Origin of the sequence: Alcanivorax xiamenensis (assembly GCF_009846745.1) — a bacterium.
GTDB classification, from domain to species: Bacteria; Pseudomonadota; Gammaproteobacteria; order Pseudomonadales; family Alcanivoracaceae; genus Alloalcanivorax; species Alloalcanivorax xiamenensis.
The window spans coordinates 1-115,343 of sequence record NZ_AQPF01000002.1; the positions used below are offsets into that span (position 1 = coordinate 1).

General features: G+C 61.4%; 99 protein-coding genes, 1 other RNA gene, 1 pseudogene and 1 CRISPR repeat array (1 of these 102 running past the window's edge). Of the genes and pseudogenes, 44 read left to right on the forward strand and 57 right to left on the reverse strand.

What is annotated here, in order from left to right:
• The 3 genes from A6D6_RS01570 to A6D6_RS01580 form a co-directional block, all read right to left on the reverse strand.
• Positions 1–776 (reverse strand): multiheme c-type cytochrome (locus A6D6_RS01570; RefSeq protein WP_304503113.1); only part of this gene is annotated, 776 nt, incomplete at its 3' end.
• Positions 777–778: 2 nt separating this feature from the next.
• The gene (locus tag A6D6_RS01575) at positions 779–2,602 is read right to left on the reverse strand and encodes a sensor histidine kinase (protein ID WP_159659728.1); all 1,824 of its coding nucleotides are present in this window, start codon (positions 2,600–2,602) and stop codon (positions 779–781) included.
• Positions 2,599–3,252 carry a response regulator gene (locus tag A6D6_RS01580; protein ID WP_159659729.1) on the reverse strand — a complete coding sequence of 218 codons (654 nt, stop codon included), beginning with the start codon at positions 3,250–3,252 and terminating at the stop codon, positions 2,599–2,601. Before A6D6_RS01580 ends, A6D6_RS01575 begins: the two co-directional genes overlap by 4 nt.
• Before the next feature lie 156 nt (positions 3,253–3,408).
• On the opposite strand from A6D6_RS01580, the gene A6D6_RS01585 reads away from it, so the two are divergent.
• On the forward strand, positions 3,409–5,658 hold the full coding sequence (locus A6D6_RS01585) for a sulfatase-like hydrolase/transferase (RefSeq protein WP_159659730.1): 2,250 nt from the start codon (positions 3,409–3,411) through the stop codon (positions 5,656–5,658).
• Between the two features lie 52 nt (positions 5,659–5,710).
• Here A6D6_RS01585 and A6D6_RS01590 read toward each other — a convergent pair whose 3' ends face one another.
• From A6D6_RS01590 to A6D6_RS01600, 3 genes are read right to left on the reverse strand one after another with little or no spacing between them, the layout of a single operon-like run.
• Positions 5,711–7,723: a TRAP transporter permease gene (locus A6D6_RS01590; RefSeq protein WP_159659731.1), complete on the reverse strand. Its 2,013-nt coding sequence runs from the start codon at positions 7,721–7,723 to the stop codon at positions 5,711–5,713.
• Between the two features lie 46 nt (positions 7,724–7,769).
• Entirely contained in the window at positions 7,770–8,936 is a 1,167-nt protein-coding gene (locus tag A6D6_RS01595) for a TAXI family TRAP transporter solute-binding subunit (RefSeq protein WP_159659732.1), read from the reverse strand.
• Between the two features lie 21 nt (positions 8,937–8,957).
• Entirely contained in the window at positions 8,958–10,424 is a 1,467-nt protein-coding gene (locus A6D6_RS01600) for an AMP-binding protein (RefSeq protein WP_159659733.1), read from the reverse strand.
• Positions 10,425–10,575: 151 nt separating this feature from the next.
• On the opposite strand from A6D6_RS01600, the gene A6D6_RS01605 reads away from it, so the two are divergent.
• Entirely contained in the window at positions 10,576–11,508 is a 933-nt protein-coding gene (locus tag A6D6_RS01605; protein WP_063142386.1) for a LysR family transcriptional regulator, read from the forward strand.
• Between the two features lie 581 nt (positions 11,509–12,089).
• Here the strand turns inward: A6D6_RS01605 and groL are convergent.
• On the reverse strand, positions 12,090–13,730 hold the full coding sequence (gene groL / locus A6D6_RS01610) for a chaperonin GroEL (RefSeq protein ID WP_133491445.1): 1,641 nt from the start codon (positions 13,728–13,730) through the stop codon (positions 12,090–12,092).
• A 52-nt stretch (positions 13,731–13,782) separates the two neighbouring features.
• Positions 13,783–14,073 carry a co-chaperone GroES gene (gene groES / locus A6D6_RS01615; protein WP_159659734.1) on the reverse strand — a complete coding sequence of 97 codons (291 nt, stop codon included), beginning with the start codon at positions 14,071–14,073 and terminating at the stop codon, positions 13,783–13,785.
• Between the two features lie 513 nt (positions 14,074–14,586).
• On the opposite strand from groES, the gene A6D6_RS01620 reads away from it, so the two are divergent.
• The 7 genes from A6D6_RS01620 to A6D6_RS01650 all read left to right on the forward strand — a co-directional run bounded on the left by A6D6_RS01620 (position 14,587) and on the right by A6D6_RS01650 (position 20,774).
• Positions 14,587–14,919 carry an MGMT family protein gene (locus A6D6_RS01620; protein WP_133491446.1) on the forward strand — a complete coding sequence of 111 codons (333 nt, stop codon included), beginning with the start codon at positions 14,587–14,589 and terminating at the stop codon, positions 14,917–14,919.
• A complete protein-coding gene (locus A6D6_RS01625; RefSeq protein ID WP_133491447.1) occupies positions 14,920–16,218 on the forward strand; it encodes an AmpG family muropeptide MFS transporter in 1,299 nt (432 codons plus the stop codon).
• Positions 16,215–17,084, forward strand: coding sequence for a ketopantoate reductase family protein (locus A6D6_RS01630; RefSeq protein ID WP_159659735.1), 870 nt, complete (start codon positions 16,215–16,217; stop codon positions 17,082–17,084). The genes A6D6_RS01625 and A6D6_RS01630 overlap by 4 nt, the downstream gene beginning before the upstream one ends.
• A gap of 186 nt (positions 17,085–17,270) precedes the next feature.
• Positions 17,271–17,840 carry a cob(I)yrinic acid a,c-diamide adenosyltransferase gene (locus tag A6D6_RS01635; RefSeq protein WP_133491449.1) on the forward strand — a complete coding sequence of 190 codons (570 nt, stop codon included), beginning with the start codon at positions 17,271–17,273 and terminating at the stop codon, positions 17,838–17,840.
• Positions 17,841–18,288: 448 nt separating this feature from the next.
• The gene (locus tag A6D6_RS01640) at positions 18,289–19,665 is read left to right on the forward strand and encodes an ATP-binding protein (RefSeq protein ID WP_133491450.1); all 1,377 of its coding nucleotides are present in this window, start codon (positions 18,289–18,291) and stop codon (positions 19,663–19,665) included.
• Positions 19,643–20,341 carry a response regulator gene (locus A6D6_RS01645; RefSeq protein ID WP_097059188.1) on the forward strand — a complete coding sequence of 233 codons (699 nt, stop codon included), beginning with the start codon at positions 19,643–19,645 and terminating at the stop codon, positions 20,339–20,341. Before A6D6_RS01640 ends, A6D6_RS01645 begins: the two co-directional genes overlap by 23 nt.
• Positions 20,342–20,426: 85 nt before the next feature.
• On the forward strand, positions 20,427–20,774 hold the full coding sequence (locus A6D6_RS01650) for a Spy/CpxP family protein refolding chaperone (protein WP_159659736.1): 348 nt from the start codon (positions 20,427–20,429) through the stop codon (positions 20,772–20,774).
• A gap of 100 nt (positions 20,775–20,874) precedes the next feature.
• Here the strand turns inward: A6D6_RS01650 and aceF are convergent, their stop codons facing one another.
• The 5 genes from aceF to A6D6_RS01675 form a co-directional block, all read right to left on the reverse strand.
• Positions 20,875–22,578, reverse strand: coding sequence for a dihydrolipoyllysine-residue acetyltransferase (gene aceF / locus A6D6_RS01655; RefSeq protein WP_097059190.1), 1,704 nt, complete (start codon positions 22,576–22,578; stop codon positions 20,875–20,877).
• A 37-nt stretch (positions 22,579–22,615) separates the two neighbouring features.
• Positions 22,616–25,285, reverse strand: coding sequence for a pyruvate dehydrogenase (acetyl-transferring), homodimeric type (gene aceE, locus A6D6_RS01660; RefSeq protein ID WP_133491453.1), 2,670 nt, complete (start codon positions 25,283–25,285; stop codon positions 22,616–22,618).
• A 392-nt stretch (positions 25,286–25,677) separates the two neighbouring features.
• Entirely contained in the window at positions 25,678–26,514 is an 837-nt protein-coding gene (locus A6D6_RS01665; RefSeq protein WP_159659737.1) for a hypothetical protein, read from the reverse strand.
• 46 nt (positions 26,515–26,560) lie between these two features.
• Positions 26,561–27,124, reverse strand: coding sequence for a 1,6-anhydro-N-acetylmuramyl-L-alanine amidase AmpD (gene ampD / locus A6D6_RS01670; RefSeq protein WP_133491455.1), 564 nt, complete (start codon positions 27,122–27,124; stop codon positions 26,561–26,563).
• Positions 27,125–27,156: 32 nt separating this feature from the next.
• The gene (locus A6D6_RS01675; RefSeq protein ID WP_159659738.1) at positions 27,157–29,343 is read right to left on the reverse strand and encodes a DUF1631 domain-containing protein; all 2,187 of its coding nucleotides are present in this window, start codon (positions 29,341–29,343) and stop codon (positions 27,157–27,159) included.
• Between the two features lie 359 nt (positions 29,344–29,702).
• Here A6D6_RS01675 and A6D6_RS01680 point away from each other — a divergent pair, with 359 nt between their 5' ends.
• The 8 genes from A6D6_RS01680 (at position 29,703) to A6D6_RS01715 (ending at position 38,320) form a co-directional block, all read left to right on the forward strand.
• A complete protein-coding gene (locus A6D6_RS01680; RefSeq protein ID WP_133491457.1) occupies positions 29,703–31,034 on the forward strand; it encodes an alanine/glycine:cation symporter family protein in 1,332 nt (443 codons plus the stop codon).
• Complete coding sequence (gene nadC / locus A6D6_RS01685; RefSeq protein WP_159659739.1) at positions 31,031–31,882, forward strand: carboxylating nicotinate-nucleotide diphosphorylase; 852 nt, start codon at positions 31,031–31,033, stop codon at positions 31,880–31,882. The genes A6D6_RS01680 and nadC overlap by 4 nt, the downstream gene beginning before the upstream one ends.
• A gap of 337 nt (positions 31,883–32,219) precedes the next feature.
• Complete coding sequence (locus tag A6D6_RS01690) at positions 32,220–32,582, forward strand: glycine zipper family protein (protein WP_133491459.1); 363 nt, start codon at positions 32,220–32,222, stop codon at positions 32,580–32,582.
• Positions 32,583–32,842: 260 nt separating this feature from the next.
• Positions 32,843–33,883, forward strand: a complete 1,041-nt coding sequence (locus A6D6_RS01695) for a TAXI family TRAP transporter solute-binding subunit (RefSeq protein ID WP_133491460.1) — start codon at positions 32,843–32,845, stop codon at positions 33,881–33,883.
• Between the two features lie 63 nt (positions 33,884–33,946).
• Entirely contained in the window at positions 33,947–34,423 is a 477-nt protein-coding gene (locus A6D6_RS01700) for a DUF1850 domain-containing protein (RefSeq protein WP_236563941.1), read from the forward strand.
• Positions 34,420–36,630, forward strand: a complete 2,211-nt coding sequence (locus A6D6_RS01705) for a TRAP transporter permease (RefSeq protein WP_159659740.1) — start codon at positions 34,420–34,422, stop codon at positions 36,628–36,630. Before A6D6_RS01700 ends, A6D6_RS01705 begins: the two co-directional genes overlap by 4 nt.
• A 397-nt stretch (positions 36,631–37,027) precedes the next feature.
• On the forward strand, positions 37,028–38,047 hold the full coding sequence (locus A6D6_RS01710; protein WP_236563942.1) for a type II toxin-antitoxin system HipA family toxin: 1,020 nt from the start codon (positions 37,028–37,030) through the stop codon (positions 38,045–38,047).
• Positions 38,048–38,320: a helix-turn-helix domain-containing protein gene (locus A6D6_RS01715; protein WP_159659742.1), complete on the forward strand. Its 273-nt coding sequence runs from the start codon at positions 38,048–38,050 to the stop codon at positions 38,318–38,320.
• Between the two features lie 120 nt (positions 38,321–38,440).
• Here the strand turns inward: A6D6_RS01715 and A6D6_RS22200 are convergent.
• Both A6D6_RS22200 and A6D6_RS01725 read right to left on the reverse strand, forming a co-directional pair.
• Positions 38,441–39,819 (reverse strand): annotated as a pseudogene (locus A6D6_RS22200) (IS4 family transposase).
• 162 nt (positions 39,820–39,981) lie between these two features.
• Entirely contained in the window at positions 39,982–40,476 is a 495-nt protein-coding gene (locus tag A6D6_RS01725; RefSeq protein ID WP_159659743.1) for a pilin, read from the reverse strand.
• A gap of 397 nt (positions 40,477–40,873) precedes the next feature.
• Between A6D6_RS01725 and pilB the strand changes: the two genes are divergently transcribed.
• The 5 genes from pilB (at position 40,874) to A6D6_RS01750 (ending at position 45,838) form a co-directional block, all read left to right on the forward strand.
• Positions 40,874–42,586 carry a type IV-A pilus assembly ATPase PilB gene (gene pilB / locus A6D6_RS01730; protein WP_133491465.1) on the forward strand — a complete coding sequence of 571 codons (1,713 nt, stop codon included), beginning with the start codon at positions 40,874–40,876 and terminating at the stop codon, positions 42,584–42,586.
• Positions 42,587–42,654: 68 nt separating this feature from the next.
• On the forward strand, positions 42,655–43,878 hold the full coding sequence (locus tag A6D6_RS01735; RefSeq protein WP_133491466.1) for a type II secretion system F family protein: 1,224 nt from the start codon (positions 42,655–42,657) through the stop codon (positions 43,876–43,878).
• 27 nt (positions 43,879–43,905) lie between these two features.
• Positions 43,906–44,769, forward strand: a complete 864-nt coding sequence (locus A6D6_RS01740) for a prepilin peptidase (protein ID WP_159659744.1) — start codon at positions 43,906–43,908, stop codon at positions 44,767–44,769.
• A 279-nt stretch (positions 44,770–45,048) separates the two neighbouring features.
• Positions 45,049–45,654, forward strand: a complete 606-nt coding sequence (coaE, locus tag A6D6_RS01745) for a dephospho-CoA kinase (RefSeq protein ID WP_159659745.1) — start codon at positions 45,049–45,051, stop codon at positions 45,652–45,654.
• Positions 45,644–45,838 carry a DNA gyrase inhibitor YacG gene (locus A6D6_RS01750; protein ID WP_022995248.1) on the forward strand — a complete coding sequence of 65 codons (195 nt, stop codon included), beginning with the start codon at positions 45,644–45,646 and terminating at the stop codon, positions 45,836–45,838. Before coaE ends, A6D6_RS01750 begins: the two co-directional genes overlap by 11 nt.
• Here the strand turns inward: A6D6_RS01750 and A6D6_RS01755 are convergent, their stop codons facing one another.
• The 4 genes from A6D6_RS01755 to A6D6_RS01770 all read right to left on the reverse strand — a co-directional run bounded on the left by A6D6_RS01755 (position 45,839) and on the right by A6D6_RS01770 (position 52,232).
• Positions 45,839–46,789 (reverse strand): Nudix family hydrolase, encoded by a 951-nt coding sequence (locus A6D6_RS01755; protein WP_159659746.1) that lies wholly within the window; start codon positions 46,787–46,789, stop codon positions 45,839–45,841.
• 2 nt (positions 46,790–46,791) lie between these two features.
• A complete protein-coding gene (gene argJ / locus A6D6_RS01760) occupies positions 46,792–47,997 on the reverse strand; it encodes a bifunctional glutamate N-acetyltransferase/amino-acid acetyltransferase ArgJ (RefSeq protein WP_159659747.1) in 1,206 nt (401 codons plus the stop codon).
• A gap of 379 nt (positions 47,998–48,376) precedes the next feature.
• Positions 48,377–51,109, reverse strand: coding sequence for a preprotein translocase subunit SecA (secA, locus tag A6D6_RS01765; protein ID WP_133491472.1), 2,733 nt, complete (start codon positions 51,107–51,109; stop codon positions 48,377–48,379).
• Positions 51,110–51,305: 196 nt separating this feature from the next.
• Positions 51,306–52,232: a M23 family metallopeptidase gene (locus tag A6D6_RS01770; RefSeq protein WP_159659748.1), complete on the reverse strand. Its 927-nt coding sequence runs from the start codon at positions 52,230–52,232 to the stop codon at positions 51,306–51,308.
• 236 nt (positions 52,233–52,468) lie between these two features.
• Between A6D6_RS01770 and A6D6_RS01775 the strand changes: the two genes are divergently transcribed.
• A complete protein-coding gene (locus tag A6D6_RS01775) occupies positions 52,469–52,939 on the forward strand; it encodes a hypothetical protein (RefSeq protein ID WP_133491474.1) in 471 nt (156 codons plus the stop codon).
• Between the two features lie 286 nt (positions 52,940–53,225).
• On the opposite strand, the gene lpxC is transcribed toward A6D6_RS01775, so the two are convergent.
• The 19 genes from lpxC to rsmI form a co-directional block, all read right to left on the reverse strand.
• Entirely contained in the window at positions 53,226–54,140 is a 915-nt protein-coding gene (lpxC, locus tag A6D6_RS01780) for a UDP-3-O-acyl-N-acetylglucosamine deacetylase (protein ID WP_133491475.1), read from the reverse strand.
• A gap of 137 nt (positions 54,141–54,277) precedes the next feature.
• The gene (gene ftsZ, locus A6D6_RS01785; protein ID WP_133491476.1) at positions 54,278–55,441 is read right to left on the reverse strand and encodes a cell division protein FtsZ; all 1,164 of its coding nucleotides are present in this window, start codon (positions 55,439–55,441) and stop codon (positions 54,278–54,280) included.
• 175 nt (positions 55,442–55,616) lie between these two features.
• A complete protein-coding gene (gene ftsA, locus A6D6_RS01790) occupies positions 55,617–56,852 on the reverse strand; it encodes a cell division protein FtsA (protein WP_159659749.1) in 1,236 nt (411 codons plus the stop codon).
• A 19-nt stretch (positions 56,853–56,871) separates the two neighbouring features.
• Positions 56,872–57,705: a cell division protein FtsQ/DivIB gene (locus A6D6_RS01795; RefSeq protein WP_236563943.1), complete on the reverse strand. Its 834-nt coding sequence runs from the start codon at positions 57,703–57,705 to the stop codon at positions 56,872–56,874.
• A complete protein-coding gene (locus A6D6_RS01800) occupies positions 57,698–58,660 on the reverse strand; it encodes a D-alanine--D-alanine ligase (RefSeq protein WP_159659861.1) in 963 nt (320 codons plus the stop codon). Before A6D6_RS01800 ends, A6D6_RS01795 begins: the two co-directional genes overlap by 8 nt.
• Positions 58,660–60,111, reverse strand: coding sequence for a UDP-N-acetylmuramate--L-alanine ligase (gene murC, locus A6D6_RS01805; RefSeq protein ID WP_133491478.1), 1,452 nt, complete (start codon positions 60,109–60,111; stop codon positions 58,660–58,662). Before murC ends, A6D6_RS01800 begins: the two co-directional genes overlap by 1 nt.
• Positions 60,101–61,168: an undecaprenyldiphospho-muramoylpentapeptide beta-N-acetylglucosaminyltransferase gene (murG, locus tag A6D6_RS01810; protein WP_159659750.1), complete on the reverse strand. Its 1,068-nt coding sequence runs from the start codon at positions 61,166–61,168 to the stop codon at positions 60,101–60,103. The genes murC and murG overlap by 11 nt, the downstream gene beginning before the upstream one ends.
• The gene (ftsW, locus tag A6D6_RS01815) at positions 61,165–62,319 is read right to left on the reverse strand and encodes a putative lipid II flippase FtsW (protein WP_236563944.1); all 1,155 of its coding nucleotides are present in this window, start codon (positions 62,317–62,319) and stop codon (positions 61,165–61,167) included. The genes murG and ftsW overlap by 4 nt, the downstream gene beginning before the upstream one ends.
• A complete protein-coding gene (gene murD, locus A6D6_RS01820) occupies positions 62,312–63,637 on the reverse strand; it encodes a UDP-N-acetylmuramoyl-L-alanine--D-glutamate ligase (RefSeq protein ID WP_159659751.1) in 1,326 nt (441 codons plus the stop codon). Before murD ends, ftsW begins: the two co-directional genes overlap by 8 nt.
• A 2-nt stretch (positions 63,638–63,639) precedes the next feature.
• Positions 63,640–64,722 (reverse strand): phospho-N-acetylmuramoyl-pentapeptide-transferase, encoded by a 1,083-nt coding sequence (gene mraY / locus A6D6_RS01825; RefSeq protein WP_133491481.1) that lies wholly within the window; start codon positions 64,720–64,722, stop codon positions 63,640–63,642.
• Positions 64,723–66,054 (reverse strand): UDP-N-acetylmuramoyl-tripeptide--D-alanyl-D-alanine ligase, encoded by a 1,332-nt coding sequence (locus tag A6D6_RS01830; RefSeq protein ID WP_159659752.1) that lies wholly within the window; start codon positions 66,052–66,054, stop codon positions 64,723–64,725.
• A complete protein-coding gene (locus tag A6D6_RS01835) occupies positions 66,051–67,523 on the reverse strand; it encodes a UDP-N-acetylmuramoyl-L-alanyl-D-glutamate--2,6-diaminopimelate ligase (protein WP_159659753.1) in 1,473 nt (490 codons plus the stop codon). Before A6D6_RS01835 ends, A6D6_RS01830 begins: the two co-directional genes overlap by 4 nt.
• Positions 67,520–69,259 (reverse strand): peptidoglycan D,D-transpeptidase FtsI family protein, encoded by a 1,740-nt coding sequence (locus A6D6_RS01840; protein ID WP_236563945.1) that lies wholly within the window; start codon positions 69,257–69,259, stop codon positions 67,520–67,522. Before A6D6_RS01840 ends, A6D6_RS01835 begins: the two co-directional genes overlap by 4 nt.
• Entirely contained in the window at positions 69,256–69,519 is a 264-nt protein-coding gene (gene ftsL, locus A6D6_RS01845) for a cell division protein FtsL (RefSeq protein WP_022995231.1), read from the reverse strand. The genes A6D6_RS01840 and ftsL overlap by 4 nt, the downstream gene beginning before the upstream one ends.
• Complete coding sequence (gene rsmH, locus A6D6_RS01850) at positions 69,519–70,436, reverse strand: 16S rRNA (cytosine(1402)-N(4))-methyltransferase RsmH (RefSeq protein ID WP_159659754.1); 918 nt, start codon at positions 70,434–70,436, stop codon at positions 69,519–69,521. The genes ftsL and rsmH overlap by 1 nt, the downstream gene beginning before the upstream one ends.
• 17 nt (positions 70,437–70,453) lie before the next feature.
• Positions 70,454–70,897, reverse strand: coding sequence for a division/cell wall cluster transcriptional repressor MraZ (mraZ, locus tag A6D6_RS01855; protein WP_063142472.1), 444 nt, complete (start codon positions 70,895–70,897; stop codon positions 70,454–70,456).
• A 335-nt stretch (positions 70,898–71,232) separates the two neighbouring features.
• The gene (locus A6D6_RS01860) at positions 71,233–72,045 is read right to left on the reverse strand and encodes an oxygen-binding di-iron domain-containing protein (protein WP_133491486.1); all 813 of its coding nucleotides are present in this window, start codon (positions 72,043–72,045) and stop codon (positions 71,233–71,235) included.
• 630 nt (positions 72,046–72,675) lie between these two features.
• Positions 72,676–73,033: RNase P RNA component class A (gene rnpB / locus A6D6_RS01865), an RNA gene on the reverse strand.
• Positions 73,034–73,273: 240 nt separating this feature from the next.
• Positions 73,274–74,128 (reverse strand): 16S rRNA (cytidine(1402)-2'-O)-methyltransferase, encoded by an 855-nt coding sequence (rsmI, locus tag A6D6_RS01870; RefSeq protein ID WP_159659755.1) that lies wholly within the window; start codon positions 74,126–74,128, stop codon positions 73,274–73,276.
• A gap of 129 nt (positions 74,129–74,257) precedes the next feature.
• On the opposite strand from rsmI, the gene A6D6_RS01875 reads away from it, so the two are divergent.
• The 7 genes from A6D6_RS01875 (at position 74,258) to A6D6_RS01905 (ending at position 81,523) form a co-directional block, all read left to right on the forward strand.
• Positions 74,258–76,057 (forward strand): penicillin-binding protein activator, encoded by a 1,800-nt coding sequence (locus A6D6_RS01875; protein ID WP_159659756.1) that lies wholly within the window; start codon positions 74,258–74,260, stop codon positions 76,055–76,057.
• Between the two features lie 4 nt (positions 76,058–76,061).
• Positions 76,062–76,433 carry a YraN family protein gene (locus A6D6_RS01880; RefSeq protein WP_133491490.1) on the forward strand — a complete coding sequence of 124 codons (372 nt, stop codon included), beginning with the start codon at positions 76,062–76,064 and terminating at the stop codon, positions 76,431–76,433.
• Positions 76,430–77,017 carry a phosphoheptose isomerase gene (locus A6D6_RS01885; protein ID WP_133491491.1) on the forward strand — a complete coding sequence of 196 codons (588 nt, stop codon included), beginning with the start codon at positions 76,430–76,432 and terminating at the stop codon, positions 77,015–77,017. The genes A6D6_RS01880 and A6D6_RS01885 overlap by 4 nt, the downstream gene beginning before the upstream one ends.
• Complete coding sequence (locus A6D6_RS01890) at positions 77,017–77,586, forward strand: BON domain-containing protein (RefSeq protein ID WP_159659757.1); 570 nt, start codon at positions 77,017–77,019, stop codon at positions 77,584–77,586. Before A6D6_RS01885 ends, A6D6_RS01890 begins: the two co-directional genes overlap by 1 nt.
• A gap of 173 nt (positions 77,587–77,759) precedes the next feature.
• The gene (locus tag A6D6_RS01895) at positions 77,760–79,319 is read left to right on the forward strand and encodes an AMP-binding protein (RefSeq protein WP_133491493.1); all 1,560 of its coding nucleotides are present in this window, start codon (positions 77,760–77,762) and stop codon (positions 79,317–79,319) included.
• Positions 79,320–79,461: 142 nt separating this feature from the next.
• Positions 79,462–80,247, forward strand: coding sequence for an SDR family NAD(P)-dependent oxidoreductase (locus tag A6D6_RS01900; RefSeq protein WP_133491494.1), 786 nt, complete (start codon positions 79,462–79,464; stop codon positions 80,245–80,247).
• A gap of 70 nt (positions 80,248–80,317) precedes the next feature.
• Positions 80,318–81,523: an MFS transporter gene (locus A6D6_RS01905; RefSeq protein ID WP_159659758.1), complete on the forward strand. Its 1,206-nt coding sequence runs from the start codon at positions 80,318–80,320 to the stop codon at positions 81,521–81,523.
• Between the two features lie 198 nt (positions 81,524–81,721).
• Here A6D6_RS01905 and A6D6_RS01910 read toward each other — a convergent pair whose 3' ends face one another.
• The 8 genes from A6D6_RS01910 to rplM form a co-directional block, all read right to left on the reverse strand.
• Positions 81,722–83,716 (reverse strand): LTA synthase family protein, encoded by a 1,995-nt coding sequence (locus A6D6_RS01910; RefSeq protein WP_159659759.1) that lies wholly within the window; start codon positions 83,714–83,716, stop codon positions 81,722–81,724.
• Positions 83,717–83,760: 44 nt separating this feature from the next.
• Positions 83,761–84,168 (reverse strand): ClpXP protease specificity-enhancing factor, encoded by a 408-nt coding sequence (locus tag A6D6_RS01915; protein ID WP_201303679.1) that lies wholly within the window; start codon positions 84,166–84,168, stop codon positions 83,761–83,763.
• Between the two features lie 79 nt (positions 84,169–84,247).
• Positions 84,248–84,886, reverse strand: coding sequence for a stringent starvation protein SspA (sspA, locus tag A6D6_RS01920; RefSeq protein ID WP_022996218.1), 639 nt, complete (start codon positions 84,884–84,886; stop codon positions 84,248–84,250).
• A 91-nt stretch (positions 84,887–84,977) separates the two neighbouring features.
• Positions 84,978–85,634, reverse strand: coding sequence for a cytochrome c1 (locus A6D6_RS01925; RefSeq protein ID WP_133491497.1), 657 nt, complete (start codon positions 85,632–85,634; stop codon positions 84,978–84,980).
• Complete coding sequence (locus A6D6_RS01930) at positions 85,634–86,914, reverse strand: cytochrome b (protein WP_201303680.1); 1,281 nt, start codon at positions 86,912–86,914, stop codon at positions 85,634–85,636. The genes A6D6_RS01925 and A6D6_RS01930 overlap by 1 nt, the downstream gene beginning before the upstream one ends.
• On the reverse strand, positions 86,911–87,498 hold the full coding sequence (gene petA / locus A6D6_RS01935; RefSeq protein ID WP_133491498.1) for a ubiquinol-cytochrome c reductase iron-sulfur subunit: 588 nt from the start codon (positions 87,496–87,498) through the stop codon (positions 86,911–86,913). The genes A6D6_RS01930 and petA overlap by 4 nt, the downstream gene beginning before the upstream one ends.
• Positions 87,499–88,022: 524 nt before the next feature.
• Positions 88,023–88,418, reverse strand: a complete 396-nt coding sequence (rpsI, locus tag A6D6_RS01940) for a 30S ribosomal protein S9 (protein WP_022996222.1) — start codon at positions 88,416–88,418, stop codon at positions 88,023–88,025.
• Between the two features lie 11 nt (positions 88,419–88,429).
• Positions 88,430–88,858, reverse strand: a complete 429-nt coding sequence (rplM, locus tag A6D6_RS01945) for a 50S ribosomal protein L13 (protein ID WP_022996223.1) — start codon at positions 88,856–88,858, stop codon at positions 88,430–88,432.
• Between the two features lie 228 nt (positions 88,859–89,086).
• Between rplM and A6D6_RS01950 the strand changes: the two genes are divergently transcribed.
• The 4 genes from A6D6_RS01950 (at position 89,087) to A6D6_RS01965 (ending at position 93,504) form a co-directional block, all read left to right on the forward strand.
• Positions 89,087–90,124 carry an NADP(H)-dependent aldo-keto reductase gene (locus A6D6_RS01950; protein ID WP_133491499.1) on the forward strand — a complete coding sequence of 346 codons (1,038 nt, stop codon included), beginning with the start codon at positions 89,087–89,089 and terminating at the stop codon, positions 90,122–90,124.
• Positions 90,125–90,509: 385 nt separating this feature from the next.
• Positions 90,510–91,127, forward strand: coding sequence for a TetR/AcrR family transcriptional regulator (locus A6D6_RS01955; RefSeq protein ID WP_159659760.1), 618 nt, complete (start codon positions 90,510–90,512; stop codon positions 91,125–91,127).
• A gap of 11 nt (positions 91,128–91,138) precedes the next feature.
• Complete coding sequence (locus A6D6_RS01960; protein WP_159659761.1) at positions 91,139–92,758, forward strand: phytoene desaturase family protein; 1,620 nt, start codon at positions 91,139–91,141, stop codon at positions 92,756–92,758.
• A gap of 17 nt (positions 92,759–92,775) precedes the next feature.
• A complete protein-coding gene (locus tag A6D6_RS01965) occupies positions 92,776–93,504 on the forward strand; it encodes an SGNH/GDSL hydrolase family protein (RefSeq protein ID WP_133491502.1) in 729 nt (242 codons plus the stop codon).
• An 88-nt stretch (positions 93,505–93,592) separates the two neighbouring features.
• On the opposite strand, the gene A6D6_RS01970 is transcribed toward A6D6_RS01965, so the two are convergent.
• Positions 93,593–94,288: a GntR family transcriptional regulator gene (locus A6D6_RS01970; protein ID WP_159659762.1), complete on the reverse strand. Its 696-nt coding sequence runs from the start codon at positions 94,286–94,288 to the stop codon at positions 93,593–93,595.
• 224 nt (positions 94,289–94,512) lie between these two features.
• Here A6D6_RS01970 and A6D6_RS01975 point away from each other — a divergent pair, with 224 nt between their 5' ends.
• The 8 genes from A6D6_RS01975 (at position 94,513) to A6D6_RS02010 (ending at position 103,050) form a co-directional block, all read left to right on the forward strand.
• On the forward strand, positions 94,513–95,727 hold the full coding sequence (locus A6D6_RS01975; RefSeq protein ID WP_159659763.1) for a branched-chain amino acid ABC transporter substrate-binding protein: 1,215 nt from the start codon (positions 94,513–94,515) through the stop codon (positions 95,725–95,727).
• A 78-nt stretch (positions 95,728–95,805) separates the two neighbouring features.
• Positions 95,806–96,747 carry a branched-chain amino acid ABC transporter permease gene (locus A6D6_RS01980; protein ID WP_133491505.1) on the forward strand — a complete coding sequence of 314 codons (942 nt, stop codon included), beginning with the start codon at positions 95,806–95,808 and terminating at the stop codon, positions 96,745–96,747.
• A gap of 7 nt (positions 96,748–96,754) precedes the next feature.
• Entirely contained in the window at positions 96,755–98,047 is a 1,293-nt protein-coding gene (locus A6D6_RS01985; protein ID WP_236563946.1) for a branched-chain amino acid ABC transporter permease, read from the forward strand.
• A complete protein-coding gene (locus A6D6_RS01990) occupies positions 98,047–98,814 on the forward strand; it encodes an ABC transporter ATP-binding protein (protein ID WP_159659764.1) in 768 nt (255 codons plus the stop codon). Before A6D6_RS01985 ends, A6D6_RS01990 begins: the two co-directional genes overlap by 1 nt.
• Positions 98,814–99,521, forward strand: a complete 708-nt coding sequence (locus A6D6_RS01995) for an ABC transporter ATP-binding protein (RefSeq protein WP_022996233.1) — start codon at positions 98,814–98,816, stop codon at positions 99,519–99,521. The genes A6D6_RS01990 and A6D6_RS01995 overlap by 1 nt, the downstream gene beginning before the upstream one ends.
• Before the next feature lie 10 nt (positions 99,522–99,531).
• Positions 99,532–101,148, forward strand: coding sequence for a class I adenylate-forming enzyme family protein (locus A6D6_RS02000; protein WP_159659765.1), 1,617 nt, complete (start codon positions 99,532–99,534; stop codon positions 101,146–101,148).
• An 8-nt stretch (positions 101,149–101,156) separates the two neighbouring features.
• Positions 101,157–102,356 carry an acyl-CoA dehydrogenase family protein gene (locus A6D6_RS02005; RefSeq protein WP_133491508.1) on the forward strand — a complete coding sequence of 400 codons (1,200 nt, stop codon included), beginning with the start codon at positions 101,157–101,159 and terminating at the stop codon, positions 102,354–102,356.
• Between the two features lie 460 nt (positions 102,357–102,816).
• Positions 102,817–103,050 carry a hypothetical protein gene (locus tag A6D6_RS02010; protein ID WP_159659766.1) on the forward strand — a complete coding sequence of 78 codons (234 nt, stop codon included), beginning with the start codon at positions 102,817–102,819 and terminating at the stop codon, positions 103,048–103,050.
• A 73-nt stretch (positions 103,051–103,123) separates the two neighbouring features.
• Positions 103,124–104,919: direct repeats of the CRISPR family, unit length 28 nt; unit sequence GAAACACCCCCACGGGCGTGGGGAAGAC.
• Between the two features lie 50 nt (positions 104,920–104,969).
• On the opposite strand, the gene cas2e is transcribed toward A6D6_RS02010, so the two are convergent.
• The 8 genes from cas2e to cas3 are packed head-to-tail and all read right to left on the reverse strand — an operon-like array spanning position 104,970 to position 113,253.
• Entirely contained in the window at positions 104,970–105,281 is a 312-nt protein-coding gene (gene cas2e / locus A6D6_RS22115; RefSeq protein WP_369412797.1) for a type I-E CRISPR-associated endoribonuclease Cas2e, read from the reverse strand.
• Positions 105,232–106,107 carry a type I-E CRISPR-associated endonuclease Cas1e gene (cas1e, locus tag A6D6_RS02020; protein ID WP_159659768.1) on the reverse strand — a complete coding sequence of 292 codons (876 nt, stop codon included), beginning with the start codon at positions 106,105–106,107 and terminating at the stop codon, positions 105,232–105,234. Before cas1e ends, cas2e begins: the two co-directional genes overlap by 50 nt.
• Positions 106,108–106,109: 2 nt before the next feature.
• Positions 106,110–106,820: a type I-E CRISPR-associated protein Cas5/CasD gene (cas5e, locus tag A6D6_RS02025; protein ID WP_159659769.1), complete on the reverse strand. Its 711-nt coding sequence runs from the start codon at positions 106,818–106,820 to the stop codon at positions 106,110–106,112.
• Positions 106,821–106,828: 8 nt separating this feature from the next.
• Positions 106,829–107,857, reverse strand: a complete 1,029-nt coding sequence (cas7e, locus tag A6D6_RS02030; protein WP_159659770.1) for a type I-E CRISPR-associated protein Cas7/Cse4/CasC — start codon at positions 107,855–107,857, stop codon at positions 106,829–106,831.
• 45 nt (positions 107,858–107,902) lie between these two features.
• The gene (cas6e, locus tag A6D6_RS02035) at positions 107,903–108,547 is read right to left on the reverse strand and encodes a type I-E CRISPR-associated protein Cas6/Cse3/CasE (protein WP_159659771.1); all 645 of its coding nucleotides are present in this window, start codon (positions 108,545–108,547) and stop codon (positions 107,903–107,905) included.
• On the reverse strand, positions 108,544–109,098 hold the full coding sequence (casB, locus tag A6D6_RS02040) for a type I-E CRISPR-associated protein Cse2/CasB (protein WP_159659772.1): 555 nt from the start codon (positions 109,096–109,098) through the stop codon (positions 108,544–108,546). The genes cas6e and casB overlap by 4 nt, the downstream gene beginning before the upstream one ends.
• Positions 109,099–109,102: 4 nt before the next feature.
• Positions 109,103–110,692: a type I-E CRISPR-associated protein Cse1/CasA gene (gene casA, locus A6D6_RS02045; RefSeq protein ID WP_201303681.1), complete on the reverse strand. Its 1,590-nt coding sequence runs from the start codon at positions 110,690–110,692 to the stop codon at positions 109,103–109,105.
• A 2-nt stretch (positions 110,693–110,694) separates the two neighbouring features.
• The gene (gene cas3, locus A6D6_RS02050; protein ID WP_201303682.1) at positions 110,695–113,253 is read right to left on the reverse strand and encodes a CRISPR-associated helicase Cas3'; all 2,559 of its coding nucleotides are present in this window, start codon (positions 113,251–113,253) and stop codon (positions 110,695–110,697) included.
• Between the two features lie 199 nt (positions 113,254–113,452).
• Here cas3 and A6D6_RS22120 point away from each other — a divergent pair, with 199 nt between their 5' ends.
• A complete protein-coding gene (locus tag A6D6_RS22120) occupies positions 113,453–113,740 on the forward strand; it encodes a type II toxin-antitoxin system Phd/YefM family antitoxin (protein ID WP_159659775.1) in 288 nt (95 codons plus the stop codon).
• Positions 113,737–114,195 (forward strand): type II toxin-antitoxin system VapC family toxin, encoded by a 459-nt coding sequence (locus A6D6_RS02060; RefSeq protein WP_159659776.1) that lies wholly within the window; start codon positions 113,737–113,739, stop codon positions 114,193–114,195. The genes A6D6_RS22120 and A6D6_RS02060 overlap by 4 nt, the downstream gene beginning before the upstream one ends.
• Here the strand turns inward: A6D6_RS02060 and A6D6_RS02065 are convergent.
• Both A6D6_RS02065 and A6D6_RS02070 read right to left on the reverse strand, forming a co-directional pair.
• Positions 114,171–115,148, reverse strand: coding sequence for a helix-turn-helix transcriptional regulator (locus tag A6D6_RS02065; RefSeq protein WP_159659777.1), 978 nt, complete (start codon positions 115,146–115,148; stop codon positions 114,171–114,173). The genes A6D6_RS02060 and A6D6_RS02065 overlap by 25 nt on opposite strands.
• Before the next feature lie 175 nt (positions 115,149–115,323).
• On the reverse strand, positions 115,324–115,343 hold the end of the coding sequence (locus A6D6_RS02070) for a HigA family addiction module antitoxin (protein WP_159659778.1). Its footprint extends 277 nt past the window's final position; only the last 20 of its 297 coding nucleotides appear in the window; its start codon lies beyond the right edge, outside the window; it ends in the stop codon at positions 115,324–115,326.

Genomic DNA, 115,343 nt, shown 5'->3' on the forward strand with positions numbered 1-115,343 from the left:
CCGTCGCCCAGCGGCGCGCGCCGGCTGTGGCAGCGCGCGCAGGTGTCCACCTCGGAGGCACGGGCGGCGTCGGTGAGGGGCACCTCGAAACCGTGGCCGGGCACCGCTTCCGCCGGCGCCCGCGCCCACGCCAGATGCCGTGAGGCCGGGCCGTGACAGCTCTGGCAGCCCACGCCCAGGGCCCTCCAATGGCTGTCGAAGCGGTCCCCGGCGGCATCATAGCCCCGTTGAAACCCGCTGGTGTGGCACTCGATGCAGATGAAGTTGGCGTTCTGGGCGGGCTGGCGCCAATGCAACGGGTGCCGTTCGTCCACCTCCGGCCGGTCGTACAGATGGAACCAGGACCGCGTTTGCGTATCCCAGGCCACGCCATAGGCCTGCAGCCGCCCGCCTTCCGTTTCCAGCAGGTATTGCTGCAGCGGTTCCCAGCCGAAGGTGTAGGCCACCTGGTGTTGTTCCGGTTCACCGTCCCGCTCCTGGGTGCGAATCCAGAACTCGCCGTCTCTGCGAAAAAAAACGCTGCTCTGGGTCTCGCCAACGAAACCGGTGCCGTCGAAGGCGCCGCGCACGGTTTGATCGGTGGGCTCGGTCATCGCGCGATGGTGATGCGAACCGCGCCAATCGCGCACCTGGGCCTGATGGCACTGCCCGCATTGCGTCTCTTCGACCCAGTGCGCGGTAATCGGGCCGGCGGCCCCGCCGCCCCGCGCCTGGAACACCGCCACCAGCACACCGGCCAGCACCGCCAACAAAGCCACCGCGACAGCGGTACGCATGGCTACGCCACCGGATCCGGCTGGCCCCGGTCCGGCTCCGCGCCGGGCAGACGCAGGGGCAGCAGCAGAGTCAGACGGGTGCCGCCGGCCAGGGGTTCGATGTCGATCACACCGTTCAGTTGCCGGACCCGGCGACGCATGTTGATCAGTCCCTCACCACCCCGCTCGGGCCGGCGCGGAAAGGGGCGGCCATCGTTTTCCACCGTGATGCACGCCTGGCCGCACTCGGACCGGGCGCCACGTACCGTGATCCGGGTGGCGCCGCCGTGCCGCAGGGCGTTGGTGATCGCCTCCTGCAGGATGCGCAACACATTGAGCGCGTGGGACGGGGTGACCCCGGCGATCTCCGGCAGCGGTGCCAGCGACCAGTCCATCGCCACGCCCAACCGTTTGAGCTGCCGCTCCAGACGTTCCCGCAATCCCGCCAGAGCCACCGGCAGTTCGTGGTCGTCGATGTCCAGCGAATGAATCACCAGCCGCAGATCATCCAGGGCCTCGCGGGCGGCGCCTTCCACCCGTTCCGATTTCTCCCGCTCCGAAAGCGCGATGATCGAGGCCAGATGACCGGACAGGCCATCGTGCAGGTCAGCGGTCAGGCGCCGACGTTCCTCGCTGAGCGCCCGCGCGGCGGTTTCGCGGCGTTCGTCCTGGTGCAGCCGCTCAAGCTCCCGTTCCTGCTCCCGCAGCCGTTGCGTCAGATAACCATTGATGTTGTCCAGACGCCCCAGGCTCAGACCCAGACGGCGCATCAGGATCATGGCAATGCCGATCATCATCGCCGGGCGGTAATACACCGACAGGAAGATCGGCCCGTCCAGCCAGGTCATGATGATGGCGAAGTCGTGCAGGGCCGCCACCGTCGACAGCAACAGCGGCAGCACCAGCAGCCAGGCTTCCTCGACCCGCCGTGCCAGCGCCGCCCACACCAGAATCGCCAGTGCCGCCAACTGCCCGAGCATGTTCAGTGGCGCATTGACGAACAGCACCACCTGCGCCGGCGGCACCAGCCCCAGGGCGCTGACCAGAATGCAGGCGGCGGGCACGCCCGGCACCGTGATCTTCAACCAGCGCGGTACCGGCACACCGGCGATCAGCAAAACGGTGATCACCAGGATTTCGCAGGCCGCCGAACCGGCCATGATGGCGTAGTACATGGCCTCGACCGGCGTCGGCAGCAACTCCCGCATCATTCCCAGATAAACGAACATGGAGGTGGTCAACAACAGGAACAGCCAGCCGAACAACGACTCCTGGGGCCGGTAAAGCCACACCACCAGAACCACCAGAGCGATCAGCAGTTGCCCGGCGGGCACCATCAAGCGCAGGTACTCAAGCACGAACACCCGGGTCCGGTAATACGGCGCCAGCCGTTCGGCCTTGTCCACGTACAGAGTGGAGAGGTAACCGGGTACCAGGCCCAGGGTCTGCACCCGGATATCGACCTGGTTCCCGCCGCGCTCGAGCAGCTTCCCCGGCAACGCCACCAGCGCCGGAACGCCCGAGGCCAACGACACCAGGGTGGTGCGGTTTTCCGTGTCCGCGATCCGTTCGCCGGCCACTTCGACCACCGCCCGCTGGCTGATTGTCGGCAAATAAAGAGTGACCGGGTCCCGGCCATCCCAGTCAAACTGGATGCGATAGTGTTCCCAGCCGCCGGCGGGGCGGCCGGCCTGGGGCAGGGATACCGGCGTCCAGACGCCATCCTGATAGCGCTCAGCGGTGTCGATGCGGCCGCTGGCCGGCTCCGGCAGGGTCCCCCACAGCGGAGCGCTGGCAAGCAGCGCCATCACCGCCCACAACACCGCGAACCCCACCGTGCGCTTCACAGCCGCAACAACCCGCGTTTGGACGCTTCGTAAACGGCCTCGGACCGATTGTTCGCCGCCAGCTTCCGGTAGATGTTCTTGATGTGCACCGGCACGGTCTGGCGGGAAATGCCCAGCCATTCGGCCAGTTCCGTGTAGGTGAAACCTTTGGCGATCCCCCGCAGGATATCCATTTCCCGTGGCGTCAGACCTGGCCCGGTGGCGTCATCCGCCGGCTTGTTCATGCGACGCACCAGAATCCTGGCGATGGAAGAGGAAATCGGCGAACGCCCGGCACGCAGCTCCTCGATGGCTTCCACCAGTTCGATGGAGTCGGCGTCCTTGAGCAAATAACCCACCGCGCCGGCCTCGATGGCGGCAAGCACGGTTTCGTCGTCGGCCAGCACCGAGATGACCATGGTATCGGCGTCGGGATGGCGTTGACGCAATCGGCGGATGGCGTCTATGCCGTGACCGTCCGGAAGATTCAGATCGGTCATCAACAGATCCACCGGATGCTGATCCAGCGCCGTCAGCGCTTGTTCCAACGTGGCGCAGACCGCCACCAACTCGCCGCCGTCCCAGGCATGGAGAATGGCCACGAAGCGTTCGCGCAAAGGCGCGTCGTCCTCAAGCAGTACGATACGCACCGTGCCGCTGGTCCCCGTCATTGTTGTTTTCCCCAGGCTGCAAGAATCGCCAGCGACAGAATGCCCCACCCGCCCATCGCCGTTGGATACCCCATTTATGGTATGGGCTTGCGGTCCGGCGCAAGAAAAAGATAACCGGGGCGGAAAAGCATTTACCAACAAGAAAAGGGGGATAGCATGAAACCATCATTAAGCGGCCTGACGCTGGCAGGTTGTGCCTTGTTCACGCTCGGCGGCTGCTTCGATTCGGACTCCGGATCATCGCGGGATGGTAGCGCGGACGCACCCACGCCACCCAACATTCTGTTTATCGTGGTCGACGATGCCGGTATCGATCAGTTCCGGGCGTTCGGTTACGGCGGCGCGATCCCGGCGAAAACCAGTAGCATCGACGCCATCGCCAACGCCGGAGTACGATTCCGCAACACCTGGTCGATGCCCACCTGCTCGCCGACCCGCGCCACCTTTTTCGAGGGTCGCTATCCGTTCCGCAACAACGTGCGCAACGCCATCGTTTCCAATGACCTGGCCAATTCCCAGGTGTCGCCCTACACCCTGACCGTGCCACGGCTGCTTCGGGAAGAAGCCGGCTACGTCAGCGCCCTGATCGGCAAGATGCACCTGACCGGTTCCGACCTGGGCCCCGAGAATCATCCGCTGGGCGACGGCGCCATGCGTGAACTGGGCTGGGACTACTTCGCCGGCTATCTGGATGGCGCGCCCTACCCGATCGATACCACCGGCGGCGGCGTGGCGGCGGAGGGCACCTACCAGTGCGGCTTCGTGCCCAACACCGTGGCCGACAGCGAGAACGGCGCGGACTTCGGTGTCTGCTATCTGGCCGATGGCGGGCATCTGATCATGAACGACCTGGACGCCTACCCGACGCCGGGACGTACCTGCGTGGAACGCGGCGGCCTGTTCGATCCCGAGGCCACGGTGTACAGCGACGTGCGCCGAGCCGAACTCGACTTCACTGTCCAGAACGGCTATTACACCGGCGAATGGAAAATCAATCACGCCGATGGCCGCGACGAAACCCTGCTCGCCGCCGATCCCCGCGCCCGCGGTTACCGCACCGTGCGGGAGACCGACCGCGCCATCGACTGGATCACGCAAACCCGCGCCCGGCAGCCCGGCACCCCCTGGATGCTCAGCCTCGGCTATTCCGCCCTGCATGCACCGCTGCAACCGCCGCCGGCGGCCCTGCTGCCGCACCCGGACGCGGACCTCAGCCTGCTCGGCTGCGGCACCCCCGCCGCCAATCAGTTGGCGGAACTGGGCATCGTCGATCCCACCGAAGCGGCGGATTTCGCCCAGCAACGGGCGGTGGCCCAACACATGCTGGAGGCGGTGGATCATGAGATCGGGCGCCTGCTGGTGGAAACCGGCATCGCCAAGCGGCTCGATGACGGCACCCTGCGCTACAATCCGGACAGCAACACCGTAGTGGTGTTCACCAGCGACAACGGCACTTACATGCCCAGCGTCAAACTGCCGTTCGATCCGGTACGGGCCAAAGGCTCGCTCTATCAATCCGGCGTCTGGGTGCCGCTGGCGGTGGCCGGCCCTGAATCCATCGTCAACAGCCCGGACCGCGACGTGCCGCACATGGTCAACAACACCGATCTGTTCAGCCTGTTCCGGGAAATCGCCGGCATCGGCGAGGAGCGTCTGCCCGCCTCGGTGCAACTGGACGCCCGGCCGGTGATGCCCTACCTGACCGAACCGGACCACCAGGCCATTCGCGACACCAACTTCAGCGAGCTGGGCACCAATTTCAGCGCTGATCCCGCTCCGCCCTGCGTCATTCCCGGCGCCAATGTGTGCGTGGAAATCTTCCCGCAACAGGGCGTCTGCGAAGACCAGAGCGGCATCTGGTACGGTCCCGGCGGCGTGGCCGGCGCGGACGGTTTCAATTCCTGCTGCGCGGTCAACGATTACCGGGTATCCCAGGGCGAGGACCCGGTAAAACTGTTTCCTCACCATCAGAGCACTCTGCGTGACGAACACTATAAGCTGGTGCGCATCAGCCGCCTGGACTGCGCCACGGACACCTTCATCGATAGCGAGGAATTCTACGAGATCAATGAAAGCCCGGACCCGCTGACCTTGAAACTCGACCGCGAAGACCAGGACCTGCTGGCGGGCAAAACGCCGGATCAACTGACCGCCACGGAGCAAACCCATTACGCGGCCTTGAGCAACGGTTTGACCGACTTGCTGGCCAGAGACAGCGCATGCCCCGGCGACGGCAACGACGATGGCAGGGTCGACGCCACCGACCTGGAGCAATGGGCCTGGTGGGCCGACCCCGATCAGGGCGGCGGCCTGTCGAGCTGGTACGACGTCAACCTGGATGGCGTGACCGACACCGCCGACCGCGATCTGATCGAGGCCAATATGGGGCTGGACTGCCGGCCCTGAAGCTCCGGCATTGAGGTATTGCTTACACGCGATACGCTGGCACGCGGGGACCTCAGGTCCCCGCTGTTTGCCCTGCCGGCATGGTCCGCACCGATAGCCAGGCAGCGCCGATGGCGGGCACCAGCAGCGCGGCGCTGATCAGGGACAGGGTCAGGTTGGTCAGTGGCACCGGGCCTCCTCCCGGGATAGCCAGCAGCATGCCGCCGCCGATCAGCGCCAGCCGGATCGGCCACTCCAGAACCCGGTTTACCGACAGGTCGCCGACACCCAGCAGGTAGCCCTGCATGGCGCAGGCGATCAGCAGCACGCCAAAGAACGCCTGAGTGATCACCACCACAACCTCATGCCAGGCCCCCTGAAAAATCAGCGCCGGATTCAGTACGAACAGGAACGGAATGAAATAGATCACACTGCCCAGCCGCATCGCCTGGACTCCGGTTTCCATTGCCCTTGCTCCGGCCACCGTGGCGGCGGCGAAGGCACCGAGGGCCACCGGCGGCGTAATGAAACTGAGCATGCCCCAGTAAAGAATGAACAGGTGGACCGCCAACGGGTCCATGCCACCACCGTTGATCAGCGCCGGCGCCAGTGCCACCGCCAGGAAGATGTAGGCCGCCGTCACTGTCATGCCGATACCGAGAATAAAGCTGGTCAGCGCCCCCATCAGCAACAGCACCAGAGTGTTGCCGCCAGCCAGGAAAATCAGGTCGTTGGCGATGGTGCCGGAAAGTCCGGTCACCGACAGCGCGCCCACCAGCAGGCCGACCCCGGCCAGGATGGCGATCAGTTCGGCAAACAGCTTGCCCGAGGTCGAGAAGAAATTCTTGACCTCCCGCCAGCCCCAGCGCTGATAAGGCAGGAGCTGATTGATGATCAGCAGCAGCGCCGTGGCGAAGAACGGCGCGGTGGCCTCCCGCCGCAGGAAGAACAGCAACCAGATCAGCAAAGCGAAGACAAAAATGAAATACCAGCCTTCTTTCAGCGTCTGGCGCAACGATGGCAGCTCGTCCTCCGGCAGGCCCTTGATCCCGTATCTGGCCGCGTAGGCATCGATCTGGATGAACAGCCCGAGGAAATAGAGCACCGAAGGCACCACCGCGGCCAGGGCGATGGTACCGTAGGGAATGTTCAGGAACGACGCCATGATGAAGGCGGTGGCGCCCATCACCGGCGGCATCAGCACCCCCCCGGTGGAAGCACAGGCCTCCACGCCGGCGGCATAGGATTTGCCGAACCCCATCCGGCGCATGGCGGGGATCGACATGACGCCGGTGGTCATGACATTGGTGATCACGCTGCCGCTCATCGAGCCCATCAACCCGCTGGAAAACACCGCCACCTTGGCGGGCCCGCCACGGACGTGGCCAAGCAGGGAAAACGCCAGGTTAATGAAAAACTTGCCGCCGCCGGTTTGCTGCAGAGCCACTCCGAACAGCAGGAAGCCGATCACCAGATTGGCGAACGCCTGCAGTGGGATCCCCATGATGCCTTCCCGGCTCATGGCCAGATAAATAGCGGTAGCGTCCGGGCTGGAAGGAAAACCCTGGATCGGCCCGGGCATCACATCGGCGAAGATCGGATAGAGGCTGGCACAGCCAACGATCACGGCGATCGGCCAGCCGCCCGCCCGGCGTACCGCTTCCACTACAATCGCCCAGAACAAAAAGCTCAGGGTCACCGCGTGGCCCGGCGCGGCGTATTCCCAGCCCCGGTTGAGGATATGTTCCGCGTTGTAAACAAAGAAGGCGCACACCACCACGGCGGCGATGAACAGCAGTACGTCATACCAGGGCACCCGGTCCCGGGCACCATGGCGATTGATCGGCCAGAGCAGAAACACCAACGGCAGCATCAGGGCCACCACGGTGTAGAAAAACTGGCTTTCCACCCGGGTGATGAGGTTGATGATCTGCAGGTTGAACAGGTAGTCAATGGTGATCAGAGTCAGGGCCAGGGTGGCCAGTCTCGGCACCCATAGCCAGAAACCGGAAAGGGAGCGAATGCCGGAAATATTTTCCGGCTGGCTGACCGTATCCCTGGGGGACGTTGCCTGAGTCGAACTCATGGTCATGAAACTCCGGGCGGGAACTTGCGAGCACAGGATGACGGGTTCAATAGAAGACCGGGTTCATGTCTTCGGCTTCAAGGGCATCGGCCCGTGCCTGCATCCATGCCTCACGGAACTGATCCTGATCCGAGGGCGGGTTGTCATCGACAAAGGCATTCCAGGTCTCGATCAGCAGTTCCTGGCGCCGGACCAACTGATCCTGGTGTGCCTGCATCTCATCGGTCCAGATACCGATGTCCTTGTAGTACCGCACCACCGCGTCATGGAACGGAATCACCCAAAACATATTCTGGCTGTCGATCCCGTACCCGGTAGCGCCCGGCGCATCGTTCTTATATTCGTCGGAGTCTTCGTGTATGACCTTGATCAGGTTATAGACGATGTCCGCATCGTAGTTGCGGGTCGCCACCATGACCGGATACGGATAGCTTGCGAACGCGTGGGGGTGGTCTTTGTTAACGACGCCACCCGCCGCCGACGTCACTTCATGAGACTGGAAGTAAGGCGCCACGTCCTTCATGCGCGCCCATCCTTCCTGATCATCCGGGCTCAGCTCTGGCCAGGTAATGCCTCTCGGGCTGGCGGCAACCTGTTCCGGCGCTGGCGCGGATGTCATGGTGAAGGCCGCGTCCGCCAGTCCTTGAATGATGCCGTCGAAGGAACGGTTATAGCCGGGGAACTCCACCCGTTCCACGTCATCCCAACTGAGCCCGCCAAACGCCAGATAGGCTTCGGTACCGAGGTTCAACGACGGCGCGCCTCGGATCCAGGCGACTTTTTTGCCCTTCAAATCGGCGGGGGTTTTGACATCGAGATCACCGGCCACCACCAACCCCATGCCAAAATCAGCGATGGACGTTCGGATCACACGAACCGGTTGCGGGCCCCAGGCGGCATCGGCAAACAGGAGCACTCCTTCCGATGCGTAGTAGCTGGCGATACCACAACCGCACAGATCAACACGGCCGGTTCTTAACGGTGTCATCCGGGAGACATCGTTATCACCGGGCAATACCCGAACCGATACGTTGAACTTTTTCTTGAGCACATTCCCCAGCGCCAAAAGCTGAGCATAGTTCGCCGAGGAGGTCGGATAGGAAGTCCAGGCCATGGTCGAGGGAAGCGGGCTCGCGGTATCGGCGGATACCGGATTCAAGGCGGCAACGCCCGCGAATGCAAATACCGCCACAATGTTCTTCAGATAACGCATTAAAAACCTCCTCTTTTTATTCTAGTATCCAGAAAATTCTTGTTTCAGTTTTCGTTTCGATACTTTGCCGTTATCGTCACGGGGCAGATCGTCCACTATTCGGATGTCCCTGGGGATCTTGTAATTGGCCAGGCGCCCGACCAAATAGTTGCGAATGTTCTCCATCACCTGATCGGCACCGCCGGTGCACTTCACCAGCCCCACCAGAGATTCCCCATACTCATGATCGGGAATGCCAAAGACCGCGCAATCGAGTACTTCCGGCAATTCCAGCAGGGCATGTTCAATTTCAGCCGGGTAAATATTGACGCCACCGGAGATCACCATGTCGGAAACCCGGTCGCAGACATACAGGTAACCGTCTTCGTCCACATAGCCAACATCGCCGACCGTGATCAGGGCCCCCAAGCCGGCTTTAGCCCGGGCGGCCGGGTTGTTTTGATAGGTAAAGTCAGGATAGGCCGGCTGCCGGCCATAAATGACACCGGTTTCACCGATGGGACATTCCTTACCGTCGTCGCCCACGATTTTTATTTCGGCGTTCAACACCGGCTTGCCGACACTGCCCGGTTTGATCCGCGCCCCCTCGGGCGTCTGCACGGTCAGCATCCCGGTTTCGCTGGAGGCATAGGTCTCGTAGATAACTTCCCCCCACCAGGCCAGCATGGCGGCTTTCAGCTCCGGGGCGCAGGATGCTCCGGTGGATGCGACAAACCTCACCGATGAAATGTCGTACTGGTTTTTGACGCTCTCCGGCAACCGCAGAAGCCGGACGTACATGATCGGTACCAGATAGACAGTGGTGATCCCGTGCCGCTGAATCAGCCTTAGAATGGCTTCCGCGTCGAACTTCCGCGTCAGCACCAACAGATCACCGTGCAGCAGCGTCTGCAGCGTCATGGAATTCGGCGCGCTGTGGTACAGCGGCGCGGGCATCAGGGTCCGGACGCCGGCCTTGACACCCCAGACCTGTTCCGAAAGCGCTTGCATGGCGGGCGGATGCTCCGGCCCCAAGGGCAGCCGGCATACCCCTTTGGGTTTGCCGGTGGTGCCGGAGGTGTACGGCATCATGCCGCGAGGGGCACGAATCCCACCGGAGTATTCCGGCTGCCGACTCAGCCAGCTGTCGTAGTCAGGGTGTTCGCCGTTGTCGCCGTCGATGGCAATCACGGAGAGCGCCGCGGGAATGATCTCAGCAATCTCCCGCAGAAAAGCCTCCTCGATAATCAGCGCTCTGGCACCGGAATCGCGCAGGATATGCTCGGCTTCAGTGGAGCGGAAATGCCAGTTGATCGGGCAATAATGGGCTCCCAACACCCGGCAGGCCAGCATCAGGTCAATGAACGCTGGATGGTTTTTCACCATCACCGCAACCACATCGCCTTCGCCAACACCAAGACCAGTCAGTCCACCCGCCAGTCTCCGCGCCCTGAGATCAAGTTCTTCTCCGGTTATGAGCCGGTCCTCATAGACCAGGTCTGCTGTCATTATTCTTACCTTTCTGCTTATTTGGTGCCCCGCGATACGCGCGTGACAGGATGTCGCCAGTGGTAGCGGACACTGTAGAAAGGATTCACAACCTAGACAATGCTCCATATTTTGGCCAAACTGTTTCCAAATTCGCAACAATAACCCCATCATGGACATCAAGGACTTCGAGGCCCTGGTCGCGGTGGTGGAAAGCGGCAGCATGACCAGCGCGGCGGACCGCTTACAGACCAGCCGTTCCAACATCAGCCGGCGCCTCAAGAAGCTGGAAACGGAACTCCGGGTTCAGTTGATGAGACGCACCACCCGCCGGGTGGAGCTGACACAGATAGGTATCAGGCTTTATGAACACGCGGTGAAAGTGATGCAGGAATTCACCGCCATGGAGGCCGTTGTCAGGGATATGGGGCGGGCGCTGCGGGGCCACCTGCGAGTCAGCGTGCCTATCGGTCTGGGCCAACTGGTGCTGGCGCCGGCCCTGCTGGATTTTTGCAAGGAGAACCCCGAGGTCACCATGCAGATCACGTTCAACAACCGGATATACGATTTGCTGGAGGATGAAATCGACGTGTCCATCCGGGTCGCCAATTCACCGCCCGATCATTATGTGGCCCGGGAATTGTCGGCCATGGAATGGGTCACCTGCGTTTCCCCGGATTATCTGGAAAACCACGGGACTCCGCGGTCGCCGGAAGAGTTACCCACCCATGCCCTGGTTACACCACCGGTCAGAAACAATCGGTTGATCATGAGATTCATCTCCGGGGACACACACCATGTCGTCGATCTTCAACCGAAACTGCAATGCTCGGACATGAATTTCCTCAAGCAGTCGGTGGTGCTTGGCAATGGCATCGGGGTACTGCCGTATTACCTGATCAGTGATGAACTGCAATCGGGGCAGTTGGTCAGAACGCTGATCGATTTCGATCCCGACCCGAAAATGTGGGGCGACAAACTGTATCTGATCACCGCGCCAAACCTCTATCCGTCTCAGCTTATCCGGACCTTTCTCGATTACATCAGGACGCTGTTCTCCGATGACGGCAGCATCGGGGCGATACTGAAAAATCAGAATCCGTGAATGATCATGGGCGGGACTCAACCGTTCGCCAGCGCAAAAATGCCTGCTCCACCGGAATCCCCTGAATCCGCAAGTCCACGAAACCGCTGTAGGAGGCGGGTTCACCGGCCTTGGAGACAGGCACAAAAAAAGATTCATCGCGGTATGGAGGGAAACCGTATTGCCTTCCATCAGGGACCGCGGAGCCGCGTTACGCCTTTGCGGGAACGCCGTGAAGCAGAGTCCCGCAAAGGCGTAACGCGGCTCCGCTTCGAGGTGAGCGGCGAATACGGATGCCCTGTCCACCGCGAGCAAACGGAGGCCATCCTTTCCCTTTCCAGAAAGGTCCGTCGTCGTTGGCGTCCGGAACGCGGCGGTTCACTTCTAAGCGGGTCTGCACGGAGGCCTTCCGGGATCGCCGTGAATACATCCCTGTCGGCTCCCGGTTTGACCTCCCTGTCAAACAGGGTCCCGGAAGGCCTCCGTGCAGACCCGCGCCGCCGATGGAGACCCACATTCCCGGTAATCCTCGATGAACTACAAAAAAGCCCCGCCTTTGCGGGCGGGGCTTTTTCAGGCTTCGGTGGGAGCCGGAGCGGCGTTTACATCATGCCGCCCATGCCACCCATTCCACCCATGCCGCCCATATCCGGAGCAGCACCTTTCTCTTCCGGCTTGTCAGCCACCATGGCTTCGGTGGTGATCATCAGGCCGGCCACGGAAGCGGCGGCCTGCAGCGCGGAGCGGGTCACCTTGGCGGGGTCCAGGATGCCCATTTCCAGCATGTCACCGTATTCACCGGTAGCGGCGTTGTAGCCGTAGTTGCCGTTACCGTTGCGTACTTCCTGAACGATCACGGACGCTTCGGCACCGGCGTTGGTGGCGATCTGACGCAGCGGAGCCTGCAGGGCGCGAATGGCGATAGCGATACCGGCATCCTGCTCATCGTTGTCACCGGTCAGTTCGCCGATGGTGGCCAGAGCGCGCACCAGCGCCACACCACCACCCGGTACCACGCCTTCTTCAACGGCGGCGCGGGTCGCGTGCAGGGCGTCATCAACGCGGGCTTTCTTCTCTTTCATTTCCACTTCGGTGGCGGCACCGATCTTGATCACCGCCACACCGCCGGCCAGCTTGGCCACACGCTCTTGCAGCTTCTCGCGATCGTAGTCGGAGGAGGAGTTCTCGATCTCGCGGCGGATCTGCTCGACGCGGGCATCGATATCGCCCTGCTGGCCGGCGCCATCGACAATGGTGGTGTTTTCCTTGTCGATGTTCACTTTCTTGGCGTTGCCCAGATCTTCCAGGGAAACGTTTTCCAGGCTCAGGCCCACTTCCTCGGAAATCACGGTACCGCCAGTGAGGATGGCGATGTCTTGCAGCATGGCTTTGCGGCGATCGCCGAAGCCCGGTGCCTTAACGGCGGCGCACTTGATGATGCCGCGCATGTTGTTCACCACCAGGGTGGCCAGCGCTTCGCCTTCAATGTCCTCGGCGATGATCATCAGCGGACGGCCGGCTTTGGCCACGTTCTCCAGTACCGGCAGCAGTTCGCGGATGTTGGAGATCTTCTTGTCCACCAGCAGAATGTAGGGCTCTTCCAGCTCGACCTGCATTTTTTCCTGGTTGTTGATGAAGTACGGGCTCAGGTAACCGCGGTCGAACTGCATGCCTTCCACGACTTCCAGCTCGTTGACCAGGGACTGGCCTTCTTCAACCGTGATAACACCTTCCTTGCCCACTTTTTCCATGGCCTGAGCTATGATCTCGCCCACGGAGCTGTCGGAGTTGGCGGAGATGGTGCCCACCTGCTCGATGCTCTTGGTGTTGTCACAGGGGGTGGACAGCTTCTTGATCTCTTCCACCACGGCGATGACGGCTTTGTCGATACCGCGCTTCAGGTCCATCGGGTTCATGCCGGCGGCCACGGCTTTCAGGCCTTCGTTGACGATGGCCTGGGCCAGCACGGTGGCGGTGGTGGTGCCGTCACCGGCTTCGTCGTTGGCCTTGGAAGCGACTTCCTTGACCATTTGCGCGCCCATGTTCTCGAACTTGTCTTCCAGCTCGATTTCCTTGGCCACGGACACGCCGTCCTTGGTGATGGCCGGCGCGCCGAAGGACTTCTCCAGCACCACGTTACGGCCTTTCGGGCCCAGGGTGACTTTCACCGCGTCGGCCAGGATGTTCACGCCTTTCACCATGCGCTGGCGGGCGTCGTCACTAAACAGTACTTCTTTAGCCATTGTCGTGTTCCTCTGAAATTCGGTTATCCAGGAAAGCAGTGGAGAATCAGGATCAGCCTTCGATCACGGCCAGGATTTCGGCCTCGCTCATGATCAGCAGCTCTTCGCCATCCACCTTCACGGTGTTGCCGGAGTATTGGCCGAAGATCACTTTGTCGCCTGCTTTCACGTCCAGGGGACGCACATCGCCGTTTTCCTGGATCTTGCCGTTACCCACGGCGATCACTTCACCACGGGAAGGCTTTTCAGCGGCTGAGCCGGGCAGCACGATACCGCCGGCGGTCTTGGTTTCTTCCTCTTCGCGACGCACCAGTACGCGATCATGCAACGGACGGATTTTCATTGCCTCTCTTCTCCTGTTGAGGTTTCAGCAATCAACGAATGTAGTCAGCATCATGGCCGGACCGGCATGGCCTGACCCGGCTTAGCACTCTATGCCAGAGAGTGCTAATCATAATTGGACCTTCATGACAGTCAATAGGCTGTCACGCCGGTGACCTCCTAATGGGGTTCTCAACCGGCCTTTCAAGAGCCCTGAGCACAAAAAATCGTCAGGAACGATTCTTGACGTCGTATCCGCGACGGCCCAGAGGGTGGCCGCCATGGACGGCAGGCCACAAAAATCGTCGGGAACGAAGACATTGCGGTCAGCGGACACCGGTGTCCCGCAATTATGGGACAGCCCGCCTACACGCTGATTCGCTGCCAAGGCAGCTTCCCACAGGGCTTCGTGGCTCCTCTCTGTGGGAGCGAGCTTGCTCGCGAATGCAGCGCGAATTGATCTCTCCGAAGCTGGCCGGCAGGCTGTGCGCATGCCACGGTTGCGCGGTGCTCCCGGCACTTTCATACTCGCCGCATGAATCAGGAGTTCCGCGACGCGGTCTATCAGATTGTGGCGGCCATCCCCGCCGGCACCGTCTGCAGCTATGGTCAGGTGGCCCGTATGGCGGGTTACCCGCGCCACGCCCGTTTTGTCGGCCGGCTGATGAGCCAGTTGCCCAAGGGCAGCAAACTGCCGTGGCACCGGGTGATCCGGGGCGATGGCGGTCTGCCGCTGATCGGCACCCCCAGTGGAGAGACCCAACTACGCCGGTTACACCAGGAAGGCGTGGCGGTGCTGAGCCAGCGCGTGCCATTACGCCGCTTCCAATGGCGCCCCGAGGCCGCCGAATCCGCCCCCGGAGAGTAAATGAAACTGGAAAACGCCTTTTTTGATCGCCGCATTCTGGTGATCTTTCTGCTGGGTATTGCCAGCGGCTTCCCCAAGGGCATGATCGTTTCCACCCTGTCCGCCTGGCTCACCGACGAGGGATTGAGCCGCACCAGCCTGGGCCTGTTCGGTCTGGTCTCGCTGCCCTACGCGCTCAATTTTCTGTGGGCGCCGCTGGTGGACAGCTTCCGCCTGGGCCCGCTGGGGCGGGCGCTGGGCAAGCGCCGCGCCTGGATTCTGCTCAGCCAGATCGCGCTGGTGGGGCTGTTGATGCTGCTCTCCGTGTTCACCCCCAGCAAAGAGCTGCTGGCGGTGGGCGTTATCTGTCTGATCATCGCTTTTGTTTCCGCCACCCAGGACATCGCCATCGACGCCCTGCGGATCGAATCCGTGCCGGTGGACCAACAGGGTGCCGCCGCTTCCGCCGGCGTGGTGGGTTGGTTGCTGGGGAATCTGCTGATCGCCGGCATCGCTCTGTGGCTGACCGCCTGGCTCGACAGCTGGAACCAGATTTACCTGGTGATGAGCAGCGCCATGCTGTTCGGCGTGGCCGGCTGCCTGATGGCACGGGAACCCGAGGACAGAGCCAGGGTGAGCGGACGCCCGGACGCCCCGCCGGGCGAACGCATGGCACGCTGGCTGCAAAGCGCGGTCTTCGCGCCCTTTATCGAATTCTTCCGCCGCAACGGCACACAGATGGCCGTGGTGCTGCTGGGATTCATCTTTCTGTTCAAGATCGGCGAGGCGTTTCTCGGCACCATGTCGATCCGCTTCTACAACGAAATCGGCTACCAATGGGCGGAGGTGTTCGCCTATGTGAAAACCGCCGGCATGGTGGCGTTGGGGGTAGGCAGCTTTCTCGGCGGCGCCATCAGCATCAAGCTGGGCGCCTCCCGGGGGCTGCTGGTGGCCGGCATCGCCATGGCTCTGACCAACCTGCTCTACGCCTGGCTGGCGGTAACCGGGCGAAACGACACCGTGCTGCTGACCTGCGTGATCCTCGACAACTTCACCGGCGGTGTGTCCACCATTGCCTTCGTCACCTACATCTCCGATCTGTGTAACCGGCAGTTCACCGCCACGCAGTACGCGCTGCTGGCGTCCCTGGGCAACCTGGGCCGCACCACCCTGGCCGCCGGCAGCGGTTGGATGGTGGATCTTCTCGGCGGCCGCTGGGAGGTGTTCTTTATACTCACCGCGCTGATGGCGATACCGGGACTGCTGATTCTGATCTGGCTGATCCGCCATGGCGCCCGGCCGGAGGCGCGGCGACCATGAGCACCTGGTACCTGCTCGGCGCCGGCAACATGGGCCTGCTGGCGGCGTACTACTTGCGCCAGGCCGGCGTTCCGGTGACCGTGCTGCGCCATGACACCGCAAGCCCGCTTCGCAGGAGACTCACCTTCGCCGACGGCAGGCCGCCGTGCGATCTGGTTCTGCCGGTGCTCTCGCCCGTCGCGCTGACCGAACCGCCCCGCCGCCTGGTGGTAGCCTGCAAGGCGCCCTACAGCGCCGCCGCCCTGGAGTCCGTGCCACTGACCGCCGATACCCAGGTGCTGCGACTGCAAAATGGCCTCGGCAGCCTTGATGGTCTGCTGCCAGAGGGCGTTCGATTGATCGAGGTGGTCACCACTTCAGCGGTGAAACAGGACGGGCCAGCACAACATCAGGTGGTGGCGGAGAACGAGACCTGGATGGGCGGTCATGATGTCGCTCCGGACTGGTTCGAGCAGCTGAGCGCACACTGGCCGAACCTGAGTTGGCCGGCGGACTTCCAACACCGCCAGTGGCACAAACTGGTGGCCAACGCGGTGATCAACCCGCTCACCGCGCTCCACGATGTGCCCAACGGCCGGCTGCTGGAAGACCGGGAGCTGCAACACCAGGCCGAGGAATTGTGCCGGGAAGCCGACCAGTTGCTCACCGCTGTGGACCCGACCTGGCCCGGCGACTCCCTGCCCCGGGTGATGGCGGTGGCCAGCGCCACCGCGGGTAATACCTCGTCCATGCGCGCCGACGTCGGTAAAGGCGCCGTCACCGAAATCGAGGCCATCAACGGTTATTTACTGCGCCGGGCCGCCCCCTTGGGGCTGTCACTGCCGGCCCATGAGCGCATCGTCGCCACCCTGACTTCGCGGACGTGAAATCAGAAGCCGCTACAAGGCTGCCGTGGGAAGCTGGCTTGCCAGCGAATACGGTGTATGTGCTATCTCAGTCCCATTCACTGCCAAGGCAGCTTCCCACAGCGGCTTCGTAGTCGGGGCTGCACCCATGGTGGAATCCGGAGTACATTCATGGGTTCCACGCCATATCACTGACTAGGAATCACCATGCCTTCCCGCAAGGATGAAAAGACCCGCATCAACCGGGTCATCACCCGCACCGGCGACGATGGCCATACCGGTCTCGCCGATGGCAGCCGGGTCGCCAAGGACCATCCCCGCATCGAGGCGCTCGGTAGCCTGGATGAACTCAATAGCGCCCTCGGCGTGTTGCGCGCGCATCCGCTTGATGAGGATCTGGACCGGCTGATCGAGAATCTGCAGCAATGGCTGTTCGATATCGGCGGTGAGCTGGCGATCCCCGACACCGTGACCCTGACCGACGCCGAGCTGGTGGAAATCGAATCCCAGGCCGACCTGATCAATGCCGAACTGCCACCACTGAAAGAGTTCGTACTCCCCGGCGGCAACGCCGACGCGGCGTGGTGCCACCATTGCCGGACCGTGGCCCGGCGCGCCGAACGCCGGCTGGTGACCCTCGCCGACCAGGAGCAGGTCAACCCGGTCAGCCTGGCGATCCTCAATCGGCTCGGCGACCTGCTGTTCATCATGGCCCGTCTGATCAACCTGCGCGCGGAAACGCCTGAATCACAGTGGATACGGCGCGAGGATCGCTGACCGGACGCCGATAATGCAAAACCAGACCCCACGCCCTGGCAAGCACTAAAACGCTTTCTTATGGTTCATCGGGGTTTGGCGGGACACGGCGCTTCAATCATGGGCACGGGTCTGTAACGGAAGGGGCTACTGCGCTGCTGTGGGAGCGTGCTTGCACGCGAATGGCCAACGGCTCAGGGCATTCGCGGCCAAGCGGAGCGCCGCCCGGGCCTCTTCCCACATCGGCTTCGTAGCAGATCTGTGGGAGACCAGCTTGCTGGTGAATATAGCGGCTTGGTAGCCCCCTCCGTTACAGACCCGTGCCCATGATTGAAGCGCCGCAGCCCCGGGTTTCGACTTTAGCATCCGGCGTCCGGCCCCAGCCATTTTGAAAGAATGTGCAAGTCGCTAGGGCGACACCTCCGGCGGCCTTACACTGGAGCGATTCTCCACGGCTCCCGCGAACATCATGGGCATACGCAACAAACTGTTCCTCACCTTTCTGGGTACTTTCCTGCTTCTGATCCTGGCGGCCAGCGGCTTCTATTACCTGTCGTTCGAGCAGAGTTTGTCCAAATATCTGGACGAGCGTCAGCAGGCCCAGGTGGAACGGCTGGCCGATCACCTGGCGGTGCTTTACGCACAGCGAGGCAGCTGGGACTTTCTGCTGCGCGACCCGCGACAGTTGGGGCGACTGTACTGGCTGGCCGGTGACCGCAATCAGCCCGACCAGCGAAAAATCGACCGCGATGCCCATCGCCATCTGCAGTTGCTGACGGCCAACAAGCACCCTCTACTGGGCCCACCCGTGGCGCCCAAATTCCGCCGCCAGGTGGCGATTCGCATCGGCGACCAAGTGGTGGGCTGGCTGGTCTACCCGGACCAGGAAGCGATCCGCGACTCCATGGACCGCCGTTTCCAGGAACGGCAGCTGCGGTTCATGCTGTGGATGACGCTCATCGGTCTGGCGTTGTCGCTTCTGGTGTCCTGGCTGCTGGCCCGCCATTTCGTGGCGCCGATCACCGCCCTCAGCCGCCATACCCGGCAATTGCGCGAAGGCCACTACGAGGCCCGTCTGACCAGTCAGCGTCGTGATGAACTCGGCGAGCTGATTCGCCATGTGGACAGTCTGGCGGAGCGCCTGGATCAGGGCCAGCAGGCCCGCCAGCGCTGGTTTTCCGACATCGCCCATGAGCTGCGCACGCCGTTGGCTGTGCTGCGTGGTGAATTGGAAGCAATCCAGGACGACGTCCGGCCCATGAACAAGGAAACCATCAGCACCCTGGAATCCGAGGTTCGCCATCTGACCCATCTGGTCAGTGATCTGCACGATCTGGCTCTGGCCGACGCCGGCAACCTGCGCTATCACTTTACCCGGGTGGACCTGGACGCCCTCTGCGAGGACGCCGTGGACGCTGTGCGCCCGGCAATGCAGCGCCACGGCCTGACCGTGCTCACCACCCTGCCGCCGGCCACCCTTAGCGGCGACCCGGTACGCCTGCGGCAGTTGCTCGATAATCTGCTGCACAACAGCCTGAAATACACCGACCAAGGCGGCGAAGTGCAACTGGTTCTGGACGACGAGCAGGACCATTGGCGCCTGACTCTCAACGACACCGCGCCGGGCGTGCCGGAGGATGCGTTGCCGAAACTGTTTGATCACCTGTTCAGGGTGGAGAGTTCGCGCAATCGCCGCACCGGCGGTGCCGGCCTTGGGCTGGCCATCTGTCAGCGCATCGTCGAAGCCCACGGCGGCACCATCACCGCCGGCCACAGCCCGCTGGGCGGCCTGCGTATCACCATTCGATTGCCCAAGGATCATCATGGCCCGCGTACTGATCGTTGAAGACGAGCCCCGCCTGGCGCAACTACTGGCGGACTATCTGACCCACAGCCACTTCCAGGCGGACCAGACCGCCAGTGTGCGCGAGGCGGAACGGCGTGTGCGTGAAGGGAATTACCAGGCGGTACTGCTGGATCTGATGCTACCCGATGGCGACGGCATGGAATTGTGCAAGAACATCCGCCGTTTTTCTCAAGTGCCGGTTCTGATGATCACCGCCCGGGTGGAAGAGGTGGATCGGTTATTGGGGCTGGAGATCGGCGCCGACGACTACATTTGCAAACCGTTCAGTCCCCGTGAGGTGGTGGCGCGGGTCAAGGCGGTGTTGCGCCGCTCCATGGCCGCGGAGCAACACCCCGACGGCGGCCTGGAGCTGGACCGTCACCGTTTCGAGGCGGTCTATCAGAGTGCGCGGGTGGCGCTCACCGCCATCGAATTCGAGCTGCTGGCCACCCTGGCCAAACAGCCGGGCCGGATCTGGAGCCGCGATCAATTGATGGATGTGATCTACCCGGACCATCGGGTGGTTTCCGATCGCACCATTGACAGCCATATTCGCAAGCTGCGACGCAAACTGGGCGAAGGGCTGCCCGGCGGCCATGACTGGATCGGCAGTGTCTACGGTGTGGGTTACCGTCTTCAGGCCCAGCCGGAAGACGATCCCGATGAAGACGAATAAGCGCGGGTTGTTCCACGGTTCCTGCACGCTCTCTGCACATTTTTCTCCGACACTGGGTACATCGAAGTTCAACGGAGAAAGCATCATGAAGAAAGCCCTACTGATCGCCCTCACCCTGGTCACCACCACCGCCTTCGCCGGCCCCGGCATGGGGCACGGCCCGAAGATGAAGTTCGATCCGGAGCAGCGCATGGACCGCATGGCGGAAACCCTGGACCTGACCGACGCTCAACGCACCGAGATTGAGTCGATCTTCGAGCAACAGCACGAGAAAATGAAGACACTGCATGACGAGACCCGCGAACGCGTGGACGCGGTGTTGACGGCGGAACAGCGGGACAAAGCGCAGGCTCTGCAGGAACAACGCAAGGAAAAGATGAAGGAGCGCATGGAACGGATGCAGCAACGTCTGGAACGGAAAAACGCGGAATAAAACCCGACTGCGCTGAGATAATTCGCGGCCAAGGCCGCTCCCACAGCGACTTCGCAGAGTAGCAGTGGGGGCAGGTCAAATGGCCGCGATCTTTCTTTTACTACAGCAACACTCTACGCAGATCCCCCAGCAGACTGCTCAGGTAGGTGGTAAAGCGCGCCGCGTCCGCACCGTCGATCACCCGGTGATCGTAGGACAGTGACAACGGCAGTGTCAGCCGGGGCTGGAACGCCTGGCCATCCCATACGGGCTTGGTGTCGGAACGGCTGACGCCGAGAATTGCCACCTCCGGCCAATTGACGATCGGGGTGAAGGCAGTCCCGCCGATGCCGCCCAGGGACGAGATGCTGAAACAGGCGCCCTTCATGTCCGCCGGCGTCAGCTTCCGATCCCTTGCCTTAGCCGCCAGTTCCGACATTTCCAGGGCAATCTCCTTGAGCCCTTTCTTGTCGGCGTCACGCAATACCGGCACCACCAGACCATTGGGGGTGTCCACGGCGATGCCAATGTGTACGTAATCCTTCTGAATCAGCGCTTCGCCGCCTTTCTCCAGAGAGCTGTTGAATTTGGGGAAGGCCCGCAGTGCGTTGGCACAGGCCTTCACCAGGAACGCCAGCATGGTGAGTTTGACGCCTTCCTTCTCCAGCAGCTTGTTCTGGCTCTTGCGGAACGCTTCCAGATCCGTGATATCGGCTTCGTCGAACTGGGTAACATGCGGAATGGTGATCCAACTGCGGTGCAGGTTGCGGGCCGCCACCTTGCGCAGCTTGTTCAATTCCACCCGCTCCACCGGCCCGAATTCGCTGAAGTCGATGTCCGGCAGATCGTCCACCGGCGCCGCCACGCCCGCCCCGGCGGGCGCTTCCATGCGACGTTTCAAATATGCGTGGACGTCTTCCTTGAGAATCCGATCCTTGGGACCGGATCCTTCGACCAGCGCCAGATCCACACCGGTGTCACGGGCCAGCTTGCGTACCGCCGGGCCGGCGTGCACCTGGGCGGATGGCTGACCGGAGGACGCGGAAGCGGCGGAACGCCCTTCTGCTTGTCTGGCCGGCGCCTGATCGGCCGGTTTTTGTGTCTGACCGGCACTTTTCGCCGGGCTGGATTCGGCTTTGGCCACGGCCTTGTCACCGCCGTCTTTCGCCGCCGCTTTACCGTCGTCGCCGGACGCTTTCTTCGCCCCGCCGCCGCCGGCCCCATCCAGATCCATCAGCTGATCACCGGTACCGACCTTGTCACCCACCTTGACCCGCAACCGGGCCACGGTGCCCGCCGCCGGTGAAGGAATGTCCAGGGACGCCTTGTCGGACTCCAGCACCACCAGGGTCTGCTCGGCCTCCACCTGATCCCCGTCCTGGACCGAAATCTCGATGATTTCAGCGCCTTCGATATCGCCCAGGTCGGGCACCGTCACGGTCTGGCTGCCGCCACCCGCCGCCTGTTCATCATCTTCGCTGTCGGCACCTTCGTCCGTACTGTTGCTCTCCTGCTCCGGCTCGGCTTCCTCGGCGCCCTTCCGGTCGGATTGTTCCTGCCCTGCCTCTTCAGCGTCACCGTCCCCGGCTTCCGCGTCCAGCTCCAGCAGCGGATCACCTTCCTTGACCTTGTCGCCCTGCTTGACCAGCAGACCAAGCACCTTGCCGCCTTTCGGCGCCGGCACTTCCACCGTCGCCTTGTCTGATTCCAACACCACGATGGTGTCTTCCGGGGCGATGGTATCGCCCTCTTTCACAGTCACTTCGATGACGTCCACAGGATCACTGCTGCCGACATCGGGGACTCGAATGGTTTCCTTGCTCACGCGTTGCTCCTTCTTGTGGAAGAAGAGTGGAAAATCATTAATGGTTCACCGGATAGGGTTTCGCCGGATCGATTCGATATTTTTCCATCGCCTTTTGCACCACGCCGGCGTCGACCTCGCCCTCGTCGCACAGAGCGGTCAATGCCGCCAACACCACGAAGTAGCGATCCACTTCGAAGAAGTGGCGCAGTTGCGCACGGGAATCGCTGCGGCCAAAGCCGTCGGTGCCCAGCACCCGGTAAGGCGCCTTGACCCAGGGCCGGATCTGATCCGCGTAAGCCCGGATATAATCGGTGGAAGCGATCACCGGACCGGCACGATCCGCCAGACAGCGCTCCACCCAGGTCGGTTCGTGCTTGTCCCGTTCCGGTGCCAGCATGCGGTCACGATCAGCGTGGATACCTTCCCGACGCAACTCATTGAAGCTGGTGACACTCCACACATCGGCACTGACACCAAAGTCCTGTTGCAGCAGCTCCGCCGCGGCTTCCACCTCACGCAAAATCGTGCCGGATCCCAGCAACTGCACCTTGGATGCTTTCTTGCCACCCTTACCTTCATGCAACAGATACATGCCGCGACGAATACCTTCCTCGGCGCCCTCGGGCATGGCGCCGTGCACATAGTTCTCGTTCATCAGCGTCAGGTAGTAGAAGACATTCTCGTGGTCCTGGTACATGCGCTTCAGGCCATCCTGCAGAATCACCGCCACCTCGTACGCGTAGGTCGGATCGTAGCTGACGCAATTCGGTACCGTGCTGGTAAGAATGTGGCTGTGGCCGTCCTGGTGTTGCAGCCCCTCACCGTTGAGCGTGGTGCGTCCGGCGGTACCGCCCAGCAGGAAACCACGGGCCTGGCTATCGCCGGCGGCCCACCAGAAATCCCCGGTGCGCTGGAAGCCGAACATGGAGTAGTAGATGAAGAACGGAATCAGGGTGAAATCGTGAACACTGTAGCTGGTGGCCGCGGCGATCCAGGCGGCCATGGCGCCGGCTTCGTTGATGCCCTCTTCGAGGATCTGCCCTTTCTTGTCCTCCCGGTAGAACATCACCTGACCGGCATCCTCCGGCTCGTATTTCTGCCCCTTGGAGGAATAGATACCCAACTGCCGGAACATGCCTTCCATACCGAAGGTGCGGGCTTCATCGGGCACGATCGGGACCACCCGCTCACCCAGGGTCTTGTCCTTGACCAAGGCATTGAGCATGCGCACGAACGCCATGGTGGTGGAAATCTCCCGGTCACCGGTGCCTTCCAGAAAGTTGGCGAAGAAATCCAGACCCGGCATCTTAAGGGACTGACTGGCTTCGCGCCGGCGCACTGGCATGTAGCCGCCCAGCTTTTCCCGCTGCTGGCGCATGTAACGCAGCTCCGGAGAATCCTCTTCCGGTTTGTAGTAGGGGATCGCTTCCAGTTCATCGTCGGTGAACGGCATGTCGAAGCGATCGCGGAATTCCTTGAGACTGTCCAGATCCATCTTCTTCATCTGGTGGGTCTTGTTGACCGCTTCACCGGCACCGGTGGCGTACCCCTTCACGGTTTTCGCCAGAATCACGGTGGGTTGTCCGGTATGGTTCACCGCCTCGTTGTAAGCGGCGAACACCTTGAACGGATCGTGGCCGCCACGATTGAGACGATAAATATCGTCATCGCTCATGTGCTCGACCATTTTCTTCAGTTCCGGATAGGCGCCGAAGAAATGCTCGCGGGTATAAGCGCCACCGTTCTTTTTGTACGCCTGATATTCGCCATCCACGCACTCTTCCATGCGGCGGCGCAGCAGGCCCTCGTCATCTTTTTCCAGCAACGGATCCCACAGGCGCCCCCAGATTACCTTGATCACGTTCCAGCCGGCGCCACGGAACAAACTTTCCAGTTCCTGGATGATTTTGCCGTTACCACGTACCGGACCATCCAGACGCTGCAGGTTACAGTTGACCACGAACACCAGGTTATCCAACTGCTCCCGACCCGCCATGGACAACGCGCCGAGGGATTCCGGTTCGTCCATTTCGCCGTCCCCGAGGAACGCCCAGACCTTGCGATTATGGTCGGCGACCAGCTCACGGTTCTGCAGGTACTTCATGACATAGGCCTGGTAGATCGCCTGCATCGGCCCCAGCCCCATGGACACGGTGGGGAACTGCCAGAAATCCGGCATCAGCCAGGGATGCGGATAGGAGGACAGCCCCTTGCCCGCCACTTCCCGGCGGAAGTTATCCAGTTGCTCTTCGTCGATGCGCCCTTCCAGGTAGGCGCGGGCGTAGACACCGGGAGCGGAGTGTCCCTGAAAGAACACCAGGTCACCGGGGTTGTCATCGTGAGGGGCGTGGAAGAAGTGATTGAAACCGACATCATAGAGGGTAGCGGAAGAGGCGAAGCTGGCGATGTGGCCGCCCAGATCATCATCGCTCTTGTTGGCCCGTAGCACCGTGGCCAGCGCGTTCCAACGAACCAGGGAGCGAATACGCCGCTCCATGAACAGGTCGCCGGGTAGCGGCGACTCCTTGCGGGGCGGGATGGTGTTGATGTACGGGGTGTTCAGGTGGGTGCGTAATACACCTTGTTCCTGCGCTTCATTGGTAAGGATATCCAACAGCCAGGCGGCCCGTTGCGGCCCCTCCCGTTCGATCACCGATTCCAGCGCGTCCAACCATTCACGCGTTTCCGCCGGATCGATATCATCGAAAAAGTTTCTTTTCTGCATGGGCTTGCGTCCTTTTTAATCGCGTTAGCCACGCCGTCGCGGGATCACCGCGACAGCGAATGTCGTGCCTGTGTCGACGATTCCGGGTGTGGTCGTCGCAACAGGTCGGGGAAGCTCACTCCTCCGGGGATTCGAGGGCAATCAACACCGGAGAGCTAAGAGCCGAAGCGTTATTCAAGGCTCCTGACCAGGAGGTCATCGGCCATAGTAACAGGCCTCGAACGATTCCCCCACCACCCCTGGCGGGCAAACCGTAACCGAAATAGGGTTTCATTTTTATGGGGGACGTGACGGCGATTATCTGGGAGGAGGAGCGGCAAGGCAGCTCCCACAGCGGGCTACGGAACCGCTGTGGGAAGCTGGCTTGCCAGCAAACGGCGAATTCATGCCAATCAAGCCAGCAAGCTCCAGAGCGCGGCGAAGATCAGCCATACCGCCAGGGCACGCAGCAGCACTCCGTGCAGTGCCTCCAGACGATCCATTCCCGCCGCCAACGGCTCCTCGGTGCTCTTCTCGGCGATTTCCTCCACCGGTTCCGCCGCCTGGGCGGTGTCGTTGAGCAGTTCACGGCTGTCGTCCAGGCGCCAGAGTTTACCCGCCGCCGCGTGCGTCACCGCGCCGAACTGTCCCGCCAGGGCCAAGGCCAGCACCGTCAGACGTGCCGGCACCCAACGCAGTGCCGCATCCAGGCTCCGCGCCCAGTCGCTATGTTCGCGATGCCGTTGCAGCCAGGCCCGGTTAAGCACGAAAAGCACCACCGCGCCGAATCCCAATGTCATCAACCAGAACAGCGCGGTGAACAAGACAAAGACCCGTTCCAGGAAGCCGGTTTCCAATTGCCGGTACCAATCCGGGGAGCCCGCTTCGCCGTTGATCGGCAGCGCCTGCTCGGCCAGGTCCCGCAACGTTTCACCGTCATTCAGACGCCCGCATACCAGCAGCTCATCCACCAGCCGGAATTCGCTTTCCACGCCGACCAGCCACAGCATCAAGGCGGTTCCCAATACCAATACCAGCAGGTTACCCCAGCCGCCAGCCAGCCAGCCGAACAGCAGGGCCACCGCGATCGCCGGCAGCGCCACGCTCAACCACCAGCCCGGGATACCGTGGCGTACCGGAGACAAGGTGGCGAGGCAGCGCTGGTGCCGGTCCGGCCGGGCCAGCACCCCGGGCCAGCCGCCATCGCGACGACGTAAAGCCAGAACCAAAAGCAAGACGAGCAGTTTCATAGCGCTCCCAGCGGTTTCCTTTAGTGGTTATTTCCAGTGCTCACTATCAAGCGCCGATCCGCGCCCAGTCAAAACAGGGACCCGGATCGGTTTTCCGGCCCGGAGCAATGTGCTCGTGGCCTGTGATGGTATCGCGGCTCAGTCGAGGATAATGACCCATCAAAGTCGCCAGCAACGGCTTTAACGCCGCGTATTGACGTTCATCAAAAACCTGATCATCGCATCCTTCCAGTTCGATGCCGAGCGCATAGTCGTTGCAGTTCTCCCTCCCCTGCCAGCACGAAACACCGGCATGCCAGGCTCGCTGGTCACAGGCGACGAACTGAACCAGCTCGCCGTCACGGCGAATCAGAAAATGAGCGGATACCCGCAGGTCCCTCAGCCCCTCGAAATAGGGATGAGCATCAGGGTCGAGACGGTTCTGGAACAGCGCTTCGATGTGCGGGCCGCCAAACTGGCCCGGGGGCAGACTGATGTTGTGCAGAACGATCAGTGCGATGTCGTCCGGATCGGGACGGGCATTGAAATTCGGCGACGGCACCTTGCGGGCCTGCTCCACCCAGTGCCGCTGCAAGGTATAGGTTGGCGTCAACGACGGTGATACGGACACGGAAACTCCCCAATGATGATGGGGAGCGCCGCTCAGCGGCCTTGCCGCCGGCGCAGATCGCCGATCACCGCTTCCAGGGCCCGGTCGAACAGCGCTCCCTCGTCAATGAGTTTAACAGTGCCTTCCCGCATGGCAACGGCCAGCGCGGCGGCGTCGAGTTCCTCCACCTTGATGCCCCGGCGGTTAATGAACACCAGTTTGGCGCCCTCACGAATATTAGCCGCCAGCCGTGCCCGGCGGGTGCCGTCGCCCGCGCCGATCTCCACCCACTGGCCGGGCCGCAGCGCCCGCGCACGCACCAGCAAGGCGTCGTCCTCCGGCGCCGGGGCGGCGGCGGGTTCTTCCGAAACCGGTTTCACTTTCACCCGCCGCGGCGTCTGCCCGTGAAACATCGCTTCCTGGGCCAGCGCCAGGCCGCGCACCAACGCCTGGCTCTCCACCTCGTCGTGTTGTATCTCCGCCAGCCCCTGGGCCACCGCCACCCTCAATTTGGGCGCCATCTGGCGGGCTTTATGCTGGTCGGCCTCCGCCGCATGGGGCAACAGGCACCAGATCAGCGCATCGGCGATCTTGCTTTGCCGGCGCCAGGCTTCGCTGTCGTCTCCTTCGCGCAGCAGCGTCAGGTACAACACCTGCTGCCAGCCCTGACGCAACAGGCGGATCAGCGCTTCCGGCAAGGCCCGCCCCGCCAGCCGCTGGTCCAGATACCGCCGCGCCCGTGCCATCGCCTGCTCGGCCCGGGCACGTCCTTCCTCGCTTTCGCGTAACCGCTGTGCCAGACGGCGGGCACGAGTGTCCTGCTCGCAGAAATATTCATCGAACTCCTCTTGCAGCCGGGCAAACAGGCCATCGTCCTGGTCGTAATGATCGATAACCGTGTACACCGCGCGGCGGATACGCTGGTACAACTCATCGCCGGTGCCCTGCTGCGGATCCCACTGGGCACCGGCCCGGGCCAGCGTGTTCAGCAACGCCCGGGCCGGGTGGCCGTCGTCACCGAAAAAGCCGTTGTCGTTGATCGCCACTTTCAGCAGCGGAATCTGCAGGCGCCCGATCAACGCCTTGACGTCCGCGGGCAACGCTTCGTCATCCAGGATGAAGTCGAACAGCATGGCCACCAGGTTGATGAGATCATCATCGGCCTGGTCCAGGGCAGGCACCACCGGGGCATCCCGCCGTTGCCCCAGTTCCCGGGCCAACGACTCGCGCAGCCCCCGGGGTTGTTCCCGCCCGGATCGCCCCTGGCCCTCGCGCTGCAAGCGCGACAGCACCTGCATCAGGTCGTCGCGGCTCACCGCCCGCACCGGTTGATCCAGGGTGACGGGCACGCCGTCGCGGTGGGCCACGCCGTCCAGTAAGGTGGCCAGCCCCGACCGATCGAGCGGTTCCGACGACGCCGTCCTGGCCGGCCCGCGCAGCAAGGCCAGCAGTTCGCTGAGCAGGCCGGAATCAGAGCTGGTGGACGAGGCGTCACTGGCCTGCCCTGATGCCTCGGTACCGGCGGAGCTCCGGCCCCGATGCCGTGCCACCGGGGCGCTGGCCAGCTCCGACAAGACGCCGGCTTCGGCCAGGGTACGGTTGGCCTGCTCCACCAGGGCCGATGCCTGGTCCATGACCACCCGTTCGAACAGTTTCAGCACGATCAGCCGGGCCCGGATGTCCAGCGACAATCGAAGAACACCATCAGCGAAGCAAGAGGCCAGTTGGCGTGGCTCAAGCGGATTGTTTTTCTCGCTGATCGCCACCTTGCCCTCGAACAGATACTCCAGGCGATGACACAGCAGGGCCAGCGCCTCCTCGCAACCATTGCGGGCCCGGCGCGCCAGATTGTCCAACGCCACTGAAATTTCCAGCTCGTCGTTCTGGACCAGGGTCAGCGACTCGAATCCGTGGCCGGGGGCATCCTGAACCGGCTCGCGCGCCCGGCCGAGCTCATTGAACAGGGCGACGATGCCTTCATGGAAACCGGTTTCCAGCGCTCGCCTTTGCAGGCGCAGCTCACGCATGGCATCAAAGTAGCGGTCCCGCTCACTGTCAGTTTTGGCTTCCGCCATGTTGAACAGCATGTCGTCGGCGCCGTCGAGCATACCCGCCAGCAGCGCCCGCGCCCGTTCCCGGGTGTGTTCGCGGACCTGCTCCAGCGGACGCGGCAAAGGCCCGGCACGGGTAGCGCCGACACGGCGGCCCGGCGCGCCGCCAATGTGCGTGACGTTGGTCATGACTGATTACCCCCGGAACCCGAAAGATGTCCCCTGAAAAACGTCATGCCGGACTCGAGCCGGACTTGATCCGGCATCTCCTTCCACGAAGCCACATACGCTGTAGAGGGAGATCCCGGGTCAAGCCCGGGATGACGTATGGGTCGGGTCCGGAATGACGAGGTGTATCTCAGAGCTTCCCCAAGCTAGCACGCCCCATGAGTCACTATTTTGAACCAACTCCCAAATAAGACATTCACCTTATCAAAAGGCCTTGCATGGACCATGCATGGACGCTGAAGGCCAGCGCCCCCGGATTCCTGCTTTTCCCGGCAGGCCGAATTCCCTACTCTCCCATTAAAACTAAAGGAAGGGACACGATGGAAAGCATCATTGATCGCACCGAGGCGGTCCGCGACCTCATGTGGGGTTGGCCGGCCCTGATATTGATTGCCGGTACCGGTATTTATCTGAGTCTGCGTCTGGGTTTCCTGCCGATCCGGCGTCTCGGCTTCGGTTTTCGGCAGATGTTCAGCCCCGCGCCGGGTCAGGGCACCATCGGCTCCAACGCCGCGTTGGCCACGGCGCTATCGGCCACCATCGGCACCGGTAATATCGTCGGCGTCGCCACCGCCATCGCTTCCGGCGGTCCCGGCGCGCTGGTGTGGATGTGGCTGATCGCCCTGGTCGGCATGGCCACCAAATACGCCGAGGCGGTGCTGGCGGTGCATTATCGGGAGCAGGATCATCGCGGGCAGTACGTGGGTGGCCCGATGTACTACATCCGCAAGGGCATGGGGTCGCGCTGGGCGTGGCTGGCGGTGCTGTTCGCCTTCTTCGGCATGTGCGCCGGTTTCGGCATCGGCAATACCACCCAGACGCACTCGGTGGCCGATGGTCTTCACGATAGTTTTGGCGTGCCCACCTGGACCACCGGGCTGGTGCTGATGGCCATGGTCGGTCTGGTGGTGCTGGGCGGCATCAAGCGTATCGCCCGGGTAGCCACCTTCGTGGTGCCCTTCATGGCCCTGGCTTATCTGCTCACCGGCCTGGCGGTACTGGCGGATCACGCCGCCGCCCTGCCCGCGGCCATTGCGCTATGTTTCGATAGCGCCTTCAGCGGTACCGCCGCCGCGGGCGGCTTCGCCGGCGCGGTGATCAAGGAAGCAATCCAATACGGCATCGCCCGCGGCATCTTTTCCAACGAGGCCGGGCTGGGCAGCGCCCCCATCGCCCATGCCTCCGCCAACACTGACCACCCCGCCCGCCAGGGCAGCGTTGCCATGCTCGGCACCTTTATCGACACCATCGTGGTATGCTCCGTCACCGGCTTGGCCATTGTCGCCAGCGGCGCCTGGACCAGCGGTGAAAAGGGCGCGCCCCTGTCCGCGCTGGCTTTCTCCAGCACTTTTGGCACCTACGGCGAAATCGTGGTGACCTGTGGTCTGGCTGTTTTCGCGTTCACCACCCTACTGGGCTGGAGCCTGTACAGCGAACGCTGCACCCAATATTTGTTCGGCGAACGCGCCCTGGTGCCGTTCCGCTGGGTCTGGGTACTGGTGGTGCCGGTGGGCGCGATGATGGACCTCGGCCTGGTCTGGCCGATTGCCGATATCATGAACATCCTGATGGCGGTCCCCAACCTGATCGCTCTGTTATTCCTGGCCCCCGTGGTGGTGCGCCTCAGCAAAGAGTTTTTCGATCAACAATGACGACCCGATCCCTGCCCGACTACGCCCGCGCCGATATCGCGCGGGTCGTGGCCTTCGCCTTGCAAGAAGACATCGGCGACGGTGATATCACCGCGCAATTGATCCCCGAATCCGCGCAGTCTCAAGCCACCATCCTGACCCGCGAGGATGCGGTCATGTGTGGCGCGCCCTGGGCCGAGGAAGTATTCCGTCAACTCGGTGGCGTGGACGTGCAATGGCACGCTGGCGAAGGTGACCGGCTGGCCGCCGGCACCGTGTTCTGTACCCTCAGCGGCAATACCCGGCGTATCCTCACCGGCGAGCGCACCGCACTGAATTTCCTGCAAACGCTGATGGCCACGGCCACCAGCGCGCGGCGCTACGCCGACGCCGTGGCCGGTACCCGGGTCACCGTGCTGGACACCCGCAAGACCCTGCCGGGCCTGCGCGCGGCACAGAAATACGCGGTTCTGTGCGGCGGCTGCGAGAATCATCGTCTCGGTCTGTACGATGCCTTCCTGATCAAGGAAAACCATATTACCGCCTGCGGTTCGATCACCGCCGCCATTGAACAGGCCCGCCGTGTCGCCGCCGACAAGAAAATCATCATCGAGGTGGAGAATCTGGATGAGCTGCGGGAAGCGGCGGCGCTCACCCCGGATCAGATCATGCTCGACAATTTCACCCCGGAGATGCTGGCCGAGGCGATGTCACTGGCCCCGCACAGCGCCCTGGAAATCTCCGGCAACCGCACTCTGGATGACGTCGCCACCCTGCCGGACAGCCGCCCGCTGTACCTTTCCTCCGGCGCACTGACCAAGCATTGCCAGGCGGTGGATCTATCGCTGCGTCTGCAAGGGACGACTTGAAGAGTTGACGGTTGATAGCGGACAGGTGGCAGCGAAAGACAAGCGCCCCCAAATCGCTGTGGGAAGCTTGCTTGCAAGCGAATGGTGAGGCTGGCCCAGGCGTTTAGTAATATTCGCGTGCGAGCAAGCTTCCCACAGCGGCTAAAGACCGAGGCGAATCCGCGTGTGTAAACGAGCCGGCCCCCCAACGTAAAATTCCCAGCGGTTCAGTTTCCATACAGCCAAATCGCGTATCATCGAGTTAATAGGAAGCAACGCCGCCTTATGGGCGCGGCGTTGCTTACCAGAAAAAATCATAGGAAGGCAGGCTAAGGCAGGCAAACGAAGGAGAGCAACCATGCGCGCAATGATCATCCTCGGGACCGCCGGACTGTTGTTGGTGACCGGCTGCACCTCGACCAAACGGATCGTGGTGGACCCTCAAGGCGTGGACCAGGCCCAGTATCAGCAGGATCTGGCCGAATGCGAACAGGTCGCCGATCAGGTTTCCACTGGCCGGGATGCCACCGAGGGCGCCATCGGTGGCGCGGTACTGGGCGGCATCCTCGGTGCCATATTTGGTGATTCCGGCACCGCCGGCCGCATGGCTGGCGGCGGCGCGGTACTGGGCGGCGCCGGCAAAGCCGGAGACGCCCAACAGGAAAAGTCCCGGGTCATGAAAAACTGCATGCGCGGGCGCGGTTACCGGGTTCTCAACTGATCCCGATCCGCTTTAGAAGCCACTACGAAGCCACTGTGGGAAGCTTGCCGGGCGGCGCCCCGCTGGCAAGCGAATTCTTTGGACGTGTGCAATTCGCTGCCAAGACAGCTCCCAAAGCGGCTTCGTAGCCCGGCTGTTCCTCTCCCTTCTCCCCCGTTCTACTTTAGTCTTAGCCTGTTCACGTGGTATCAAAGTGGTACGGCTCGTAAGCTAGTGCGGGTCCACGTACTCATCATGGCGATAAAAACAGGAGAAGATCCATGGCACCTCGTACTTTGATTCTTGCCGCCACGCTGGGGTTGTCCGGCGCCCTGCTCGCGGGTTGCAGCGACGAACCCCAGGATGCGCCACAGAGCGGAAGCGGCGGCGATGATACGGCTTCCGAACAAACCCAGACCAGCGACAGCACGCCCGTGAATCTGATTTTTGGCACTGGCGGCACCTCCGGCTCCTACTATCCCATTGGTGGCGCTCTGAAGCCGATCTTCGAGGCCAGTGATCTGATCGGCGGCGTACAGGTGGTTTCCACCGGGGCCTCGGTGCAAAACATTCAGAACATTCAGGATGGCCTCAATCAGATCGCCATCGTCATGAGCGACGTGGCCTACGACGCGGTCAACGGCAACAATCAGTTCGAGGGCAACAAGGCCGACATCACCACCCTGGCGGGGCTCTACCCCAACGTGGTGCAGATCGTCGCCACCGCGGACAGCGGTATCGACAGCGTCGATGATCTGGCCGGCAAACGGGTCGGTGTCGGCAAGGTGGGTTCCGGTGTCGAGCAAAGCGCCAAAATCGTGCTGGAAGCCACCGGCCTCAGCTACGATGATCTGGCCCGGGTCAGCCATACCGGCTACGCCGACAGCGTGACGGAAATGAGCAACGGCAACCTGGACGCGGCCTTCTTCACCTCCGGCGTGCCCAACTCCAGCATCACCGGGCTGATGCAGACCAACGACGTGACCTTCGTGCCGGTCACCGGCGAGGTAGCGGACAAACTGCTCGAGGCCTACCCCTACTATGAGACCTACACCATTCCCGCGGGCAAACCGGAACGTTACAACCTGGACGCCGAGGTCAACACGGTGGCGATCCGCAACATTCTGATCGTTCCCGCTTCCATGGACGACAAGGTGGCGCGGGAGCTGACCCAGCGTTTCGATGACTATCTGCACTCCGGAAAAGTATCAGTGGGCGCGCTGAAGGACATTGACCCGGAAACCATGGACCAGCACCTGGTGGTTCCTCTGCATCCCGGCGCCCAGAGCTATTACGACAGCCGCGATGGCGGCGGCGAATAAGCCGGCACGGTGGTAGCAAGGATCGGAACCCGGCGCCGTTGGCCGTTGGCGGCGGTTCCGATCATGACGGCGGTTCTTGCCGTACTGCTTTGGCCACGATTCTGGCTGGTGGTCGAGGAAGGCGAGGCTCTGCGTTACGCCTTCCCCGCCGCTTCCGGTTCCGACTTCGTACTGCGCTGGACGCACTCGGTGGAAAAAGAAGACTGGGAAGAACGGTTCCGGATACAGACGGATGGCAACCTGATGCTGGTGGAGACCCGGTTCAAGACCTTCGGCGCCGGTGTCCCCGCCGCCGTGGGCCGCGAAACCCGTCTGGAACAGGGCTGGGTGATCATGAGCGGTATCGACCGCCCGGTGGACCCACTCCATGTCCAGGCCGCCGAAGCTGAACACTACCACCTATCTTTCCAAGGACGGACACTGGATCTGACGCATCCCGGTGTCCCTCCGATTCTGACATTCACGACTCGGGAAGCCCCCTTGTTGATGATGCTGCCCGCCCGGTTCGGAACCTGGTGGCGGCAGTGGAGATCGCCATGACCCCGTCTGCTTCATCCCCTTCCCCGCTGCCACCGGAACCGGAGAGGGTGGAAACGGATCCCGCCATCAAGGAAGCGCTGGAAAAATACGATCGCGAGAGCCTGGTCCGCGACGCCCTGCCCCGCTGGATCCTGGCCTTTATTACCGTTGTTTGCGTACTGCTGGCGGCCTTCCATTTATACACCTCCTTTTCCGGACCGCTGGTGGACATCGCCCAGCGCAGCATCCACCTCTATGTGTTGCTGGCACTGGCATTCATTCTCTATCCGATAACCAAGAAGGGGGCCCGCGACAGGATCCCCTGGTTTGACGCCATACTGGTCGTGACGGCGTTTGCTGTTGGCGTTTATATGTTGGTGGTGGCGGACCGGGTGATCGCCTCGGGCGGCCGCATCAACCACACCGACATGGTGGTGGGCGCGGTGGCGATCCTGCTGGTGCTGGACGCCACCCGCAGAGTGACCGGCTGGGGATTACCGATTCTGGCCACCCTTTTTCTGGTCTACGGCTTCTACGCCAAACTGTCTTTCTATCCACGGATCAACGAAGCCATCGTCCTGGCGACCGGCCGGCAGATCATGTCGCATCTGGTGTTCATTACCGAAGGCCTGCTGGGCACCGCCATCGCGGTCTCCGCCAGCTATATCATCCTGTTCATCCTGTTTGGCGCTTTCCTGGTGAAATCCGGGCTGGGACAGCTGTTCAATGATCTCGCCCTGGCCGTGGCGGGCCACACCCGGGGCGGTCCCGCCAAGGTGGCGGTGCTGGCCAGTGGTTTTCTCGGTTCCATCAACGGCTCCGCCATCGCCAATGTGGTGACCACCGGCGCCTTCACCATTCCGTTGATGAAACGAACCGGCTACAAACCCAATTTCGCCGGCGCGGTCGAAGCCTCGGCCAGCGTCGGCGGGCAAATTCTGCCGCCGATCATGGGCGCCGCCGCTTTCATCATGGCGGAGGTACTGTCGGTCCCCTACACCCAGGTGATCATGGCCGGCATCATTCCCGCTCTGTTGTTCTACCTTGGCGTTCTGTTCCAGGTGCATTTGCGCGCCATGCGCAACGGCCTGGAAGGCATCCCCCGCTCCCAACTGACACCGATCAAGGAAGTGATGCTCAAGCGCGGCCATCTGCTGGTGCCGATGGTGGTACTGATGTGGTTACTGTACGAAGGGCGCGCCCCGTTCTTCGCCGCGTTCTGGTCCATCGCCGCCACCGTGCTGATTTGCGGCACCCGACGGGTGACGATCGGCGCCACGATCCTGCTGACGCTGCTGATATTCGAGCCACAACTGCGCGCCCTGATTCTCGGCAATTCCGTCCCTTCCATGCCAACCAGCCGCCTGACTCTGTTCGCGGTCATCGCCATTCCAGTGCTGATCAACGCGGTTCGCGCCCGGCTTGGTTTGGTGGCGGAAAAAATGGATGTGGCTGATTGCCGAGACGCCATGACCGACGGCGTGCGCAATTCCATCCCCGTGGCCCTGGCCTGCGGCGCCGTGGGCATCATCGTCGGCATCGCCACTCTCACCGGCATCGCACTGGAAGCCGCCGACGCGGTGGTGCAACTGGGACGGGCGATTCCCTACCCGACTCTGCAACTGCTGGTGACCCTGATGCTGACCATGATCGCGTCCATCGTTCTGGGCATGGGACTGCCGAGCATCCCCACCTACATCATCACCAGCACCATGGCGGCGCCGATCCTGCTCAACCTGCCCTTGTTCCGCGAACTGGCCGGCGACAACGATACCGCCATCTTCATCGCCCACATGTTCGTCTTCTACTTCGGCATCTTCGCCAATCTGACCCCACCAGTGGCCCTGGCCGCCTACGCCGGTGCCGGCATCAGCGGCGGCTCACCCAACGCCACCGGCTTCCAGGCGATGAAACTGGCGGTGGCCGGCTTCGTCGTGCCTTACATGTTCGTGTTCGCCCACAACATGCTGATGATCGACGCCACCGTCGGCAACATCATCTGGGTGATCATCACGGGCACGGTTGGGGTGCTGCTACTGGCGGTGGCGGTGGAAGGTTATCTGCGCCGCCCGCTAGGCCCGGTATGGCGCCTGCTGGCACTGGCCGGCGCGCTGTCCCTGATCTATCCCGGCCTGTGGAGTGACGTGCTGGGCGCGGTGATTACGGTGACGCTGTTTTTGTTGGCGAAGAAAGAGGGGGCCACGACGCCGGTCGAGACCCGCGTCTAGAGCCCACAACTGTACAAATATGGATGACGGGCGTCTCGCCCGTCTTGCACTCAGGGCCTACCAGGGTCATTTTTTACCTATAAAGCGAAACTGAGACGCTTTACAGTGCTCTTTTTTTCCCTATACTACAAAAATGAACAAAAAATGCACTATTCAGATTTTCGTGAATGGCGCTTGGCAAGATGCCGCCCTTGTTGGTCTGACCGGGCCAGTGGAGCTAGGCTGGCAGGCTTCCTGTTATGGCGGCTACACGTTGGACCATGTCATTACCTGGCCGGATAGCCGGGACGCACATGCCTGCAGCCATACTTGGCCAGTCAGTGCGGAAATTAGTGAATGGGATACCTGGCCGGCTTTTCTGATTGATCTTCTCCCTCAAGGTTTCGGTCGCCAGGAAATGCTCAAACAGCTGTCCTTGAAAGACGGCCCCAGCTCCGATTGGGCACTGCTTTTGGCCGGCACCGGCAACCCGGTTGGCAACCTGCGCATAAAAGAAGCCTGGAACTGGCTCCAACAGCATAGTCCACCGCGACAAATCGGTTTCCATTTCAACGAAGTGGCTCAGCGACATGAGGACTTCGTCGAGTACCTCGCCAACCATGGATTATTCGTCGCCGGCTCATCCGGCGTACAGGGGGAGTGGCCCAAAATTCTACTTACCGAGGCCGACGATGGCCTGCTCTATCTGGACCATTTACTACCCGACCAGCGGGCGCGCCGGCACTATCTGGTTAAGTTCACCCGTTCCGGACCGCGGGACCTGAACCTGATCCTGGAAGCGGAAGGGAAATACATGGCCTGCGCCCGGCACTTGGGGCTGCGTGTTCACGCTCTCCCCGAATACCATGGAAACACTTTGTTCATTCCCCGCTTTGATCGCCACTGCGAGTCCGGACAGGTGCAACGCATCGCTCAGGAAAGCCTCGCTTCCCTATGTCAGCGATCCGGTTTCGGTGTTCGCATCAACCACAACGATGCTTGTGCCGCCATTGCCAATGCCGTCACCGATCCGCAACGGGAGATCATCGAATACCTGAAACGGGATCTGGCCAATATCGTCATGGGCAACAAGGACAATCATAGCCGCAATACCGCCATCAGCCGGGATAACAATGGTCTGATAGCGCTTACGCCCCTCTATGATTTCGCTCCCATGTATCTTCATCCCGACGGCATTGCCCGACCCAATCGCTGGCGCGAACACGACCGGGGGCAGCCTGACTGGCGCAGCGCTGCTGAACAAGCGGCCGACGCCAGCGGTGTTGCGGTCGAACCGTTGATTCAAGCGCTCAAGGACATGGCCCACCCTCTTGCTACCCTGGAAACCGTTATGCGCGAACAGGGCCTGGCGCCAGACATCATTCAGAGAGTCTCGTCCCAAGCCGCGGCAACCGCCAAGATCCTGGAGGCCCTGTAAATGGATAAGCGATACAGTCAAGCGGATGCGCATGAGCAGTTGGAGCGCCGCCGGCAGGTGCTGCGCTCCATTCACGAGCGCCCTGGCCTGCCGCTTTCAGAAGTGATCAAAACGCTGCGCAAGGAGCTGAGACTGACGTTGCAGGAATACAGTGCACTTACCGGCATCTCCCCAAGAGTGATTCACGGGATTGAACATGGGACGGGGAACCCGACATTGAGCACGGCGGAGAAGTTGTTGAAGCCGTTTGGGTTGCGATTGGGTGTGGTGTAAGAGCAGGTTTCAAGGATTATGCTCTACGAGGCTGGGCCTCGCTTTTTGCCTTTGCAATCATAGGCGAAAAGCGAGGTTTGGCCCGAATGGCACTTACTTAACGCTCGCCTTCTTTCCGCCCTAGGCCGTTTTATTCCATGGGCGTTGCTTCGGTGGATGCCCATGCTGACGTATCCAAGCCCGCGCCTCGTGCCGGGGGCGGGTTAACAGCGGAAGCGGCTTCGGTCGTCGCTTGACCGCTCGGGGTTCAATACGTCCTGGTCGACTCTCCACACGCTGCTGGGCGATCAGACGAAAGAGTTCCGTTAAATCGTCACGGGTATGGCAAGCGAGCCGTTGTTGGCACCAAACCTGCCAACATTGCAACGCGTGTTTGAAGCTCAGTGTGCGAGGCAATACCTTCGCCAACACAGCGGACGGTACAATCAGAAGCCGGACCAGATTGTAGGCCAGAAGGTGCACCCACAGTTCCTTTTCCGCCATCTCCTCCGCCATCTCCGGTGTTGTACAGCTCAAGGTCTCCATCCCCAGTGTGGTCTTGATGTACCGGATATCCAGCTCAACATGCCAGCGGCTGCGGTATAACGCTTTCAACGCTTGGCGCGATGCCCTAGCCGGATCATACAAGGTGGTAATCAGCACCTTTCCTCCCAGCGCCACTTCACGCAAGACGATATCGTCCGGCAGTGCCTGATTAGTGCGCCAGACTCATCCAGTCCGGACGCTGGCAAGGTTTACTAATCCGGATCAAATGATCCTTGTGGCCCAGGCGCTTTCCTATACGGAAGTCTGTTGTCAGCTTGCGAGCGCCATTTTGCTCGAACACGACATCCACACCGCGGGCCAGACAGTCCGCCAGAATCACATAACTACCACACAGACCGTCCCCCAGGAGGATATCGCCAGCGTTGAGGCCAGGCAGCAATGAACGGTTCGCTGGCGCTTTTACCCGCGTAAGGCCCCATTGCCGCATTCAGTACGGCACCGCTGGCCAGACAGGTGACGGCGACAATGCGACACAGTGGGAAATCCTGGCCGGGTTTCTGCGAGCGCTGTTGGGGGTAAACCTCTTGATTGGCGGGCGTATCCGGCAGGGTCACGGTGGTGCCGTCAACGATGTGAACAGGTCGCCCCTGCCAATGCCAGCTGTCAGGTACTTTCTCGTTGCTCAACGTTCCTGTAGCGCGTGCTGGAGAAGAGACCAACTCCAGTGATAAACGCTGCCGAGCTTTGCAATAGCCGCCCGTAAAAGTACTGCACGCCTTGCGCCCTCCCAGCCAGCGTGCCACCGCAGCTTCGTTGGCCACTCGCTGACAGGAGCGATCCGCTTGCATTACCCGGCTCAGAAACATCGCCATGGTTTCTATTGGCGGGAAGAGCCGTTCCCGGTGCTCGGGCAATAAAGATTCCAGTACATAAAAGAGCTCTGCCGAGGTCAGCAGATTGAAAAAGCGGATGGCATCCTGGCGAGACAGTTTTTGTTTGATTGCTGCTGAAATCGATTCTGTTTAGCATACATAGGAGCTGATCCTTGGCGGGGTGCGATTCTTTGGCGAGATAAACACGCCGCCATTGGATCAGCTTTTTTTCTTCTGGATCAAGGCCTTATTGATTAAGTAAGTGCCATTCAGTCCTGGCCCCAACATGCTCTCGCAGGAAAGTTACTTACATTCAGTCGGAGCATAACGCTCATTCACACTCCCGGTGTTGACCGGCAGATTACGATTCGAAGCAGTGGTGCTGAGAGCGGAAGCACATGCCCAATCGATATTCCCCTCAAGACCAGCCGCCAATGCCGCCAAACCTATGGACGGGGTGAGAACGATTGTTTCGCCATCAATTTGGGGCGTTTCTGCACTATAGGTAATCGTGATGACACCATCATCCGCGTTGATCGTAATATCGTCTACGTATTTGGTTGCCACCCACTTGTTAGCCCATTCCGCAGCTGCAGAATTTACGCCATTCATGTCATTAGAGTAAAACCCATCAACAACCGCAACCTTAGCGGAAGCAGCTAGTGCGAGACCTTCCGTCACCTTGGAGCGAACGGTGTAATCCTGATAAGCCGGAATAGCGACCGCCGCCAGAATCCCGATGATCGCCACCACGATCATCAATTCAATCAGCGTAAAACCCTTTTGCACGTTTTTCATTTTTGCGTCTCCATAGCGGGAACTGTGTTTTCCGTGCTCACCCCCAAGGCGAGCGTCGCGCTCTCCCCAATGCAGCTACCGGGCCAATTTGCCTGAGCCAGGATTCACGGGGGCTGGAGACAAAGTGTGAACGGTGCACTCTGCCACTCCGCGTCAGCCACTGACCGGTTTTGTCACCCGGGTTGGACGGAAATCGGCACTTACTCGCGGCTGCATCCCAGCCCGGTCTTCTCCGGAGCGGCTTTAGCGTCGCTGGGCGTGTCAGCGTGTCAGCCCTTATGAATTGGGACCCGGTTCTCAGCCACCAGGCACCGGCTCTTTACAGCCCGGGCAAAGGCTGCCAATCTTCTGATTCATAAGAATTATTTCCTATCAACAAACTCAGCCTTTCCGACCCATGAGCAGTCCCCAATCATCCCTGAGCGGCCTGGCGCGCCGCCTGGTCAACGAAGGCCATCTGTCCACCGAGCAGGTGGTGGAAGCGGCCGGAACCGCCCGACGGGAGCAGATGCCACTGGTTCGGCGGCTGGTGAGTTCGGGGCTGCTGAGCGCCGCCACCGTGGCGCGGGCCTCCGCCGAGGAATTCGGGGATCCGATCATCGATCTGGATGCCTTCTCCCCGGACGCTTTGGTCAAGGACCTGGTGGACACCAAGCTGATCGCCCGCCACACCGTCCTGCCCTTGTACAAAAGGGGCAGCCGCCTGTTCGTCGCGGTATCCGATCCCACCAATCTGCCGGCACTGGAGGAGATCCGTTTCAATACCGGTCTCAACGTGGAAACGGTGATCGTCGAGGACGACAAGCTGACCCGCTGGATCGACCGGTTGGAATCGGAGGCGGAAGGCGAGGCGTTCGCCGGCCTGGATGAGGGACTGGATAACCTGGACGTGGCCGACGGCGAGTCGGCGGGTGACGCCAAGGACGAAAGCACCGGCGCCGACGATGCCCCCATCGTTCGTTTCGTCAACAAGCTGCTACTCGATGCCATCAAGGGCGGCGCCTCGGACCTGCACTTCGAGCCTTACGAAAAGACCTACCGGGTACGGTTCCGCCAGGATGGTGTGTTGCAGACCATGTCCAAGCCACCGGTCAACAGCGCCAGCAAGATCGCGGCCCGGCTCAAAGTGATGGCACGCCTGGATATCTCCGAGCGGCGGATTCCCCAGGACGGCCGCATCAAGCTGAAGATTTCCAAAAACCGCGCCATCGATTTCCGGGTCAATACCTGCCCCACCCTGTTTGGCGAAAAGATCGTGCTGCGGATTCTGGACCCGGACAGTGCCAGGATGGGCATCGACGCCCTGGGTTATGAGCCCGAACAGAAAGAGATGTACATGAAGGCCCTGAACCAGCCCCAGGGTATGATCCTGGTCACCGGCCCCACCGGTTCCGGCAAGACCGTGTCTCTTTATACCGGCGTGAACATCCTCAACACCCCGGAGCGGAACATTTCCACCGCCGAGGATCCGGTGGAAATCAACCTGGAAGGTATTAATCAGGTCAACGTGAATCCCAGACAAGGGCTCGATTTCTCTTCCGCGCTGCGGGCGTTCCTGCGTCAGGATCCCGACGTCATTCTGGTGGGGGAGATCCGCGACCTGGAGACCGCGGAGATTGCCGTGAAAGCGGCCCAGACCGGTCACCTGGTGTTATCGACCCTGCATACCAACAGCGCGCCGGAAACCCTGACCCGTCTGCGTAACATGGGTGTGCCGTCGTTCAACATCGCCACTTCGGTGAGCCTGATCATTGCCCAGCGGCTGGCCCGCCGTCTTTGCAGCCATTGCAAGGAACCGGTGGAGGTGCCCAGGCCCTCGCTGCTTGCGATGGGCTTCACGGAACAGGATATCGAGAGCGGCTTTACTGTGTTCGGGCCGAAGGGCTGCCCAAAATGCAATAACGGCTACAAAGGCCGGGTGGGGATCTATGAAGTGGTCCGGGTCACCGACGGCATCGCGCGCATCATCATGCAGGATGGGAACTCCATCGAGATCGCCGACCAGTGCCGCAAGGAAGGTTTCAACGATCTGCACCGCTCCGGGCTGCTCAAGGTGATGCAGGGGGTCACCAGCCTGGAGGAAGTGGACCGGGTCACCAGCGGCCACTAGAACGTTTGGGGACGTGCGCGCGGATTTTCCGTGGCGCGCGACACGATTAAGGGGGATACAGGACGCCTATGGCTAAGACAGCGGCGCAACAGAAGACCGCCACTTTTCTCTACGAAGGCCTCGATCGCAAGGGCAGCAAAGTCAAAGGGGAGATCAGCGGCAAGGGCCCGGCGCTGGTGCGCGCGGAGTTGCGCCGCCAGGGCATCCAGGCGCGCAAGGTGATCAAGAAACGGGAGTTGTCGCTGGGCGGCAAGAAGAAAATCAAGCCCGCCGATATCGCCCTGTTCACCCGCCAAATGGCCACCATGATGAAAGCCGGCGTACCGCTGGTGCAATCCTTCGATATCGTTGCCGACGGTCTGGACAATCCATCGATGAAAGACGTCGTGCTGAAGATCAAGACCGAGGTGGAAGGGGGCAACAACTTTGCCGGTGCGCTGCGGCAACATCCGACTCTGTTCGACGATCTGTATTGCAGCCTGATCGAATCCGGCGAGGCCTCCGGTTCACTGGAAACCATGCTGGATCGCGTGGCGCTCTACAAAGAAAAAAGCGAGGCGTTGAAATCCAAAATCCGGAAAGCGGTGAAATACCCCATTGCCGTCATCTGTGTGGCGGTCATCGTTACCGGCATTCTTTTGGTGAAAGTCGTCCCGACCTTTCAGGAATTGTTTGAAGGGTTCGGGGCCGAATTGCCCGCCTTTACCCAGTTCGTCATTGGATTGTCCGAAGGGCTGCAGGCTCATTTTCTTCCCATATTATTGGGAGCCGGCGCGATCATCGCCGGCTTCATCCAGGGCAGGAAACGCTCCCAGGCCTTCAAGGACGCCGTCGATCGTCTCTTGCTGCGCTTGCCAATCATCGGCGATATCACCCATAAAGCCACCGTCGCCCGATTCGCCCGCACCCTGTCCACCACTTTCGCCGCCGGGGTTCCTCTGATCGACGCCCTGGACGCCTGCGCGGGCGCCACCGGCAATGTGGTCTATCGCAAGGCGGTATTGCAGGTCAAAGAAGACGTGGCCACTGGCCAACAGCTACAATTCGCCATGCGTTCCACCGGCGTTTTCCCGCCGATGGCCTTGCAGATGACCGCCATCGGCGAGGAATCCGGGGCCCTGGACGGTATGCTTGGTAAAGTCGCCACTTACTACGAGGATGAGGTGGATAATCTCGTGGACGGCCTGACCAGTATGCTGGAGCCGCTGATCATGTCGGTGCTGGGCGTGCTGATCGGTGGCCTGATTATCGCCATGTATCTGCCGATCTTCCAACTGGGTCAGGTGGTCTGACCAACAACAAACAGGACAACGTCATTCGTGTTTAGCTTTCTCGCCGACCAGCCCGCACTGCTCATTCTCTTCTGCACCGTGTTCGGGCTGCTGGTGGGCAGCTTTCTCAATGTGGTGATTCACCGCGTTCCGCGAATGATGGAGCGCACCTGGCGGCGCGAAGCCCAGGAAGTGCTGGAACTGCCCATGGAGGAAACCCGTCCCTACAACCTGGTGGTGCCCCGTTCCCGCTGCCCGCATTGCGATCACGCCATCCGCTGGCACGAAAACATCCCGGTGATGAGCTGGCTGGTGCTGAAGGGACGCTGCAGTGCCTGCGGCCAGGGTATCAGCTCGCGCTACCCGTTGATCGAGCTGCTCAGCGCCCTGGTCGCCGCGGTTTGCGCCTGGCAGTTGGGTTATGGAGGCTGGTTGGTGTTCGTGCTGTTCGCCAGCTTTACCCTGCTGGCACTGGCGGTGATTGATCTGGACACCACTTTGCTTCCCGACGCCATGACCTTCCCACTGCTGTGGGCGGGGCTGCTGGCGGCATTGCTGGGCATTTCACCGGTATCCCTGCCGGATGCCGTGGTCGGCGCCATGGCCGGTTATCTGTCGTTGTGGAGCCTGTATTGGGTATTCAAACTGGCCACCGGCAAGGAAGGCATGGGCTACGGTGACTTCAAGCTGCTCGCGGCGCTCGGCGCCTGGCTGGGCTGGCAATATTTGCCTCTGGTGATTCTGTTGTCCTCGGTGGTGGGTCTGATGTTCGCCATTGGCATGATGGCCCGTGGCGGTCTCGATCGGAGTCAGGGCATTCCGTTCGGCCCTTATCTGGCCATTGCCGGCTGGATCGCGCTGTTGTGGGGCAACACCATCGTCGGTGCCTATCTGGGCCTGTTTCAGTTCTGAGCGATTACGCCACCAACATCGCGATCCTTTCCAAGATGAGGAGAGCCACGGGCACCCCATCGTTTTGGGATGATCCGCTGCCACTCCTGCACACTGTATTCGCTGCCAAGGCAGCTTCCCACAGCGGCTCCGTAGCCTCCTCTTTGTGGGAAGCTGCCTTGGCAGCGAATACATGTGAATTCATGCTCACGAGGCCGGCAACAGCTTGAGGCGGCGGCATCCTGGATTTTTCCGGCTCCGCCGTGTAGTTTGCAGACCAGTTCCGGGTGGAGATAAAGCATGTATGTGGTAGGTGTCACCGGTGGTATCGGCAGCGGTAAAACCGCCGCCACCGATTTCCTGTCCCGTCTGGGTATTACCATCGTCGATGCGGATCAGGCATCCCGGATCGTGGTGGAGCCGGGTCAACCGGCGCTCCATGCCATTGTCGATCGGTTCGGAGAACGGATATTGCAGGAGGACGGCACACTCAATCGCCGCGCTCTGCGTGATATCGTGTTCAGCGATGATCTAGCGCGGCGGGAATTGGAAGCGATCACCCACCCGGCAATCGGCGACCAGCTGCGTCGGCAGATCCAAGACAGCGACAGCGACTACACCGTGCTGGTCTCGCCTTTGCTGTTGGAAGGACGGCAAAAGGACATGACCCACCGCGTGTTGGTGGTCGATGTCCCCGGTGACATCCAGATGGCGCGCACCGTGAACCGGGATCAGGTCCCCATGGAGCAGGTGGAAGCGATCATGCGCGCCCAGTTATCGCGGGAAGAGCGCCTGGCCCAGGCCCACGATGTGGTGACCAACGACGGCCCCCTGGAACGGCTTCATCAGCAACTGGAACAACTGCACCAACGTTATTTGGAGTTAGCCCGACGCCATGGCGGATAACACCACTCGCATCTATCCCTGCCCTCATTGCAAGAAACCCACCCGCTGGGACGATAATCCCTGGAGGCCGTTTTGTAGCGAGCGGTGCAAGATGATCGATCTGGGCGCCTGGGCCTCGGAGCAACACGTGATTCCCGGTGATCCAAACGCACCCGTGGACGATCTCGACGATCCGGAGCGGTAGTCAATCCACCCCGGGCCAGAAGGCACGGATGCCGGCGACACCGTAGGCGCCATGTTCACGGGCGGTGGTCAGATCATCCGGGGACAGCCCACCGAGAGCATAAAACACCAAGGGCCGCACTTCGGTGAGCGCGGCGAAACCGTCCCATCCCAGGGGCACCACATCCGGATGCGTGGCGGTAGCCGCCACCGGCGATACCACCGCCATCGGGATATCCAGCGCCAGAGCCCGCTCCAGGGCGCGACTATCGTGACAAGCGGCGGAGACCACGCCAGCGAATCCGCCCAGTTCCGCCGCCGACGCGGCCATAAGAGCCCGGCGGCTCAGGTGCAATCCGCTGGCCTCTTCCCGTACCGCCAGCGCCATATCGTCCCGAATCCAGAAACGCAGCCCCCGCTCGCGGCAGACAGCCGCCAGCCGCGACAGCGACGGCCCCTGGCTCCAGTTCCGCAAATACACGCCCTGTCGTTGTGGGTCCAGCCGCTCCAGTCCCGTGATCACCGCCTGCTCATCAAGCCCCTCGGGCACCACCACCCATTCCTGGGGTAATCTCAGCGCCAGCGCCACTGGGCGATTGGCGGCGGGAAAGGCGCGCTCGGTAACATCGGCCAGCGGCACCCACTCCACCGGCTGCCCCTCACGGCCATGGGGCTCGCCGCCGTAGCGCGACACTTCCCGGAAATGCAGGGTGACTTTCAGATCCGGGTAGCGGTGACGAACGGTCATGAACGGCTCGCACCCGGTCACATCCAACCCGAGCTCCTCGTGCAATTCCCTGGCCAGGGCAACATCAAGCGCCTCTCCCGGCTCCACCTTGCCACCGGGGAACTCCCACAGCCCGCCCTGATGCTTATGCTCGGGACGGCGACTCAGACACAAACGCCCTTCACCGTCGCGGATGATACCCGCGACCACGGTGATTTCCGGAAGAGGCTCATCAGATGCGGACATGATCAGGTGCGATACTCGGCGTTGATTTTCACGTAGTCATAGCTGAAATCACAGGTCCACATTTGCCCCCGGCCCACGCCCGCGGCCAGGTCCACGCGGATGGTGATTTCCGGACGCGCCATGACCGCGGCGCCCCGTTCTTCGGTGTAGTCGTCGTCGACGCCGCCTTCATTGACGATACGAACATCATCCAACCAGATCGCCACCCGGCTCACGTCCAGGTCATCGATCGGCGCCCGCCCCACGGCGGCCAGGATACGGCCCCAGTTGGGATCGGAGGCAAACAAGGCGGTTTTGACCAGCGGGGAGTGGGCAATGGTTTCCGCCACCGCCAGGGCGTCGGCGTCGCTGGCGGCGCCTTCCACTTGAATCTCGACGAACTTGGAGGCCCCTTCGGCGTCGCGGATCAGTGCCTGGGCCAGTTCCACGAACACCTGCTCCAACGCTTGGAATACCAAGCGGGCAGCCTCGCTGTCCTCCTGCTCGACCGGCGCGGCTCCAGACCGGCCAGTGGCGATCAGAATGCAGGCGTCATTGGTGGAGGTGTCACCGTCCACGGTGATGCGATTGAATGACGCGTCCGCCAGTTCGCGCACCCAGCGATTCAGCAGCGGCTGGGCCACTTCCGCGTCGGTGGCGATGAAACCCAGCATGGTGGCCATGTTCGGCTTGATCATGCCGGCGCCTTTGGCGATGCCGGTGATGTTCACCGGCGCGCCGTCCAGCTCGAGGCGGCGGCTGGCCACTTTCGGCACCGTGTCGGTGGTCATGATGCCCTCGGCGGCACTCCCCCAACCGTGCTCATCCAGGGTTTCCAGTGCCACCGGCAAACCATTTTCAAACGGTTCCATGGCAAAGGGCGCGCCAATAACCCCCGTGGAAAACGGCAATACTTCCGCTGGATGGCATAGCGCCAGCTCCGACAGCAATACACAGGTTTCCTCACACAGCGCCAGCCCCTTGTCGCCGGTGCCGGCATTGGCATAGCCGGTGTTGATCATCAGATAGCGAGGCGCCTTTTCCGTCAGGTTACGGCGCGCCACCTGAACCGGCGCGGCCTGGAAGCGGTTACGGGTGAACACACCGGCGGCGCGGCTGCGCTCCGCCAGTTCAATCACCACCAGGTCCTTACGTTGGGCTTTTTTGATGCCCGCCTCCACTGCGGCCAGGCGCACGCCTGCCACCGGAAACCACTGCGACTGCGTCATGTTCGATCCTTCACCAAGGGTCATGGAATGATTCGGGCTACCTGTTCGCGGCCCTGATTAATAGCATGGCCTTTCCGGGCCAAGGGGGGCAAGGGCCCCGAACGCGGGGTTGGCTAAGGGAGCGGAAAGGCCCGCGGGAACCATTGCTGTCCCACAAATATGGTTCTGACGTTTGACCGCGGAATCCATGGCTGTGGCCAGTCTATTGGTCTTGGAGATATGAAATCGCGCTGTATTCGCTGTCAAGACCGCTTCCCACAGAGGAAGCTACGGCGCCGCTGTGGGAAGCGGTCTTGACAGCGAATCAGCGTGTAGGCGTGCCAGCGTGTTGCGTGTAAACCGCCTGTTCCACATCTGTGGGACACTAGTGCCGCGGGGACTAGCTTTCCAGGCGGCCGCAGCAGTGCTTGTACTTTTTGCCGGAACCGCAAATACAGGGTTCATTGCGCCCCACCTTGCGGCCTTCGCGCACCACCGGCTGGGCCACCTGCGGCGGCCCCTGGGTCTGAACACCGTCGCCGGACGCGGTGGGAGCGGCCATCTGCTCCTGTTGCGCCTTCATCCGCTCCGCCTGTATCCGGGCCTCTTCCTGGCGCTGAGCTTCCAGCCGTTCCACTTCGTCGTCGCGTCGCACCTCGAAATTATGCAGTACGCGAATCAGCTCGTGCTGGATCTGGTTCAGCATGGCCTGGAACAGCTCGAAGGCTTCCTTCTTGTATTCCTGTTTCGGGTTCTTCTGCGCGTAACCACGCAGATGGATGCCCTGACGCAGATGATCCATGCTGGCCAGGTGCTCTTTCCAATGGCGGTCCAGGATCTGCAGCATCAGGTGTTTTTCGATCTGCCGCAGCGTTTCCTCACCGACCTCCTGCTCCTTGCGGCGGTATTCCTCTTCCATGGTCTCGATGACCTTTTCCACCACCCCGTCGATGTGCAGTCCGGTGTCTTCACTCAGCCATTGGCTTACCGGCGCCCGACAGCTGTACTCCGTCGCCAGGGCGCGCTCCAGTCCGTCCACGTCCCACTGGTCTTCCACCGAGCCCGGCGGCATGTAGGCGTGAACTTCATCCGGCATCACGTCACGGCGGATACTTTCGATGGAAGATGACAAACTGTCGGATTCCAGAATCTGCTCACGCTGACTGTACACCACACGGCGCTGGTCATTGGCCACGTTATCGTATTCGAGCAGGTTCTTGCGGATATCGAAGTTGCGTGCTTCCACCTTGCGCTGGGCATTCTCGATGGCCCGCGTCACCCAGCGGTGTTCAATGGCTTCACCGTCCTTCAGGCCCAGAGAACGCATCATGTTGCGCACCCGGTCGGAGGCGAAGATACGCATCAGGTCGTCTTCCATGGACAGGAAAAAGCGGGTGTAACCCGGATCGCCCTGCCGGCCGGCACGGCCTCGCAGCTGGTTGTCGATACGGCGGGATTCGTGCCGCTCGGAGCCGATAATGTGCAGGCCGCCGGCCTCCAGCACCCTGGCGTGGTTGTCCCGCCATTCGTCGCGAATCTTCCGTGCTTCCGCGCCATCCGGATCATCAAGATGCTTGATCTGCTCCTCCGGGTTACCGCCAAGTACGATATCGGTCCCCCGGCCGGCCATGTTGGTGGCGATGGTCACGGTGCCCGGGCGCCCGGCCTGGGCAATGATCTGGGCTTCACGCTCGTGCTGCTTGGCGTTGAGCACCTGGTGTTTGATCTTGTCCTGGTTGAGGCGATGGGAGAGATATTCGGAGGCCTCGATGGTGGCGGTACCCACCAGCACCGGCGCCCCTTTTTCGACGCACTGTTTGACCTCGTCGACAATCGCTTCGAATTTTTCCTTCAGTGTCAGATAGACCAGATCGTTGGCATCGATCCGCGCCATCGGACGGTTGGTGGGCACCACCACCACATCCATGCCGTAGATCTGACGAAACTCCACCGCCTCGGTGTCGGCGGTACCGGTCATGCCAGAGAGCTTGTCGTACAGACGGAAGTAATTCTGGAAGGTCGTGGAGGCAAGCGTCTGGTTTTCCTGCTGAATACGAACGCCTTCCTTCGCCTCCACCGCCTGGTGCAGGCCATCGGACCAGCGGCGCCCCGGCATGGTCCGGCCGGTATGTTCATCGACGATAACAATCTGATCGTTCTGGACCACGTACTCCCGGTCCCGGTGGAACAAGGCGTGAGCCTTGAGAGCCGCGTGCACGTGATGGAGCAGCGTCAGGTTATGGGCCGCGTACAGGCTCTCTCCCTGCTCCAGCAGATCGTTGTCCACCAGCAGGGACTCGATCAGTTGGTGACCTTCCTCCGTCAGTTCCACCTGCCGCTGTTTCTCGTCGATCACATAGTGACCGGTTTCATCCCCCTCTTCCGGCTGCGGCTGAAGCCGCGGCATCAGCAGATTGACCTGCCGATACAATTCGGAGGAGTCGGAAGCGGGACCGGATATGATCAGTGGGGTACGAGCTTCGTCGATAAGAATGGAGTCCACCTCATCAACGATGGCGAAGTTGAGCTTGCGTTGCACCCGGTCTTCCAGCCGGAAGGCCATGTTGTCACGCAGATAGTCGAAGCCGTATTCGTTGTTGGTACCGTAAATGATGTCGGAACCATAGGCCTCACGCTTTTCCGGCGCCGGCTGCTGGGAGTAGATGATGCCTACGGAGAGACCGAGAAATTCGTACAGGGGACGCATCCAGTTGGCGTCCCGCTCGGCCAGGTATTCGTTCACGGTCACCACATGCACGCCCAGACCGGACAGCGCATTGAGATAGGCCGGCAAGGTCGCGGTGAGGGTTTTACCTTCACCGGTGCGCATCTCGGCGATACGCCCCTCGTGCAACGCGATCCCGCCCAGCAACTGCACGTCGAAATGGCGCATCCCCATGATGCGGGTAGCGGCCTCGCGGACCACGGCGAACGCTTCCGGCAACAGTTCATCCAGCGTCTTGCCCTCGGCGAACGCGGATCTCAATTCGCCGGTCTTGGCTTTCAGCGCTTCGTCATCCAGTTTGGCCATGTCGTCACCAAGCGCGTTGATCGCCGTGACCAGGCGGCTCATACGCTTGAGTTCACGGTCATTTTTGGTGCCGAAGACTTTCTTTGCGATGGAAGACAGCATGAAACGTCCGTTTTTTCTCAATGGGTGGAGCAGAGCGCCCCGCGCTAAGGAGGGATCATTCTACTCACGAGATTGGGTAGGGGCGACCATAATTCAAGCCTTGGGCGGAGGAATCAAGACCCGGCTGACGGTCCCCGGTCAATGAGGGTGCTTGACAGCACCCCGCTCCGCCCCGCCTCCCGCCAGGGATGGCGGGCTAGCGGCGTACCCGGGCGATATAGGGGGAGGGATCCACCTGCTGGCCGTTCTTCAGCACTTCGTAGTGCACGTGAGGGCCGGTGGAACGACCACTGCTGCCAACGATGGCGACGGTATCGCCGGTGCGCACGATATCCCCCACTTCCACGGTGACGCTCTTGGCGTGGGCATAACGGGAGCTGATACCGTTGCCGTGGTTGATTTCCACTAACTGACCGTAGCCGGTTTTCCTGCCCGCGTAGGTAACGACGCCGGAGGCGGTGGCGATAATCGGCGACCCGTCCCGGGCGGCGAAATCCACCCCTTTGTGCCAGGCCACCCGACCGCTGAACGGATCGGTGCGGCGGCCATACCGGCTGGACATCCAGCCATGCGGGATCGGCCGGCCGGACAGGAAGGTTTCATCCTTGAGCTGGCGGTTTGCCAGCAGCTTTTCCAGAATGTCCAACTGCTGCTCGCGCCGCTGCAGGGCGGTGGTCACCCGCTCCAGTTCCTGCATGAACGACGGCGGCGTGAAGCTGCTGCTGCCCTCCACTTCCGGACCACCAATGGCCGGGGCGCTGCTGAAATCGAACTCCTGGCCGTCGATGCCGGCCACGTCCACCAAACGCTCTCCGAGGGCATCCAGACGCACCAGCCGGGCTTCAGTGTCCGCCAGTTGCAGGGTCAGGGCTCGGAACTGTTCAGCGCTGAGCCGGGACAGGTCCGCCACTTCACGCTTCTGCTCGTTGAGTTCGTGCTGGAACCGCTCGGCCACCGCTTCGGTGTAGGCTGGTGGCGCCAGTTTGTAGTTCAGCCAGTAGGCGCCGGTACCCAAGGCCACCGGCAGCGCGATCATGACCGAAAGCGCCAGATACAGCCAATATCGGGATAACTGCACCGATCGGGCATGGCCGCCCTTGCTGTTAAGCCATATGATGTTCATGAGTGTGGAAACACCCCTTCCAAAAAGTCTTCAGGCCAACGGTCCGAGGGCCCGCGGAATATCCATTCATAAATGACAATGCCGGTGGTGCCGGGCGGCACCGTCCCCGTTGGTCTCTCCGGTTTCTTTACTGCCACCCGACCGGTCAGGGTCTGGCGGTGATTCGATGAGCCCGGAGTAGCTGGCGGGAGACTTATCGTTTTTTTACAATTAGCCGGGTAGTGTAAGGAAATACCATGGCCAATACAAACCGGCCCCAAAACCTCGGGGCGCTGCTCAAACGCCATCCCAGACTGGGACGGCTGGCGGCCAATGCCCGCGCACAACCCGCCCCTTCTCAGGACAGGGACCCGCGGGCGTGCCTGCCGCCCGCGCTGCGTGACCGGGTCATGCTGGTGGAAGAATCGCAACGCTGGCTGGCACTGGTGGAAAACAGCACCACCGCTCAGCTTCTGCGCTTCCATCTGCCCCGGCTGCAGCGAGCCCTGGCCGGTGCCGCCAGCGTCAAGATCGTGGTCACCGGCCGGCGCCAGTTGGACAGCGGTCCTGACACAAGCCGCTCCCCCCTTGATAAAGGCAAATATCATGCCATGGGACCGGTTCTGGATGCGGAAAGTGCGGCTCATATTGCTCGCGCGGCGCGGGACATGGACGATCCAGGTCTGAGTGAAGCCCTGGCCCGACTGGCCAGCCGGGTCAAAAAGTGACGGGATAAGTCATCTGAAAAGCCAGAAGCGAGGCGCGCGGTGATTCGCTAACACGCATACACGCAACACGCTTGCACGCCAATCCCGGTTTACCGGGACTACCGAGCCGCCGAAGGCGCGGGTCATGAGCCTCAACGGCTCTTTTGATGCGTTGCAGGGCACCATGGAATCGCCGGCAAGCGCCATGCGGCCATCTCTGGATTCATCAGGAAAGAACAATAAACAAAGCATGAGTGCCCACCCCGGCCGCGGGAGGGTGGCCAGGGTGGACCGGGGAAGCGCACCGTTATTCGGCGGTGGCCAAAGGTCCGGCGTAGGAGATCGGTGCCGCGTCGGCGTCCTCGAATGTCACCACTTCGTAGGCGTCCGGCTGGCTCAGCAGTTCGCGCAGCAGGGCGTTGTTCAAAGCGTGACCGGACTTGTGACCGACAAATTCGCCAATCAGACTGTAGCCCAACTGATACAGGTCGCCGATGGCGTCCAGCATCTTGTGCTTCACGAATTCGTCGTCGTAACGCAGACCATCCTCATTAAGGATGCGGTATTCGTCCACTACGATGGCATTGTCGACACTGCCGCCCAACGCCAGGTTCTGGCTACGCAGGAACTCGATATCACGCATGAACCCGAAGGTCCGGGCGCGCGCCACTTCCTTCACGAACGATGTCGTGGAGAAATCGATGCTCGCCAGCTGATCGCGTTCCTCGAAGACCGGGTGGTCGAATTCGATCGAGAAAGTCACCTTGAACCCGTCAAAAGGCACGAAAGTAGCGACCTTGTCGCCTTCTTTCACCGTCACCTTCTTCTTGATCCGGATGAACTTCTTCGCCGCCTCCTGCTCACGGATACCCGCGGACTGCAGCAGAAACACGAAGGGCCCGGCACTGCCATCCATGATCGGGACTTCCGGCGCCGACAACTCCACATAGGCGTTATCGACCCCCAGCCCTGCCATGGCGGAGAGTAAATGCTCGACCGTGCCCACCTTGACGCCATTCCGCACCAGGGTCGTGGACAAGGTGGTTTCCCCAACATTGTGGGCACCCGCCTTGATCTCCACCACCGGATCCAGATCCACGCGGCGGAACACGATGCCAGTGTCCACCGGCGCCGGACGTACCGTCAGGTAGACTTTCTCACCGGTATGCAACCCTACGCCGGTGGCGCGGATTACGTTTTTGAGTGTTCGTTGTCTGATCATCGATCCGTCACAAAGCTACCGGTATCCTGAAAAATAAGGATACTGCCATCCTCGAAGCGTTATAAGAGGATAAGTATACCCAAAATCCTCTTACCGCACCATTGACCGTGCCTATCGCGCCGTTAGCCGCGCCGCCGTCAGTCGGCCTGACGGCGGAGGAAGGTCGGGATATCAATGAAGTCCAGATCTTCCGCGGTGTTCACCGCGCCACGGCCGGAACCGCCCATGCTTTGTTGCGCGGCACGACGACGCTCCACCGCGGGACGCTCCAGGTCGTTGTAGTCCACCCGGCCTTCCGCGCCCAATGAGTTCTGACGGCCACGTACCACTTTCAGTTCCTGTTGGGCGCCCAAACCGGTAGCGACCACCGTCACACTGATATTGTCGCCCATATCCGGGTCGATGGCCGTGCCGATGATCACATTGGCTTCCTCGCTGGCCAGCTCGCTGACGATGTCCCCCACTTCGGAGAACTCATCCAGAGCGATGGACTCATTGGCGGTGATGTTGATCAGGATGCCGCGGGCACCCCGCAGATCCACATCTTCCAGCAGCGGGCTGGAGATGGCGGCCTGGGCGGCTTCGGCGGCCCGGTTGTCGCCGGTGGCGAGACCGGTACCCATCATCGCGGTACCCAGCTCACTCATCACGGTGCGCACGTCGGCGAAGTCGACGTTGATCATACCGGGACGAACGATCAGATCGGCGATCCCTTTCACCGCGCCCTGCAGTACTTCGTTGGCCGCTTTGAACGCGTCCAGCAGGGTGGTGGAACCGCCCAGTACCGCCTGCAGCTTCTCATTGGGGATGGTGATCAGGGAGTGCACCTGGTCGCGCAGAGCCTGAATGCCTTCCTGGGCGGAGCGCATGCGCTTCTTGCCCTCGAACGGGAACGGTTTGGTTACCACCGCCACCGTGAGGATACCCAGCTCCTTGGCGATCTCGGCCACCACCGGCGCCGCTCCGGTACCGGTGCCACCGCCCATGCCGGCGGTGACGAACACCATGTCCGCGCCGTCGAGCAATTCGGCGATGCGGTCACGGTCCTCCAGCGCCGCCTGCCGGCCAATGTCCGGATTGGCTCCGGCACCCAGGCCCTTGGTCACCTGGCTGCCCAGCTGAATCACGGTCTTGGCCGAGGAGTTGCGCAGGGCCTGTGCATCGGTATTGGCGCAGATGAAGTCCACGCCTTCCACGTTGGAGCGCACCATGTGGTCCACGGCGTTACCGCCGCCACCACCAACGCCCACCACTTTGATCACCGCGCCATGGGGTACGGAATCTTCCAGTTTGAATTGCATAATTGATCTCCCGCTTGTTGCTTCCCTGGTTACTGCCTTTTCCAAATCGGGCCAGCCTGTCCGGCCCGCTCTGAAACCGTTGAAATCGCTCCACGCTTGCACGCTTCACGCAACACGCGAAAACCACTCCGATTCAGCGTGTTGCGTGCTGGCGTGTTGCGTGCCAGCGTTTCCATCAGAAATTGCCCTGGAACCAGCGCTTGAAGCGCTCGAGCCAGTTCACCTGTCCGCCGCCGGCCTGGGCCCGGGCGCTCAGGCCTTCCTTCTCCATCCGCAGCCCGTAAAGCAGCAGGCCCACGGAAGTGGAATAAATCGGATTGCGCACCACATCGGTGAGCCCGGCCACGCCCTGAGGCGTACCCAACCGCACCGGCATATGGAAAATCTCCTCCGCCAGTTCCACAGCGCCCTCGATTTTGGAGGAGCCGCCGGTGAGCACGATGCCGCCGGGGATCAGGTCCTCATACCCGGAGCGGCGGATCTCCGCCTGGATCAGGGTGAACAGCTCGTCGTAACGGGGCTCCACCACTTCCGCCAGATTCTGGCGGCTGAGAGTACGCGGCGGCCGATCACCGACGCTCGGCACCTTGATGGTTTCGTCGGCGCCGGCCAATTGCGTCAACGCGCAGGCGTATTTGATCTTGATCTCGTCGGCGTGCTGCTTCGGTGTGCGCAGCGCCATGGCGATATCGTTGGTGACCTGATCACCGGCAATCGGAATATTGGCGGTGTGGCGAATCGCCCCTTCGGTGAAGATGGCGATATCGGTGGTGCCACCGCCGATATCGACGATGCATACGCCCAATTCACGTTCGTCCTCGGTAAGCACCGAATAGGCGCTGGCCAGTTGCTCGAGGATGATGTCCTCCACTTCGAGACCGCAGCGGCGTACGCTTTTTTCCACGTTCTGGGCCGCGTTCACGGCGCAGGTCACCAGATGCACCTTGGCCTCCAGGCGCACCCCGCTCATACCCACCGGCTCGCGCACCCCTTCCTGGTTGTCCACCACGTATTCCTGCGGCAGCACGTGCAGGGTTTTCTGATCCGCCGGAATCGCCACTGCCTGGGCGGCATCGATGACACGGTCGATATCCGCCTGCATCACCTCCCGGTCACGGATCGCCACGATGCCGTGAGAATTGAGACTGCGCACATGGGATCCGGCGATGCCCGCGTAGACCGAGTGGATCTGGCACCCGGCCATCAGCTCCGCCTCTTCCACCGCCCGCTGGATCGAGCGCACCGTGGCCTCGATATCCACCACCACGCCTTTCTTCATGCCGCGGGAGGGCTGCGATCCGAGCCCCACCACCTCGACGGTGCCTTCGCTGGTCACCTGACCGACGATCGCCACCACCTTGGAGGTACCGATGTCCAGCCCCACGATCATGTTGTCCATTGCGTTCGCCATTAGCGCTTGCCTCGATCCGTTATACTTTGCCCGCCCGGCGGGCGGATGCCGCTTGCGCGTCCTGGTCATCCCGCCAGGTGACCGCCACGCCATCGGCGTAGCGCAGATCCACCCGGGCCACGCCGCGACTGTCGGTGCTCAGCACCCCGCGGTACAACCGCACGAAACGGCGCAGCTTGTTCACGTACTGTTCCCGGTCCACCACCAACTGCATGTTGTTATTCAGGGTCAGACGGGCGGTGAGACGCGCGTTCACCTCCATCCGTTCAATCCCCAGGCCAATGTCGCTGAGCAACTTGGCCATGCTGTGGTAGTAGCTCATTACTTCGTCGAGCCGCTGTTCCGGTCCGTTCAGGCGCGGCAGTCCGGTCAGGTCGTACTGCTTCAATGCCTTGAACGGTTCACCGGTGCTGGAAACCAGCAGGGTCTCGTTCCATACCGCCACCGGCTCGCGCTCGGTGACGGTGAGCACCACGGTATCCGGCCACTGGCGCCGCACCGAGACATCCGCCACCCAGCTCAGTTCCCGCGCCTGGTCGTAGATACGATCCAGCGGCGCGGTAAAGTAGTTGGCGTCACGCACCAGGGTGGCCAGCTTGGTCTGCACCTGTTGCTGACGGCGGACGTCGGTGACCCCGTCCACGCCGACTTTGCGTACCGGATAGTGGTCCAGCACCCGTGGCAGATAAATCACGCCGCCCACCAGCACCGCCGCCACCAGGGCCACCAGCACCGCTGGCACCGCCGCCGCCAGGCGCTCGCGCAGCGGTACCCGGGGCGTCTTGCGCCGGACGCTGGAAGCACCACGGGAACGCGGTTGCGCTCCCTTTTGACGGCGAGGCGCCTTAGCCACGGCGTTTACCTCCTTTGCGCGGCGGGAACCGGTCCACCGCGTCCAACAGAATCCGCGCCACCAGAATCGGGAACTCATCACCGGCGGCACGGGCGGCCATCGGCACCAGGCTGTGGTCGGTCATGCCGGGCACCGTGTTCACCTCAAGCAACTGCCAGCGCCCTTGCTCATCGCGCATCACATCGACGCGGCCCCAGCCCTGGCAGCCCACCACCTTGAAGGCGCGCAGCGACAGTGCCCGAAGCTCGTTCTCGTCCTCGTCACTGAGCCCCGCCGGGCACAGATACTCGGTGCTGTTGGACTGATACTTGGCCTCATAGTCATAGAACTGATTCGGCGTCTTCAGCCGGATCGCCGGCAGCACCTGTTCACCAACCACGGAGACGGTGTATTCGGGGCCGTTGACCCAGGCTTCCACCAGCACCTCGCTGTCATACTGGCGAGCGTCATCCAGCGCCTTGCGCAGTTGGGTTTCGTCCTCCACCTTGGCCATGCCGATGGAGGAGCCTTCATGGGCCGGTTTCACCATCAGCGGGAAACCCAGTCTGGCCAGCGCCTCGCCGTCATCGTCCGCGCCCACCAGATGGAAAGCCGGAGTGGGCAAGCCAACACCTTTCCACAGCCATTTGGTGCGCACCTTGTCCATGCCGATGGCCGAGGCCATGACTCCGGAGCCGGTGTACGGCACACCGAGATGTTCCAGCACACCCTGAATCACACCGTCCTCGCCGCCGCGGCCATGCAGCGCGACAAAGGCCACATCGAACCCCTTGAGGGTTTCCACGCCCACTTCCGAGGGGTCCACCAATTCGGCGATCAATCCCAGCTGGCGCAGGGCCTGATGCACCTCGGCGCCACTTTTCAGGGATACCGGGCGCTCGGCCGAGCTGCCACCGGCCAGCACCGCCACCCGACCGATGCGTGCCAATCGTTGTTTCATGGCGTTATCGATCATCATGACCGTTCTCCTCTCACCCGCTCAGCCAGGTCCCGCGCGATCGTGCCCACGTTACCGGCCCCCTGGGTCACCAACAGATCACCGTCGCGCAGCAGGTTCTCCAGCAGGTCGGGCAGTTTCGCCGGATCGTCGACGAACACCGGCTCCACCTGGCCGCGCTGCCGGATGCTGCGGCACAGGGCCCGGGCATCAGCGCCGGGAACCGGCTCCTCGCCAGCGGCATACACTTCCAACATCAGCAATACATCCACCCGCGACAGCACCTCGACGAAATCCTCGTAAAGGTCCTGGGTCCGCGTATAACGGTGCGGCTGAAACAGCATCACCAGCCGCCGTCGCGGCCAGCCTTCGCGGATCGCCGCCACGGTGGCGGCCACTTCCCGGGGGTGGTGACCGTAATCGTCCACCAGCGTGGCGCTGCCTTCCTGGCAGGGGTATTCGCCAAGCACATCGAAGCGCCGCCCCACTCCGCTAAAGCCGTTCAAGGCACGCACGATGGCCTCATCCGAGGCCCCTTCATCGCTGGCCACGGCAATCGCCGCCAACGCATTCAGAATGTTGTGACGCCCGGGCATGTTCAGGGTGATTTCCAATGGCTCACCCTCCGCGCGCACCACCCGGAAGCGGGTGCTCATGCCATGGGCGCTGACCGCTTCGGCGCGCAGATCCGCGTCCTCGGCGAAGCCGTAACGAATCACCTGCCGGTTGACCCGCGGCAACAGACGGCGCACCACCGGATCATCGACGCACATCACCGCCACGCCGTAGAACGGCAGGTTGTGGAGAAACTCAATGAAGGTGTTCTCCAGGCGGGCGAAATCACCGCCGTAGGTGTGCATGTGATCGGCATCGATGTTGGTGACAATGGCGCTCATCGGCTGCAGGTGCAGGAAGCTGGCGTCGGACTCGTCCGCTTCGGCCACCAGATAACGGCTCTGTCCCAACCGGGCGTTGGTGCCGGCACTGTTGAGACGGCCGCCGATAACAAAGGTCGGGTCCAGTCCGGCCTCACCGAGAATCGCCGCCACCATGGAGGTGGTGGTGGTCTTGCCGTGCGTGCCGGCCACCGCGATGCCGTGACGGAAACGCATCAGCTCCGCCAGCATCTGCGCTCTCGGCACCACCGGGACGCGCAACTCGTGGGCCCGTGCCACTTCCACGTTATCCGTGCTCACCGCGGTGGAGGTCACCACCACGTCGGCGTCTTCGATGTTCTCGGCGCGATGGCCAATGTCCACGCGCACACCCAACCGGCGCAGGCGCACCACCACCGGCGATTCCTTGATATCACTACCGCTGACCTGATAGCCCTGGTTGGCCAGTACTTCGGCGATACCGCACATCCCGGCGCCGCCGATGCCGACGAAATGGATGCCGCGGATACGCCGCATCTCCGGCACCACATGGCTGTTGGCGGCCTGGTTACTGGCGGCGGCGTTATCGGCCATCGGCTACCTCCTCACAAAGTCGGGCCACTCGCTGCGCGCTGTCGGCGATGGCCAGCTGACGGGCACGGCAGGCCAGTTCCGCCAGCGCATCCCGTTCGGTCATGCCGGCCAGACTGCGCGCCAGCGCGCTGGCGTTCATATCCCGCTGCGACAGCATCAGGGCGGCGCCGCGATCCACCAGCCAGTTGGCGTTCAGGGTCTGATGGTCGTCCACCGCCGTCGGCAGCGGCACGAACAACGCCGCCACACCGGCGGCGGCCACTTCCGCCACGGTCAGAGCGCCGGCGCGGCACACCACCAGATCGGCCCAGTCGTAGGCCTGAGCCATGTCATCGATGAACTCGGTCACCGTGGCGTTGAGGCCCAACGCCTTGTACACCGGCCGGGCCTCATCGGCGCGGCCCCGGCCGCATTGGTGGCGCACTTCCAGATGCGGCCCCAGCGCGGCCAGCAACAGCTCCGGCAAATCCTGGTTAAGGGCCAGAGCGCCCTGACTGCCCCCCAGCACCAGCACCCGCAGTGGGCCTCGCCGGCTGGCATAGCGCTGGGCCGGATCGTTCAGCCCGGTGATTTCCTCGCGTACCGGATTACCCACCCAGATGGCACCGGGCATGGCACCCTCGAAACCTTCCAATACCTGATCGCTGAACCGGGCCAGCAACCGGTTGGTCATCCCCGGCACCGCGTTTTGCTCGTGGATCACCAGAGGCACGCCACACAGCCGGGCGGCGATGCCGCCAGGCGCACTGACGAAACCGCCGAACCCCACCACCAGCAGCGGCCGCTCACGGCGAATAACGGACCGGGCCTGCCACACCGCGCGGATCAGTTGCAGCGGACCAATCAACTTGCGTTTGAGGCCACCACCGCGCAGCCGGCCCACGCCCAGGGTCGCCACCGGGAAACCGTGGCGCGGCACCAGACGTGTTTCCATGCCATCCTCGGCGCCCAGCCAGAGGATGCGATAGCCAGCGGCCTGCAGTTGCTCTGCCACGGCCAGGGCGGGGAAAACGTGGCCACCGGTACCGCCGGCCATGATCAGGATGGTCCCGCTCATCGCTTCGCCCTCCCCCGCGCTTGCAGTTCCTGCTGCTCCGCGCTGGCGCGCAATACCAGCGCCACCATCACCGCGGAGATCACCAGCGAGGAACCGCCATAACTGACAAAAGGCAAAGTCAGCCCCTTGGTGGGCAGGACACCCATATTCACTCCCAGATTGATGAACGCCTGGGCGCAGAACACGAAGGCGATGCCGTAAACCACATAGGCGTGGTAGAGGAAGCCCCGCTGTTCCAGAGTGTGGCCGATACGGAATACGCGCCAGCCAAGCAGGCCGAAGCCGAAAATCAACAGCAGGGTACCGAACAGCCCCCACTCCTCGGCCAACACCGCGAAAACGAAATCGGTGTGCGCTTCCGGCAGGTAAAACAGCTTCTGCACGCTGTTGCCCAAGCCAACCCCGAACCAGTTGCCGCGGCCAAAAGCGATCAGGCTCTGCGTCAGCTGGTATCCGGACCCGTATTGATCCGCCCAGGGATCAAGAAAACTCATCAGCCGCGCCACCCGATAGGGTTCCGCCACGGCCACCAATGCCGCCAGGCCCACCGCCACCAGTCCGATCAACAGGAACCGCAGGGTCGGCACGCCGGCCAGAAACAACATGCCCATGGTGGTGATACCCAGGACCACCACGGCGCCGAAATCCGGCTCCAGCAACAACATGAAGGTCAGCAATCCCAGCACCCCCAGCGGCGCGAAAAAGGCCTTCCACTGGGTTTCCAGTTCCGCCTTGCGCTGTGCCACATAGCCGGCCAGATAAAGCACGAAACACAGCTTGACGATCTCGGAGGCCTGAATCGTCATACCCGGCAGCGCGATCCAGCGCGTGGAGCCGTTCACTTCACGGCCCAGACCAGGGACGAACACCAGAACCAGCGCCACCACCGCCACCGGCAGCATGGCGAAGCGCAGCCGCTCCAGCAGTGCCAGCGGCACGCAGCAGTACACGGCGGCGCCGATGCCCAGGCTGATCAACAGATAAGTGCCATGGCGGATGCCGTAATAGAACGGGTTATCCAGCCGGGTTTCGGCGATCTGCAGCGAGGCGGACGTCACCATCACCAGCCCCACCAGCGTCAGACCGATCGCCGACCACATCAAAACCTGATCGAGCTGCCCGGCCCGCGGGCGCATCAGCACACTAGCCATGGCTCACCTCCCGGGCATGACGGGCGAAATCATCGCCGCGTTCGGTGTAGCCGCTGTACATGTCGAAGGAGGCGCAGGCCGGCGACAGCAGCACGGCGTCACCGGGCTGGGCCAGTTGCCGCGCCCGTGTCACCGCCTCGGCCATGGTCTCGATCCGTTCACGAGGCACGCCGATCAGACCGTCCGCCACCTTGTCCGCGTCTTCACCGAGCAGCAGCGCCGCGCGCAGGTATTGCCGGGCCGGCTCCGCCAGCGGAGAGAAATCCTGCCCCTTGCCCTGCCCGCCGGCGATCAGAATCACCTTGCCGTTGATGGCTTCGCCAATACCGGTCAATGCCGCCAGCGTGGCGCCCACATTGGTGGCCTTGGAATCATTGAACCAGCGCACATCACCGGCTTCCGCCACCTTCTGGCAGCGATGAGGCAGGCCCTGGAAGGCACAGACCGTGGCCAGTGCGGTTTCCCGTTCCAATCCCAAAGCGTCGGCCATGGCCAGCACCGCCAACACATTCATGGCGTTGTGATGGCCGGTAAGCGTCAGCTGGTCCAGCGTCAACAGGATCTCGCCCTTGTAAAGCAGCGCGTTGCGATCGCTGTCGAGCCGATAATCCGCTTGCGGGTGACTGCCAAAGGTCACTTCCCTCGGCACCGGCACCTGAGGACGGGTGGCCACGTCATCGCGATTCCAGACGGCTACCTGGCAACCGTCGTAAATGCGCTGCTTGGCGGCCAGGTAGTCACTGAAGCGGTTATAGCGATCCAGATGGTCCTGGGACACATTGAGGATGGTGGCCACCTGGGCGTTCAGACTGTAGGTGGTCTCCAGTTGGAAGCTGGACAGCTCCAGCACGTACAGACCGGCATCGCTGGCCAACAGATCCAATGCCGGGATGCCCAGGTTGCCACCCACTCCCGGCTGACGGCCGCAGGCCTCGGCCACTTCCCCGAGCAGCGTGGTGACGGTGCTCTTGGCATTGGAACCGGTGATCGCCACCAGCGGGCGGCTGGCGGCACGGGCGAACAGTTCGATGTCGCCGATCACTTCCTTGCCTTCCGCGATCCGCGCGGCAATGGCCGGGGTGGAAATCGCCACGCCAGGGCTGACGATCAGACGGCGGGCACGTTCCATCCAGCCTTTCTTGAAACCGCCGGTATGCACCTTCAGCTTGGGAAATTCCGCGTGCAGGTCATCCAGGCCCGCCGGAGCCGGGCGGGTGTCGAGAGCGCGCACGGCCATACCCTGCCCCTGCAAATAGCGGAGCACGGAGCGGCCGGAAACACCCAGGCCAATGACCAGATCAAACGCGTCCTTCGTCATCCTTACCTCAGTTTCAGGGTCGCCAGACCCACCAGTACGAGCATTACGGTAATAATCCAGAACCGGACGATGATTTTCGGCTCCGGCCACCCCTTCAGTTCAAAGTGGTGGTGAATCGGTGCCATGCGGAAAATGCGCCGGCCGGTGAGCTTGAACGACGCCACCTGCAGCATCACCGACACGGTCTCCATCACGAACACGCCACCCATGATGAACAGCACGATTTCCTGGCGGACGATCACCGCCATCACGCCGAGCACCGCGCCCAGAGCCAGCGCCCCCACATCGCCCATGAATACCTGGGCCGGATAGGCGTTGAACCAGAGAAAGCCCAGTCCCGCGCCACACAGACCAGCGACGATCACCACCAGTTCGCCGGCCCCGGCGATATAGGGGATCTGCAGATAGGTTGCGAACTCGGCGTGGCCGCTGGCGTAGGCGAAAATGCCCAGCGCCGCCGCCACCAGCACGGTGGGCATGATCGCCAGCCCGTCCAGGCCGTCGGTCAGGTTCACCGCGTTGGAGGTGCCGTTGATGACGAAGTAAGTCAGCACCACGTAGAACCAGCTCAGGTTGATGGCCACGTTCTTGAAGAACGGCACGATCAGTTGCGTTTCCGCCGGGCTCTGCGCGGTGAAGAACAGCACCAGGGCCGCGCCCAATGCCCCCACCGATTGCCAAAAGTACTTCCAGCGCGCCGGCAGGCCGCGCGGGTTCTTTTCAATCACCTTGCGCCAATCGTCCACCCAGCCGACGGCACCGAACACCACCAGCACGCCCAGGGTCACCCAGACGTAGCGATTGGACAGGTCCGCCCACAGCAACGTCGCCACGGCGATGGAAACCAGAATCAGGCCGCCGCCCATGGTCGGCGTGCCAGCCTTGCTCAGATGGCTCTTCGGGCCGTCGTCCCGGATCGCCTGGCCGACCTGTTTTTCCTGCAGTTTGCGAATCATCACCGGCCCGATCCAGAACGCCAGGAACAGCGCGGTGAGCACCGCCATGATGGCGCGCAGGGTGATGTACTGGAAAACCAGGAATCCGCTGTACAGGCTCGATAGATTCTCCGCCAGCCAAAGCAGCATTTAGTGTCCCCCCTTGAGTTCTTCAAGCCGGTGCACCACAAGCTCCATGCGGGCAGTGCGTGAGCCTTTCACCAATACCGTGCCGCCGGCATCAAGAGCGGCGCCGGCGCGCGCGGCGGCGTCTTCATGGTCCGCCGCCGGAACAGCGCCTTCGCCGAAGCCCGCCGCGGCGGCTTCCGCTCCCGGCATAACGATCAAAAGATCCAGGCCCCGGGCCGCTTCCTCGCCCAGGGCACGCATGATCTCGTCGGCGCCGGGCCCCAATTCCCCCAAAGCCCCCAGCACCAGGGTTCGCGGCGCCGGCCGGTCGGCCAGCCAGCGCATCGCCGCCCGCACCGACCCGGGGTTGGCGTTGTAGGTGTCGTCCACCAACAGCCCGCCACCCAGCTTCTTCAGGTTCATCCGCCCCGGCACCGGACTCAGCGACTGCCAGCGGTCGATCACATCAGCCAACTCAATCCCCAGGGCACTGACCGCGCCCAGGGCAAGCAAGGCGTTCTGGATCTGATGGACGCCGGCCAGCGGCACCCGCACCGGCAACCCCTGAGGCATCAGCCGGAAACGGACTTCGCTGTCGTCCAGGACCACGTCCTCGGCACGCAACGCGCCGTCCGCGCCGCCGACACGAATCACGTTCAAGCCTTGATTGATGGCCTCCCCGGCGAAGAAGTCGGCGAAGCCATCGTCGTTGTTGATCACCGCGGTGGCGCCCGCCGCGCAGCCGGAGAAGATTTCCGCCTTGGCGCGGGCGATGCCCTCCATGGTGCCGAAGCCCTCCAGATGGGCGCCGGTCACATTGGTGATCAATACCACCCGGGGCCGTACCAACGAGCTGGTCCAGGCAATTTCGCCCGGCGCATTGGCGCCCAGTTCAATGACCGCCTGGCGCACCCGGTCATCGAACCTCAACAACGTCAACGGCACACCGATGTCGTTGTTGAGATTGCCCCGGGTCGCCAGGGTCCCTTCACCCAGCAGCGCGGCGATCATTTCCTTCACCGTGGTCTTGCCGGCGTTGCCGGTCACCGCCACCCGGGGAACCGGGAATCCGGCGGCGTAACCCGCGGCCAGCAGGCCCAGACCACGGCGCGAATCCGCCACCATCACCTGGGACTCGAAAACGTCCTGATCCGCCTCCACCAGCGCGGCCACGGCGCCGGCTTCGCGGGCCTGCTCCAGGAAGGCGTGGCCGTCGAAACGCTCGCCACGCAGCGCCACGAACAAAGCGCCGTCGGACAATTGCCGGGTATCGGTGGATACCTCGCTGATATTCCGGTCGGCGCCGCGCAACACGCCACCGGTCCATTCACTGATCCGCGACAGACGCATCATGCCTGTCCTCCCCGGCGCGCCAGCGCCGCCCGGGCCAGGGCCCGGTCGTCCATGGGATAACGATGTCCGGCCACTTCCTGATAACGCTCATGGCCTTTGCCCGCGATCAGCACCACATCCCCGGCCTCGGCTTCGGCAATGGCCCTGGCCACGGCTTCCGGCCGGTCGCTCAGACATAACGCGCCTTGCGGTTGGTTCATGCCAGCGCGGATCTGCTCGATGATGCCTTCCGGCGCCTCGTTGCGCGGGTTGTCACTGGTGAGCACCACGCGGTCGGCCAGTTTTTCCGCCACCGCGCCCATCAGCGGGCGCTTACCAGTGTCACGGTCACCGCCGCAACCCACCACGCACCACAGGCGGCCGGGGAAGTGGCCGCGAACGCCGCTCAGGGCCTTCTCCAGGCCGTCCGGCGTGTGGGCATAATCCACCACCACCACCGGCTGCCCCGGCTGGCACAGCGACTCCATCCGTCCCGGGACCGGCGTCAGCGCACCCAGTCCCTGACTCAACACGTCGTTGTTCCAGCCCAATCCGTGCAATACCCCGGCCACCGCCATTACATTGCTTAAATTAAAGTCGCCATAAAGCGGCAGGCGCAGGGACAGCGACTCGCCGCCCACGCTCAAGACCAGTTCCATGCCTTCCGGCAGGGCGCGGTGTTCCAGACAACGAACGGTGGCGCCGTCGGTGGATCCGAATGTCACGCAACGCACGCCGTCATCAAGGCTGGCCACCAGCGTGGAGGCCGCGTCGTCATCGCTATTGATCACCGCCATGGACAGACCCGGACGGGTGAACAAAGAGCGCTTGGCGTTCAGATAGGCGTCCATGCTGCCGTGGTAATCCAGGTGATCGCGGCTGAGATTGCTGAACACCGCGCAGGGCACCCGGGTATCCCCCAGACGCCCCTGGTCCAGAGCGTGGGAGGACACCTCCATGGCAACGTAATCCGCGCCTTTTTCCCGCAAACCGTGCAGCGCCGATTGCAGGGTGATCGGATCCGGCGTGGTGTGGCCGGTATCCTCCTCGCTCCCTTTGAGCCCCACGCCCAAGGTGCCGATCAGACCACAGCGATGGCCGACGGCATCCAGAGCGTCGCGCAGGAACCAGGTAATACTGGTTTTGCCATTGGTGCCGGTCACTCCGACAATCTGCATTTGATCGGCGGGGCAACCGTGGAAACGCGCCGCCAGGGTACCAATCCCGCGGCCGAGACCGGGAATGGCGATGCGCGGTACCGCGCCACTCTGGTCAATAGTGAAGGCGTCGCCTTCCTCCAGGATGGCCGCGGCTCCGGCCTCGATGGCGGCACCGATGTAACCGCGACCGTCGGTACGGAATCCGGGCACCGCCAGGAACACATCACCGCAGCGCACCGCCCGGCTATCCAGTCGCAACGCCATAACCGGCAAGCCGGCCAGGTCGGCCGGCAATGCCAGGTCGGTCAGCAATTGGCCCAGGGTGATCATGTGCGACCCTCCCCGTCCGGCTCGCCGGCGATCACGCCTTCCGGTTTGTCCGGCGGCACGTGCATGGCGCGCAGAGCGCCACCGACGATGGTGGAGAACACCGGCGCCGCCACCAGACCGCCGTAGTAGGCGCTTTGGTCCGGGTCATCGATCACCACCACGGCGGCAATGCGCGGGTTGGTGGCCGGTGCCAGGCCGGCGAAGATGCCCTGGTAACGGTGTTCGGCGTAGCCGGTGGCGGTCAGCTTGTGCACCGTGCCGGTTTTGCCGGCCACCTGGTAACCGGGGATACGGGCCCGCCGGGCGGTACCCAGTTGACCCACCACGGTTTCCAGCATATCGACGATGGCATGGGCGGTGTCCGCGCCAATCACCCGCTCGCCCTGGGGCACCTCATCCACCTTGATCATGGACAGCGGCACGCGGCGCCCCTGATTGCCCAGGATGGCGTAGGCCTGCGCCAGCTGCAGGGCGGTCACGCTGACACCATAGCCATAAGACAACGCCGCCCGCTCCACATCGCGCCACTTGGCGCGGATCGGCAGCACCCCGCCGCTCTCGCCGGGGAAGCGTACACCGGTGGGCTGGCCGAACCCGAACCGCTCGAGCATGGCCGGCAGCACCTGCTGGTCCATGGAAAGCGCCAGTTTGCTGGTGCCGACGTTGGAGCTCTTGGTCAGCACCGTGGTCACATCGATGACGCCATAATCACGGTGATCGCGAATGGTTTTCGGCCCCACGCGCAGATAGCCCGGGTGGGTGTTGATGGCGGTGGCGGGGGTCACCATGCCCTGTTCCAGGGCCGCGGCCACGGTGAACGGTTTCACCGTGGAGCCGGGCTCGAACAGGTCGGTAACGGCCCGGTTGCGCAGGCTGGAAGTATTGATGCCCTTGCGGTTATTGGGGTTGTAGCCCGGTTGGTTGACCATGGCCAGCACCTCGCCACTCTTCACATCCAGCACCACCACCGAACCGCCAGTGGCGCCAAAGCGATGCACCGCGGACATCAGTTCCTTGTAGGCCAGATACTGCAACCGCAAATCCAGGCTCAGCGTGACGTCCTTGCCCGGACGCGCCGGTTCGATCAGCTCGATGTCCTGAATAACCCGCCCGAGCAGATCCCTCACCACTTTCTTGCGACCCGGGGCGCCGGTGAGCTGCTTGTCGAAGGCCAGTTCCACGCCTTCCTGGCCCTGCTCATCGATATTGGTGAAACCAACCACATGGCTGGTTACTTCACCGGCCGGGTAGTAACGGCGGTATTCGGTCAGCGAATAGATACCCGGTACACCCAGCGACAGCACCGATTCCGCCTGTTCCGGTGCCAGCCCCCGGGCCAGATAGATGAATTCGCGGCCGGAGTGCGCTTTCACGCGCCGGGCGAAATGCGCCCGGTCAATGATCGAGTTGCCGCTCAGCTTGGACCACTGCTGCTGATTCTCCATTGCTTCCTGGGGATTCGCCCACAGGGTCACCACCGGGGTGCTGACCGCCAACGGCCGGCCGTTGCGATCACGAATCACACCCCGATTGGCGGCCAGGGGCTCCACCCGCAGATTACGGATATCCCCCTGGTGCGCCAGAAAGTCGTGCTCGACCACCTGCAGATCCACCGCCCGCACCACCAGCACGCCGGCACACACCAACCAGAACGCCAGCACCAGGTGCCAGCGTCTGCCGGTCCAGCGCTTGCTGGCGACCGGTTTGCGTGTCGCTTTACGTTTGGTGGCGCTCATGGCCGTGTCAACACTCGCTCATCGGTGGTCGGGACTTTCATGCCCAGCTTTTCTCTGGCCAGGCTCTCCACCCGGGCATAACTGCCCCAGGTACTGTGTTCCAAAAGCAACTGCCCCCATTGGGTCTCCAGTTGCGCCTGGCGCCGCTGCAGCCGCTGACTCTCATCGGTCAGGCGACGCGCCTCGTGCACCGTATAACTGACGGCCAGTGCCGACCCCACTACCAGGATCAGCAACGGCCAATGCAGCCAGCGGGCCATCAGGCCACCCGCTCCGCCACGCGCAGCACCGCGCTGCGGGCGCGCGGGTTGTACCGCACTTCTTCCTCGTTGGCACGCCGGGCTTTACCCAGCGGTCGCAGCCGCTGTGGCGTTTCCTCACCCAGCGGCAATCCACCCCGCCCCCGGGGCGCCATGCCGGACTGGTCGCGAATAAACAGCTTCACCAGCCGGTCTTCCAAAGAATGGAAGCTGATAACGGCGAGCGTCTCGAGCGTTTGTGCCAGAGTCGCTTCCAGCGCCTCCAACTCCCTGTTGATGTGGATGCGCAGGGCCTGGAAGCTGCGCGTCGCCGGGTGCTTGCCCGGATCGCCCTTGCCCAGCACCGACTCGATCAGATCGGCCAGTTGCCGGGTGGTCCGCAACGGCGCCTCCTGGCGGCGCGCGACGATGGCGCGGGCAATACGCCGTGACTTGCGCTCCTCGCCGAAGCGATACAACACATCGGCGATGTCCTTTTCCTCGGCGCGGGCCAGCCAGTCGGCCACGCTTTCACCACTGCCCGGATCCATGCGCATGTCCAGAGGACCATCGCGCAGAAAACTGAACCCGCGACTGGCGTCGTCCAACTGCGGCGAGGACACGCCCAGGTCCAGCAACAGACCGTCAATCGGCCGCCCGGCCTGCCTCACCAGTTCCGGCAGACAGTCAAAACGGCCGGCATGGATACGGAACCGGGAATCTTCCGCCGCCAGTTGCTCACCGGTGGCCACCGCTTGCGGGTCACGGTCCACGCCGGTCAGACGCCCGGCGGGGGACAACAGCGACAACAGCGCGCGGCTGTGACCACCGCGGCCAAAAGTGCCGTCCACATAGAAGCCGTCGTCCCGCGTGAACCACATTCCCAGTACCTCCTCCAGCATCACCGGCTGGTGTGCGTACTGCTTCCCGTTGTTCATGCCATGACCTCTCGGCGTCAGAACGACAGAGCCTGCACGCTCTCGGGCATGGCTTCCTGGTCCAGGTTCTGCTGTTCGAGTTCGTTCCAGGTGTCTTCGGCCCAGATTTCAAAGCGGTGCAGCAGACCCACCAACATGGCGCGCTTCTCCAGCCCGACCACGTCCCGCAGCTCCGGCGGCACCAGCAGACGGCCGTTGCCGTCCATGTCCATTTCCACCGCCTGACCAAGGAACCGGCGTTTCAATGCGCGGACCTGGGCATGGGCATCACTCTGCGCGGCCACCTGGCGGGCGATCTCGCGCCACTCGGGAAACGGATACATCACCAGACAGGCGTCATAGGGGTGCTGAGTAAGCACAACGCGTCCACCGCAAGCGCTGTTCAGCGGCTCACGGTAGCGCGTCGGCACGGTCAGCCGACCTTTTGCATCCAGATTGAGCGCGGTACGCCCATTGAACACTGGCCTTCCCCTTTGATGTCGGCCCTTTCTATGTCGAAGCATCGGGAGCGGTCATCCGTCCCACTTCGCCACACCGGATGAAGCCTTTTTCCCACTTCATCCCACTTTTCACCACATTGCGACACTCTATGGCCAGCGCTTTTCTCAAGTCAAGTTTCACGACATTGGTGAATGTAAAAGAAATTCCTTGAAAATCAGTTTGTTAGCTGTGTCACACTGAAAGGGGAATAAAGGAGGGGAAATTGGTTCTGAAACTAATCAGACAGCTGCGCCGTGGAGCTGAGAAAGCACTTTAAGTGTTAGACCGTTTTAAAATATAAAAAATAATTTAAATTCTATTTAGTTCTATTTGGGTGAGCGCCAACTCTCTCGGGAAGCCGGTAATGCTCCATCCCCATCAAATCAGGGCCACATTCCAACCGTTCCAGCCAATCCAGAAAGCGCCCAATGATGACCGGAGAGGCAAAATAGCCTCCGTGCTGCGGCACGATCATTGCCGGATTCAGCTCCCGCACCATGCGCACCCAGTAGCGGCAAGCACGATTGCCAGCCATATAGCGACGGTGAAAGCCGGCCATGGCGGGAATGTGGTCCTCGAAGCGGCGCACCTCGCCTTCCTCTCCGCCCAGGGAGGCGCCGATGTCCCCGGAAAACAGGATGCGGCTGACCGGATCGTAAAAGCTGAAATTGCCCACCGAATGCAGGAAGTGGGCGGGCAAGGCCCACAGCTCCGAATCCGCGAACGGCAACACCGCCCCCTTATCCGGCAGCGCCAGAATCCGCTCCTGCCACTGCTCCCCCACCCGCGAGGTAACAAAGGTGGACGCCAGGTGGGGCAGAAACCGCGACCATAACCGGGACACCGCTACCTTGCAGTGCGAATGCAACATCCAGCGCGGCAGCGAGGCGATGATATCCGGGTCCTGGTGGGACGCCAGAATATAGGTGAGGTCACGCAGGTTGAGATGGCGGCTCAATTCGATGGTCAGAGGGGTATAGGTAAGATCGCCGCCGGGATCAATCAGCGCGCCCTGCTCGCCGTGGCGAATGGCGAACTGATTGGCCTGCACGCCTTCACCCTGGACCAGATCATGAAATCTGGCCACCACGTGATCCCCCTGCTGGAACAGAATATCCGCCCGCGTCATCGCGCCCCCTTGATGCAAGTCAAGTATTTTGCATAGATGGCGGCGAGACATTCTTGACCCACATCAAGACCCGCCCAGGACAGGGTCTGATAGTGGTCATAAAAAAACGCCGGGAACCATTAGTGTCCCACCATCCGCTGGCACGCTGACACGCAACACGCCGGCACGCCAAACCCAAGGCCCGCTTACCGGCCTTGGGGACACCAATTCAAAGCAACCCCGTCATGCCGGACTTGATCCGGCATCTCCTTCCACGAAGCCATGCGCCTTGTAGAGGAGATCCCGGGCCACACAACGGTGCTTAAAGCACCATTTGGACGCCCCACAGGGCGCCCCGAAGGGGGAGTTCAATGGTCTTAAGCCATGGAACGCTCCACCCCGGGATGCCCGAGTGGTTTCAAAGCGTGTTGGCGTGCCAGCGTGTTGCATGTTAGCGGTCCGTTCCAGCGTCCTGCCTCACACAGCCATGGACACCTCGGAGAACCCGCAAGACCCTCGGTCACAGTCAACCGAAGGACTCTTTTTTCTTTTCACTGCCGTTGATTCGAAGCTGGGCATTCCAGAGATTGAGGAGTGTCGCCAGAAAAGGGAAAGGAAGACTTCCCGCTATTCCGCGATAAGCCAAAGAATAAGGTGGGCCGGTCGATAAGCCGGGTTCTGTCGTGGGCAGCCATTCATCTGGGATCCCCGTCACCGAGGACCTCTAGCGACCTACCCGGATCCAGCGCGGGCCACGCCATCGGATCCCTATTTGGTCTTGCTCCGGGTGGGGTTTACCCTGCCACCGCTGTTACCAGCGGCGCGGTGCGCTCTTACCGCACCTTTTCACCCTTACCCGTCCCCGAAGGAACAGGCGGTATATTTTCTGCGGCACTGGCCGTAGCCACACCGTCACCAGTGTGACCCCCAGGCGTTACCTGGCACCCCGCCCTGTGGAGCCCGGACTTTCCTCCAGCGGTTTCCCGCCAGCGGCTGCCTGACCGACCCGGGCGCAGCATAATGGATTCAGTTGACAGTTGATAGTGGACAGTTGACAGCGAAAAACAAAAAAACAGGAGATCCTTAGCCGCTGCGGGAAGCTTGCTTGCAAGCGAATATCGCTAAGCGCCTGAGTGAACCCCATTCGCTTGCAAGCAAGCTTCCCACGGAAAAGGCATGAATCGACTTTGTTGATACGCAAATGAATTTTGCATCTTCGCATCTCCTTTCCGCTGTCAACTGCCCACTATCAACTGTCAATTGTCTCCAAGTAGCTGTACAGCGCCTGCCGCTTGAGCCCGGTATGGGCGGCCAGCACGCGGGCGGCGCGGGACAGGGGCAGTTCTTCCAGCAAGGCCCGGGCCAGGGCCCGGTCGCGCTCACTGAGCAGGTCGCTTTGCCGCGCCGGGCCCAGCACCAGCACCAGTTCCCCGCGCTGCTGGTCCTTGTCGGCACGCACCCATTCCAGCACCTCCGCGACCGGTCCCCGGCGTACCGTTTCGAAGCGTTTGGTCAGCTCCCGGCACAGGGTCAGTTCCCGCTCCGGCGCCACTTTTGGCGCCAGCGCCTCAAGCAGGGACAGCACCCGATGAGGCGCTTCATAGATGATGGTCGTCAGGTCCGCGGCGGCCAGCCGTTCCAAAACCCGTTCCCGGGCGGCGCCCTTGGCCGGTGGAAAACCTTCGAACAAAAAGCGATCGCTGGGCTGGCCGGCCACCGCCAGCGCCGCCAGCAACGCCGAAGCTCCGGGAATCGGCACCACCATCACCCCCGCATCCTGGCAAGCCCGCACCAGACGGTAGCCCGGATCACTGACCAGCGGCGTGCCGGCATCGCTGATCAATGCTCCGTTTTCACCATCGGCCAGCCGCGCCACCAGATCCGGAGTGCGCTGCTGTTCATTGTGGTCGTGGCAGCTGATCAGGCGAGCGGAGATTCCCAATTGCTGCATCAGCCCCTGGCTATGCCGGGTGTCCTCGGCGGCCACCCAATCCACTTCCTGTAACACCTGGATGGCGCGCCGGGAAATATCGTCCAGATTACCGATCGGTGTGCTGACTACGTATAGGCAGCCCGCGTCGGCGGCGTCGGAGGGTCGGGTCATTTTACGTGCTCTGTCTCACTGATAGGGCAAGAGAGGGGGCGCGCAGCGCCGCCAGGGGTTATTCGCGAGTCGGAAAGTGCCTACAATACCGGCTCCATTCCCGCAGTAGCAAAGGGTTATCCCATCGTCATGGAATTGAGACCGATCAGATGGGCCGCGTTGCTGGTGATTCTCACCATCACCGGCTGCGCCCAGACACCAGGGGCATATCAACGCAGCGGCACCCCCGCCATGGACACGGCTCCCGCCCGTGAAGCCCCCTCCAGCACCGAGACCGCCAGGCAGCGCCTTGGTGATCTGGCGGATCCGGCGCGGACCGACACCGCCCTTTCCTGGGCCAGCTATTATCTGGTCAACGACCGGGCCCAGGAGGCCAGCGACGTGCTGGACCTGGTGCGCGGCGGCGCCCAGAGCATGGATCAGCGTTTCCGCTGGTTGCAGTTGAGCGCCCAGGCCCTGCTCGGCCAGCGCCAACCACAACCGGCGCTGGATCTGCTCGACAGCTACCAGGGGGATATCCGTTCCATGCCCGCGGATCAGCAGGCACGTCTTGCTTTGCTGCACGCGGACGCCCTCGCTCTCAACGACAATCTGATGGAAAGCCTCAAGGAGCGAGTGGAAATCCAGCCGCGTCTGGGGCGTTCCGACCGCGCCTACAACCAGGACATGACCTGGCAGGCGCTGCTGCGTGTACCACGCAATCAATTGCAGCAGGAAGCCGAAGGCGCCAGCGGTGATCTGCTCGGCTGGCTGGAACTGGCGGACATCTACCGCGACGCCCAGGCCGGTCTCGACGATCAGGTGGCGCGAATGAATGACTGGCAGCAACGCTGGCCACGGCACCCGGCCCAGGCGCGGTTGCCCGAGACGCTCAACGCCATGCGCAGCGCCGCGCAGGAACGGCCGGCCCGGGTCGCGGTTCTGCTGCCGGAAAGCGGCCCTCTCTCCTATGCCGGCAACGCGCTCCATGATGGCCTCATGGCCGGCTATTACCTGGCCCGGGACAATGGCGACTACACCCCCGAGCTACGTTTCTACGATACCGCCGACGCCAATGCCGCCCAGGTCTATCAGCAGGCGGTGATGGACGGCGCGCAATTCGTGATCGGTCCGCTGGCCAAGGACCAGGTGGCCGCCATCGATGCGCTCGGCACTCCGCCGGTTCCCACTCTGGCGCTGAACTACCTGGACGATGGCGGCAGCGGCCTGTATCAGTTCGGCCTGGCGCCGGAAGACGAAGCGCGCCAGGTGGCCCGCGACGGTTACGCCGCCGGCGCGGTGAGAGCGGGCGTGCTCTACCCCAACTCGGAGTGGGGCTACCGCGTCGCCGAAGCGTTCACTGATGCCTGGCAGTCACAAGGTGGCTCCATCGTGGTCAGCCGCACCTACGCCGATGACGACATCGGCGGCTCGGTGAAAGCGTTTCTCGGCGAGGCCCGCGGCAATCTCGGTTCCAGCGGCGGCAAGGAATTCCGTCCCCGTGGCCCGGAGGACATGGCGTTTGTGTTCCTGGTCGCCAACGCCGACCAGGGGCGTCAGGTCAAACCGGCCCTGAACTACCACTACGCCCGCTATCTTCCGGTGCACAGTACCTCCTATATTTACGGCGGTATCCCCGACCCGCGCCGCGACCAGGATCTGGACCGGGTCCAGTTCGTGGACATGCCTTGGGTGTTGAATCCGGACCAGCGTCTCGAGGAGATGGCCACGGCGAACTGGCCGGATGGCCACGGCCGCTACACCCGCCTGTTCGCCATGGGCGTGGACGCCTTCCGTCTGCAAGCCCGGCTGCCCATGCTGAACAGCGCGCCAGGCAGCACCCTGTCCGGCGCCACCGGCGTGCTGCATCTGGACGGCCAGCGCGTGGTGCGCGAACTGCAGTGGGCCACGTTCAAAGGGGGCCTGCCCAGCCCACTGCTGACGCCCTGATCCGGTGCTTGGCGCCAGGCGCGGTCAACGGGCGGAGTGGCAGGCCCTGCGCTGGTTGCGGGCGCGGGGTCTGCGCCCGGTAGCGCGGAACTACCGTTGCCGCCAGGGCGAAGTGGATCTGATCATGACCGACCACGACACTTTGGTCTTCATTGAGGTACGCTGGCGCAGCCGCCGCGACTACGGTGGCGCGCTGGCCTCGGTGACCCGCGCCAAACAACGGCGGCTGCACGTCGCCGCCCGTCATTTTCTGGCTCATAATGCCCGCTGGGGCTCCCATCCCTGCCGTTTCGACGTGCTCGGGCTGGAACCGGATGGTGACGGAGAGGTCCGTTACCAATGGGTGCAAAACGCTTTTTACGGAGAAGAAAGATGAGTGTGGATCGCATCAGGCAACTGTTCGCCGAAAGTCTGGAAACCAAGGCGAAAGCCGGGGAAGTGCTCCCCGAGGTGATCGCCATGGCCGGCCAGGTGATGGTGGAGTGCTTGCTCAACGGCGGCAAGATTCTCAGTTGCGGTAACGGCGGTTCCGCCGGCGATGCCCAGCACTTCTCCTCCGAGCTGCTCAACCGCTTCGAAATGGAACGCCCGGCGCTGCCGGCGGTGGCGTTGACCACCGATTCCTCCACCCTGACCTCCATCGCCAACGATTACAGCTACAACGAGATCTTCTCCAAGCAGGTGCGCGCGCTTGGCAACAGCGGCGACGTGCTGTTGGCGATCTCCACCAGCGGCAATTCCGCCAACGTGATCCAGGCGATCCAGGCGGCCCACGACCGTGACATGAAAGTGGTGGCGATGACCGGCCGGGAAGGCGGCGAGATGGTGAACCTGTACGGCCCCCAGGACATCGAGATCCGGGTGCCGGCGCACTCCACCGCCCGTATTCAGGAAGTGCACCTGCTGGTGATCCACGCCCTGTGTGACTTTATTGACCAACAGCTGTTCGGAGGAGCCTGATGCGCGTCACGGGTTTGATCGTGTTGTTGGCCACCCTGCTCACCGCGGGCTGCACCAGCATGACCAAGAACATGTCCGAGGAACCGGTGGATCAGGATCACGGCTCCCGCACCTTCGGGGCGTTCATCGAGGACGGCAACATCGAGCGCAAGGTGAAGATCAATCTGGCCCGCACCAGCGCCGATCTGGACGAATCCCACATTGTCGTGGTCAGTTTCAACGGCAATGTGCTGCTGGCCGGCCAGGTGGCCAGCGAATCCCTGAAAACCCAGGCGGAAAACATCGCCCGCGACGTGCGCCATGTGCGCAACGTTCATAATGAGCTGCGCGTGGCCGGCAACAACTCCGCCATGGCCCGCACCAACGACGCCTGGCTCACCACCAAGGTAAAAAGCCGTCTGGTGCTGAGCGGTGATACCCCCGGCATGCGCACCAAGGTGGTCACCGAAAACGGCGTGGTTTACCTGATGGGGCTGCTTACCCACCAGGAAGCCGACATGGCCGTGCAGAAAGTTCAGAAAGTCGGCGGCGTGCAGAAGATCGTCAAGATCATCGAATACATCGACTAACCGATCCGGGGCGGTGCCACCACCGCCTCCCCCTTCCAAACTCAGTCAAGATTATTGACCGACGCTTCGTCGGTTCCGACGATGCTCACCCGCCGCCACCCTCGCTAACGTAATACACCGACCGATCCGGCTCTCCGCCCGCCACCCGACAACGACAACAACCAGGTGCCTCCATGACCGTCCCGTTGATGACGCTGAAATCCCTGTACACCGGTGCTCTGGCCCGTTTCGCGGACCGCCGCGCGCTGACCATGGAGGGCCGCGACCTCAGTTATGCCGAGTTGCAGCGCGGCAGCTTTCAGGTCGGCAACGCCCTCATCGAGGTCGGCGTCACTCCGGGCACCCGGGTGGCGCTCGCCATGGCCAACTGCCTGGAGTTCGCGGTGGCGGCCCAGGGGGTGATTCAGGCCGGCGCCACGCGGGTGGCGCTGAACAGCATGCTCAGCGACGATGAGGTGCTCTATATTCTGGCCGACTCCAACACCCGGGTGGCCATTGTCGATGCCCAGCGTTTCGAGCTGCTCTCCCGTCACCGTGATCGCTTGCCGGAACTGGAGCAGGTAATCGCACTTGGCCCAGCGAGGGACTGCCCGGAAGGCATGATCCCTTGGGACCACTTCCTCGCCTCCGGCAAACCGGAGTACACCGACGTCAAAGTAACACCGGATGATCTGGCCTTCATTCCCTACACCGGCGGCACCACCGGCAAACCCAAGGGGGTCCTGCACAGCCAGAAGAACATTTACCTGAATCTGCTTTCCCACCAGATGGAGTTGGCACTGCGGGATGACGAGCGCTTCCTGCTCACCTCCCCTCTGCCTCATGCCGCCGGCAGTATTCTGATGGCCGGGCTGCTGAAAGGCGCCACCCATTACATCGAGCCCGGCTTCGATCCGGCCACCGTGATTCGCCGCATCAGCGAGGACAAGGTCACTCTCACCTTCATGGTGCCCACCATGATTTATCGGCTGCTGGACTGGCTGGAGGCCAATCCGGAGCCCCGTCCGGATCTGAGTTCGTTGCGCACCATGCTCTACGGCGCCGCCCCGATCACCGCGGAGCGTCTGACTCAGGGGCTGGAAACCTTCGGTCCGGTGTTCGTGCAATTGTACGGCCAGTCGGAAGCCCCCAACTTCATCACCCGGTTGCGCCGGGAGGATCACAACCCGGCCCATCCGGAGCGGCTGCTCAGTTGCGGCCAGGCCGCGACCATGAGTCAGGTCCGCATCGTCAACGACAAAGGCGAAACGGTGCCGGCGGGAGAAAGCGGTGAAGTGGCGGCCCGCACACCATACAACATGCTCGGTTATCACGGCCTGCCGGAGAAAAGCGCCGAAACGCTGGTGGACGGCTGGCTGCACACCGGTGACATCGGACGGATGGACGCGGACGGGTATCTGTACCTGCTGGACCGCAAGAACGACATGATCATCAGCGGCGGCATGAACGTGTACACCTCGGAGGTGGAGAACGCGATCCAGCCGTATCCCGGTGTTGGCCAGGTGGCAGTGGTGGGCCTGCCCGATTCGGATTGGGGCGAGGCGGTCACCGCGTTCGTGGTCCCCGATACCAGCGCGCCGCTGGATCTTCAGGCGCTGCTGAGCCACTGCAAAGCGGCCCTGTCCAAATACAAGGTCCCCAAGCAGATCCATCTGGTCGACAGCCTGCCGCTCACCGCCTACGGCAAACTGGACAAGAAGGCCCTTCGCCAGCAATGGGCGGCCGATTCCTAGCGCCTGTTCACACCGTGAGCGCTGTATTCGCGAGTAAGCTCGCTTCCCACAAAGGGAACCGCGGAACCGCTGTGGGAAGCTGCCTTGGCAGCGAATTGGCGTGTAGCGCAAACATCGTGAAACCTGCAAGAGAGGTCCAAGCATGAGCAGCCTCACCGAATTGAGCCGCTCTCTGAACGGTGCCCGGGTCCTGGTGACCGGTGGCGCCAGCGGCATGGGACGGGCCACCGCCCGGGTTTTCGCCAGCGAGGGGGCACGGGTGGCCATCACCGATCGCGATCAGGAGGGCGCCGGGCAAGTGGCCAAGGCGATTCAAGACGCCGGTTTCCAGGCACGAAGCTGGGCCCTGGACGTGAGCGACGCCGCCGCGATCGAAGCGATTACCGCCGAGGTGGCCGAAGCCTTCGGCGGCCTGGACATTCTCATCAACAATGCCGGGGTCTCCGGCTTCACCGCCATCTCGTCCCCAGCGGACGACTACGAAGTCACCTGGCACACCTGTCTGTCGATTCTGCTGACCGCGCAGCAGCGGCTGGTGCGTGCCGCCCTGCCCCACCTGCGGCGCTCGGAGCATCCCCGCATCGTCAATATCGCCTCCACCGAAGCCCTCGGCGCCACCGCCGAGAACAGCGCCTATGCGGCGGCCAAGGCCGGCGTCACCGGCCTCACCCGCGCCCTGGCGGTGGAGCTGGGCAAGGAAGGGATCACCGTGAACTGCATCTGCCCCGGCCCCATCGACACCGGCATGACCGCGCGGATCGCGGACGAGCACAAGGCCATTTTCGCCAGACGGCGCACCGCCTTGCGCCGTTATGGCGCCCCGGAAGAAGTGGCGCACATGACCGCCAGCCTGTGCCTGCCGGCGGCGTCCTACATCACCGGCGCGGTGATCCCGGTGGATGGCGGTCTGATGGCCCGCAATGCGTGATGGGCACGGTTGCTTGTTCCGTTGACCACGCCGACCATGCTGATCCGGCCTTACCAGAGTGACGCCCCGAATGCCTCGAACCGACAACCGGCCCAACCCTTTCGTCATGGCCGTGTCCGCCATGCTGGTGGCCCTGGTGGTCATCGTCTTCGCCCGTCTGGCCTACGGCCTGCTGCTGCCGGCCATGCGTGCCGATCTTGGACTGAGCTATCGCCAGGCCGGCGCTCTGGGCACGGTCACCGCTTTGGGTTATCTGCTGTTCGTACTGCTTGGCGGTCTCGCGGCCAGTCGCTGGGGGGCCCGCAATGCGGTGGTGTTCGGGCTGGCGGCGGTGACCCTGGGCTTCGCCGGGCTGGCCGTCGTCGCCGACTACCCGCTGATCGTGGTGCTGATGGCCCTGCTCGGCTTCGGCACCGCGTTTTCCTTCGCGCCCACGGTGTCGTTGCTGGCCACCTGGTACCCGGAGCGACGCGGAACCATGATCGGCTGCATGACCGCCGGCGTTGGCGCGGGGATTTTCTTCATCGGGCTGCTGGTGCCCTGGCTCTCCGATCTTTTCGGCACCAACGGCTGGCGGGTGACCTGGGGCATTTTCGCCGCCGTCGCTGGCGCCGTTTGCTTATTGGTCCTGCTGGCGGTGCGTGATCCCCCCACCGCTGACGACGCCGGCACGACGCGGCCGCCCTCGGCGGATAAATGGCTGATCTACCGGAATCCCCGGGTCATCATCATGGCGCTGGTGTACGGCATCATCGGCATGGTGTACATCACCCAGGCTCTGTTCATGGTCAGCTATGTGGTGGAATCCGGCTTCGACGAAACCATCGCCGGGTGGCTGATGGCAATGATGGGGCTGCTTTCCGTCCTCAGCGGCCCGTTATGGGGATCGCTGTCGGACAGTTGGGGGCGCGGCAATACTCTGAGCCTGGCCATGTCGGTGGTGACCGTTGCCATGGCGCTGCCCCTGGTCGATCAGAGCCTGCCTCTGTTCGTCGCCCATTTCTTCTTCATGGGCTGCGCGGTCAATGGGGTCTTCACCTTGATCCAGGCCGCCAGCACCGATCAAGTGGCACCGCGTTACATTCCCATCGCGTTCAGTTATGTCACTCTGTTCTTCGCTGGCGGGCAGCTGATCGGCCCGGCGGTGGCGGGCTGGCTGATCGAAACAGAGGGCGGTTTCCCGCTCGCCATCGGCTTTACCTGCTTCTGGCTGGTTGTCGGCTTGTACCTGACCCAGCGCATTCGCCGGTTTCCGGCGGACCTGGCGGTGCCCTGAGCGGGGACTTTGGAGGATTTTGCCGTCTATTCGCGGCCAAGGCCGCTCCCACAGCGGCTGCGCAGTCCCCTTGTGGGCTGTGGGAAGCTGGCTTGCCAGCGAATACAGTGTAAGTTCGATCTCAGGGCCTTTCGCTGCCAAGGCAGTCTCCCACAGCGGCTTCGTAATCCGTTTGCGGGAGCAGCCGACGGCGCTTAGCTAAGGCCGGTTATGGTGGAGCATATAGCGCCCCGCCTGATACAGCCCTTCCAGCATTTCCTTGCGCTCTTCGAACACTTCCGGGTGATCGGCGCCGACATCCGCCTCCAGGCGCGGGTCGTCCAGGTCGTAAAGACGGGCGTTGTCTCCGTCGTAGTACATGCTCAGGTGGTAGTCCGAGCCGACCAGACCGATCAGCGGGCGATGCGAGCGGTCACCACCAAAGGTGATGGCGTAGGACAGGCCGTCGGTGTTGAGCAAATCCCGCCCCATGGTGCGGTTCTCATAAGGCAGACCGGCGAGTCCCAAGGCGGTGGGCATGACGTCGACCAGACTTGCCGGACGTTCAACCACCCGGTGCTCGCCCAATACTCCGGGGCCGTAGATGATCAACGGCACATGATGCTTGTCCAGTTGCAGGGATTCGCTGTACCCCATGTGCCGGGATGACCCGGAACGATCATTGTGATCGCCATAGAGAATGAAGATGGTGTTGTCCGCGTAGTGGGATCCAGCCACCAGGTCATTCAGGTAGTAACCGATGTTGTAGTCCAGCAGGCGCACCGCGTTGTACTGATCATTGCCGAGGAAGCTGTGCTGGCGCACTTTATCTTCCGGCGGATTGATCACCTCGAAGTTGGAATCGTCATCGGGAATGGTGAACGGCCGATGATTGCCGGCGGTCTGGATGAAGGCAACGAACGGCTTGTCCGGATCCAACTGGTCCAGGCGCTGGTGGGCGGCCTTGAACAGATCCCGGTCCGAGATGCCCCAGACATCGATGTTGGGGGCATCGTAGTCTCCGGCTTCCCACAACTCCAGATCCTGGATGTTGTTCTTCAATACACCGCGGATATTGGCCCATCCAGCGGAGCCCCCTATGAAGTAAAGGCGCTCGTAGCCCTCGAAGGCATTGACCAGGGTGTACTGGTTGACGATCCGCGGATCCCGGGAGGCGGTGGAGCCGCCCCAGGTAATGTCGGGAATCCCGGTCACCAGGCCAAACACGGTGCGGGCGGTACCACTGGAGGGCACCATGAAATTGGGGAAGAACAGTCCCTCATTACCGAGGCGGTCCAGGTTGGGCGTGGCCTCCATCGGGTTGCCGAACAGCCCCATGCGGTTGGCGCCCATGGATTCCAGGTGAATCAGGACCACATTGGGCGGCCGTTGCGGCGCCTGGCCGGGCACCAACCGGGCGAACGTCATGGTCTCGGGGTCCGGATTGGTCACCCCCAGGTATTCCGCCACCCGCTGGTAGCGCAGCGCCAGCAGCTCGTCATCATGCTCCCGGGTACCGGTGGTGTAGGTGTCGTAAAAGAAGATCGCCGGGTTCAAACCCAGGGATGCCACCTGCAGATTGTTGGAGAAGTAAGCGTCACTCCAACGCAGCGGCACCGTGCCGGTTTGCCCCATGATCCCCAGAGCGTACAGATAAATGCCCAACGCCACGGCGATGGTGCCCCCCAGCCAGCCACGCCCCGGCGCCGCACGGCGCGCGAAAGCGGCAACCGGCTTGCGCCCCAGCCAGGCCCCCACCGCCAGCGCTACCAGTAGCAGCAGTGTCAGCCAGACCACCGGGTAGCTCTCCCACACCATCCGCAGGGAATCCCCCCGGTTGGTCAGGAAACGCAGCACGGAGCTGTTGAGGCGCTCTTCCAGATAGCTGTAGTGGGCGAAATCGGCGATATAAACGAAACAGGCCACGGCGGAGGCCACGGCCAGCCAGGCCACCGCCAGTTTCCGCGCCAGTTGACCGCGGCGCAGACCGAGCAGCCCCGGCAGCAGGCTGAGGATAGCCACCGGCAGAGTGATCAGCAGGGCCAGACGCAAATCAAAGCGAACGCCGATACCAAAAGCGTGCCAGAGCTCTTCCGGCGGCAATTCCAGACCGGACAGGAAGAACCAGAAGAACGCCGCCCTCAGTACCACGAAAACCAGGAAGAACGCGGCAACCAGGCTCAGGATCAATCGCACGCGTGGCGAAAACAGCATACAGGCTCCACAATCAGATACGGGTTATCGGGGGGCGGCGGTGCTTACTTCACCACACGCAAACGCGGGCCCTTGTCGGGACCTTTGTCAGGACCATTGTCATCGGGACCGTCTTCGGGAGGATTCGGAGGTGGTTCCATGGGCTCGAACGCCATGCCCTGGCCATTTTCCCGGGCGAAAATCGCCATCACCGCGCCCACCGGCACTTTGAGGTGATGGGGCACGCCGCCGAAACGGGCGGAGAAGACGATCTCATCGTTCCCCGCCACGAACTGGGTCACGGCCCGGGGAGCCACGTTCAGTACGATCTGGCCATCCTTGACGAATTCCTGCGGCACTTCCGTGCCGGGGTAGCCCGCGTCCACCGCCAGATGAGGGGTAAGACCGTTATCGCATATCCACTCATGGGTGGCGCGGATCAAATAGGGCCGGTTGGAAGTCATTTCGGACATAACAGCAGGGCTTTTCCGATCAATGCGGCCGCGCTTCGGCGGCAAAAAAAGCCCGTGCTCGGTGGCACGGGCCCGGGGGTCACAGCGCCAGACGCATTTCCCGCTCAGCCTCGGTCAGGCTGGCCTGGAAGCTGTCACGGTCGAACAGGCGCTCGGCGTAATCCAGCAGCGGCTTGGCCTGTTTGGCCGGTAGATCCACGCCCAGGATGGGCAACCGCCACAAAATCGGCGCCACCACGCAATCCACCAGGGTGAATTCCTCGCTCATGAAGAATGGCAGCTCATTGAAGATCGGCGCGGTGGCGATCATTCCCTCGCGCAGCTCCTTGCGACGCTTGTTCAGTGCCGCGTCCTTCTCCTCCCCCAGCACCAGGGCGTCCACATGGCCGCACCAATCGCGCTCGATACGGTGCACCAGCAGGCGGCTCTGCGCCCGCGCCACCGGATATACCGGCAGCAACGGCGGGTGCGGGAAACGCTCGTCCAGATATTCCATGATCACCGTGGACTGATACAGGGTCAGTTCACGGTCCACCAGGGTCGGGACCTCGTTATACGGATTCAGGGCCGCCAGATCTTCCGGTTTGTCCCGGCTGTCCACGTCCACGATATCCACGGTTACGCCCTTCTCCGCCAGCACAATACGTACCCGGTGGCTGTAGTGATCGTCCGGGGAAGAGAAGAAAGTCATTGAGGAACGTTTGGTCACCACGCCCATGGTCGAGTCATCTCCAAGCATTATCTAATAACACAAACAGGGTAGCCGCTCGCGCGGTTACCCTGTTGCTGGCTGAATCGACGTTCGTGGATCAGTGAACGTCTTTCCAGTATTCCTTTTTCAGCAAATACGCCGGGACAAGAAGGATAGCAAGGAACACGAGCACGTAAACACCAATCCGCTCACGGGTGGGCGCAATCGGCTCCGCCGCGTAAGTGAGGAAGTTGGTGATATCGCCCATGGCGGCCTTGAATTCCTCTTCATCCAGGGCTTCCTGCATACCGGCCATCACATGCGGCATACCGACGTTCGGGAACACTTTGTTGTTGTAACCGAACGGACGGGATTCATCCTCATAGAAGCCGATCAGATAAGAATACAGCCAATCCGGGTCTCTCAGGCGCGCTTCCAGGGTCAGATCCGGCGGCGCGGTCCCGAACCACTGCTTGGCGTCGTCCTTATCCATGGCGTTCCGCATCTGATCGCCAATCTTATCACTGGTGAAGTTCATATACTTCAATACCAGCTCATCCGGGATGCCCAGGTCATCGGCCATGCGGCCGTAACGCAGGTATTCCAGGCTATGACAACCCATGCAGTAGTTCACGAACAGCTTGGCACCGTTCTGCAGGCTCACTTTGTCCTGCAGGTTGACCGGCGCTTTCTCGTACTCAGCGTCATGACCACCGGCGGCCAGTGCCAGGGCCGGCAAACAGCTGAACAAAATGGCGGCAAAAAGCTTCTTCATCAGTGACCCCCCGTGACGCGCTCAGGTACCGGCTTGGATTTTTCGAATCGATGGCCGAATGGCAGTATCACGATGAAGAACAGGAAGTAATACACCGTGCCGATCTGCGCCACGGTCTTCGCCAGACCGGTGGCCGGCTGGGTTCCGAGGTAACCGAGGATCAGGAAGTCCACCACGAACAGCGCCAGGGTGATTTTGCTCAGCAGCCCCTTGTAACGGATCGACTTGACCGGATGGCGGTCCAGCCAGGGCAGCAGGAACAGAATGGCGATGGCACCACCCATGGCAATCAGCCCCCAGGCCTTGGAGGAGATGAACCAGTCAATGGTGGTGGCGCGCAGCATCGCGTAATAGGGGCCGTAGTACCACACCGGGGCGATGTGATCCGGGGTCTTCAGCGGATCCGCCGGCGCGAAGTTGGGCTTCTCGATCAGGTAGCCACCGCCGGTGGGGAAGTAGAAGATCACCACCGCGAACACCATCATGAAGATGATGACGCCGGGCAGGTCCTTGACGGTGTAGTAGGGGTGGAACGGGATGCCGTCTTTGGGGATGCCGTTCTCGTCCTTGTTCTTCTTGATCTCCACGCCATCCGGGTTGTTGGAGCCGACTTCATGCAGCGCCAGGATGTGCAGGAACACCAGAGCCACCAGCACCAGCGGGATTGCCACCACGTGCAGGGCAAAGAACTTGTTGACGGTGGCGGTGGACAGCAGATAGTCGCCACGCACCCAGGTGGTGAGCGCTTCGCCGATTTCCTTGGCGTCGTTGGCATTGATGAAAGGAATCACGTCGAACGGGATCGCGCCGGCCAGGGAGATGATCACCTGGGCGCCCCAATAGGACATGTTGCCCCAGGGCAGCACATAGCCGAGGAAGCCTTCGGCCATCAGCGCCACATAGATAAGCATGCCGAAGATCCACACCAGTTCCCGCGGCGGCTTGTAGGAGCCGTACATCAGGCCACGGAACATGTGGATGTAAACCACGGCGAAGAAGGCGGAAGCACCGACCGCGTGCATATAGCGGATCAGCCAGCCCCACTGCACGTCGCGCATGATGTACTCGACGGACTGGAAGCCCTCGTTGGGAGAAAAGAACATGGTCAACCAGATACCGGTGAGCAGCTGGTTCACCAGTACCACCATGGAGAGCACGCCAAAGTAGTACCAGAAATTGAAGTTCTTCGGAGCGTAGTACTCCGACATGTGTTTCTTGTAGGTGTTAACGACGGGAAGACGCGCATCCACCCAATCGATCAAGCCATTCACCACTCTCATGCCTGAGTCTCCCCTTCTTCAGAGCCGACGATGATCACGGACTCGCTCAGATAAGAGTGCGGCGGAACCACCAGGTTGGTGGGAGCCGGCACGCCTTGGTAAACACGTCCCGCCAGATCGAACATGGAACCGTGGCAGGGACAGAAAAAGCCGCCATGATCCAGTTGCACGGTGGGCTCTTGCTCATACAGGGGGGAGCAACCGAGGTGGGTGCAGGTGCCGATCAGCACCAGATATTCCTTCTTGATGGAGCGCCACTGATTCTTGGCGTACGGCGGTTGCTGATCTTCCTCGGAACCGGGGTCTCGCAGCGAACCTTCGATCTGGGACAGGCCTTCGAGCATCTTCTCGGTGCGGTTCACCACCCACACCGGCTGCCCGCGCCATTCCTGTACCACCCGCTGACCCAATTCCAACTTGCTGATATCGACCTGGACCGGGGCGCCGGCATTTTCCGCCTTGGCACTAGGCAGCCAGGATTTCACGAAAGGAACCGCCAGCCCCACCGCACCCGCTGCCCCGATCGCCGATGTCAGGCCGATCAGAAAGGTACGGCGGCTGGTATTTACGCCGTCATTGCTCATTGAGATCTTCTCCCCTGGAGCCTGTTTTCATCTGTCTTTTCCATCGTTCGCCGCGTTGCTCTTCCGGTGGATGCCAGGCTTCACATCCATACCCGGACCTGTGCCAGGAATGTCGAGCCACGCCAACCACGCCACCAGGGCATGGCACACACCGATGTTTCGCCGGACAGGGGCACGGGCCCGGATCCGGACGGACAAGGTGTGAGAAACGGCAACACCGAACCGGTTTGTTATTTAAATCCCGCAGGACGAATGATGCCGACAATGGCGGATCAAATCGAACGAAAGCGGGCTCCGTCGGAGCGTAGGAATGACCCAGATCAGGCAAAGATGTCCCGGACCGGGACGAGAGGTCAGAGCTCACGCTTCAGGCGGAGTAAGGCGGCCGAAATGGTAAAGAAAAAACCCACATCTTACAACCGGTTATTCCGGGGAGAGGCAGCCGGTAAACCCCTGATTTGAACGCAAAAAAGCCCGGCAATGCCGGGCTTTTCGCAAGCGTGAGCGGTATTCGGCGGTGCCGATTAACGCTTGGAGTACTGCGGACGCTTACGCGCTTTGTGCAGACCCACTTTCTTACGCTCGACTTCACGGGCGTCACGGGTGACGTAGCCGGCACGGCGCAGAGCACCGCGCATTTCACCGTCGTACTCCATCAGAGCACGGGTGATGCCGTGACGAATGGCACCGGCCTGGCCGTTGTTGCCACCGCCTTTCACGGTCACGTAGACGTCGAAACGGTCAGTCATGTTCACCAGCTCCAGCGGCTGACGCACCACCATGCGGTTGGTCTCACGACCGAAGAACTGATCCAGCGGACGACCGTTAACGGTGATGTTACCGCTGCCGGGGCGCAGGAAAACGCGTGCGGCGGCGGTTTTACGACGACCGGTTCCGTAATCGGCGTTTGCAGTTGCCATCGACTAACCCCTTAGATTTCCAGCTGCTGCGGCTGCTGAGCAGCATGAGGATGCTCGGCGCCGGCGTAGACTTTGAGTTTGCTGAACATGGCGCGACCCAGCGGGGTACGCGGCAACATGCCCTTCACGGCCTTTTCGATAACCAGTTGCGGCTTGCTGCCGATCAGGGTTTCGAAGTTGGCTTCCTTGATGCCGCCCGGATAGCCGGTATGACGATAATACATCTTGTTACTGGCTTTTTTGCCGGTAACCGCCACTTTCTCGGCGTTGATCACCACGATATAGTCGCCGGTGTCCACATGCGGAGTGAATTCCGGCTTGTGTTTACCGCGCAGACGACTGGCGATTTCTGTAGCCAGCCGACCCAGCGTTTTGCCGGAGGCGTCTACCACATACCAGTCGCGCTTTACGCTTTCCGGTTTCGCGCTGAAGGTCTTCATGGGAGTCTTCCCTAAAAATTTGTGCCCTAAATTCAGATGCTTACGGGTTCCAAGAACCCGCCGGCGTTAAGCCCGCCGGGCAAGAGGGCACGAATTGTACTGAAGCGCCCGAGTAAAGACAAGCACGGAAAACGGGAAATTGTTGGGTATAGTCAGCTGACTCGTTCTTGCCTGAAAAGACACCTGAAAAGCCGCCCGGACAGACCCGGACAGACGTAAGGAGCCACCATGGAATACCGCTTTCTCGGCCACACCGAGTTGAAAGTCAGCAGCCTGTGCCTGGGCACCATGACCTGGGGCAACCAGAACACCGCCGAGGACGGCTTCGCGCAGATGGACCTGGCCCTCGACCACGGGATCAATTTCTTCGATACCGCGGAAATGTACGCGGTTCCGGCCAGCCCGGAAACCTCTTTCCGCACAGAGACCATCATCGGCGAGTGGTTCGCCCGCACCGGCAACCGCGACAAGGTGGTGCTGGCCACCAAGGCCGCCGGCCCCGGTGACTATGTCAAACATATCCGTGGTGGCCCGCGCCTGAGCCCGGCCAGCCTGCAAGAAGCGGTGGAAGGCAGTCTCAAGCGCCTGCAAACCGACGTCATCGACGTCTATCAACTGCACTGGCCGGAGCGCCCCACCAACTATTTCGGCCGTCTCGGCTACAAGCATCGCGAGGACAACCAGGCGGTGCCGATCGCGGAAACCGTGGCCGGCCTGAAGACACTGGTGGACGCTGGCAAGATCCGCCACTGGGGGCTGTCCAATGAAACCCCCTGGGGCACCATGACCTTTATCCACGAGGCGGAAAAGATCGGCCTGGAGCGTCCGGTTTCGATCCAGAACCCCTATTCCCTGCTCAACCGCAGCTTCGAGGTCGGCCTGGCCGAGGTGGCACACCGCGAAGGCGTTGGCCTGCTGGCCTACTCGCCACTGGCCTTCGGCCTGCTCAGCGGCAAATACCGTAACGGCCAGTGGCCGGAAAAAGGCCGGCTGACGCTGTTCAAGCACTTCTCCCGCTATACCAACGACCAGTCCATCGCCGCCACCGAGGCTTACTGCCAATTGGCGGAACGGCACGGGGTCAGCCCCACCCAACTGGCGCTGCAGTTCGTCACCACCCGCCCGTTCGTCACCAGCAACATCATCGGCGCCACCACCCTGGAGCAGCTCCGGGAAAACCTGGACAGCGTCAACGTGAGCTGGAATGACGAGCTGGAAAAGGAGATCGAAGCGATTCATACCCGCTTCCCTTATCCGGCACCCTGAGGCAGGAACCGCACCGGGGCCAGTTGGCTCCCATGGATTGCGCCATGAAGCCGCCGTGGGACGCTTGCTGGCAAGCGAATCGCCAACGGACCGGGGGCATTCGCGGCCAAGGCCGCTTCCCACAGCAATGGGCCACGAAGCCGCTCGTGGGAGCTTCCATCGTGCCTTGCAAGCTCACTGAGACGCCGCACGCTAGCGGGCCAGCCAGCAGGCTGGCTCCCACAGATCATGCTACGAAGCCACCGTGGGAAGCTTGCTGGCAAGCGAATCTCTTTCCAGGAGCCCATTCGCTTGCCAGCAAGCTTCCCACAGCCCTGCCCCCCTCTTGACGACATCCCGGTTATCGGCGCAATGTTAACATCGTTAACACAGCACCGGGATCAGCATGAGCTCCACCTATCATCACGGCGATCTGTACCGCCAGGCTCTGGAACAGGCTCAGACCCTCCTTCATGAGGATGGCGTGGCGGCGGTCACCCTGCGGGCCCTGGCCCGCCGTCTGCAAGTGACCGCGCCGGCGCTGTACCGGCATTTCCGCAATCGCGACAGCCTGCTTGCCGCACTGGCCGAGCACGGGTTCCTGAAGCTGCGTCAACAACTGCTGGCGGTTCAGCGGGACGACGCCCTGGAACGGCTCACCGGCATCGGCCAGGCCTACATCGCCTTCGCCCAGGCCCGACCCAACCTGTATCGGCTGATGTTCGGCGGCCAACTGCTGCCGCGTGGCGCCCATCCGGACCTGGACACCGCCGGTCTCGGCGCCTTCGCTGTATTGCAGAAAAGCATTGACGACGCGCTCGCCGCCGACTACCTGAACGGCCAGCCGGCCGGCCCTCTGGCCGCCGCCGCCTGGTCCCTGGTGCACGGTTTCGCCGAACTGACCATCGACGGTCACCTGCCCGACGAGCAACAGGCCCCGGGCCTGGCGGCGCTGGTCACCCGGCTGCTGCTACCCGGCGGCCCGCCTTCCGACGATAACAATAACCCCCAACACCAGCCCTGAAGGAGCGTGCCATGCCCACTCCCAGTACCCTGCGAATTGGCCGACGCTACCGCGCCAACCGCCTGCAAGGCCCTTACGATGCCCTGGTCATTGGTTCCGGCATCGGCGGCCTCAGCGCCGCCGCCTGCCTGAGCAAGCTCGGCAAGAAGGTCGCGGTGTTCGAACAACACTACACCGCCGGCGGTTTTACCCACACCTACGAACGCAACGGCTACGAATGGGACGTGGGCGTCCATTACATCGGTGACGTGGGCAAGGATCACACTCTGGCGAAGCGGCTGTTCGACCACATCACTGACGGTCAATTGCAATGGGCGCCGATGGATCCCTGCTACGATCGTATCCACCTGGGCGACCGGCAGTACGATCTGATGGCCGGCCCCAAGGCCTTCGTCGAGACGCTGAAGCGGGCGTTCCCGGACGACCACGACGCCATCGACCGCTACATGAAGCTCACCGCCAAGGCCGCCACCGCGATTCAGGTGCTGACCACCGCCAAGGTGCTGCCCGGCGCCGTCGGCAAATTGCTGGCCAAGGGATTGAGCGTCACCGATGCCGGCAAACTGAACCGGCCCACCGCCGACGTGCTGGGTGAGCTGACCGACAATCGCGAACTGATCGCGGTGCTCACCGGCCAGTGGGGTGACAACGGCCTGCCACCGGAACAGTCCAGTTTTCTGATCCACGCCATCATCGCCCGTCACTACTTGTATGGCGGCTTCTATCCGGTGGGCGGCGCCTCCGCCATGGCCACAACCATTATCCCGGTGATCCAGCAGGGCGGCGGCGACGTGTTCACCTATGCCGACGTAAAGGAAATCATTGTCGAGAACAGCCGCGCCACCGGCCTGAGGCTGGCGGACGGTAATGTGGTTTCCGCGCCGGTGATCATCAGTGACGCCGGCGTCTTCAACACCTTCCAGAACCTGTTGCCGGAGACCTGCGCACAACGCCAGGACTATCTGGACCGGCTGACCCGGGTGGAACGTTCCATGGCCAGCGCCTGCCTGTACGTGGGCCTCAACGCCGACGCCACCACCCTGGGACTGCCGAAAACCAATTTCTGGATTTACCCGGACAGCGACTATCAGCGGCAACTGGAGCAAGCCCTGGCGGCCCCCGATGATCACGATATTCCGCTGACTTATATTTCATTTCCCAGTGCCAAGGATCCGAGCTTCAGCGAACGCTATCCGGGGCGCGCCACCATCGAGATTGTCGCCGCCGCCCCTTATCAGTGGTTCCAGGCCTGGGACGGCACACCCTGGGGCAAACGGGGCGACGATTACGAAGCGTTCAAGGAAGCGTTCTCACAACGGTTGCTGGAAAAACTGTTCGAGAAAATGCCGCACCTGCGGGAGCACCTCGACTACCACGAGCTCTCCACGCCGCTTTCCACCGCTTATTTCTGCCGCTACCCCAGTGGTGAGATCTACGGCCTCAACCACGATCCGAACCGGTTCGAGCAACAATGGCTGCGCCCCAAGACCACCATTCCCGGCCTCTATCTCACTGGCCAGGACGTGCTCACCTGTGGCGTCGCCGGGGCCATGATCGCCGGGCTGGTCACCGCCATTTCGGTGGGCGGCGCGCGCGCCCTACCGTTGGCCAAATCCATGTTCGCGGGCTGACTCTTCATGGAGCAATCATGATCCGTTTCTGGCTGGCGCTGCTGCTGTTGTCCCCCTGGCTGCTGTGGCAGGCGAGGCGAACCCGAGCCACCACGCCACGCCTGCCGGAGGCCGGCGGCGAACCCCATGGCCTCTGCGGCGATGAAGGGCCTATCCTGCGTCTGCTGGTGGTGGGCGAATCCACCGCCGCGGGAGTCGGCGTGCAAACCCATGACCAAGGCCTGGCGGCCCATCTGGCGGAACAGCTGAGTGCCCGCTTTCGACGGCCGGTCGGTTGGCAAACCGTGGGGATAAACGGCATTCGCGCCGCCGGGCTGCTGGAACATCTGGTTTCCGTGCCGCCGGCCGATCTCGCGATCATCAGTCTGGGCGTCAACGACACCACCAGCCTGACCCGGCGCCATGCCTACCGGCAAGCGCTGTCCGACTTGATTGTCGCGCTGCGAAGCGACAACGCCGACCTCCCCATCTATATATTGGCGGTACCACCGATGCAGCGTTTCACCGCCCTGCCTCGTCCGCTACGGGATCTGCTCGGCTGGCGCGCCCAAGGACTGGATCGGGTACAGCGGGATCTGGCCCGCGCACTGCCCGGAGTACGCCATCTGGTCTATCCACTGGTGGATGGCGAGGGTCTTCTGGCCGAGGATGGCTATCACCCCTCGGCCCGGGGCTACGCCTATATCGCTGGCGCGGTGGCCGACGGGATCAGAGAAGACCGCCCCACGGTCGTGGACTCACGCTGATTCGCTGCCAAGGCAGCTTCCCACAGCGGCTCCGTCGCTCTCTCTGTGGGAAGCTGCCTTGGCGGCGAATACAGCACCTCCATCCGGATTAGCGCCCACCACCGTTTCCATAAAACGCCGCGTCCGGCAGGCTCTGAATCGCCAGCCGGGAACTGCGGATGTGCAGGCGGGTGCAACGCTCCGCCCGTTTCGGATTACCGGCCAGAATCGCCTCCCCCATGATCTGATACTCACGGAAACGGCGCGGCGGGTTGGTGAACTGATCGTAGGACTGAAACTGCTGGCGCAACAGCTGCACCATGGTCGCCGGCAGCATGCGCGGTAACTCCCGGTTGCCGCCGATGTCGATCATCACACCGTAAAAGCGGTCCCGCTGCTCCAGGTAGGAAAAACTCAACCCTCGCCGGCGATGGTCCAACAGTTCGTCAAAGGCCTCTTCAAAACGCCGGCGGTGATCGGCCAGGTCGATACGCTGCGCCGCCAAACGCGCCGCCAGGCCCAGCAACACCTCAATGTTCTGCAACAGGTCGCGTACTTCTTCGCGGCTCAGCGAGCGGATGTAGGCGCCCTTGTGCCGGGTCAGCGTAATGATGCGCTCCGCCGCCAGCCGCTTCAGCGCTTCCCGCACCGGGCCCCGGCTCACTCCCAGTTCGCGGGTCAAATCCGCCTCCACCAGGCGCTGCCCGGGCACATAACGGCCGCTGCCAATGCCTTTGCAAATAGCCTGGATCACCGCATCCGGTGAACTCAGCGGCGGCGAGGCGGTATCTTCGGCTCTGCGCATGGCAAACAGTCCTTGATCGTCTTGTTTCAGGGGCCGGAGCAGGCTGGCAGCGCATTCTAATGAGCCCTCGCCCGGCACGCACCTTCCAATTTTGTCAGCAACATTGTCCTACGATATTGACCAACAATAGTCCATGGGCTAGTTTCAGACAAACGCGACACCTCACCACCCGCCGCGCCACCGGGCCCGGCGTATAAACACAACAACCATTGAGGAGGCATACCATGCCACGTTGGATCACCACGGCCGCCGCCATCACCGCCCTGGGCGTCATCTCCCCCGCGGTTCAGGCCGAACCTCTGAAAATCGCCATCATCGAATCCCTGTCCGGCCCGCAAACCTCCACCGGCCGCCTGATCGCCACCGCCGCCGAGTACGTCATCGACCAGGCCAACGCCGACGGCGGATTCAATGGCGAAGCAATCCAGGTGAAGGAATACGACAACGCCGGCGACACTTCCGGTGCCGCCACCAAGTTCCGCGAAGCGGCGGCCGGCGGCGGCGCGTCCTCGGCGATTGGTGGCCAGGTCACCGAAGATGTGCGCAAGCACAACATCCGCAACCCGGACAATCCGATCATCTATATCAATGTGGGTGCCGAGGCCATGGAACTGCGCGGCAAGAAGTGTCATTTCCACGCCTTCCACTTCACCACCACCGCGCCCTATCGCACCGTCCCGCTGATGCAGGTCATGTCCGAACAAGGCGACCTCGGCAAACGCGTTTATTCCATCAACCAGAACTACTCCTGGGGCCGCGACATGGAAACCGCCATCGTCGACAACGCGGACCGGTTCGACTATCAGGTGGTGGACAAGGTGCTCCACGAGGTGAACCGGATCCAGGACTTCTCTCCGTTCGTGGCCCGTATCAAATCGGAAAATCCGGATTCCGTGATCACCGGCAACTGGTCCAATGACCTGCTGCTGCTGATGAAGGCGGTGGGCGATGCCAACCTGGATATCACTTTCGGCACCATCTTCATGGATCAGCCCGGCAATGTGGCCAACGCCGGCAATGTGGCCGAGGGCCATTACGTGGCCCACAGTAGCAACATAGAGCTTCTCGACGAGGCCGGCACCGAAGCCTACAGAAAAGCCACCGGCCACTATCCGGTGTTCATTGAACCGACCACGCTGAACGGCGTCGGGCTGTTCGCCGAAGCGCTGAAAAAAGTGAATTTCGACGGCGGCGATATCGATGTCAACGAGATCGCCAAGGCCATGGAAAACACCACCTTCGACAACGGCCTGGGCGGCATGCATGTGCGCAAAGCGGATCATCAGGCGGTGATTCCGATCGTCGTGTCCCAGGTGGCCCGTGACGTCAAGTACCCGGTGGACGGCACCGAACTGGGCTTCAAGCCGATCAAGACCGTGGCCGGCGAGGACGCCATCTACCCGGCCCAGGACAGCTGCCGCATGCGGCGCCCCGAATAAACGACTCCGTTTTCGATTCCGCGGCCGCGTCCGTGCGGGCGCCGGCCGCCATACTGATAACAACATCGGGAGAGACGCATGGAGTTCCTGATCGTCTCCACGCTGAACGGCGTCATCTACGGCATGCTTCTGTTCATGGTATCCGCCGGGTTGACGCTGATTTTCGGCATGATGGGCGTACTCAACTTCGCCCACGCTTCGTTCTATATGCTGGGCGCCTACTTCGCCTACACCCTTTCCGGCCTGTTCAATTTCTGGGTGGGGCTGATCGTCGCCCCGCTGCTGGTGGCCATCATCGGCATGTTCATTGAGCGCTACATGCTGCGCCGGGTGCATGCTCATGGCCACGCCCACGAACTGCTGCTGACCTTCGGCCTGGTATTCATCTTCGAGGAGTTGATCAAGCTGTTCTACGGCGACTTCCCGGTGAATTATCAGCGCCCGGATTATCTCAACTTCGCCATCTTCAATCTGTTCGGCACCGACTACCCGTTCTATCGCGTATTCATCGGCCTGGTGGCTTTGTTGATGTTCATCGTGTTGTTCGTGCTGTTGACCCGCACGCGGGTGGGCATGGTGGTGCGTGCCGCCGAACGCCTGCCGGACACCGCGCGGGCGCTGGGGCATAACGTGCCCATGGTGTTTCTCGGTGTGTTCGGCGCTGGCGCGGCCCTGGCCGGCCTGTCCGGCGCGGTGGCCGGCGCGTTCTTCCCCACCAATCCGAACATGGCACTGGAACTGGGCGTGATCGTCTTCGTGGTGGTGGTGGTGGGCGGCCTCGGCTCCCTGGCCGGCTCACTGATCGCCTCGCTGCTGATCGGCGTATTCAGTTCCTTCGCGGTGGGCCTGGACTGGTCGCTGGCTTCACTGTTCGGCTTGATCGGCCTGGGTGACTGGGCCAACGGTCTGGGCGGGTTGGTGACCATGCCGCTGTCCTCGATCTCCGCCACCGTTCCCTTCCTGTTGATGCTCATCGTGCTGCTGGTGCGTCCAGCCGGCCTGATGGGCTCGAAGAATTGAGGAGGCCATGATGCGATACGCCCTGATAGCCATCCTGGCTCTGCTGGCGCTGCTGATCATCGCGCCGCCCTTGCTCGGTACCGGCTGGCAATACGCTTTGATCAACGCCTTGATCGCCGCTCTGTTCGCCGCCGCTTTCAACCTGCTGGTGGGCCAGGGAGGCATGTTGTCCTTCGGCCACGCCGCCTATTTCGGCGTCGGCGCCTTCACCGTGATCCATCTGATGCAATCGGTGGAGTACGGCGACATCCCCTTCCCAACGGTATTACTGCCCCTGGCCGGCGCCGCCGTCAGCCTGCTGTGCGGCGCCCTGGCCGGCTTCTTCGCCACCATGCGTTCCGGCGTCTATTTCGCGCTGGTGACCCTGGCTCTGGCGGAACTGCTGCACTCCCTGGCGCCGCACTGGGATGAAATGTTCGGCGGCGAAGCCGGGCTGTCGTCCATGCGCATGCCCTCGCTGGGTTTCACCTTTGGTTCCACGCTGGAGGTGTATTACCTGACGCTGGCCTGGGTGGTGATCTGCATCGGCCTGCTCTACGCCTACACCCGCACGCCTTTCGGACGGCTCACCCTGGCCTTGCGCGACAACGAACAGCGCATCCGCTTCATGGGTTTCAACGCCCATGGCACCAAGATCGTGGTGTTCGCCATCTCCGCCATGTTCTCCGGTGTCGCCGGCAGCCTGATGGCGATTTCCAACGAAACCGCCAACTACAGTGTGTTCAGCACCCAGGTGTCGGCCCTGGTGGTGCTGCATACCTTCGTTGGCGGTTCCACTATTTTCTTTGGTCCGATTGTCGGCGCTTGCGTCCTTTCACTGTTCACCTTCGTCGTCTCGGGCGTCACCCACTCGTGGATGCTCTATCAGGGCATCATCTTCGTGCTGGTCATGCTGTTCGCGCCCAAGGGCATCGGCGGTGTCATCCAGGCCCACATCGAACAACGCCATGCCTTGCCCTGGAAACGGCTGGCCGCCCCGTACGCGCTCGCTACCCTGGCCGGATTGATGGTGGCCTGCGCCACCGTGTTCGTGGTGCAGAGTCTGGAAATCGTACTGTCCCGGGAGTACGCGGCGGCGGTAGCCCGCACCGGCGAGTACGCGCCTTATACGGTATTCGCCAGAGAGTGGCAGGTGTTCCATCCGTTCACCTGGTTATTCCCGGTGCTGTTGCTGGTGCCCGGTCTGTACCTGCTGCAACGCGCCTTCGCCCGCATCAAGGCATTGTGGGACAAGGACGACGACGATGATAACGGCGACATCGCCGCCGCCACGCAGGAACTGATGGAGGGAGGACGCTGATGGACACCGGAATACAGCCCGACATCCTGGTCATCGACGGCTTGCAAAAACACTTCGGCGGCCTGGAAATCATGCGCGGCGTGGACCTCGCCGTTAAGCACGGCGAACGCCACGCTTTAGTCGGCCCCAACGGCGCCGGTAAATCCACCCTGTTCAACCTGATCTCTGGCGAGCACCGCCCCAGCGGCGGGCAAATCCATCTGCGCGGCCAACGCATCAGCGGTCTTAAACCGGAGCAGATCAGTCGTCAAGGGCTAACCCGTTCGTTTCAGATCACCAATGTGTTCAGCCGCATGAGCGCTTTCGAAAACATCCGCATCGGCGTCATGGCCCGGCACGGCATTCGCTTCAACCTGTATCGGCGAATCAAACCGATGCGCGCCATCAATGACGAAGCCCATGCTCTGCTGCAACAGGTGCGCCTGGATCACCGCGCCGACAATCTGGCTTCGGATCTCACCTACTCGGAGCAACGGGCGCTGGAGATCGGCATGACCCTGGCCACCGGCGCGGAAGTAATCCTGTTGGATGAACCCACCGCCGGCATGTCCCGGGACGAGACCGCCTACATGGTCGAGCTGATCCGTCAGGTCACCGAGGGTAAGACGCTGATGATGGTGGAGCATGACATGAGCGTGGTGTTCGGCCTGTGCGACCGCATCTCGGTGCTGGTCTACGGCCGCATTCTCGCCACCGGCAGTCCCGAGCAGATTCGCTCTAATCAGGAGGTGCAAAGCGCCTATCTGGGCGAAGAGGAGGAACACTGATGCTGTTGGACATCGACCATCTGCACGCCTATTACGGCAAGAGCCATATTCTGCACGGCGTGCGTTTCACCATGCCGGAACCCCGCATCGTCGCCTTGCTGGGGCGCAACGGCGCCGGCCGCTCCACCACCTTGAAAGCGATGATGGGTCTGGTGCCGCCGAGCCAGGGCAAGGTGGCGCTCAACGGCGAGGATCTGGCCGGCCGTCCGGCCCATGTCATCGCCCGGCGCGGGCTCGGTTATGTCCCCGAGGAACGCCAGGTTTTCCCAAACCTCACCGTGGAGGAGAACCTGATGATGGGCATGCAGACCGGCGCCGAAGGCGCCCCTCGCTGGCAGGCGGAGGATATGTACCAGTACTTCCCCCGCCTGCGCGAGCGCCGCAATCAGAAAGCCGGCTACATGTCCGGCGGCGAACAGCAAATGCTCACCATCTGCCGTTCGCTGCTCGGCAATCCACTGGTGCTGCTGGTGGATGAACCCACCGAGGGACTGGCGCCAATGATCGTGCAAGTGGTCATGGACGTAATCCGTGACATTCACCAACGCGGCGTGGGTGTGTTGCTGGTGGAACAGAAGATGACCATGGCCTTGCGCGTGGCCAGCCACGTGCTTGTGATGGGACACGGCCAGATCGTCTTCACCGGTTCCACCGCGGACATGCAGGCACGGGATGACATTCGCCGCGACTGGTTGGAAGTGGCGTGAGGAGAGCAGCGTGAACCAACCCAGCAATCGCTTCGACACGCATTACGAAACGCACTTCGGTGACCGTGTCATCCGCTGTTTCCGGCAACGGCCGGCCTCGGTGCAGGCCATGCTGCAATCCGCCCTGGAGCGCAATCCCGACGGCGATGCCTTCGTGGTCGAGGGCGAACGCGTCAGCTACCGCCAACTGGCACGGCGGGCCTCGCGGGTCGCGGCCGCCTTCCATGAACTTGGCGTGCGTCCCGGGGACCGGGTGGCGCTGGTGCTGCGCAACGGCCCGGCGTTGATGTACAGCCTTTATGGCGCGCTCTGGCTCGGCGCCATCGCGGTTCCTCTGAACGCCCGTGAACAAGGCGCCGGGCTCGGCTATATTTTTTCCGATTGCGCGCCCAAAGTGGCTATCGCCGAAGCCGACCTGGTGCAGCGGCTGCACGACGGCGGCGCCACCGGGGATCTGACCGCGCTGTTCTCGGTCGGAGGCGACGCCGAAGGCGCCTCCCCCTTCGAGCCTTTGCTTGAAGGCCCCGACACCAATCTGCCGCTGGCCCGACCCGGACAGGAAGACACCGCCGTTCTGCTCTACACCTCCGGCACCACCGGCCGCCCCAAGGGCGCCATGCAGACCCACCTCAATATCGCTCATACCGTCAAACTGTGGGAAAAAGCCATGGATCTGCGCTTCGCCGAGCGCTCCATCCTGGCCGTTCCCGGCAGCCACGTCACTGGTTTGATGGGCATCATCTTCACCATGGCGCACATGGCCGGCTGCACTCTGATCATGCCGCAATTCGACGCCGCCGAATTCAATCAACTGGTCGCCGATGAAAGCGCCACCAGCACCATCATGGTTCCAGCCATGTACAAGCTGTGTCTGATGCGCGCCAACTTCGACACGCTCGATCTGAGCAGTTGGCGGGTCGGTGCATTCGGCGGTGCCCCCATGCCGGAATCGACCATCGTCGAGTTTGGCCAGCGGTTGCCGCACCTGCAGTTAATGAATGCCTACGGCGCCACGGAAACCTGCACCGCCGTCACCGCCATGCCACCGGAAGCACAACTGGGGCACCTGGACAGCATCGGACGGGTATTGGATGGCGTGGATATCCGCATCATGGACGAACAGGGCCAGGAATGCCCGGCGGGGGAGTCCGGGGAGTTATGGATCTCCGGTCCGGTGGTGGTTCCCGGCTACTGGCAGGATGCGGAACGCACCGCGGAGAATTTCGTCGACGGCTATTGGCGCTCCGGCGACATCGGTGACATCAGCGCCGATGGCTATGTGCGCATCTTTGATCGCAAGAAAGACATGATTATTCGCGGCGGCTACAACATCTATTGCATCGAAGTGGAAAACGCCATCGCCTATCACCCGGCCGTGGCCGAGTGCGCCGTGATCGGCGTGCCAGACCCGGTGCTTGGCGAAAAGATTCTGGCGGTGGTCAGCAGTCAGGACGGCGACCTGGATGCCGACACGCTCCGCCGCTTCTGTGCCCAACGTCTGGCCGACTACAAAGTCCTCGATTTTGTTCATCTGCAACGGGAGCCGCTACCGCGCAACGCCAACGGCAAAGTGATGAAGACCACCTTGCGCGATCGCCTCGCCCACTCCGAAACCGAACCCTGCTGAGAATCACCATGGATTTCACCTACCCGGAAAAGACACAAACCCTGATCGCCCAACTCAACGCCTTCATGGACGAACATATCTACCCCAACGAAGCGCGCTACGAGGAAGAACTCGCCGCCGGTAACTACTGGCCGGAGGTGATCGAGGAATTGAAACCGAAAGCCCGCGCCGCCGGATTGTGGAACCTGTTTCTACCGGAGTCAGAACACGGCGCCGGACTCACCAATCTGGAATACGCCCCCTTGTGCGAAATCATGGGACGGGTCATGTGGGCGCCGGAAGTGTTCAACTGCTCGGCACCGGACACCGGCAACATGGAAGTGCTGGCCCGCTACGGCACGCCGGAACAGCAAAAACAATGGCTGCAACCACTGCTCGATGGCGAGATCCGCTCCTGCTTCGCCATGACCGAACCGGACGTGGCCTCCTCCGACGCCACCAATATCCAAAGCGCCATCGTGCGTGACGGTGACGACTACGTCATCAACGGGCGCAAATGGTTTTCTTCCGGATCGCCGGATGAGCGCTGCAAGATTTTCATCTTCATGGGCAAGACCGACCCGGACAACCCCAACCGGCACAAACAGCAATCCATGATTCTGGTGCCCCGGGATACCCCGGGCATTACCGTGGTCCGCCCCCTGCCCGTGTTCGGCTTTTCCGGCACGCCGGACGTCACCGGAGAAGTCCGTTTCGAAAACGTGCGCGTCCCCGCCAGCAACATGCTGCTGGGCGAGGGCCGCGGCTTTGAAATCGCCCAGGGTCGCCTCGGTCCCGGCCGCATTCACCACTGCATGCGTCTGATCGGCCTGGCGGAACGGGCGCTGGAGAAAATGTGCAAACGCACCCAGGAACGGGTCGCCTTCGGCAAACCGGTGGCCGAACAAACCGTGACCCTGGAACGCATCGCCGAATCCCGCATCCTCATCGACCAGACCCGGCTGCTGGTGCTCAACGCCGCCCATATGATGGACACCGTCGGCAACAAAGTGGCGCGCAAGGAAATCGCCATGATCAAAGTGGCCGCCCCCAACATGGCCGCCCGCGTCATCGACTGGGCCATCCAGGCCCACGGCGGCGGCGGCGTCACCAACGACTTCGGCCTCGCCAAAGCCTACGCCAACGCGCGCATGCTGCGCCTGGCCGACGGCCCCGACGAAGTGCACCGCAACCAGATCGGGCGGCTGGAACTGGCGCGGTATCGTTAATCAGGCACTCTGCCTCACCGCTCTCACAAGATCGCCTTGTGGGGGCGGTATTGGAGACATGAAATCGCGCTGTATTCACTACCAAACAGAACACCGCTCGGACATTTTTCCATAGAGGAAGCTACGGCGCCGCTGTGGGAAGCTGCCTTGGCAGCGAATCAGTGTTGTTGCGTATAAGCGAGCAACCCAAAACCGTGGGACAACAACCACGAATCGCGTTCCTCTTGACTGCAAAGCTCTTAACCAACCACCACCGGGGCAACACCGACTCAAGGTGCCTGCACCCTCAATGAATCCCACCCCTTGGCCCTCTTCGCCAAAGTGCTATTCTATTCCGTTGCTCGAAATACCAGGCCAGCCATCACCCTGACAGACAGAACGGCTCGAAACCCGAATGAGCACTGCCATTCAAGGTATTACTACCGGGACATCTTCTAGATAACCATCTGGAGGATGTCCGATGTCCATCAAAAACAAAGCCAAAGACCGCGACCACAACGGCCGTATCCGCCGCCACTATACCGGCCCCAATAATGCGATGAGTACACCAGGCTGGTGGACCAACCTGTTCATGAACCGCCCTCAACGCCGGCTCAACAAACGTCTTTGCCGGCAGCTTCAACGACATCTGATTGATCCTGAGGGGGCCGTTTTTCCTACCGGGAACAGGAAGCCTCATGAATACTATTGGTGATTCGATCACGCGAGCATTCCACATGGATGTGGAGACGACGCTCCAGGAGATCAACGCCCTGGGCACCAAGTTAGAAACACTCCCACAGGCGTGGGGAAGACATCACACAGATGCCCCCCATAACCGACCACCAGAAACACCCCCACGGGCGTGGGGAAGACCGTGATCACGCCCTTGAGGGCAGAGATGCGGCGGAAACACCCCCACGGGCGTGGGGAAGACGAGGCCAGCATAGATGCCGCCTTGCTCGGGCCAGAAACACCCCCACGGGCGAGGGGAAGACTGGCGGCGCTGGCGGCCTCCATCCCGAAAATGGGAAACACCCCCACGGGCGTGGGGAAGACCGTCGGACATGGCCTGCTGTTTGAACGCGCGCAGAAACACCCCCACGGGCGTGGGGAAGACTGTCCAGCCGCCTACGTCAGCGGGCACCAGCAAGAAACACCCCCACGGGCGTGGGGAAGACACCCGGACGATGGCACCGCGCCAGACAACCACGGAAACACCCCCACGGGCGTGGGGAAGACAAACCAATCATGCTGGCTTGCCCACTTTACTTGGAAACACCCCCACGGGCGTGGGGAAGACAGACAAGGAGGTGCGTATGGACGCGAACCGATAGAAACACCCCCACGGGCGTGGGGAAGACGAAAGAACTGGGCCACCACCAACGCACAACCTAGAAACACCCCCACGGGCGTGGGGAAGACTCCGGCACGCGAACAGCCAGCGCCTCCAGGCCAGAAACACCCCCACGGGCGTGGGGAAGACTCGGAGAGCGAGGCGAGAAGTTAGCGCCGCACAGAAACACCCCCACGGGCGTGGGGAAGACCGGGCCGGTCCGTCTCTCGCACCAGCTCAACAGGAAACACCCCCACGGGCGTGGGGAAGACTCCGCCGCCCTCGACATCCCCAGCAAGATCCTGGAAACACCCCCACGGGCGTGGGGAAGACACGCTTGTTGGGTATCCTGTATAGACTGGACTGGAAACACCCCCACGGGCGTGGGGAAGACCAGATGATGAATTTCATCGCTGTTCTCCGCTGAGAAACACCCCCACGGGCGTGGGGAAGACGATCGACCTCGTAATCTCTCCACTTGCCACCAGGAAACACCCCCACGGGCGTGGGGAAGACGCCTGGACCGTGTTCTTGTTGCCGCTGGTGTCGGAAACACCCCCACGGGCGTGGGGAAGACTTCGGTCTGTGCCTTTGCTGCCTTTTTTGAGCAGAAACACCCCCACGGGCGTGGGGAAGACCCCCGGATCCGCTTTAGAGCCACGCCGTATCCGGAAACACCCCCACGGGCGTGGGGAAGACTGGGTGCCGCTGGCATCACCACCTTGGCGGCCGGAAACACCCCCACGGGCGTGGGGAAGACAATCGAATCTGGATGGAGCGGCACGGCAAGGAAGAAACACCCCCACGGGCGTGGGGAAGACCGCCGTCAGGCCGCTGACACCAAAGGCGTCGAAGAAACACCCCCACGGGCGTGGGGAAGACTAGGGCGGCTAACTCAAGGGCCGCCCTATGCTAGAAACACCCCCACGGGCGTGGGGAAGACGACGAACAGCTGGCCGAAGCCCACAATGAGGCAGAAACACCCCCACGGGCGTGGGGAAGACCAGCACCCGGTGATCGAGGTCAAGTACATCAAGGAAACACCCCCACGGGCGTGGGGAAGACGCCACCTCCAGAACGTGCGTATACGTCCTCGGGGAAACACCCCCACGGGCGTGGGGAAGACCCCTGCCCGCTGCCGCCAGGGATCGTCAAGTAGGAAACACCCCCACGGGCGTGGGGAAGACGATACGGGGGATGCTCCAGCTCCTGGTCAGTGGGAAACACCCCCACGGGCGTGGGGAAGACACCAACAAATTGTTAATGAGCTGCGCCGAAAACACAATATCTTCGGTTTATTAAGATTTCAGGGTTTCTATAACTAACTGCAAGCCACTGATCTCGGTCAGAGCTTTACGGGTCGGGCCGATAGTGTGGACTTGGTAGCCTGGCGGCCCGGAGAGAGAGCGGAACATAACCACTCCTGACTCTGGCGGGCAATGCTTGTGCAGGTAAGCGATCACGGTTTCAGCAACCGAATCCTTGACGCCGGACACAAAAACATTGGCTCGAGGTTCAACGAACCAGAGTTTCATTCGACCACGCACGGCAGGTGGCAGGTCATTTGCGAGAACCACGAGCACGGCCGCCCCCCAACATATCCGTGACATCCGCAGACAGCTTGGCAAGCAGATCCATTTCAATTACCCGTTCCCGAAACGCAGCAGACACCTTATGTTTGTTGTACCGCCCGGCCATGTCGCGGGTCAGCGCAAAAGCCAGATCAATACACAGACGTTCCTTGTAAAGATCAGCCAAATCATAGATGAAGGGCAAGGGGCTACCGGAATGAATGAAACCGATGTGCGGCGAATAGCCCATGCTGTGCACGGCGGAACACAAAATGCCATACAACGCCGCGTTACTGGCGGTCAGAACCTGATTGGTGACATCGCCGGTCTCGAACTTTCCCGGAACGAACTTGCGACCCTTCCAGCCAACCTGATACTCCTCGGCTTTGGCCTGATATAGCGCCCGGACCCGGTGCCCCTCCATTCCCATCATTTCTTTCAGGCTCTTGCCATCCAGGTCGGCATTGGGAAAACGGCGAGCAAACATTCGGCGGGCCACTTCCACGGACTTCTCAGGATCAGCGGCCAATTCGATCTGTTGTTTCAGATTGCGGGTATCGGCTGTGGGCAAAAAACCAGCGGCATAGAATAGCAGGCTATCCTCCCCTACCCAGCACACCGAGCAATTGGCAGCAGTGGCGGTTTTTACCGCATCGTGAGTAATGCTGGTGCCCGGCCCCAACAGCAGAGCGTTGAGCGTGGCTACCGGCAAAGGCACCACATTGTTGGTTGAATCGATCCACTTGATGCTGCTATCGTCAATTTCCAGTCTGCCCCGCTCCAGATAAAGGAACGGATACTTGTCCTTCACCTGGGGCAGAGAATCCCGGGTAACTTTGACGAACAGGCGCTGTCCGGCGGCCATGGTCAAGCCGCCGGTAAAACAGTCACGCGGCGATCACGGTAGAGCTTGTGTTCTCCGAATTGCAGCGGCACATCGTTGAGGGTCAATACCTCCCCATCATGCTCGCCCTGTAGCACCTTGAATGTAGGCTGGCGATTCTTGGATTCCGCCAGTTCCAACGCCTTACCCAAGGCTTGTACCGCATCGGCATGAATGCCCTGAGCAATAAACTCCGTCGGTACGCAATTCTTGCGGCCCAGATACAAATCCCATACAGGGTTTTGCAAGGCGGCCTCCAGCTTGGCCAATTCCGCCTGCGGTCCCTGTAAGGCAACTGCGAAAGCCATGTCCTGAAGATAGTAGCGGTAGGTCATCTTGGTGCCTGCACCATTAGGCTTCTTTCCCTCGCTGGTTTTCGGAATCAACAAGTTTTGCCAAAGATCTTTGTCGTCATAGCCACTGCCGACCATATGAAAATCTCGCATCATCGGCTGGCGAGGCAACGGCTTACCATCGCGATCTCTCAGGACAAACGCCTGCACCTGCATATCGCGGTCTGACCACTGCTCCAGCCACTCCGTTTGCTTGCCCCCCGCCCCCATGGCGCAGCACAGCAACCCAAACACACCAGATTTAGTGGGAAAGTCGAGACTGTCCCGACGGCCAAATTTGGAGTCATGCCCCCAGGACTGGAGCGGCGATTCCAGCCATAACAGCAAATAAGGATCACTCATGGTTCACCTCAGGCCACATGGCTTTGCAATGATTCGATCAAGTTGTCGATACTGAAACCTTCATCCTCACCCCAATCATAGGAAGCTTGTTTTCCAAACAAGGAACCCGCCAATTTCTCCTTTTTATCGAGATAGCTCTTTAGTTCATCAACGCTGGAGTTCAGGTAGCCGCCCTCTCGTGCCTTAACAGCGGTTTCAAAGGGAACTTGAAGACGCTGACCTTTGCGCACCATGACACGGGCAAATTCCCAAGGGCTGGCACCTGACTGGGTAGTCTGGCGGGCGTTGGGAACTGCAACAAACAACGCCTTCGTAAAGGCCTCCACCGCCTTTTTTAGTTCACCTTCGCCCATAGTTTGGCAAAGCTGGCCAAGATCCAGGCTGATATAGCGGTAATAAGTTGCAGAGTTGAATTCCAGGCTACCCATATGGGCAGAGCCCGGCTCATCCTGCCGATCGTCCAGCGCAGTGAAGAATTCCACTTCATTACTGACTTTATGGGTGGATATGGCATGAGAGAACGAAGCCGCCGCTTCTACATTCATTTCCGCCGCTTTTGCCACCATACGGCCAAAGAGCGCAATATCCAGGGCATCTTCGGCTGGATTCAAGGCCTTCTTGGCTACCTTGGCCAATTCCTTATCCTTGATTTTGCTGTCGTCGAACTCTTTCTCCGCTGCATAGATCGCAAAGGCTGACGCTTCCGTGTCACTCACAAACAGCAAGGTATCGTCTGTCAATTGGGAAGCTATCTTCCCTCCACAGACTACTGCCTGCCCCTCGGAAGCCCCAGCTTCCAGACATGCCTTGACGAAAATTTCTTCCGCCTTTTTCGTGCGAATACCCAGCTTGACGCCGAATTCCTGCATCGCCAAGCGCACCTGCCGCTTCCAGCACTGGGAGCTGACACGGGCGCGGGGCACACCACCTACAATGGCGGACTTGGGCGCACCGACATCATCGCGGTTCAGGCAAGTTACCGGGAAAGATTGCAGGATGTGGTATTCGATGCGAGTGTTGGTATAAGCGTTAGTCATGTCGGTTTTCCTTGTATTTAAATAAAGAGAACTCGATAAAGAGTGTCAACCAAAGGGGTTTTCAATTACTGGAACGATCTGCAGCAAGCCACAGCCATAGGCTCGAGCCCGACCAATACCTTGGGCAAAACTATTGACGAACCGTTCCTTTTCGGTGATCCGTAGCATCCCCTGAACGTGAGCCTGCCCGATCGTGACCTTGCGCTTCTGCTTGTCCTTGAATTGCAGTACTTCGATTTTGTCTACCTGCAATTGCTGTGGCGCCACTTCAAATCCCCAGCTGTTGTTTGCACGCTCGATAAACCATTGAGCAACTTCCTCGCGTCCGCGCACGGCCAGCAACTTTCGGCTGGCGCTATCACGGCGGGTTGGGTTGACGATCACCTTGAAGCGGTACCGGTCGTGTTCCAGGAAGTCATCCGGAATTGGCCTGCTGCGGACTTCGCCATGCTGGGCTTCCACGGTATCCATTGGCTCGCGATTGGCCAGCATCAGAATCTTGCGGCCCCGCACATCGCCCCCTTGATCGGCATAGAGAATGCCGCTGGCTGTGCTGGCCTGCTTTTGCTTGGTATCGCGAACATCTTCATAAAGGCTGTAAACCACCCGATGAAGAGAGTAAGCGTCGGTAATACGCAATGCCTTCACCGCACGGCGGTCCAAATGCAGGACACTGGCAATCATGGTCATGTAGCTCCCTCCTCTTTATCGGCATCGACGGGTTGCCCGTAAAATTCCTGGGCCCATTGCGTTTTGGTGCGCTGTCCTGACTCGAAACCAAAGAAACGCAACTGGCGCAACAAGCGAACATAATCCAGCGGTTGACCGACTCGGCTATCAACCAACGTCAGAACTGGTCTCAGAATACGACATACTTCAGCCAGGTCATTGCATGCCAGCAATCGTCGCAAGCGAGCTTTCGCCTGGTCATCCTTGTTCCCTTCTTTGTAACAGCTGGCAATGGCCTGTCCCAGGCGCAGTGAACCGTTTCTTTCAGATTTGGATTTGGCAATCGCCGCCGCTATGGTAACAAAGGGTAGCCGCTCGTAATCTTTCTCGAGATCCACACCGAACCAGCCAAGCAACTCCCAACTTTGGTATTCCGTCGCCGGGCTATCGGCACGACGAAGCCTTGCGGCCAATCCCTTGTCGTTCTGGCAACGCTCAATCACTGTCTCTACAAAGCGTTGCTCCCAACTCTGCTCTCTTCCTGATGTGGCAGGCGATTGGTTGTCTTGCATGGCCTCAGGCCTCCTTTTTCAGGTACTTGCTGTTATTCGGGCGGCACTTGGCCCAGGCATCCAGTTGCCGGGCCGTCTCGCGGGGGCAGAATTTGTCGTAGGCTTGGTTTACATAACCGGCAAAGCGTTGACGCAGTTTGTGGCGCTGTGTGGCTGCGATCTCAGTTTGGTCACATTGATCAACCAGCTCTTGAAAATCCCTCTCGCAGAGTTGCCAAAACAACCCTTTAGCACCTCTAGCCATCTTCCCAGCGGGAGTCTTATTAATATCCTTACCGTTATCCGCCTTTAAGGCAGAGTAATAGGAACGCACTTTCCCCCAAAGAGTATTTGATAATGTATCAAGCTCATCCATCTCCTTTTTGAGCTGGCCAAACCAGCTTTCACCTAAAACATCTCCATATAGCCACACTTGAGATTCAACAAAATCATCACTCTGCTTAACAGATTGATCTCCAGAATTCACACTAACTTTTAATCCTCCAGACCAGACTGCAAACCGAGGAACAATGTCACGAGCCCTATCAATACCAATCCTCAGAGATAAGCACTCAAAACTTTGACTTTCCACCCCACTAATGAACGCCAACAAACTATCCAGCTCACGCCAAGGTCTTTTATCAGGATCAACATACTTCGTCTTGATATCACTGCCAGATCTATCGAGTATCAAGCTCGGCTCAAACCAACCTTCTTTTATACTTGGGTAATTAATGCCATCCATGTAATAAATACCCTCATCTTTCAATAGAGCAAATCGACTCATCGAAACCAACACAGCCATGTATGATGACTTGTACCTCTTTGCAATTTCGCAGTCTTCTGATGATGGCAAGACTTCCCAGACGGGTCTTCCAATCCCGTTTGCCCACATTTTTGTTTTTTCTATATAAGATGCCGTGATTAAATTAACCCAAACACTCGAAAGTACAGACCCAGTAGAAACAAATGAATGTAAATTCCCAATCCAACCACCTAAACTCGGCCCAGCCGGTGCGCTATAACGGCTACCCATTTCTTTACCGGCAAGCGACTTCATATCAGCTTCCACACGCTTACCTCCAAAAGAGAAATTCATGATCATAACAACAAAAAGAGCCTTATCTTTATCATCAAGGTTTCTCTCGAAAAGGGTATGCGAAAGCATGGTGTTATTTGAACTCGGCATATCTGGATAGAATCCAGCACCTAACCTTTTTGGCTTCCCCCCTAACTCTGCCTCTTTCTTCTTTGTGCCAGTCTTGGCAGAAGAAAACTTCGAGGATGTCCGCTTTTCTATTAGCTCTGCTACAGCAGGCACCTGTAAAAACGGCTTATCCCCATACAGATAAAAATGGTCGTACCATTGATCGAGATAGTCCAGACAACGCCTCGCCAAGCCATCAGCCCCTAGCTCTTTCCACTCGACGTCGTCTTTTGGGGTTGCTGCGGCCTGGGCAATCGCCAGCAGCAGTTTCAGTATGGCAATTTTCTGTACTGGATTACCGCCCAGGCTGCGATATTCCGGGCTTTTGAATATCTGCCTGAGGCTGACCCGGCCATGATCCGCCACCGGTATCCAGGGTTCGTCGATCAAGTTGAAACGGTTTTCCATGGTCATGCTTCCTGATTTTTGATTACCCGGTAACCCAGGTCATCTCGATATTCCAGGCTGTATTTATCGTGAACCTTTGTGTTCTCAATGCCCCGCAGGCTGTCTGATTCGTCCACCAGCGCTACATGCAGAATACTTTCATCCTTGCCCTGCCAATCCGGGTTACCCAGATAAAAACACTGATGCAGCGCAAAGCGCTTCAGGGTATCCACCGATACGGCCTTGGGTTTATCGCCGGGGGGAACATGAACAATCTGCCGCATAAGAGCGGCGGTTCTTTGCCGCCATTCTCGCTTCTGCAACTTATGCCGTTGCAGCGGCAGTTCTATCTGACTGCCGTCCAGCAAGGTCAAGAGAGCCTTTTCTGCATCTTGGGATATTGCCCGTAAAATCAAAACTTCGTAACTGTCAGTTTCGCTGTAGCGTGTTTGTGCTTTGCTCTCTGGCAGGGTATTCCCCCCTTCAGCCAACCCTATTCTGGCCAATTGCTGCAAGGCTATGCGCCCCTTGGTACGACGATTGCCATGATCAAGCTCATGCAACCAACGGTTCATGCTCTCCTGCTCGTCTCTGCTGGCATAGGTCTGCTCAATCAAATCACGTATATCCTCCGGCAAATAGACGCAGGCCGTGTTTTGCCAGACTTCCAGACTTCGGCACAACACATAGGGGCTATAAACATAGGCGCTGGCACCGAAATGTTGCATCGGCGATTCAATGGCTTCTTCCAAACCAGGCGCCAACAACCAAGCCTCCCGTGTTGCTTGGTCGCAACGGGGTGTTTCCTGATGACGCCACAAACGGCCAAAACGCTGCAATAGCATGTCCGTTGGTGCGAATCGAGAAACCATAAAATCGGCATCGATATCCAGCGATTGCTCCAACACTTGAGTACCCACCAAAATCCGCCCCTGCTGCTGACGCTGCCTCCATCCCGCCTTGCCATAGAGATTGACCCACTTTTCTTCGATTCGCTGGCGGTCCGCCACCGTGAAACGCGAATGCAACAGGCCGCAGGCAATGCCCAGCTCCGTTGCGCGGCCAGCGATATCCAGATAACGCTGCTGTGCTTCCTTGACTGTATTCTCAATCCACAACACCTGTTGCCCCTGCTCTGCTCGCCGCAAGGCTTGCTCGACAGCAAGCAGCTCGTCTGATTGCAAGGTAATTTGGTATTGCTTGTTTTTCCCTGCCGGGACACGGACTTCTTTTACCCCTTGTGTGTCCTTATTTCGGCTAGCCGTGATCAAGGGGTAATCCATTGACCTGCATTCACGCTTCAGCAAGTCTTGCCGCCGCTCCTGATTCAAGGTGGCACTGAGAATGATGACGGTACAGCCCAGTTGCCGCAGCAATTCAATCAACGCATCCAGTAAAGTACTGGTATAGGCGTCGTAAGTATGCACCTCATCGAGAATCACGACCTTGCCCGTCAGACCAAATGCCCGGACAAAACCATGTTTGACGTTCATGGCTGCCATGAGCGCCTGATCGATCGTACCCACCGCAAAGGGTGCGAGCAGACCCCGTTTGCTCTGGTTGAACCAGGCCCCTCCGGGGCGGCCCTCCTCGCCCATATCCTTTTCAAACAGCCAGGCATTGGCATGCAGTAGAAGGGAACGATGGCCACAATCCTCCGCCAAGACCTGTTCCAGAAATGCCTGAAACCGCTCGTAAATCTTATTAGAAGTCAGTTGTGTAGGGAGCGCAAAATAAATACCACTGGCCTGCCCACGTTCCAGCATCCGGTAGGCAGCATATAGCGAGGCCTCCGTTTTCCCCAGCCCCATCGGAGCTTCCAACACATATACTCCATGTCCTGAAACCTGCTCAATCAATATGGACTGCGCCTGCCGTGGTGAAAACCCGAAAACTTCGTCAAAGCTCATTCCTTGCCGGTAAGAAACAGGCACGAAACCCGCGTCATCCACTGCCTCTGTTATTTTGTTTTCCCATGGTTCACGCGGATCTTCGAAGTGATAGCCTGAGCCAATCCAGTCGGAAACAGATGTCAACCCAGCCAACAATCTTGCCTGTGCAGGCGACTCTACTTTCGGCCAGGTTTCCCCCAACGCTTCCTGCAAAGCGGCAACCAACTTCTCTCTTTCTTTCTGCCAAGCTTCCCCGCCGAAGTTGCCGTCATTCGCACGCAGCCCGGCAACTGCCGGTGAAAAGCCATGATGTTGACCCAAAATTTCCGGTATATATTCCGGCGCCGTAAGTTGCTTGGCTGTCAATTGGCTGACGCCAGCATGACCGTTCCATGTTCTTTCCAGCTCAAAATTTACATTGGTGAGCAACTCTCCAGAGCAAGCATTCATGATCTTGTTGTAGAAGGTAGGGCTGACCTTGCCAATATCGTGTGTCGCTGCAGTAAACGCCGCCCCCACGGGGAACAACTCCGCCATTGGAGAACGCCGGATCAGCTCTTTCGCGACCTCCCCCACAATACGGCAGTGATTCTCTACGGTCCGCCCTAACTCAGTCTTGCCATTATTATCAAAAGACTTTGCCGGGCAGTCTTGATAGGGAATCCATTGCGACGGGGCTCTGGCCGTCACTTTCTTGCTCCTCAACATTCCTCACCTCACAACTTAAGTCACGTTGACCTTTAATCAATGCGATCAAAACATCAGTCCCCACGTTTCTTCCTTGGATGCGACTCTAAACCCGCCACTGCCTTCATGGTCGCATCACTGGACATATAGACAGTTCCGAGGCTACAACCTCCATCGGTGAAGCCACAATTCGACTTTCCTTATGGATGTCTCAGTACGCAACCTTAAAAACCACCTTTCCGAGTATCTGCGCCGCGCGGCGGCAGGTGAGGATATCCGCGTGACCTCACACGGCCGGGTTATAGCCCATCTCACAGCCGCGAACGCCCAGCCAGAAACAGACGAGGCTTTCATTGAGCGTCTTGACGCTCTGTCCTGGATGAACCCTCCGGAATCTCCCAGCGGGAAGCCACAAGGCGCATTTGTTCCTTCCCCTGCCCGTCCTGACACACCTGTCACCGATGATTTAATAGACTGGGTTCGCGGATGATTTTGTATCTGGACACCTCCGCTTTCTTGAAGCTGTATCTCGACGGGAAAGGTCGGAGCGCAACTCAAAAGGCCGTTGATGAGGCCAATATCATCTGCACTCATCTGATCACTTATGCCGAAATGCGGGCGGCCTTCGCCATGGCGCACCGGATGCAGCGAATCACGGATAGCGAATTGCCTGGGCACCTGGAACAATTCGAACGGGATTGGGGCAGTATCCGAACCATTAACGCGGACATGTCCCTGGTACGGCGAGCCGGAGACTTGGCCATGCGCTACGGACTGAGGGGCTATGACAGTATTCACTTGGCTTGCGCGGATCGTTTGAGAAGTGTCAAACCTGCGCGGCAAGTCATGACTTTCGCGGCCTTCGACAAAAAACTTCTGGCCAGAGCGAAGGAATTGGGGCTGTCCATACTGTGCCCCGATCATTTGCCCGATTTTCCGACGTAGCCCATCAACGCCCCCTCCAAACGCTCCCGCACTGCCACCCGTAATTCCAGCGGCCCCAACACTTTCACATCCGGCCCATGCCGCAATACTTCCATGATCAGCTCCGTGGGATCCGAGTACGGCACCCAAAGGTAGTAACCGTCATCCCGCCATTCTCCTCGCTGGTCCGGATGCCAGAGTTCGTCGGCGACCCAGCGGGCGGCGCGTGGGGAGAAACGCAGTTCTGCCCTGTTGGACGGCGCGCCGGAGAAGAGGCCGAAGCTGTCGCCGATGAATGCCTCCAGAGATTCAGCGTCGATCTGTTTGTAGGGGCGGTCGTCCATCCGCGGCATATCTATTCGATCGAGAGAGAAAAGGCGCAAGTCACCGGCTTGCTCGCAGTAGGCCAACAGATACCAGTTGTGGCGATAATGAAGAAGCCGCTGTGGGTGTACCGTGCGCTCTCCGGATCCGTCATGGCTGCGGGCCCGATAGCGAATGCGCAGGCAAGTATTGCCGAGGGTGGCATCGGCGATGCCGATAAAGACGGGGTTGTCGACCGGTCGTTGCAGGACAGGAAGCAGTCGGACTTTCTGGCCCAGCCTGGTTTCATGCTCGCTGGCATCCCCCAGCAATTTCTGGATCCGCTGGCGAATCGGAGTCAATCGCTGAGCCATCAGGCCCGGCTGTACCGTTTCCAGCAATTGTTCGCAGGCCAGCAGTGCGTAGAGCTCGCTGGCGTTCATCCAGAAACCGGGCAGTTCGAACTCCGGAGCTTCCGGGTCGTAGTAATGGCCGTTACGGTCCCGGTCGTAAACGATGGGCGCAGCAAAGAAGTCCCTGAGATACTCAAAATCCCGGGTAATGGTATTACGAGTTACCCCCAGTTCCTCGACGAAACGCCGCATTGGCACCGGTTGCCGGGCGTTACGCAACAAACCGTGGATACGGTAAAGACGCTCCAGGCGGGTCACGGCAAATCCTTATGCATTTTTATTGTAGTATCGAATGTAGCTCTTTGTGACCTTCGTCACAACTGATCCTGGGCTTTAAAATGTGTTTCCTCTCTGATACCGGATCACAAGAGTAATAGTTCCCGGCAGCCCCCTCCTCGAAGGTTTTTAATGGCCGGATTTTAGGGGCTACACGTCAAACAACGGCATGGATGT

Coding starts and splice junctions, on each gene's coding strand:
- ftsW (WP_236563944.1), bottom strand. CDS start 62,319: ATGGCTAGTGTGCTGATGCGCCCGCGGGCCGGGCAGCTCGATCAGGTT.
- cas6e (WP_159659771.1), bottom strand. CDS start 108,547: ATGACCATGATTGCCAGTGTCCTGCATTTGGACCGCCGTGCGGTGAAG.
- ftsZ (WP_133491476.1), bottom strand. CDS start 55,441: ATGCAATTCAAACTGGAAGATTCCGTACCCCATGGCGCGGTGATCAAA.
- A6D6_RS22120 (WP_159659775.1), top strand. CDS start 113,453: ATGGATGTCTCAGTACGCAACCTTAAAAACCACCTTTCCGAGTATCTG.
- nadC (WP_159659739.1), top strand. CDS start 31,031: ATGACGACCCGATCCCTGCCCGACTACGCCCGCGCCGATATCGCGCGG.
- cas5e (WP_159659769.1), bottom strand. CDS start 106,820: ATGAGTGATCCTTATTTGCTGTTATGGCTGGAATCGCCGCTCCAGTCC.
- A6D6_RS01800 (WP_159659861.1), bottom strand. CDS start 58,660: ATGATCGATAACGCCATGAAACAACGATTGGCACGCATCGGTCGGGTG.
- A6D6_RS01900 (WP_133491494.1), top strand. CDS start 79,462: ATGAGCAGCCTCACCGAATTGAGCCGCTCTCTGAACGGTGCCCGGGTC.
- A6D6_RS01770 (WP_159659748.1), bottom strand. CDS start 52,232: ATGAACATCATATGGCTTAACAGCAAGGGCGGCCATGCCCGATCGGTG.
- A6D6_RS01830 (WP_159659752.1), bottom strand. CDS start 66,054: ATGATGCGTCTGTCGCGGATCAGTGAATGGACCGGTGGCGTGTTGCGC.
- A6D6_RS01700 (WP_236563941.1), top strand. CDS start 33,947: ATGACGGCGGTTCTTGCCGTACTGCTTTGGCCACGATTCTGGCTGGTG.
- A6D6_RS01585 (WP_159659730.1), top strand. CDS start 3,409: ATGAAACCATCATTAAGCGGCCTGACGCTGGCAGGTTGTGCCTTGTTC.
- A6D6_RS01695 (WP_133491460.1), top strand. CDS start 32,843: ATGGCACCTCGTACTTTGATTCTTGCCGCCACGCTGGGGTTGTCCGGC.
- cas1e (WP_159659768.1), bottom strand. CDS start 106,107: ATGGCCGCCGGACAGCGCCTGTTCGTCAAAGTTACCCGGGATTCTCTG.
- murC (WP_133491478.1), bottom strand. CDS start 60,111: ATGGCCGATAACGCCGCCGCCAGTAACCAGGCCGCCAACAGCCATGTG.
- ftsL (WP_022995231.1), bottom strand. CDS start 69,519: ATGGCCCGCTGGCTGCATTGGCCGTTGCTGATCCTGGTAGTGGGGTCG.
- A6D6_RS02060 (WP_159659776.1), top strand. CDS start 113,737: ATGATTTTGTATCTGGACACCTCCGCTTTCTTGAAGCTGTATCTCGAC.
- A6D6_RS01890 (WP_159659757.1), top strand. CDS start 77,017: ATGCGCGTCACGGGTTTGATCGTGTTGTTGGCCACCCTGCTCACCGCG.
- A6D6_RS01650 (WP_159659736.1), top strand. CDS start 20,427: ATGAAGAAAGCCCTACTGATCGCCCTCACCCTGGTCACCACCACCGCC.
- A6D6_RS01590 (WP_159659731.1), bottom strand. CDS start 7,723: ATGAGTTCGACTCAGGCAACGTCCCCCAGGGATACGGTCAGCCAGCCG.
- petA (WP_133491498.1), bottom strand. CDS start 87,498: ATGAGCAATGACGGCGTAAATACCAGCCGCCGTACCTTTCTGATCGGC.
- A6D6_RS01595 (WP_159659732.1), bottom strand. CDS start 8,936: ATGCGTTATCTGAAGAACATTGTGGCGGTATTTGCATTCGCGGGCGTT.
- sspA (WP_022996218.1), bottom strand. CDS start 84,886: ATGGGCGTGGTGACCAAACGTTCCTCAATGACTTTCTTCTCTTCCCCG.
- A6D6_RS02010 (WP_159659766.1), top strand. CDS start 102,817: ATGTCCATCAAAAACAAAGCCAAAGACCGCGACCACAACGGCCGTATC.
- A6D6_RS01925 (WP_133491497.1), bottom strand. CDS start 85,634: ATGAAGAAGCTTTTTGCCGCCATTTTGTTCAGCTGTTTGCCGGCCCTG.
- A6D6_RS01930 (WP_201303680.1), bottom strand. CDS start 86,914: ATGAGAGTGGTGAATGGCTTGATCGATTGGGTGGATGCGCGTCTTCCC.
- A6D6_RS01990 (WP_159659764.1), top strand. CDS start 98,047: ATGGACACCGGAATACAGCCCGACATCCTGGTCATCGACGGCTTGCAA.
- A6D6_RS01675 (WP_159659738.1), bottom strand. CDS start 29,343: ATGACCAACGTCACGCACATTGGCGGCGCGCCGGGCCGCCGTGTCGGC.
- A6D6_RS01915 (WP_201303679.1), bottom strand. CDS start 84,168: ATGTCCGAAATGACTTCCAACCGGCCCTATTTGATCCGCGCCACCCAT.
- A6D6_RS01965 (WP_133491502.1), top strand. CDS start 92,776: ATGATCCGTTTCTGGCTGGCGCTGCTGCTGTTGTCCCCCTGGCTGCTG.
- cas7e (WP_159659770.1), bottom strand. CDS start 107,857: ATGACTAACGCTTATACCAACACTCGCATCGAATACCACATCCTGCAA.
- A6D6_RS01835 (WP_159659753.1), bottom strand. CDS start 67,523: ATGATCACCCTGGGCCAATTGCTGACCGACCTGGCATTGCCGGCCGAC.
- A6D6_RS01580 (WP_159659729.1), bottom strand. CDS start 3,252: ATGACGGGGACCAGCGGCACGGTGCGTATCGTACTGCTTGAGGACGAC.
- A6D6_RS01625 (WP_133491447.1), top strand. CDS start 14,920: ATGAAACTGGAAAACGCCTTTTTTGATCGCCGCATTCTGGTGATCTTT.
- A6D6_RS01630 (WP_159659735.1), top strand. CDS start 16,215: ATGAGCACCTGGTACCTGCTCGGCGCCGGCAACATGGGCCTGCTGGCG.
- rsmH (WP_159659754.1), bottom strand. CDS start 70,436: ATGAACAACGGGAAGCAGTACGCACACCAGCCGGTGATGCTGGAGGAG.
- A6D6_RS01710 (WP_236563942.1), top strand. CDS start 37,028: ATGCTCAAACAGCTGTCCTTGAAAGACGGCCCCAGCTCCGATTGGGCA.
- casA (WP_201303681.1), bottom strand. CDS start 110,692: ATGGAAAACCGTTTCAACTTGATCGACGAACCCTGGATACCGGTGGCG.
- murG (WP_159659750.1), bottom strand. CDS start 61,168: ATGAGCGGGACCATCCTGATCATGGCCGGCGGTACCGGTGGCCACGTT.
- A6D6_RS01980 (WP_133491505.1), top strand. CDS start 95,806: ATGGAGTTCCTGATCGTCTCCACGCTGAACGGCGTCATCTACGGCATG.
- A6D6_RS02005 (WP_133491508.1), top strand. CDS start 101,157: ATGGATTTCACCTACCCGGAAAAGACACAAACCCTGATCGCCCAACTC.
- A6D6_RS01775 (WP_133491474.1), top strand. CDS start 52,469: ATGGCCAATACAAACCGGCCCCAAAACCTCGGGGCGCTGCTCAAACGC.
- A6D6_RS01895 (WP_133491493.1), top strand. CDS start 77,760: ATGACCGTCCCGTTGATGACGCTGAAATCCCTGTACACCGGTGCTCTG.
- A6D6_RS01960 (WP_159659761.1), top strand. CDS start 91,139: ATGCCCACTCCCAGTACCCTGCGAATTGGCCGACGCTACCGCGCCAAC.
- A6D6_RS01735 (WP_133491466.1), top strand. CDS start 42,655: ATGGCTAAGACAGCGGCGCAACAGAAGACCGCCACTTTTCTCTACGAA.
- rplM (WP_022996223.1), bottom strand. CDS start 88,858: ATGAAGACCTTCAGCGCGAAACCGGAAAGCGTAAAGCGCGACTGGTAT.
- pilB (WP_133491465.1), top strand. CDS start 40,874: ATGAGCAGTCCCCAATCATCCCTGAGCGGCCTGGCGCGCCGCCTGGTC.
- groL (WP_133491445.1), bottom strand. CDS start 13,730: ATGGCTAAAGAAGTACTGTTTAGTGACGACGCCCGCCAGCGCATGGTG.
- lpxC (WP_133491475.1), bottom strand. CDS start 54,140: ATGATCAGACAACGAACACTCAAAAACGTAATCCGCGCCACCGGCGTA.
- A6D6_RS01605 (WP_063142386.1), top strand. CDS start 10,576: ATGGACATCAAGGACTTCGAGGCCCTGGTCGCGGTGGTGGAAAGCGGC.
- A6D6_RS01970 (WP_159659762.1), bottom strand. CDS start 94,288: ATGCGCAGAGCCGAAGATACCGCCTCGCCGCCGCTGAGTTCACCGGAT.
- A6D6_RS01705 (WP_159659740.1), top strand. CDS start 34,420: ATGACCCCGTCTGCTTCATCCCCTTCCCCGCTGCCACCGGAACCGGAG.
- coaE (WP_159659745.1), top strand. CDS start 45,049: ATGTATGTGGTAGGTGTCACCGGTGGTATCGGCAGCGGTAAAACCGCC.
- ftsA (WP_159659749.1), bottom strand. CDS start 56,852: ATGGCGAACGCAATGGACAACATGATCGTGGGGCTGGACATCGGTACC.
- A6D6_RS01955 (WP_159659760.1), top strand. CDS start 90,510: ATGAGCTCCACCTATCATCACGGCGATCTGTACCGCCAGGCTCTGGAA.
- A6D6_RS01715 (WP_159659742.1), top strand. CDS start 38,048: ATGGATAAGCGATACAGTCAAGCGGATGCGCATGAGCAGTTGGAGCGC.
- A6D6_RS01680 (WP_133491457.1), top strand. CDS start 29,703: ATGGAAAGCATCATTGATCGCACCGAGGCGGTCCGCGACCTCATGTGG.
- A6D6_RS01840 (WP_236563945.1), bottom strand. CDS start 69,259: ATGAGCGCCACCAAACGTAAAGCGACACGCAAACCGGTCGCCAGCAAG.
- casB (WP_159659772.1), bottom strand. CDS start 109,098: ATGCAAGACAACCAATCGCCTGCCACATCAGGAAGAGAGCAGAGTTGG.
- A6D6_RS01975 (WP_159659763.1), top strand. CDS start 94,513: ATGCCACGTTGGATCACCACGGCCGCCGCCATCACCGCCCTGGGCGTC.
- A6D6_RS01665 (WP_159659737.1), bottom strand. CDS start 26,514: ATGAAACTGCTCGTCTTGCTTTTGGTTCTGGCTTTACGTCGTCGCGAT.
- rpsI (WP_022996222.1), bottom strand. CDS start 88,418: ATGGCAACTGCAAACGCCGATTACGGAACCGGTCGTCGTAAAACCGCC.
- A6D6_RS01725 (WP_159659743.1), bottom strand. CDS start 40,476: ATGAAAAACGTGCAAAAGGGTTTTACGCTGATTGAATTGATGATCGTG.
- A6D6_RS01885 (WP_133491491.1), top strand. CDS start 76,430: ATGAGTGTGGATCGCATCAGGCAACTGTTCGCCGAAAGTCTGGAAACC.
- mraY (WP_133491481.1), bottom strand. CDS start 64,722: ATGCTGCTTTGGCTGGCGGAGAATCTATCGAGCCTGTACAGCGGATTC.
- A6D6_RS01750 (WP_022995248.1), top strand. CDS start 45,644: ATGGCGGATAACACCACTCGCATCTATCCCTGCCCTCATTGCAAGAAA.
- argJ (WP_159659747.1), bottom strand. CDS start 47,997: ATGACGCAGTCGCAGTGGTTTCCGGTGGCAGGCGTGCGCCTGGCCGCA.
- murD (WP_159659751.1), bottom strand. CDS start 63,637: ATGACGAAGGACGCGTTTGATCTGGTCATTGGCCTGGGTGTTTCCGGC.
- A6D6_RS01995 (WP_022996233.1), top strand. CDS start 98,814: ATGCTGTTGGACATCGACCATCTGCACGCCTATTACGGCAAGAGCCAT.
- A6D6_RS01860 (WP_133491486.1), bottom strand. CDS start 72,045: ATGACGCGGGCGGATATTCTGTTCCAGCAGGGGGATCACGTGGTGGCC.
- A6D6_RS01985 (WP_236563946.1), top strand. CDS start 96,755: ATGATGCGATACGCCCTGATAGCCATCCTGGCTCTGCTGGCGCTGCTG.
- A6D6_RS01600 (WP_159659733.1), bottom strand. CDS start 10,424: ATGACAGCAGACCTGGTCTATGAGGACCGGCTCATAACCGGAGAAGAA.
- A6D6_RS01950 (WP_133491499.1), top strand. CDS start 89,087: ATGGAATACCGCTTTCTCGGCCACACCGAGTTGAAAGTCAGCAGCCTG.
- secA (WP_133491472.1), bottom strand. CDS start 51,109: ATGCTGTCTTCCATCGCAAAGAAAGTCTTCGGCACCAAAAATGACCGT.
- A6D6_RS01645 (WP_097059188.1), top strand. CDS start 19,643: ATGGCCCGCGTACTGATCGTTGAAGACGAGCCCCGCCTGGCGCAACTA.
- A6D6_RS01875 (WP_159659756.1), top strand. CDS start 74,258: ATGGAATTGAGACCGATCAGATGGGCCGCGTTGCTGGTGATTCTCACC.
- A6D6_RS01635 (WP_133491449.1), top strand. CDS start 17,271: ATGCCTTCCCGCAAGGATGAAAAGACCCGCATCAACCGGGTCATCACC.
- A6D6_RS01905 (WP_159659758.1), top strand. CDS start 80,318: ATGCCTCGAACCGACAACCGGCCCAACCCTTTCGTCATGGCCGTGTCC.
- aceE (WP_133491453.1), bottom strand. CDS start 25,285: ATGCAGAAAAGAAACTTTTTCGATGATATCGATCCGGCGGAAACGCGT.
- A6D6_RS01620 (WP_133491446.1), top strand. CDS start 14,587: ATGAATCAGGAGTTCCGCGACGCGGTCTATCAGATTGTGGCGGCCATC.
- groES (WP_159659734.1), bottom strand. CDS start 14,073: ATGAAAATCCGTCCGTTGCATGATCGCGTACTGGTGCGTCGCGAAGAG.
- A6D6_RS01755 (WP_159659746.1), bottom strand. CDS start 46,789: ATGTCCGCATCTGATGAGCCTCTTCCGGAAATCACCGTGGTCGCGGGT.
- A6D6_RS01690 (WP_133491459.1), top strand. CDS start 32,220: ATGCGCGCAATGATCATCCTCGGGACCGCCGGACTGTTGTTGGTGACC.
- A6D6_RS01640 (WP_133491450.1), top strand. CDS start 18,289: ATGGGCATACGCAACAAACTGTTCCTCACCTTTCTGGGTACTTTCCTG.
- A6D6_RS01910 (WP_159659759.1), bottom strand. CDS start 83,716: ATGCTGTTTTCGCCACGCGTGCGATTGATCCTGAGCCTGGTTGCCGCG.
- cas2e (WP_369412797.1), bottom strand. CDS start 105,281: ATGTCACGGATATGTTGGGGGGCGGCCGTGCTCGTGGTTCTCGCAAAT.
- rsmI (WP_159659755.1), bottom strand. CDS start 74,128: ATGACCCGACCCTCCGACGCCGCCGACGCGGGCTGCCTATACGTAGTC.